The organism is Nocardia sp. NPDC004604 (genome assembly GCF_040609795.1).
In the GTDB taxonomy this organism is placed as follows: domain Bacteria; phylum Actinomycetota; class Actinomycetes; order Mycobacteriales; family Mycobacteriaceae; genus Nocardia.
The window spans coordinates 1-81,235 of sequence record NZ_JBEXLC010000018.1 but is presented as its reverse complement, the minus strand read 5'-3'; the positions used below and the strand labels follow the sequence as shown (position 1 = coordinate 81,235).

General features: G+C 65.2%; 77 protein-coding genes. 28 read left to right on the top strand and 49 right to left on the bottom strand.

All coding sequences use genetic code 11. The annotated features are described in order from the left end of the window. Positions 1–296: 296 nt before the first annotated feature. Positions 297–1,421 (bottom strand): cyclic nucleotide-binding domain-containing protein, encoded by a 1,125-nt coding sequence (locus tag ABZW16_RS09670; RefSeq protein ID WP_354954066.1) that lies wholly within the window; start codon positions 1,419–1,421, stop codon positions 297–299. Beyond that, positions 1,418–1,579: a hypothetical protein gene (locus tag ABZW16_RS09665; protein ID WP_354954064.1), complete on the bottom strand. Its 162-nt coding sequence runs from the start codon at positions 1,577–1,579 to the stop codon at positions 1,418–1,420. Before ABZW16_RS09665 ends, ABZW16_RS09670 begins: the two co-directional genes overlap by 4 nt. A gap of 379 nt (positions 1,580–1,958) precedes the next feature. Between ABZW16_RS09665 and ABZW16_RS09660 the strand changes: the two genes are divergently transcribed. Next, a complete protein-coding gene (locus tag ABZW16_RS09660; protein ID WP_354954062.1) occupies positions 1,959–2,870 on the top strand; it encodes an alpha/beta hydrolase in 912 nt (303 codons plus the stop codon). A 180-nt stretch (positions 2,871–3,050) separates the two neighbouring features. Here the strand turns inward: ABZW16_RS09660 and ABZW16_RS09655 are convergent, their stop codons facing one another. Then, positions 3,051–3,353: a hypothetical protein gene (locus ABZW16_RS09655; protein ID WP_354954060.1), complete on the bottom strand. Its 303-nt coding sequence runs from the start codon at positions 3,351–3,353 to the stop codon at positions 3,051–3,053. 92 nt (positions 3,354–3,445) lie between these two features. Here ABZW16_RS09655 and ABZW16_RS09650 point away from each other — a divergent pair, with 92 nt between their 5' ends. The 5 genes from ABZW16_RS09650 to ABZW16_RS09630 are packed head-to-tail and all read left to right on the top strand — an operon-like array spanning position 3,446 to position 9,784. Next, positions 3,446–5,155 carry an alpha/beta fold hydrolase gene (locus tag ABZW16_RS09650; protein ID WP_354954058.1) on the top strand — a complete coding sequence of 570 codons (1,710 nt, stop codon included), beginning with the start codon at positions 3,446–3,448 and terminating at the stop codon, positions 5,153–5,155. Between the two features lie 10 nt (positions 5,156–5,165). Continuing rightward, positions 5,166–5,618, top strand: coding sequence for a MaoC family dehydratase (locus ABZW16_RS09645; protein ID WP_354954056.1), 453 nt, complete (start codon positions 5,166–5,168; stop codon positions 5,616–5,618). Next, on the top strand, positions 5,615–6,526 hold the full coding sequence (locus ABZW16_RS09640; protein WP_354954054.1) for an alpha/beta fold hydrolase: 912 nt from the start codon (positions 5,615–5,617) through the stop codon (positions 6,524–6,526). Before ABZW16_RS09645 ends, ABZW16_RS09640 begins: the two co-directional genes overlap by 4 nt. 59 nt (positions 6,527–6,585) lie before the next feature. Beyond that, on the top strand, positions 6,586–7,776 hold the full coding sequence (locus ABZW16_RS09635) for an acyl-CoA dehydrogenase family protein (RefSeq protein ID WP_354954052.1): 1,191 nt from the start codon (positions 6,586–6,588) through the stop codon (positions 7,774–7,776). A 31-nt stretch (positions 7,777–7,807) separates the two neighbouring features. Next, entirely contained in the window at positions 7,808–9,784 is a 1,977-nt protein-coding gene (locus tag ABZW16_RS09630) for an acyl CoA:acetate/3-ketoacid CoA transferase (protein WP_354954050.1), read from the top strand. A 110-nt stretch (positions 9,785–9,894) separates the two neighbouring features. On the opposite strand, the gene ABZW16_RS09625 is transcribed toward ABZW16_RS09630, so the two are convergent. Genes ABZW16_RS09625 through ABZW16_RS09615 form a run of 3 tightly spaced genes read right to left on the bottom strand, consistent with a single transcriptional unit; the run spans position 9,895 to position 11,648 of the window. Further along, on the bottom strand, positions 9,895–10,746 hold the full coding sequence (locus ABZW16_RS09625) for an NADP-dependent oxidoreductase (RefSeq protein WP_354954070.1): 852 nt from the start codon (positions 10,744–10,746) through the stop codon (positions 9,895–9,897). After that, entirely contained in the window at positions 10,688–11,179 is a 492-nt protein-coding gene (locus tag ABZW16_RS09620; protein ID WP_354954048.1) for an NAD(P)H-binding protein, read from the bottom strand. Before ABZW16_RS09620 ends, ABZW16_RS09625 begins: the two co-directional genes overlap by 59 nt. A gap of 49 nt (positions 11,180–11,228) precedes the next feature. Then, a complete protein-coding gene (locus ABZW16_RS09615; RefSeq protein WP_354954046.1) occupies positions 11,229–11,648 on the bottom strand; it encodes a nitroreductase family deazaflavin-dependent oxidoreductase in 420 nt (139 codons plus the stop codon). Positions 11,649–11,740: 92 nt separating this feature from the next. Here ABZW16_RS09615 and ABZW16_RS09610 point away from each other — a divergent pair, with 92 nt between their 5' ends. Together ABZW16_RS09610 and ABZW16_RS09605 are read left to right on the top strand one after the other, a co-directional pair. After that, entirely contained in the window at positions 11,741–12,301 is a 561-nt protein-coding gene (locus ABZW16_RS09610; protein ID WP_354954044.1) for a MarR family winged helix-turn-helix transcriptional regulator, read from the top strand. Positions 12,302–12,870: 569 nt separating this feature from the next. Beyond that, positions 12,871–13,443 carry an NADPH-dependent FMN reductase gene (locus ABZW16_RS09605; protein WP_354954042.1) on the top strand — a complete coding sequence of 191 codons (573 nt, stop codon included), beginning with the start codon at positions 12,871–12,873 and terminating at the stop codon, positions 13,441–13,443. A gap of 73 nt (positions 13,444–13,516) precedes the next feature. Here the strand turns inward: ABZW16_RS09605 and ABZW16_RS09600 are convergent, their stop codons facing one another. The 15 genes from ABZW16_RS09600 to ABZW16_RS09530 form a co-directional block, all read right to left on the bottom strand. Further along, the gene (locus ABZW16_RS09600; RefSeq protein ID WP_354954039.1) at positions 13,517–14,080 is read right to left on the bottom strand and encodes a TetR/AcrR family transcriptional regulator; all 564 of its coding nucleotides are present in this window, start codon (positions 14,078–14,080) and stop codon (positions 13,517–13,519) included. A 34-nt stretch (positions 14,081–14,114) separates the two neighbouring features. Continuing rightward, on the bottom strand, positions 14,115–14,981 hold the full coding sequence (locus tag ABZW16_RS09595) for an alpha/beta hydrolase (RefSeq protein WP_354954037.1): 867 nt from the start codon (positions 14,979–14,981) through the stop codon (positions 14,115–14,117). A 95-nt stretch (positions 14,982–15,076) separates the two neighbouring features. Further along, positions 15,077–16,375: an acyltransferase gene (locus tag ABZW16_RS09590; protein WP_354954035.1), complete on the bottom strand. Its 1,299-nt coding sequence runs from the start codon at positions 16,373–16,375 to the stop codon at positions 15,077–15,079. Continuing rightward, on the bottom strand, positions 16,375–17,313 hold the full coding sequence (locus ABZW16_RS09585) for an SGNH/GDSL hydrolase family protein (protein WP_354954033.1): 939 nt from the start codon (positions 17,311–17,313) through the stop codon (positions 16,375–16,377). The genes ABZW16_RS09590 and ABZW16_RS09585 overlap by 1 nt, the downstream gene beginning before the upstream one ends. A 43-nt stretch (positions 17,314–17,356) precedes the next feature. Next, positions 17,357–17,731 carry a hypothetical protein gene (locus ABZW16_RS09580; RefSeq protein ID WP_354954031.1) on the bottom strand — a complete coding sequence of 125 codons (375 nt, stop codon included), beginning with the start codon at positions 17,729–17,731 and terminating at the stop codon, positions 17,357–17,359. Between the two features lies 1 nt (position 17,732). Then, the gene (gene mtnC, locus ABZW16_RS09575) at positions 17,733–18,449 is read right to left on the bottom strand and encodes an acireductone synthase (protein WP_354954029.1); all 717 of its coding nucleotides are present in this window, start codon (positions 18,447–18,449) and stop codon (positions 17,733–17,735) included. Next, entirely contained in the window at positions 18,446–19,015 is a 570-nt protein-coding gene (locus ABZW16_RS09570; protein ID WP_354954027.1) for a cupin, read from the bottom strand. Before ABZW16_RS09570 ends, mtnC begins: the two co-directional genes overlap by 4 nt. Then, a complete protein-coding gene (gene mtnA / locus ABZW16_RS09565; RefSeq protein WP_354954025.1) occupies positions 19,012–20,625 on the bottom strand; it encodes an S-methyl-5-thioribose-1-phosphate isomerase in 1,614 nt (537 codons plus the stop codon). Before mtnA ends, ABZW16_RS09570 begins: the two co-directional genes overlap by 4 nt. Next, positions 20,622–21,716 (bottom strand): DUF3419 family protein, encoded by a 1,095-nt coding sequence (locus ABZW16_RS09560; protein WP_354954023.1) that lies wholly within the window; start codon positions 21,714–21,716, stop codon positions 20,622–20,624. The genes mtnA and ABZW16_RS09560 overlap by 4 nt, the downstream gene beginning before the upstream one ends. A 46-nt stretch (positions 21,717–21,762) precedes the next feature. Continuing rightward, positions 21,763–23,340, bottom strand: a complete 1,578-nt coding sequence (locus ABZW16_RS09555) for a DHA2 family efflux MFS transporter permease subunit (RefSeq protein ID WP_354954021.1) — start codon at positions 23,338–23,340, stop codon at positions 21,763–21,765. Further along, the gene (locus ABZW16_RS09550; protein WP_354954019.1) at positions 23,337–24,818 is read right to left on the bottom strand and encodes an FAD/NAD(P)-binding protein; all 1,482 of its coding nucleotides are present in this window, start codon (positions 24,816–24,818) and stop codon (positions 23,337–23,339) included. The genes ABZW16_RS09555 and ABZW16_RS09550 overlap by 4 nt, the downstream gene beginning before the upstream one ends. A 37-nt stretch (positions 24,819–24,855) precedes the next feature. Further along, entirely contained in the window at positions 24,856–25,965 is a 1,110-nt protein-coding gene (locus tag ABZW16_RS09545; RefSeq protein ID WP_354954017.1) for an acyl-CoA dehydrogenase family protein, read from the bottom strand. 51 nt (positions 25,966–26,016) lie between these two features. Continuing rightward, complete coding sequence (locus ABZW16_RS09540; protein ID WP_354954015.1) at positions 26,017–28,635, bottom strand: aminotransferase class III-fold pyridoxal phosphate-dependent enzyme; 2,619 nt, start codon at positions 28,633–28,635, stop codon at positions 26,017–26,019. A gap of 23 nt (positions 28,636–28,658) precedes the next feature. Then, positions 28,659–29,702, bottom strand: coding sequence for a 3-oxoacyl-[acyl-carrier-protein] synthase III C-terminal domain-containing protein (locus ABZW16_RS09535; RefSeq protein WP_354954013.1), 1,044 nt, complete (start codon positions 29,700–29,702; stop codon positions 28,659–28,661). Next, complete coding sequence (locus ABZW16_RS09530; RefSeq protein WP_354954011.1) at positions 29,699–31,726, bottom strand: AMP-binding protein; 2,028 nt, start codon at positions 31,724–31,726, stop codon at positions 29,699–29,701. The genes ABZW16_RS09535 and ABZW16_RS09530 overlap by 4 nt, the downstream gene beginning before the upstream one ends. A 469-nt stretch (positions 31,727–32,195) precedes the next feature. On the opposite strand from ABZW16_RS09530, the gene ABZW16_RS09525 reads away from it, so the two are divergent. Next, complete coding sequence (locus ABZW16_RS09525; RefSeq protein ID WP_354954009.1) at positions 32,196–33,680, top strand: amidase; 1,485 nt, start codon at positions 32,196–32,198, stop codon at positions 33,678–33,680. A 170-nt stretch (positions 33,681–33,850) separates the two neighbouring features. Here the strand turns inward: ABZW16_RS09525 and ABZW16_RS09520 are convergent, their stop codons facing one another. The 5 genes from ABZW16_RS09520 to speB form a co-directional block, all read right to left on the bottom strand. After that, positions 33,851–34,414, bottom strand: a complete 564-nt coding sequence (locus tag ABZW16_RS09520) for a hypothetical protein (RefSeq protein WP_354954007.1) — start codon at positions 34,412–34,414, stop codon at positions 33,851–33,853. A 122-nt stretch (positions 34,415–34,536) separates the two neighbouring features. Further along, the gene (locus ABZW16_RS09515) at positions 34,537–34,917 is read right to left on the bottom strand and encodes a cupin domain-containing protein (RefSeq protein ID WP_354954005.1); all 381 of its coding nucleotides are present in this window, start codon (positions 34,915–34,917) and stop codon (positions 34,537–34,539) included. Next, the gene (locus ABZW16_RS09510) at positions 34,914–36,542 is read right to left on the bottom strand and encodes a N,N-dimethylformamidase beta subunit family domain-containing protein (RefSeq protein WP_354954003.1); all 1,629 of its coding nucleotides are present in this window, start codon (positions 36,540–36,542) and stop codon (positions 34,914–34,916) included. Before ABZW16_RS09510 ends, ABZW16_RS09515 begins: the two co-directional genes overlap by 4 nt. Beyond that, positions 36,539–38,020: an APC family permease gene (locus tag ABZW16_RS09505; RefSeq protein ID WP_354954001.1), complete on the bottom strand. Its 1,482-nt coding sequence runs from the start codon at positions 38,018–38,020 to the stop codon at positions 36,539–36,541. The genes ABZW16_RS09510 and ABZW16_RS09505 overlap by 4 nt, the downstream gene beginning before the upstream one ends. After that, positions 38,017–39,009 (bottom strand): agmatinase, encoded by a 993-nt coding sequence (gene speB, locus ABZW16_RS09500; RefSeq protein WP_354953999.1) that lies wholly within the window; start codon positions 39,007–39,009, stop codon positions 38,017–38,019. Before speB ends, ABZW16_RS09505 begins: the two co-directional genes overlap by 4 nt. Before the next feature lie 82 nt (positions 39,010–39,091). Here speB and ABZW16_RS09495 point away from each other — a divergent pair, with 82 nt between their 5' ends. Continuing rightward, positions 39,092–40,606, top strand: coding sequence for a PucR family transcriptional regulator (locus ABZW16_RS09495; RefSeq protein ID WP_354953997.1), 1,515 nt, complete (start codon positions 39,092–39,094; stop codon positions 40,604–40,606). Here ABZW16_RS09495 and ABZW16_RS09490 read toward each other — a convergent pair. Continuing rightward, the gene (locus tag ABZW16_RS09490) at positions 40,587–42,017 is read right to left on the bottom strand and encodes a gamma-aminobutyraldehyde dehydrogenase (RefSeq protein WP_354953995.1); all 1,431 of its coding nucleotides are present in this window, start codon (positions 42,015–42,017) and stop codon (positions 40,587–40,589) included. The two genes, ABZW16_RS09495 and ABZW16_RS09490, sit on opposite strands and share 20 nt — an antisense overlap. A 529-nt stretch (positions 42,018–42,546) precedes the next feature. On the opposite strand from ABZW16_RS09490, the gene ABZW16_RS09485 reads away from it, so the two are divergent. The 4 genes from ABZW16_RS09485 (at position 42,547) to ABZW16_RS09470 (ending at position 45,577) form a co-directional block, all read left to right on the top strand. Continuing rightward, positions 42,547–43,281, top strand: a complete 735-nt coding sequence (locus tag ABZW16_RS09485; protein WP_354953993.1) for an SDR family oxidoreductase — start codon at positions 42,547–42,549, stop codon at positions 43,279–43,281. Positions 43,282–43,530: 249 nt separating this feature from the next. Further along, entirely contained in the window at positions 43,531–44,253 is a 723-nt protein-coding gene (locus ABZW16_RS09480) for a class I SAM-dependent methyltransferase (protein ID WP_354953991.1), read from the top strand. A 24-nt stretch (positions 44,254–44,277) separates the two neighbouring features. Further along, positions 44,278–44,493 carry a hypothetical protein gene (locus ABZW16_RS09475; protein ID WP_354953989.1) on the top strand — a complete coding sequence of 72 codons (216 nt, stop codon included), beginning with the start codon at positions 44,278–44,280 and terminating at the stop codon, positions 44,491–44,493. Positions 44,494–44,743: 250 nt separating this feature from the next. After that, entirely contained in the window at positions 44,744–45,577 is an 834-nt protein-coding gene (locus tag ABZW16_RS09470) for an NAD(P)H-binding protein (RefSeq protein ID WP_354953987.1), read from the top strand. Between the two features lie 350 nt (positions 45,578–45,927). Here the strand turns inward: ABZW16_RS09470 and ABZW16_RS09465 are convergent, their stop codons facing one another. The 3 genes from ABZW16_RS09465 to ABZW16_RS09455 form a co-directional block, all read right to left on the bottom strand. Next, complete coding sequence (locus ABZW16_RS09465; protein WP_354953986.1) at positions 45,928–46,296, bottom strand: antibiotic biosynthesis monooxygenase family protein; 369 nt, start codon at positions 46,294–46,296, stop codon at positions 45,928–45,930. 73 nt (positions 46,297–46,369) lie between these two features. Continuing rightward, entirely contained in the window at positions 46,370–46,528 is a 159-nt protein-coding gene (locus tag ABZW16_RS09460; RefSeq protein ID WP_354953984.1) for a hypothetical protein, read from the bottom strand. Between the two features lie 23 nt (positions 46,529–46,551). Beyond that, positions 46,552–46,959 (bottom strand): DUF1772 domain-containing protein, encoded by a 408-nt coding sequence (locus tag ABZW16_RS09455; protein ID WP_354953982.1) that lies wholly within the window; start codon positions 46,957–46,959, stop codon positions 46,552–46,554. A gap of 395 nt (positions 46,960–47,354) precedes the next feature. Between ABZW16_RS09455 and ABZW16_RS09450 the strand changes: the two genes are divergently transcribed. Then, positions 47,355–47,885 carry a MarR family transcriptional regulator gene (locus ABZW16_RS09450; protein WP_354953980.1) on the top strand — a complete coding sequence of 177 codons (531 nt, stop codon included), beginning with the start codon at positions 47,355–47,357 and terminating at the stop codon, positions 47,883–47,885. Between the two features lie 674 nt (positions 47,886–48,559). On the opposite strand, the gene ABZW16_RS09445 is transcribed toward ABZW16_RS09450, so the two are convergent. From ABZW16_RS09445 to ABZW16_RS09420, 6 genes are all read right to left on the bottom strand, one after another. After that, positions 48,560–49,192: an MspA family porin gene (locus ABZW16_RS09445; RefSeq protein ID WP_354953978.1), complete on the bottom strand. Its 633-nt coding sequence runs from the start codon at positions 49,190–49,192 to the stop codon at positions 48,560–48,562. An 86-nt stretch (positions 49,193–49,278) separates the two neighbouring features. Next, positions 49,279–49,884, bottom strand: a complete 606-nt coding sequence (locus tag ABZW16_RS09440) for a hemerythrin domain-containing protein (protein WP_354953976.1) — start codon at positions 49,882–49,884, stop codon at positions 49,279–49,281. Between the two features lie 548 nt (positions 49,885–50,432). Next, positions 50,433–50,918, bottom strand: a complete 486-nt coding sequence (locus tag ABZW16_RS09435; protein WP_354953974.1) for a DUF1772 domain-containing protein — start codon at positions 50,916–50,918, stop codon at positions 50,433–50,435. A 302-nt stretch (positions 50,919–51,220) separates the two neighbouring features. Continuing rightward, positions 51,221–52,111: an alpha/beta hydrolase gene (locus ABZW16_RS09430; protein ID WP_354953972.1), complete on the bottom strand. Its 891-nt coding sequence runs from the start codon at positions 52,109–52,111 to the stop codon at positions 51,221–51,223. Next, positions 52,108–53,076 carry an alpha/beta fold hydrolase gene (locus ABZW16_RS09425; RefSeq protein ID WP_354953970.1) on the bottom strand — a complete coding sequence of 323 codons (969 nt, stop codon included), beginning with the start codon at positions 53,074–53,076 and terminating at the stop codon, positions 52,108–52,110. The genes ABZW16_RS09430 and ABZW16_RS09425 overlap by 4 nt, the downstream gene beginning before the upstream one ends. Before the next feature lie 78 nt (positions 53,077–53,154). After that, positions 53,155–53,400: a hypothetical protein gene (locus tag ABZW16_RS09420; RefSeq protein ID WP_354953968.1), complete on the bottom strand. Its 246-nt coding sequence runs from the start codon at positions 53,398–53,400 to the stop codon at positions 53,155–53,157. Positions 53,401–53,813: 413 nt separating this feature from the next. On the opposite strand from ABZW16_RS09420, the gene ABZW16_RS09415 reads away from it, so the two are divergent. From ABZW16_RS09415 to ABZW16_RS09405, 3 genes are all read left to right on the top strand, one after another. Then, complete coding sequence (locus tag ABZW16_RS09415; protein ID WP_354953967.1) at positions 53,814–56,609, top strand: LuxR C-terminal-related transcriptional regulator; 2,796 nt, start codon at positions 53,814–53,816, stop codon at positions 56,607–56,609. Between the two features lie 651 nt (positions 56,610–57,260). Beyond that, on the top strand, positions 57,261–57,704 hold the full coding sequence (locus tag ABZW16_RS09410) for a nitroreductase/quinone reductase family protein (RefSeq protein ID WP_354953965.1): 444 nt from the start codon (positions 57,261–57,263) through the stop codon (positions 57,702–57,704). A 147-nt stretch (positions 57,705–57,851) separates the two neighbouring features. Continuing rightward, positions 57,852–57,992: a hypothetical protein gene (locus ABZW16_RS09405; RefSeq protein ID WP_354953963.1), complete on the top strand. Its 141-nt coding sequence runs from the start codon at positions 57,852–57,854 to the stop codon at positions 57,990–57,992. A 265-nt stretch (positions 57,993–58,257) separates the two neighbouring features. Here the strand turns inward: ABZW16_RS09405 and ABZW16_RS09400 are convergent, their stop codons facing one another. From ABZW16_RS09400 to ABZW16_RS09385, 4 genes are all read right to left on the bottom strand, one after another. After that, complete coding sequence (locus ABZW16_RS09400; RefSeq protein WP_354953962.1) at positions 58,258–58,692, bottom strand: MarR family transcriptional regulator; 435 nt, start codon at positions 58,690–58,692, stop codon at positions 58,258–58,260. A 282-nt stretch (positions 58,693–58,974) separates the two neighbouring features. Further along, the gene (locus ABZW16_RS09395; protein WP_354954068.1) at positions 58,975–59,907 is read right to left on the bottom strand and encodes a haloalkane dehalogenase; all 933 of its coding nucleotides are present in this window, start codon (positions 59,905–59,907) and stop codon (positions 58,975–58,977) included. Between the two features lie 109 nt (positions 59,908–60,016). After that, positions 60,017–60,409: a hypothetical protein gene (locus tag ABZW16_RS09390; protein WP_354953960.1), complete on the bottom strand. Its 393-nt coding sequence runs from the start codon at positions 60,407–60,409 to the stop codon at positions 60,017–60,019. Between the two features lie 53 nt (positions 60,410–60,462). Next, on the bottom strand, positions 60,463–60,951 hold the full coding sequence (locus ABZW16_RS09385; RefSeq protein ID WP_354953958.1) for a MarR family transcriptional regulator: 489 nt from the start codon (positions 60,949–60,951) through the stop codon (positions 60,463–60,465). A 610-nt stretch (positions 60,952–61,561) separates the two neighbouring features. Here ABZW16_RS09385 and ABZW16_RS09380 point away from each other — a divergent pair. The 4 genes from ABZW16_RS09380 (at position 61,562) to ABZW16_RS09365 (ending at position 66,127) form a co-directional block, all read left to right on the top strand. Next, positions 61,562–62,281, top strand: coding sequence for a class I SAM-dependent methyltransferase (locus tag ABZW16_RS09380; RefSeq protein ID WP_354953956.1), 720 nt, complete (start codon positions 61,562–61,564; stop codon positions 62,279–62,281). 157 nt (positions 62,282–62,438) lie between these two features. Then, positions 62,439–63,827, top strand: a complete 1,389-nt coding sequence (locus ABZW16_RS09375) for a hypothetical protein (RefSeq protein WP_354953954.1) — start codon at positions 62,439–62,441, stop codon at positions 63,825–63,827. 447 nt (positions 63,828–64,274) lie between these two features. After that, positions 64,275–64,907, top strand: coding sequence for a hypothetical protein (locus ABZW16_RS09370; RefSeq protein ID WP_354953952.1), 633 nt, complete (start codon positions 64,275–64,277; stop codon positions 64,905–64,907). A gap of 716 nt (positions 64,908–65,623) precedes the next feature. Continuing rightward, entirely contained in the window at positions 65,624–66,127 is a 504-nt protein-coding gene (locus tag ABZW16_RS09365; RefSeq protein WP_354953950.1) for a hypothetical protein, read from the top strand. Between the two features lie 457 nt (positions 66,128–66,584). On the opposite strand, the gene ABZW16_RS09360 is transcribed toward ABZW16_RS09365, so the two are convergent. The 6 genes from ABZW16_RS09360 to ABZW16_RS09335 all read right to left on the bottom strand — a co-directional run bounded on the left by ABZW16_RS09360 (position 66,585) and on the right by ABZW16_RS09335 (position 74,005). After that, positions 66,585–66,941, bottom strand: coding sequence for a peptidase inhibitor family I36 protein (locus ABZW16_RS09360; protein WP_354953948.1), 357 nt, complete (start codon positions 66,939–66,941; stop codon positions 66,585–66,587). Between the two features lie 654 nt (positions 66,942–67,595). Next, entirely contained in the window at positions 67,596–68,861 is a 1,266-nt protein-coding gene (locus ABZW16_RS09355; RefSeq protein WP_354953946.1) for a dihydrolipoamide acetyltransferase family protein, read from the bottom strand. Positions 68,862–68,885: 24 nt separating this feature from the next. Further along, positions 68,886–69,869 carry an alpha-ketoacid dehydrogenase subunit beta gene (locus ABZW16_RS09350; protein ID WP_354953944.1) on the bottom strand — a complete coding sequence of 328 codons (984 nt, stop codon included), beginning with the start codon at positions 69,867–69,869 and terminating at the stop codon, positions 68,886–68,888. Between the two features lie 19 nt (positions 69,870–69,888). Further along, complete coding sequence (pdhA, locus tag ABZW16_RS09345) at positions 69,889–71,067, bottom strand: pyruvate dehydrogenase (acetyl-transferring) E1 component subunit alpha (protein WP_354953942.1); 1,179 nt, start codon at positions 71,065–71,067, stop codon at positions 69,889–69,891. 11 nt (positions 71,068–71,078) lie between these two features. Continuing rightward, positions 71,079–72,536: a dihydrolipoyl dehydrogenase gene (gene lpdA, locus ABZW16_RS09340; RefSeq protein WP_354953940.1), complete on the bottom strand. Its 1,458-nt coding sequence runs from the start codon at positions 72,534–72,536 to the stop codon at positions 71,079–71,081. Between the two features lie 176 nt (positions 72,537–72,712). Further along, complete coding sequence (locus ABZW16_RS09335) at positions 72,713–74,005, bottom strand: helix-turn-helix domain-containing protein (protein WP_354953938.1); 1,293 nt, start codon at positions 74,003–74,005, stop codon at positions 72,713–72,715. Between the two features lie 317 nt (positions 74,006–74,322). Between ABZW16_RS09335 and ABZW16_RS09330 the strand changes: the two genes are divergently transcribed. From ABZW16_RS09330 to ABZW16_RS09320, 3 genes are all read left to right on the top strand, one after another. Next, positions 74,323–75,036: an SDR family oxidoreductase gene (locus tag ABZW16_RS09330; protein WP_354953936.1), complete on the top strand. Its 714-nt coding sequence runs from the start codon at positions 74,323–74,325 to the stop codon at positions 75,034–75,036. A 150-nt stretch (positions 75,037–75,186) separates the two neighbouring features. Beyond that, a complete protein-coding gene (locus ABZW16_RS09325) occupies positions 75,187–75,552 on the top strand; it encodes an SgcJ/EcaC family oxidoreductase (RefSeq protein WP_354953934.1) in 366 nt (121 codons plus the stop codon). Positions 75,553–75,589: 37 nt separating this feature from the next. Beyond that, on the top strand, positions 75,590–76,618 hold the full coding sequence (locus tag ABZW16_RS09320) for a nitronate monooxygenase (protein WP_354953932.1): 1,029 nt from the start codon (positions 75,590–75,592) through the stop codon (positions 76,616–76,618). A 505-nt stretch (positions 76,619–77,123) separates the two neighbouring features. Here the strand turns inward: ABZW16_RS09320 and ABZW16_RS09315 are convergent. Together ABZW16_RS09315 and ABZW16_RS09310 are read right to left on the bottom strand one after the other, a co-directional pair. Then, positions 77,124–77,747 (bottom strand): TetR/AcrR family transcriptional regulator, encoded by a 624-nt coding sequence (locus ABZW16_RS09315; RefSeq protein ID WP_354953930.1) that lies wholly within the window; start codon positions 77,745–77,747, stop codon positions 77,124–77,126. Between the two features lie 95 nt (positions 77,748–77,842). Further along, the gene (locus ABZW16_RS09310; protein WP_354953928.1) at positions 77,843–78,754 is read right to left on the bottom strand and encodes a LysR family transcriptional regulator; all 912 of its coding nucleotides are present in this window, start codon (positions 78,752–78,754) and stop codon (positions 77,843–77,845) included. A 177-nt stretch (positions 78,755–78,931) separates the two neighbouring features. On the opposite strand from ABZW16_RS09310, the gene wrbA reads away from it, so the two are divergent. Continuing rightward, positions 78,932–79,540 carry an NAD(P)H:quinone oxidoreductase gene (gene wrbA, locus ABZW16_RS09305; protein ID WP_354953926.1) on the top strand — a complete coding sequence of 203 codons (609 nt, stop codon included), beginning with the start codon at positions 78,932–78,934 and terminating at the stop codon, positions 79,538–79,540. A 142-nt stretch (positions 79,541–79,682) separates the two neighbouring features. After that, on the top strand, positions 79,683–80,165 hold the full coding sequence (locus tag ABZW16_RS09300; protein ID WP_354953924.1) for a DUF3237 family protein: 483 nt from the start codon (positions 79,683–79,685) through the stop codon (positions 80,163–80,165). 390 nt (positions 80,166–80,555) lie between these two features. Here the strand turns inward: ABZW16_RS09300 and ABZW16_RS09295 are convergent, their stop codons facing one another. After that, a complete protein-coding gene (locus tag ABZW16_RS09295; protein WP_354953922.1) occupies positions 80,556–80,912 on the bottom strand; it encodes a DoxX family protein in 357 nt (118 codons plus the stop codon). A gap of 49 nt (positions 80,913–80,961) precedes the next feature. Here ABZW16_RS09295 and ABZW16_RS09290 point away from each other — a divergent pair. Beyond that, the coding region (locus tag ABZW16_RS09290; RefSeq protein ID WP_354953920.1) for a helix-turn-helix domain-containing protein at positions 80,962–81,235 on the top strand (274 nt) is incomplete at its 3' end.

The following is an 81,235-nucleotide window of genomic DNA, read 5'->3' as shown; positions in this document are numbered from 1 at the left end:
GTTCTGGGGGGCTGCCCCTACCGGCAAGTCCTTCCGGACGATGGCCATCGACGTGTTCACCGTCCGCGACGGAAAGCTCGCCACGGGCTACCACATCGAGAATTGGGCCACGGCGCTCGAGCAGTTGCGCGCCTCGTAGGCGGCTTTTCGGCCGCCAGGACGATGAGCTCGGTGACGGCGGCCGCGGCGGCCGACTCGATGCTCCCAGGTATGCGGCTACAGTCCTGCGAGGCCGATGAACTCGTGCACCGACCGTATGCAAGCGGAGCCGTCGCCGACGGCCGCGGCGATGCGCTTCATCGATCCGGCGCGCACGTCGCCGACCGCGAAGATCCCCGGCACGCTCGTCTCGAACGGCAACGGACCACGACCGAGCTTGTCCCACATATCGTCTGCGGTGTCGGGGCCCAGTGCGACATCCGTGAGCACGAATCTGTGCGAGTCGAGGCGGATATCCGACAGCCAGGAGGTTTCCGGGTCGGCTCCGATGAAGCAGAACAGACCGGCACACGGGAGCCGGTGCTGTTCCGGCGAATCCTCGCCGGACACGGCGATCGCTTCCAATCGTGCTCGAACCCGAGATAGTTCTCGATGCGGGAGCTGGCACTGGCCTGACCACCGACTCCGACCGCATCGAACACTACCGTCCGCAACCCTTCGGAGGCGCCATAGACCGCCGCGGCCAGACCTGCGGGGCCGGCGCCCACGATGATCAGATCCGTTGCGGCCGAGTCCGATTCGGATTCGGCCGAATACGCGAGGCCGAGGGCTTCGGAGACCAGTGCCGGGTTCGCGTCGGTAATGACCCCGGATGGCGTCAGCGCCGCAGGTAGCCGCTCCACGGCGATGCCGGCCGCCCGCGCGAGCGCCGCGCCGGCGGCACTATCGATATCGAACCAGGTGTAGGCGATGCGTGCGTGCGCCGCCCAGGAGCGCAGCGCCAGGGACTCACGTGACAGCGCGCTGCCGAGCATGCGCACGCTGAGCGCACCGGCGCCGGACTGGAGCTCGCTGCGGCGGGCGAGGAAGGCCGTGAGGATGAGGTCGGATAGCTCGGTGTCCTTGTCCATCAGGCGACGGAACGCGGCCGGGTTGATCCGGATGATCGAGCCCGTCTCGGTGGCGCGTGCGGTCAGATACACCGACTGCCCGGTGAGCAGGTTCAGCTCGCCCAGGAACTGACCTGGTGTGCACGAGACCACCACCGCTTCGGGAAGATCCGCGGTCGCCTCCCTGACGATCTGCACCGATGCGGTGGTGAGCACGATGAAGTCGTAGGCCACCTGACCGGTCCCGTACAGCACGTCGCCCCGGTGCACGACCCCTGCTTCCCCGTATCCCCGCAACCGCTCGAGCTGGTCGCCGGACAGCACGGGGAAGCCCTCCCCTTCGGGGTCACGCGCAGGCTCGGCCGGGTTCACGAGGCGGACCGCTCGTTGTCGCCGAGGAATCCGCTGATATCGGCGGCGAATTCGCGGGCATGCTGGAACAGGAATCCGTGCGCGGCGTCCGGGTAGATCTTGGGGGCGTGCAGCACACTGCTGGGGGCGGTCCGGTAGCCGAGCTCGGACGAGGTCATATTGCTTCCCTTCGTGGGACTCCCGGTCAGCGGGGTCATCGCCGACCGGCCCGACCAGGCTGTCATTCTCCGGCGCGGAGATCTCTCACCTATTCGCATGACGGAAAGGTGTGGCGGTATTCGCGAGCTGGACCCGGGATCGGATGCCGACAGGCTGAGCCAACGGACACCGCCCTTTCGCCGAGGCCACCGCCAGACATCCATCCTGCTCCGCTCATCGCGGCCGCACATCACAAATTCGTGCGATCCGGCCGAGTTCCTCACCTGTTTGAGGTAGGGACGCTCCCGGTCGCCCCACTGGATCATGGAATCGACGATCCGCGGTCCAGTACATGGGTCGTCGGACGGCCCCACGCGCGGCTGGACCGAGGAGGACTGCATGCACGACGCATACGCCAGGGATGCCCCCGCGAGGTCGGCTGATGGCGCGTCGCAGCCCGCCGAGCCCGGGCCGCGGCTGGGTTGGCAGCGCAGTGGCCACGGAGCGCATTCGACTGTGTTCCTGCACGGTTGGCCGCAAACGTCCTATGCGTGGCGTCGAGTGCTTCCGCTCCTCGACGAGGTCTGTTCCGCGGTCGCGCTGGATCTGCCGGGAGTGGGCCGGTCCGCACCCCAGCCACACGCGTTCGACAAGGTGACGATGGCGGCGAATGTACATGCCGCACTGGATGATCTGGGACTGGGACAGGTCTTCCTGGTGGGCCACGACATGGGTGCGCTGGTCGGTTATGCCTATGTGCGACGGTATCCCGCCGCCGTCCGGGGATTCGTCAGCGTCGACACGGCACTGCCCGGTATCGCCGGCTGGGAGGACGTCACACGCTCGCCGGCCTACTGGCATCTCGGATTCCACAGTGACAGCGCCCGCGGCCGCTTCACTGCCGAGAAACTGATCCAGGGCAATCAGCGCGAATACTTCCGCCGATTCATCGACCGCTTCGCCGCGCACCCGAACGCTGTCGACGACACCGATATCGCCATCTACGTATCGGGCTATCGGGACACGAACCGACTTACCGCTGGGTTCAAGATGTTTCGCGCGCTGCCGCTCGACATCGCGGACAACGAGCGCGCCACCGAGACGCTCGACGTGCCGATCCTGCTCGCGTTCAGCGAGTTCTCGCACGCCACTCTCGCGGACACCGTCGCGCAGGGCCTGCGCGACGTTGGAGTCGCCGACGTGCGCACTACCGAGATCCCCGATGCCGGGCATTGGCCGGCCGAGGAACAACCGGCGGCACTGGCCCGCGCCATCGTCGAATTCGTCGAATCGATCCACCCCCATCGATGAAAGGATGCCGATCTGGTCTTCGAACAGCTGGTGTGCCATTGGTACGGCCCAGCAGTGCTGTGTCCCGAGTAGACCTGACCTCGGCGTTCGCGGAGACGGCGGTCACTGTGCGGAAGACGATCACGATGCCGTTCTTCATCCGCTCGAGACAAGAGCGCGCGTTCGCCACCGGCCTACCTTTTAGCCATGAAAGATGGCGAAACACGACGCGAGATCGCCACGACGGTGCGGGCACTGGCGCAACGCGCCGATGAGCTGGCGGTGAAGTTGGGACGGGCAATCGCCAAGTAAGTCACGCTCTACGGTTCCTCGGTCGCGGTGCCGCTCCAGGTGGTCGTCGGCGCGGTGGCGGACCATCTGCATGCCGTGCTCGACGGCTTGGCCACGGGCGAGGATTTCGATACCACCCCGGCGACCGTTGTGGGTGTCGAACGAGCCGGTGAAGGCGTTATACACCGTCGCGGCGGCGAGATTGTTCGCCACCACATCGACTCCGATCTTGCCAGGACAAACCGTGGAGAGATCGAGGAGCCCAATCGAAGTACGGAGCTTCCGAATCGCAGGAGAATGAGCACATGGTGACCTATTCCGAACACGCCGAGGAATTGACAGCGGCCGACGAGATGGCCGCCCCGCTCGATTTGCTGCTGACCAGTTCGGCCATCGGCATCGGCCGCCGCCTGCTGCCGAACAACTCCTGGAGCCGGCTTGCGGTGCACCTGGCCCGCCATCCACGCTCGGTCGGGAAACGGGTCTCGGCGTTGGGCCTGGAATTGGTGGACATCGCAAGTGGACGCTCGCAGGTCGCCCCGGCCAAGCCGGATAAGCGGTTCGCCGATCCCGCCTGGCAGAGCAATCCACTGCTGAAGCGCGCCATGCAGGTGTATCTGGCCGCGGGCGAGACCGCAGAGACCATGCTGACCGATGCTCACTTGGACTGGCGCGACGACCAGTGGATGCGTTTCGTGGTCGACAACGCGGTCGATGCACTGGCTCCGAGTAACAATCCGCTGCTCAACCCGCTGGGCTGGAAGGCGTTCATCGATACCGGCGGGCTCAGCGCCCTACGCGGGCTGCAGCATTTCGTCACCGATATGGCCGGCGCGCCACGAATTCCGGCGATGGTGGAGCCGGACGCGTTCGCCGTCGGCGAGAACCTCGCCGTCACCCCGGGATCGGTCGTGCTGCGCACCGATGTGTTCGAACTCATCCAGTACGCCCCGCGCACCGAAAAGGTGCGCACCGTTCCGCTGCTCATGGTGCCGCCGGTGATCAACAAGTTCTACGTCATGGATATCGCACCGGGTCGCAGCATGATCGAGTACTTCCTCACGCAGGGGCAGCAGGTGTTCGCCATCTCGTGGCGCAATCCCACCGCCGCGCAGCGCGAGTGGGGATTCGACAGCTACGGGCAAGCCATCCTCGACGCGCTGGCCGCCGTGCAGCGCATCACCGGCAGCGAGCGCACCCATCTGCAGGCCTCCTGCTCCGGCGGCATTCTCGCAGCCATGACCGCAGCCCACCTCACCGAGATCGGGCAGGACCATCGGCTGGCCGGGTTGACGCTCATGGTGACGGTGCTGGACGAGAGCCACGCCGGATTCGCCGCGGCCACCCTCGACGAGGAGACCGCCAAAATGGCGATCGCGATGTCGGCGCGCAAAGGGTACCTGGACGGCCGGGCGCTGGCCGAGATGTTCGCCTGGCTGCGGCCCAACGATCTGGTGTGGCGGTACTGGGTCAACAATTACCTGCAGGGACGTCAGCCCGCCCCGTTCGACGTGCTGTTCTGGAACGCCGACACCACCCGGATGACCGCGACGCTGCACCGCGACATGGTCATGCTGGGCCTGCACAATGCGCTGACCGTCCCGAACTCTGTGAGCATGCTCGGCACGCCGGTCGATCTGTCGCGGGTGACCGCGGACAGCTACGTGGTCGCCGGATTGACCGACCACATCTCTCCCTGGCAGGCGTGCTATCGCAGCGCGCGGCTGCTGGGCAGCAAGGATCAGCGGTTCGTGTTGTCCACCAGCGGCCACATTGCCGCCCTGGTGAATCCGCCGGGAAATCCCAAGGCCGCCTATCGGATCGGGCCCGCCGACGACGCCGATCCCGGCAGGTGGGTGAATTCGGCACCACAGCAGCGGGATTCGTGGTGGCCCGATTTCGTGCTCTGGCTCGCCGAACGCAGCGGGCCACTGCGTGACGCGCCCGCCGGGCTCGGCTGCCCGGAACTGCCACCGCTGGATCCGGCGCCCGGAAAATACGTGCTCGCACACTGAAAGGCTGGTCATGACAACACAACTCGAGACGCCCGCCGATCTCGTCGGCATGGTCGGCCACCAACTCGGGACCACCGCCTGGATGGAGATCACCCAGCAGCAGGTGGACCGGTTCGCCGAGGCCACCGGTGATCACCAGTGGATCCACACCGATCCGAAGCGTGCCGCGGCCGGGCCGTTCCACGGCACTATCGCGCACGGGTATCTCACCCTGTCCCTCGCGCCGGTGGTGATCGCCGACGTACTGGAGATTCGCGAGCTCACCGCCGCGCTCAACTACGGCCTGAACAGGGTGCGCTTCCCCGCCCCGGTGCCGGTGGGCGCCAAGATCCGGGCGGCGGTGACGCTGAATTCCGCCCAGCAGAAGACATCCGGCGTGGAGGCGGTCTTCGGCCTCACCTACGAAATCGACGGCGGCACCCGCCCGGCCTGCGTCGCCGACGTCGTGGTGTTGTACCCATGAGCGCCCCTGTGCCCGCCGACGCCGTCGAACAACGGCTGATCGCCGTACTGGGACAACAGATCCGCGTCGACGTGCGCTGGGGTTCGGGTGTGCCGCTGGTGCTGTGCAACGGTATCGGCGCGGCGCTCGAGGTATTCGATCCGCTGGTCGCCGCGTTGAATCCGGCGACCACGGTGGTGCGGTTCGACGTGCCCGGCACCGGCGGGTCTCCGGATTCGCCATTGCCGTATGGATTTCCCTATCTCGCCGCGGTACTCGGCGCAGTGCTGCGCAAGCTGGGCATCCACGGGCAGGTCGATGTGCTGGGCCTATCCTGGGGAGGTGCGCTGGCGCAGCAGTTCGCCTTTCAGTATCCGCGGCGGTGTCGTCGCCTCGTGCTGGTCTCCACCGGCACCGGCGTACTCATGATCCCGGGCACGCCCCGTGTGTTACTGAAAATGCTTACGCCACACCGGTTTCTGGACCACCGCTATGCTGCCCGCATCGCCGGGGAACTCTACGGAGGCAGTGTCCGCCGCGATCCCGCCATTGTCCAGCGGCTATTCGATCGGCAGCTGATGGCGGGCTCCCGTGTCGGCTATCTGCATCAGCTGCTGGCCGGGTCGGTGTGGACGAGCCTGTTCGCACTGCCGCTCATCCGCCAGCCCACGTTGATCCTGGCCGGCACCGACGATCCGATCATCCCGGTCGCCAATGCCCACATCATGGGTCGATTGCTGCCGCATGCGACGGTGCACTTGCATCCGGGCGGGCATGTCGACCTGATCGCCAACGCATCGGTGCTGGTGCCGGTGATCGAGACCTTCCGTACGCCGTGGTGCTCTCGAAAATATGCCGCGAAACAGCAGACCAGGGATTTCGTTGTCGACGGTGACATTGTTCGGGCCGAAACGGAGGGCGCACTCTAAAATAGGTGATGTAGGTCACACATCATTATTCGGATGATTCCTTGCGCAGGGAGCTCGAAATGGACCTTCAGATCGGTGTCGCCGACGCTCTCGGAACCGACTACTTTTTCTTGCGGGAACGCATCACACCCGCTCAGTTCGATGTCCTTTCGCGCACAAGGGAGTTTGTCGCGAAAGAGGTTCGCCCGGTCATCAACGACTACTGGGAGCGGGCCGAATTCCCCTTCCCGCTGCTGAAGAGCCTGAGTGAGGTCGGGATCATCGGCGACGGCATCGTCGGCTACGGCTGCCCGGACCTGGATCCGATTTCGGTGGGCCTTGCCTACATGGAACTCAGCCGCGGTGACGGCAGCATCGGCACCTTCGCAGGCGTGCAGGCCGGACTGGCCATGCAGTCGATCGCCCACTGCGGTTCGGAGGAGCAGAAACAACGGTGGTTGCCCGAGATGGCGCGGCTGGAGAAGCTGGGTGCTTTCGCGTTGACCGAGCCCGACCACGGCTCGGATTCGATCGGGCTCGAGACGAGCGCCCGCCGCGTCGGCGGTGACTACATCATCGACGGCGCGAAGAAATGGATCGGCAACGGCAGCATCGCCGATGTGATCGTCGTGTGGGCGCGCGACACCGAGGACGGTCAGGTCAAGGGTTTTCTGGTGGAGAAGGGCACGCCCGGCTATAACGCGCAGGTCATCACCGGGAAGGGTGCGCTGCGGGCAGTGTGGCAGGCGCAGATTCAGCTCGACGGGGTGCGGGTCCCGGCCGAGAACCGGCTGCCCGGCGCGAACTCGTTCAAGGACTGCGCCACGGTGCTGGTCGGCACCCGCAGTGCGTGCGCGTGGATGGCACTCGGGCACGCGCTCGCCGGATTCGACACCGCACTGACCTACGCCAAGCGGCGCATCCAGTTCGGAAAACCCTTGGCGGCTTTCCAGATCGTGCAGGACCGTCTGGTGAAGATGCTCGCCGACGTCACCGCGATGCAGCTGTACTGCCTGCAGATCGGCACGCTCGCCGCCGAGGGACGTCTGCAACCCACCCTCGCCGGATTGGCGAAGATGCACAATACGAGTACCGCCCGCACGGTTCTGCACACGGCGCGAGACGTGCTGGGCGGCAATGGGATTCTCCTGGACTTTCAGGTCATGCGGCATATGGCCGACGTCGAAGCCGTGCACACCTTCGAGGGCACCGAAACCATGCAGACCCTGATCGTGGGCCGCGACATCACCGGTATCAGCGCGTTCGACTGACCGGGCGCCCAGAGCATTGTCAGGAGCATCGATGCCCGCCATCACCGATTTCTCCACCACGACGGCGGCCCGCGACAAGGTCGTCACCGCAGCGGAGGCCGTGCGTCTGATTCGTGACGGTGATTCGGTCGCCATCGAGGGATTCGGGGGACAGTGTTTTCCAGAAGAGCTCACCCTCGCGCTCGAACAGCGCTTCCTCGAATCCGGATCGCCCCGCGATCTCGGCATTGTTTTCACCGTGGCCCAAGGGGACCGCCGAGGCCGGGGGCTGGACCGTATCTGCCATCCCGGATTGCTCTCCCGGGCCATAGGAGGGCATTGGGGGATGAGTCCCGGCATCCAGAAACTGGCTGTCGGCAACGAAATCGCCGCGCATAATCTCCCCCAGGGCGTGCTTGCCCAGCTGTTCCGCGACACGGCAGCCGGAAAGCCCGGCCTGCTCACCCACGTCGGGCTGGGCACGTTCGTGGACCCTCGGTTCGGCGGCGGCAAGGTCAACGAGCGCACCACCGAGGATCTGGTCGAACTGATCACTGTGGCGGGCCGGGAATTGCTGTTCTACCGGGCATTGGCGTTGGATGTCGCGCTGCTGCGCGGCACCACCGCCGATCCCGACGGCAATATCACCATGGAGCGTGAGGCACTCACCCTGGAGGCGCTGTCCATCGCCACCGCCGTGCACAATGCGGGCGGACTGGTAATCGTGCAGGTGGAGCGGATCGCCGAGAGCGGGTCGCTCAGTCCGCGCGAGGTGAAGATTCCCGGGGTCCTCGTCGATTGCGTGGTGATGGCGACACCGGACCACCATTGGCAGACCTTCGGCACGCCGTACTCACCGGCCTACAGCGGCGAGATCCGGCGCGTGCCGCTGCACTACGCCACGCCGCTACCGCTGACCGAACGGAAAGTCATCGCACGCCGTGCTGCGCTCGAACTGCACGCCAACAGCGTGGTCAACCTCGGTGTTGGCATACCCGAGGGGATTGCCGCCGTCACGATGGAAGAGCGCATCGCCGACTTCCTCACACTTACCGCGGAACCCGGCGTGATCGGCGGAATACCAGCCGGCGGAGCCGATTTCGGCGTGGCGGTCAACGCGCACGCCGTGCTCGACCAGCCCTACCAATTCGACTTCTACGACGGCGGCGGACTCGACGCTGCCTTCCTCGGCATGGCGCAAGCCGATCGGGACGGCAACGTCAATGTCAGCCGGTTCGGAGCCAAGCTGGCCGGTTCCGGCGGTTTCATCAACATCAGCCAGAACGCCAAACAGGTGTTCTTCCTCGGCACTTTTGTCGCACCCAGTCGCACGGCCGTCGTGGACGGCCGGGTCGTCGTCGATCCGACTCCTGCCGCAGCGAAATTCCTCGACGCCGTGGAGCAACGTACGTTCAGCGGGGCACAAGCGCTGCGGACCGGTCAGCCGGTCTTATACATCACCGACCGCTGTGTGTTCCGATTGACCGAGGACGGATTGCTGCTGACCGAAGTCGCGCCCGGAATCGATGTCGAGCGAGATATTTTCGCGCACATGCCATTCAAGCCCATCATCGAGGCCGAACCGGCCCTCATGGATTACCGCATCTTCGCGCCGAACCCGATGGGACTGAAAGACCGGCTGCTATCGGTCCCGATGCAGGCCCGCATGACCTACGACGACAAGCGGAACATCTTCTTCCTCAATATGGAAGGCCTCGCGCCGACAACCGCGGACGACGTCGAAACCATCCGCGCGGCAATCGAATCCCGGCTGCTCCAGATCGGCCGAAAGACCCACCTGGTGGCCAACTACGACAACTTCGCCCTCCCGGCGGACCTGCGCGACCTCTACGCCCGCTCGGCCCAGGACTTCGCCGATCGCTTCTACCTTTCGGTGAGTCGTTACAGCACAAGCTCCTTCATGAGACTGAAGCTCCGAGATCATCTCGCCGCCCGTGGAGTCGCCCCGCACATCTACGAGAACCGCACCGAGGCCCTCGCCAACGTCGGAACCCCACTCACCGACTGACGCCCGGCAGAGATCACTGACACCGTCGTCCCGAGAGCAGGGAATTCGAAACCCTGATCGAGCGCAGCGGGGAGCAGGAAGCGGCGGTCTACCGAACGGCTGTGCCGCCACTAGGGCGTGAGGACGATCTTGCCGCGGGTGTGGCGGCGTTCGAGCTCGGTGTAGGCCTCGCGGACCTGCGTCAGCGGATAGCTCTTCGCGATCGGCAGCTCGAGCTGTCCGTCGGCGATCAGGCGAGCCAGCTCGGCGAGTATTTCGGCGCCCGACCCGGCCTCTGACCCGCCGTCGGTCTTCACCCCGTACTTCGCGGCGGCCGCGTAGTCGGCGATGGTGTCGATCCGTTCGGTCGCGACGCCGAGGGCAAGGGCCAGCTCGACATACCCGCTGCCGTAGGTGTCGATGAAGGCGTCCACGCCACCGGGCGCGGCGGCCTTGATCCGGTCCCCGACGCCGTCACCGTATGCCACCGGGAGCACGCCGTGGCTGCGCAGCCATTCATGGTTGTCCTCGCTCGCCAGGCCGATGACCCTGGCCCGGGCACGGCGCGCGAGTTGGACGGCGAGCGAGCCGACGCCCCCGGTGGCGCCAGAGATGACGACGGTGTCGCCCGGCTCGAGGTGAACGGAGTTGACCGCGCCCCATGCCGTCACGCCGACGACGTACAGGCCGCCGGCCACCGCCCAGGAGACGTGCTCCGGCTTGCGGACGAGGTCACCGGCCTCGACCAGGACCAGCTCGGCCTGGGAGGCCCGGTTGTTCGAGAACCCGATCACCTCGTCGCCGGGCGAGAATCCGCCGACCCCGGCGCCGACCTCCTCGACGACCCCGGCGAGGTCGCTGCCCTGCCCGGACGGGAAGGTCGATGGGAACATGTCCGCCAGTGCTCCCGTGCGGATGACCGCCTCACTGGGGTTGATGCCGGCCGCCTTCACCCGTACGAGAACCTGCGCCTCCCCGGGCACCGGGCGTTCCACCTCGTCGATCCGTAAAACGTCGATCCCACCGAATTCGTTGTACCTGACTGCCTTTGTCGTCATCTCTGCATTCCTTTCGGTTGAGATTCCCCTGATGGCACCCCATGCTGGTGAGCACGAAGCGGCGCACACCGGCCTGTGACGCCGCGGTGGCGAGGTTGGCGTTGCCGACCGTGTCGATCTCGGTGGCGTTCTTGTTCGAGCCGGTGTACCCGGCGGCGGTGGTGATCACCGCGTCCGCGCCGTCCATGGCCGCGAGCAGGGAGGCCGGGTCGAGCATGTCGCCACGGGCGATCTGCACACCCCGGGCTGCCGATCTGGTTGCGCCGGTGGCCGGGCGGACCAGCGCGCGCACGTTCTTGCCGCGGGCACGGAGTTCGTCGACGACCTGGGAGCCGAGATGCCCGGTGGCACCGACCACGAGCACTGGCACGGCCGGATCCGGTGCGGTGCGGTGCTGGACATGATGGCTACGCCCGACTGAGTTCGAGCACGGGAATGGTTCGTACTCCGGCAGTTTGGCGTTCATAAGCGGCGAAGCCCGCGTAGCGCCGCGCCTGCTCGGCGTAGACGCGATCGCGTTCGGCGCCGGGCAATTCACGGACCGTCACCGGGTATGCGTCGGTTCCGCGTTCGACACTGCCGCCACCTGCGGCGGCCAAGTTGAAGTACCAGTCCGGGTTGGTGGGTGCTCCACCGCTGGTCGCGAAGATGTAGATGATGTCGGGCTCGGTGTCGTGCGGGAGGTACATCACCGGGCTGACGAACTCCCGCCCACTCTTGCGGCCGCGATGATGTAGCAGGACGAGCGGAGCACCGTCGAAGACCCCGCCGACCCTGCCCGCGTTCGCTCGAAACTCCGCGATGGTCTGTGCGTTCCAGTCGCTCATGTCGAACTCCTGTCGTTTGTTGCTATGTAAACAAATCTAGGAGCCAGATGGTTACATGTCAACAAATCGAAAATCCGGGTAGGGTCGATCGCATGGATCAGGAGTCGCTGAACGAGCGGGAGACCCGCGCGTGGGTCTCGTTCCAGCACATGCGGATCGAAGTGAACGTTATGCTCGCCCGCATGCTGGTCCGCGACTTCGGGCTGACCGAGGCGGACTTTGTGATCCTGCTCAGGCTGTCCAACAGCCCGGGGCACAGGTTGCGGGCCCGCGATATGGCTGCCGCGCTGCAGTGGGAGCGCAGCCGCCTCTCACGCCAGGTCTCTCGGATGGAGACCCGCGGCACGGTCATGCGCGCGCCGAGCGACGGCGACGCCCGCGGCTACGACGTCATGCTGACCGAGGCCGGGCACGCCGCATTCCAGGCAGCCTGGCCGTCGTACGTGGCGGGCATTCGCCACTGCTTCGCCGACGTGCTCTCCACGGCACAACTCGATGCCCTCACCGATATCGCCGAAACGATCGACAGCCACTTCAGCGCGCAGCACTGCCCCGGCGGACTTCAGGACCCGGCGAAGGCCCCCGGAACCCGCACGACAGCGGCCGGCATCGAGTCCACAATCGCAGCGGATGCGCTCGAATCAGCTTGCTGAGAACACGGTGGTGGCGCTCGACCACCGGTTGCGCAAGGCATTCGCCGACCAGCTCGAGCGCCTCCGCGATGCCTTCCATCGCGATCGAGGAGGCTACGGCCGCCGGTGACGGCTCCGAGGCCGCCGCCCAGTTCGGATTCGCCGCCGTCGACCTGGACGCATTGCGCAAGGGCGGCCGCCTGATGCAACTCGGCAGTCCCCTACCTGCTCGAGGCCCGCGCCGTGCGGCGGCCTCGAGGCTTACCATAATCGGGCTCACCGGCATTCAAAGCTGGTTATCGCACGCCGGCCGAGCACGCTGCGGCCTGCACTCACACCCACCACCGGTGGCATCCTGCATCAACTGAATCCGGATAGGTATTACCCGGACTCAATTACCAAATAATCTCGTCATCGGGGACCGTTCAGAAACATTGTGGGCAGAGCGGAACTCATTGCGCACAGCTTGTGACACAGAGCGGCTTCGTCAGCCAAATAATGGGTTCAGCTGCTTTTGAGTACGTTGCCGGTCGAACAACCACAGAAATGCCAACAATGACATCGTCGAGCCATCAGACCGAGGAGACGTCGTGACCACGTACCGGGTTGGCTATATCGTCGGCAGCCTGTCGCAAAAGTCCATCAACCGCGTACTGTCCAAGGCGCTGATCCGCTTGGCGCCGTCCGAACTCGAGTTTGTCGAGATCCCCATCAAGGACCTTCCGCTCTACAACTACGACTACGACGCCGACTTCCCTCCCGAAGGTCGGGCGTTGAAGGAGGCCCTCGCCGGGGTTGATGCGATCCTGTTCGTCACCCCCGAGTACAACCGTTCGATCCCAGGAGGGCTGAAGAACGCCATCGACTGGGCGAGCCGGCCATGGGGTGAAAACTCCTTCACCAACAAGCCGTCCGCGGTGATCGGGACTTCGCCCGGCAAGCTGGGCACGGCAATTGCCCAACAGAGCCTGCGTAGCGTGCTGGGCTACCTCAACTCGCCGCAGATGAACGCCCCCGAGGCCTACATTCAATACCACTCGGATGCCTTCACCGAAGACGGCGAGGTGCTCGACGACAACACCGCGCGGTTTCTGCGTGCCTTCATGGACGAGTTCGGAGCCCATGTGACGCGCGTGCTCACCGTCCTCCCGCCGCCGCGTTGAGACACCACCTGCCACCCATGGATCAGCGGGCGCTCGCGACACCTGCACGGCTTTCGCGCATAACGTCAGGGCGCTACGCTTCGCGAGGCCGAAGCGTACCCGCGATCACCGTCATCAGTGCCTGCAGCGCATCGTCGCGGGCCGCGGCGGGGTCGGGCGCGTGCGCGACGAGCATGCCTGCTTCGGTCGCGGCGCTGAGCAGTAGCTGCGCCAAGATATTCACCTGCACGTCCGGGATCTGCCCCGCCGCGCGCGCGGCCTCGAGCTGCGGGGTGAGCAGTCCCAGTCCGTTTCGGGCTTCGAACTCGCGCCACGCCTGCCAACCGAGGACGGCGGGCGCGTCGGATAGTGCGATCTGGATCATCTCGGGACGACAACAGATATCGAGGAAGGTACGCAGACCGATGGCCAAGGTGTCGAGCAGGTCGTCGGGGTTCGGGGCCGCCGCCATGGCCGCCGCGATCTCCTGGGTGTTCTCCCATTCCAGTTGTTCGAGCACAGCGACGAACAGGCCGCGCTTATCGGCGTAGTGGTACTGCAGGGCACCCCGGGTCACGCCGGCGACCGCGACCAACTGCTCGGCCGGAACGGCGGTGAAGCCGTGCTCGGCGAAGAGCTCGCGCCCTGCCCGCTCCAAGGCGAATCGGGTACTACGAGAACGGTTTTCATGGTTACGGAGTTGCATGCATGCGAGTGAACTCCACAATCAGCTCGGTCAGCAACTCAGGCTGATCCTCGGGGCTCGCGGTGTAGGAATCGTCGATGAGTTTCAGTGTGGCGTTCGGCAGGTCGGCGGCCAGTCGCTCGGCCAGCGCGACTGGGAACAGCTTGTCCTCGCGGGCCCAGGCCAGCAGGATCGGGATGTCGATGGACGGGTAATGGGTTGCCGCCTCGAGGGTGTAGCGGCGATTCGCGGTCTTCAGGAATCGGCGCAGATCCTTGCGGATGGCGGCGGAGTTGCGGCTCGGCAGCAGGTAAGTATCGATGATCTCGGGGGCCACCTTGTGCTTGGCCACCCAACCCAGCGCGATGGGCAGCGGATGCAACGCGCGGATCCGCAGTACTTCGGTCAGCGGCCGGATCGAGCCGGGGATGCGCGCCAGCGGTGGCAGCAGATTGAACGGCGGCGGCAGGAAGCGCTCGTAGCAGTCCACCGACGCGAGCACGACCCGGCCGATCCGCGAGGTGCCGCGACTGAGCAGGACCTGCGCGATCGCACCGCCGGTATCGTTGGCAACCAACGTGACGTCGGAGAGATCGAGTTCCGCCATGAACGCCTCGACCAGGTCGGCGAGACCGGTGGGGGTCAGATCCGCGTCCGGCACCGGGATGGAATGCGCGCCGAGCGGCCAGTCGGGGCTCAGGCACCGATAGCCCGTGGCGGCGATGGTCGGAATCATCTTGCGCCACAGGTTCGCGTTGACGAGCAAGCCGTGTACGAACAAGATGGGCGCGCCGGATCCGGTCTCGTAATAGCGAATGCGGCCGCTGGCGAGATCGACCTCGTGCGGCTGACCGAGCGCGGTACTGAGATGCATATGTTCCTCCGAGGACTTGGTAGGCGATCGACGGGCTGGGTGCGCAGGTGCAGGGCGTCCGGACTTCGCGACTTGTCTACCGCACGCCGTGCGGATCATCGGGCAGGCTGGACTCCTACGGTATTCAGCTCCGGCGCGGGAGGCCGCGAATCCGGTGCATCGGGCGTTTTGGTGCGTCGGCCCGCGAACCTGCGCATCAGCGGGTCGTCGATCCAGTGATAGATCACTGCGGCGGCGACGGTCGAGACGATGAGGCACAGCGCGGCGAAGCCGAGCCAGCCGAGGAATCCGAACTGCCGACCGCCGATGAACCACCTGGTGATCAGCACCATCACCGGAAATTGGATGAGGTAGAAGGCGTACGAGATATTCCCGAACCAGACCATGCGCGGGGTGGAGTTCAGCCCACGCAGACCGGCCAGGTCGCGGGCGGCCAGCGTCGCCACCACGGCCGTCATCGGGCCGACCAGCAGCGCCGACATCTTGTAATTCACCGGGACGACCCAGGTGGCTGCATAACTGATCGCCAACGCCGCCAACGGCATTCGGACGCTGGTCAGTCGCCAGTGTCCTTCCAGTACCAGTCGTCCGGCCAGTACGCCGAGGAAGAATTCCGGCAGTCGTGATGCCGGGAAGTTGTAGCTCAGCCAATACGCCGGGGACACCGGGATATCCGGCTGCCGAAACCACGCTTGTGAAGCATGCAGTTCGAAAAAGGGCGATACATCGCCGCGAACCAGGCGCGGTGCGAAGACATTCGCTATGCCCTTGGGCCCCGGCACCCACAGGTAGTACGCGGTATGCAGCAACAGGATGAACACCAGCAGACCCGCCAGCCACCACCACAGCCGGTGGCTGGGGATCCGGCGTACCAGCGGCAGCAGCAACGGAAAACTGAAGTAGAACAATATCTCCGAGCACAACGACCAAGACGGCACATTCAACCCGCCCACCGTCGTCCACTTCGGCACCCAGGTGTGCACCAGCGCCAGATTCGGCACCCACACCACCAACCGGTGCAGCGGCACATTCGCCGCCACCACGAATACCGCCGCCGCCACCAGATGCGTCGGGTAGATCTTCAGGACCCGCCGCCAATAGAACCGCGGCACCGAACTATTCGGCTTGAACGACCAGAAGATGATGAAACCCGACAGCACGAAAAAGAACGTCACACCGGCCGCGCCCAGTTGCATCGGCAGCAGCTGATGCAAGTGCCGGAACAGGTCCGACTTCTGGAACGGATACACCGGCAGGAAGACCAGCGCGTGCAGGACGAATACGGCGAACGCGGCCCACCAGCGCGCCCCGGTCAGCGACGGCAGAGCGGGTCGTCTCCGGTCGAGTTCCGCCAAGGCGTCCCGATCCCCCGCCACCACCTCGCTCGCCATCATCAGCCCGCGATCAGCTGCCGCAGCGCGGCAGCCACCACGCCGTCACCGTGCGACGACGGGTGCACCGGGGTGCCCATCAGTTCGCTATTCGGGTCCAGGATTCCGGCCAGCCACGGCTCCGGCGAGCACAGGCCGTGTCCGGCGGTGACCGCCTTGGCGTCGAAGAATTCCACGCCGAGGGTCCGCGCGGCGGCGCGCTGCGCGGCATCCATCCGGTCCCACAGTTCGATCGGCGCGCCCGCGCGCTGCTGGACGATCGTGCCGACGCCGAGCACGTTGATGCACCAATGCTGTTGCCCTGGCGCGTTCATCTCCGGATAGCCGACGAAGACGATGCGTGCGTTCGGCGCGTAATAGCGGACATAGTCGACGACCGGCTTGATCCGCTCCAGGTACTGCTGGGTGCTGACCCCGCGATAGTCGGTGGCGCGCCCCGCCGCCGCGGCCTCGGGGCCACATCCGCGAATCAGGTCGAGCACACAGTTGAGCAGAGTCTGGCGCAGCCGCACCGTGTTCTCGCCCCAGGCGTCGTTCAGCCCGGTCTGGATCAGCACGGTCTTGGTCCGCGGCCCGAACGATCCGGCCGAATCCGCGCTGCGCGCCTCGTGCGCCAACGTGAACCCCGGTCCACTGACCAAAGACGCACCGCGACAGGACATATCGATGAAATCGGAGGTGCCCCAGACGTTCAGGTTCTTGGCCAGCTGCGTCGGCCACGAGGTCGGGCCGTGCGAGCAGTCCGGTTGGGCGCCCGGGGTTACATTTTCCAACGCCGCACCGATATCGCCGTTCGCGGTGAAGGAGTCACCCAGCACCACAAGGGATTTGCCGTCGGCTCCGGGATCGGCCGTGGCGAACGGTGCGGACGCGAGCAGCATGGCCGAGGCGAGACCGAGCGCGGCCGTGGTCAGTGTGCGGTAACGGGTCGAGTACGTCATGGGCGTCCTTGTCGAGAGCAGGCCGAGTCGGGTGACCGGCGGGTCAGTAGCCGGGTTTCGGTTCGAATCCTGGATCGGGCAGCGTCGGTGGCTGCTGCGGTTGCGGCGCGGGTTGGGTCTGCGGCACTGGCTGTGGTGCGGGTTGGGGCTGTGGCGCCGGAGCCTGCTGCTGGGTCGGTCCCGGAGCAGGCAGCGGCGCACTCGCGCTATCCGCCGTGGTGGGCGCGGGCGTTGTGGTGGGAGCGGTCGTCGGCGCGGTGGTGGCGATCGGCGCCACCACCGGCGCGGAGGTGGTCGAGGTGGCCGGCTTGGAACTGTCGTCGTCCCCACATCCGGTGAGGCCCAGCACAATTCCGCACAGCGCGGCGCAGGACAGCGCGAGTCGCGCGGGTCTCGATCGGGCGGCGGTCTGTGTCATCTCAGTTTCTCCCAACTCGTATCTCGGTGAATCGCGTGATCCGGGGATGCCTGCCGACATCCGGACAGCCCTCATCCATCCGGGAGACGCCGACAGCCCGCATACCCGCCGCGGCCGCCGCGTCGAGTTCGGCGACATTGTCGGAGAGGAAGCCGATGCGCTCAGGGCGCGCCCCGATCGCCTCCGCGATCACCCAGTAGGACCGCGCGTCGTTCTTCGGTCCGGCGGATGACAGGTCGAAGTGGCCGCTGATCAGTGCGGACAGATCGCCGAACTGGGTGTTGGCGAACCAGAGTCGCTGCGCCAGTTCCGAACCCGAGGAGAAGATGTACACCCGGTCGCCCCGGCGCACCCACGCCCGAAGCAGCGGCGGTACATCGTCGTAGAGCGTTGCCGTCAGCACTCCGGTGGCGAAGCCGTCCTGCCAGATCAGCCCCTGCAGGGCTTTGAGCGGCTCGGCCTTGATATCGGCATCGCTCCATCGCGCGAGTTCGGCCGCGACCACATCCAGGTCGGCATGCGGATCGTGCAGCGCCCACCGGACCTCTTCGGCAATCCGCCCGATCCGGGGGTCCGGCCTACCCAACCAGTCGGCCAGGCGCGGTCTGGCGTAGCCGAACAGCGTATTCCGCACGGCCGCCACGGGACTCACCGTTCCCTCGATATCGAGCAGCACCGCGTCGCCGGTGTCCACCATTGGCCCGCCGCGCTCGCTCATCCGAGTAGCTCGTCCAGGCTCGGCATCCGCGCGGAGATCGGATCGCCGGTGAAGTCGCCGATCCAGCCGTCCTCCTGCTCGAAGAATCGGATGGCGCAGAACTGCGGTGTGGCGCCCATATCGAACCAGTGCGTCGTACCGGCGGGCACCGAGATCAGATCGCCTTCAACACACACCACCGCGTACACCTTGTCGCCGAGGTGCAGGTAGAAGCAGCCCCGCCCTTCGACGAAGAAGCGAACTTCGTTCTCCGCGTGGCGATGTTCGTCGAGGAACTTGGTCCGGGCGCCTGCAGCTCGGGTCCGCCATTCCGCATTCTCCGGGTCCGGAACCATCCGCACCACATCGACCAGCTGGTAGCCGCCCGCCGCGCACACGTCGTCGATTTCCCCGCGGTAGGCGGCGAATATCTCGTCCTGCGTGGCGTCCGCCGCGAGCCCCCTGGTCGGCCACTGTTCCAGGTGGATATCGAATGGCGCGAGCAGTTCCGCGATTTCGGCTCGCTCGGTGGTGCGCACAATTACCTCGTCGCGGTTGTTGTCCGCCATTACCTGCACGATCGTCATGGCTGGCCTCCTCGGGTCCGAAGGTGTAGTCCACACAGCATTTCCAGGCACTCCATCCGATTGCGCGCGGTCTCGAGGTCGGATCCCCACACGGTCGCGCCGTGCCGATCGATCAGCACCGCCGGTGCCGAGTGATGGTCGAGCCGCGCGCGCAGTTCGGCCGCGATCCGGCGCACATCGTCGTGATTGGGCAGCACCGGGACTTCGAACCCGCCGTTGCGGCGCGGCCCGAATCCCTTGACGATCTCGAAGTCGTCGAACTGCACGGCGGGTCGCTGTGCCAAGGTGGCGACCAGGGTCGCGTGCGGTGGATGCGCGTGCACCACAGCGCCGCAGTCCGGGAAGATCTGGTACAGCGCGGCATGGATCGACACCTCGGCCGACGGGCGCTGGTCCGGATAGCCAACCGCCGCACCGGTTTCCGCGTCGACCAGCACGAGATCCCGTGCGGTCAGCGCGCCTTTGCTTCGGCCGCTCGCGGTAATGAGCGCATCGCCGGTACCGGGCACACGGACCGACAGATTGCCCGCGGTCCCGTCCAGCCAGCCGCGCCGGTGCAACTGCGCGGCCATATCCGGCAGCCCGTAACCCAGTGCGGGCCATACCGTTCGGCGTTCGGTCACCACGGCGGTGACCAGGTCGCGTGGCGTCACATCGAAGGCCGGGTTGTAGGCGGCGCTCCCCTCGGGCGCGACCGGATGTCCGGCGACCGAGGTGACTTCCCCGGCCGCGCGCTCTTCGATCGTGATCGCGGCGCCATCGATGATCGTCGCGTCCATCGTGGATTCCGGCGCGACCACGACGAATGGAATGCCCGCCCGGGCCGCCGCCAGGGCCAGCGGATACGTGCCGATCTTGTTGGCCACGTCGAAGTGAGCGGTGATCCGGTCCGCGCCGACCAATACACAGTCGACCAGCCCACCGGCGATCGCGGCCGAACTCGCCGAGTCCACACAGATCCGAAGCGGGATATCCGCCTCGGCCAGCTCCCACGCGGTCAGTCGCGCACCCTGCAGCAGCGGCCGCGTCTCGCCGACCAGCACGCTCTCCAGCCGACCGCGCTGGGCCAGTTCGCGGATGGCGCCCAGCGCGGTGCCCCACGCCACGGTCGCCAATCGGCCGGTGTTGCAATGGGTCAGGACCCGCAGACGATGTCGCCCGGCCATCGTCGACACCGCATCGGCCGCGCGCGCGGCCATCGTGCGATTGACCTGTTCGTCCTCGGTGAGTAGCGCGAGCGCGGCGTCGAGCACCGCGTCCGGCCCCTGGGCCAGGTAGGCGCACACTCGCCGCACCGCCCATGCGAGATTGACGGCGGTGGGCCGCGCCGCCACGATGCGTTCGGCATCCGCGGTGACCGCTGCGGCGTCCCCGCGATGGGCGCGGACGGACAGTGCGACCGCCAGTGCCCCCGCCGCACCGATCGCGGGTGCGCCCCGCACGGTGAGCGTCTCGATCGCGGCGATGACCTCGTCCACCGTCGTCATGCGCACGATCCGGAATTCGCCGGGCAGTGCGCGCTGGTCGACGGCGTAGATCACGCCATCCACCCAGTCCAGTGAGCGTTCCAAGGCCGGTACCTCCCCTGTCTCGGTAATCCGGGCGGTCAAGCGCCGACGGTGAAGATCTCGAACTGGTAGACGAAGGCGTAGTCGTCGTGGAACAACTGCGTGCACAGGTCGTCGTCGCGGCGCAGGCCGCCGAGCAGTTCGGGTGCCGGCGTATGCCGAGACAGGAAGTTGCGGTAGCAGATTCGACCGTCGGTGCGCGCGATCCGCACCACTTCCTTCATCAGCGTGCCGAACTGTTCGCGGTCGATGCAGCTGGTCACATCGGACAGCGAGAACTTGTCGATCGAGCGGTCCGGCAGCGATCGGAGATGATCCATCAGGTCGGCACGGACGATCTCGACCCGAGTGTCGGCGGCTCTGATGGCCGCGACATTATCGCGAAGCAAATAGTGCGGCAACACCTCTCGGTTCGGGTAGCGGCCGTGGAACATGAACGACACCCAGTCGTTGTCCTTGGCGAGATGGTGGGTGAAGGTGTGCTCGAGCCGCTCCAGGACGTAGTCACCGCACGACTGCACATCGGTGACGACGCGGTAGGAGTCGTCGTTGAGGACCGTCTTCAGGGTGCGCTCGGTGAATCCGTGACGGATCATGGCCCGCCACCGCCAGCCGTCGATCCGGGTGCGATAGATCTCGCGCTGTGTATCCAGGTCCGGCGCCGCGAACAATGCACGCATCGCGGAGCCGTACAGCACTCGCATGGCGGGCGCGACCACTCGGACATACAGCTGCTCGTGCCTGCCCGCCTGCAGCACCCCCTTGGCAATTGCCTTGCGATACTTGGTGAAGTAGGCGACGGCACCGGGTGAGAGCTGTGGCGTCAACTCCTCGAACAGTCGCCACCGGTCGGCCGAGGCGTCCACGCCGAGGAATTCCAGCAGCGTGTCGTAGGAGAAATGCCGGATCGCGGCCAGCTTCAGCTCGAGTAGGTAGGTCTGCCCGGCGGAACTGTCCACCGAGGTCACCGAGCGGGGATTGCCGACCACCAGACTCAGTGCGCGGCAACCACTACCGGTCACCGCCAAGACATCGTCGCCCTCGGCGATGTCGAGCGCACGCAACTCCGAGCGGGAATCCTCGTCGCAGGTGCTGTAGAGCAGCCAACGATCTTTGTTTTCAGTACTTTTCACGGTCTGCTACCCCTCCGGGGACATACATCGGGCGAGAAGATGCGCGTCATGCCTGCGCCACATCCGACTGTTCGGCATCGGCCGCGGCCTCGGCATCGACCGGCGGCGGTGTCGGTTGCGTCGGCAGCAGCGCGCCTGCCGCAACGGCCGCCACGGCGCATACGCCGGTCACGACCAGGCAGGTGATCTGGAATCCGTGCAGAAATGCCGTCTGCGCGGCGTCGTGCAGTGCGTCGGCGATGGCGTTCTGGCCGCGGGCGGCGAATCCGGCCGCCTGTTGCAGCGCGGCACCGACCGAATCCCGACTCGACTCGAGTACGCCGCCGGGCATGCCCGGCACACTGCCGTCGGGCAGTTTGTCGATGTAGAGCGAGTGGTGCACACTGCCCACCACGGCGATGCCCAGCGTGCCGCCGAGCAATCTGGTGGCGTCGTTCATGGCGGAGCCGATGCCGGCCTTCGCCGCGGGCACCACACCCATGATCGACTCGGTCGCAGGGATCGCCACCGACCCGATGCCGAGGCCGATCAGCACCATCTGCGCCGCGATCACGGTGTAGCTGGTCACCACATCATCGACCGAGAACCAGGCGTAGGCGATACCCATCAAGATCAGTCCCGCGGTCACCACACTCCGGGTGCCCAGTTTGACGACCAGTTTGCCGCCGAGCACCGACCCGATGATGATCGCCACCGCGACCGGGATCAGCCGCACACCCGCGCCGAGCGGTGTGTAGGACTTGAGGAATTGGAAGTATTGCGTCACCAGGAAGGTGAAGCCGTTCAGCGTGAAGAACGTGATCGTGATGGTGCCGCACGCGGCGGAGAACCGCAGATTTCGGAACAGCCGCACGTCGATCATCGGATGCTCGGTATTCAACTCACGGAACACCAGGACGACCAGCAGCACCGCGGACCCCGCGAAGCCGAGCAGACTCGCCACGCCGAGCCACCCGCGATTCGGCGCCTCGATAATGGTGTAGACCAGCAATCCGATGGCCACCGTGGACAATACGAGGCCGGGATAGTCCAGCCCGGGTGCCCGGGGGTCCCTGGAGTTCGGCACCACCAGCGCGACCAGCAAGATGCACAGCGCACCGACCGGTACCACGACGACGAACACACTGCCCCACCAGAAGTGGTCGAGCAGCAGTCCGCCGATGATCGGTCCGAGCACCACGCCGATCCCGGATACCGCGCCCCATACGCCGATGGCCGCCGCGCGCTCGCGGCGTTCGACGAACACATTGGTCAGGATCGACAGCGTGGACGGATAGATCAGCGCCGCACCCAGACCCATCACGGTGCGCGCCGCGATCAGCTGCCCGGTCGAGTCGCACAGCGCGCCCGCGCCGGTGGCCACGGTGAACACCACCAGACCGGCCAATAGTGTGCCGCGCCTACCGAATCGGTCGCCGAGACTGCCCGCCGCGAGCACCAGCGCCGCGAAGGTCAGCGCGTAGGCGTCGACGATCCATTGCAATCCGCTGGTGCTCGAGCCGAGTTCGCGTACCAGGCTCGGTAGCGCGAGGTTGACGATCATCGCGTCCATATAGATCGCGATGACGCACAGGCACAGCACGGCGAGCACGAGCGATCGTGATCGCGATGTCGTTGCGGTCATGAGATATGAACTCCTGCTTCGTCGTTCGCGCGCATCGCGGTGGCGACGAGCGCGGCCTGGAATGACAGTGCGATCACGTCGTTTGTCACCAGCACCGCACCGCGGACCAGATCACCGACGACATATATCCCGCGCACCGGCGCGCCGAACGCGTCCAGCGGCTCGAAGGTGCTCACCTCGATACGGACCCCACCGTGTGGGTGGGCGGTGAGCAGACCGTCGTCCAGCAGTCCGGCGAGCACGGGCTGGGTTCGCAGCGCCGCGATATCAGTGCCCGCACCGGTCGCATTGATCACCACGTCCGCGAATTCCGTTGTGCCGTCGAGGTGTATCGCGAATCCATGGTCGACACGTTCGACCGCGTGCAGTCCGCCGAATACGCGCAGTCGCCCCGCACCCATGGCCGCGAGCACCCGCCTGGCGGTTTCGGGCGGGATGGGTGCGCCGTGCACGAGCAGCGGCGTCAGCCACTCGGCGAAGAATTCGGTGCGGTCCTGCTCCACGAGCAGCTGCCAAGCGGGCAGCAACATCGGCGACGCGCCGTTGACCACCTGCTGCCATCCGCGCTCGATTCCCCCGTCGAGCCCCGCCAGCTCATGCTCGAGCATCGCCCGGGTGGTCGGACCGCAGTCACGCACCTCCGACCAGTCCGGCGGTTCGGTCGAGGCGGCCGCGATATCGGCCATCAGCGCCCGGCCGAAGTCGACCAACCGCAGCATTCCGGCATCGACCGCCCGCTGCATGCACTGCTCGACGTGCGGAATGGGTGCGGTGGTCTCCGGACCGCGCAGCCGCGGCAGCCGTCCGGACCGCGAAGCCAGCAGAACCGGGCCGGTGTGCCCCCGCGCGGCCAGTGTCAGCGCGGTATCGATGGCGGTGAGCCGGGTGCCGAGCACCGCGACGCGCGCATCATCCGGCAGCGCGGGCAACTCCCACGGATCGGCGAAATAGCCCGGCACGCCGACCAGATCCGGAAAGCGATCCGACTGCGGCAGCATGCCGACACAGATCGCGACGCGATCGGCCGCGAGCACGCGCCCGCTCGCACACTCGACCCGCCACCGCCGCGTATCACCGACCGCCACCCGGATCGCCTCATCGACCACGACATCGAGCACGACGCCCGCCGCGGTCGCGTCCTGCACCGCCTGATCGAACATGTCGCGCACATATCTGCCGAACAAGGCGCGAGCGGGAAATTCCGCGACCGGCTGACCGGCTGCCGCTGCCTGATCGGTCAGCCAGCGCTGGAATTCGTCCGGATCGGCGAGATTCAGGCTGGACTTGGCAGCCCGAGTGTTGATCAGGTGTGTCGGCTCGGGTGTGCCGAATGGCAGCCGCGTCGCGGCCGGATCGCGGTCGACGACGACATATCGGGTGCCCGCGGGCAATCCGGGCAGCAGTTGCCTGGCCAGCGCCGTGCCCGTCGGTCCGCGCCCGATCTGGACGATCACCGCGTCCTCGGCCTCGGAAGTCATGGGTTCAACCTCGAATTCTGGTCTGCGGCAATGGTTGTCAGGTGACGATCAGCGGCTCGCCCGCCACGAACCGATCCAGCGGTCCGGCGATGCCGGTGCGCGACGGCGGATGGAAGGCCAGCGCACGACAGGCGGTGTAGAGCAGCGCGCTGGAACCCACCATGAAGGCGACGCCGCCCAGCAATTCGGTCGCCAGTGCCGAGGTCCGCTCGACGGCGCGCTGCACCGCGAATCGGACATGCAGTGCCCGCGCGACGGTGCTGGGTTCGCCTGAGCCCTCCATGATTTCGGTCGCGACGGCCTCGATGGCGGCCATCGCCGTCTCCAACTCACCCACCAGCAGCATCCGGTCGGCGGCGGTGCCGCGCCCCTGCTCCGATACCCGCTCGACCAATCCGCTGGCCATGCCCAGATAGCAGGCCGATACCAGCAGCTCGAAGGTCAGCCAGCCGGCGGTGAGCGCCGCATTGAGGCTGTCGGTCTTGCCGAAGAACGACACCGAATCGTCGGTGATCTCGACATCGGTCAGCACGACTTCTTCGGTTTCCGAGCCGGGAAAGACCAGCCCGGTGCCCAGCGGGCGCACCTCGATACCCGGTGACGTAGCGGGGATGACCGCCAACGCCAACTCCGCTTCGTCGGCACCGTCGGGCCGCAGCAGCACGCTGGCGGTGAGAATGTCCATGGACCGCGACAGACTGCACGGCTTCTTGCTGCCGTTGAGCTTCCACCCGCCCGGTATCCGCTCACCACGCAGCGTCGGTGCGATGACACCGGCACCCGGAATCCCCTCGGCGAAGGCCGATGCCAGATAGAGCCCACCCGCCGCGACCATCCCGAGCATGGCCTCGGTGCCGGGGCCCGGTGGGATCGCGGCGACCGTGCACGAATGCATATTCACCGCGATCGCCAGTGACGGCGACCGGCTGCCGAGCACACGGTGGATATGCGCGGCCTCCAGCAGTGAGGCGCCGAGTCCGCCCGATGCCTTACCGACGAGCAGTCCGGGGCCGCCGAACTCGCGGAAGATCGACAGCCCCGGGCTGTCCTTGGATTCGAGAACTTCCAGCGGCACCTCGCGCAGTTTTGCATCGAGTCCGGGGACAAATTGTTCGGCCGTTTCGCGTTCCCGCGCCATGAATCGCATTGCATTCTCCAGTGATCGAGCTGAGTCGTTGATCCCCCCGTGTGTGTTGGGTCAGATGACGAAGAGTTCGTCGGCGAGCATTTCGTCGAGGCTCTTCTCGAAGGCATGCGCGATCTGATCCAGGTCTTCGGTGCTGTGCGCGGCGCTGATCAGAAAACTGTGCAGTTCCGGCAGATACACCTGGTGCTTGCGCATGTAGTAGGCCAGGGCGATGGTGGCCTTGAAGTTGCTGCCCGCCATGCGTTCTCGGTACAGGCCCGCCTCGCGGTGGCTGAAGTTGAGCGAGAAGATCGAGTTGCGGGCATTGATCCGGCAGGCGATATCGCGCTGCTCGGTGGCTTCGCGCATCATGTCGGCGAGACGCTGGGTGTTGTCCTCCAGTTCGATATAGATTTCCTGGTGCTCGCGCAGATAGCGCAGTGCGGCGAGGCCGGCCGCGCAGGTGAGCGAATTACCGCTGAGCGTGCCGCCCGCGAAGACCTTGTTCTCGTAGTCGTAGAACGGATCCTGCGAACTCTTTGCCATATCGATGATCCGCGCGTCACCGACCACTGCACCGCAGGGCAGACCGCCGCCGATCACCTTGCCCAGACAGGTGACGTCGGGATGGATATCGGCCAGTACCTGCACGCCGCCGTAGGCGACGCGGAATCCGGAGACCACCTCGTCGAAGATCAGCGGAATATCGAGTTCGGTACACAGCCTGCGCAATTCGGCCAGGAACTCGCTGTGCAACGCGACCACGGACGTGGGCATCGGCTCGAGGATGACGCAGGCGAGTTCGTCGGCGTGCTCGCGGAGCCGGGCCAAACCGGGGATGTCGCCGTACTGCAGCACGACGGTGCTGTCCACGCTGCCCGGATCCGAACCGAGCGATCCGGCCACCGGCGCGGGACGGTCACGGTCGCCGGCGAAGCGGAACCAGGAACTGACCATGCCTTGATCGGAGAAGCCGTGGTAGTGCCCCTCGAATTTGGCGACCACATGCCTGCGTCGATACCCGCGGCACATCCGGATGGCGAACAGGATCGCCTCCGTACCCGAATTGCACAGGACGGCCTTTTGGGCGGCGGGCAGCGCGTCGACGAGTAGTTCGGCCAACTCGATTTCGGACCGGTTGCCGATGCCGTTGACCAGCCCCCGCCGCGCGCCGTCCGCGATCGCGGCATTGATCGCGGGATGCGCGTAGCCGAGCAGGTGCGGACCGTAACCGCCGGATAGGTCGATGTATTCGTTACCGTCGAAGTCGCGCACCTTGCCGCCGGTTGCCTCCTCGACGAATACCGGGAAGCCGCTCGGAAAGAAGTACCGGTCGATATGCGTCGGCGCGACCAGTGTGTCGTGGGCGCGGTCCCGCAATGCCAGTGAGGTCGGCATCTGCTGCTGGAAGCTGTTCGCGAAGCGCCGTTCGACCTCGGCGTTCATATACGGCGAGTAGCGGTCGGTGAATTTGCGCGCGTTGGCCCAGATGTCGATCTCGGGATTGATCTGGGAGGCGAAACCCTCGCAGGAGAGGAAGACGAGTTCGACCTTGGTGAAGTTGGTGGTGTACTGCGAATCATATTTGCGCAGAACAGCACTCACGTCGTTGAAATAGGAGACGGTCGACCACTGACTCGAGCTGGTGTCGAAGTGATAGCGCAGCACTTCGGCCATCTCGGTCCGATAGGACTCGCGCCCGCGCTCGAGTTTTTCGTTCGCCACCACGAAGTACCGGGTGAACCGGTCGATCGCGATATCCCACTCTTTGCGGGTGCACGCGTAGTAGAACGAGGACAGGCCCCACTTCTCGTCCTCGCTCAACTCCACCGTGACGCCGTAGTCCAGCAGGACCAGCTTGCCGTCCGGGGTGAACAGGACATTGCCCGGATGCGGATCACCGTGGCACATGCCGTGCATGTACAGCATCGTGTAGATCACGTCCTGTAGCCGCTGCGCCAGCCGTTCGCGCGGGAAATCGACTGTGGCGGAGTCCTTTCCGGGGATGCCGTCCATATATTCCATCACCAGCATCCGATCGGTGACCAGCTCCGGCAGCGTCTGCGGCACCAGCACATACGGGTGCGATACGAAATTGGCGCGGATCCGCTCCTGCTGTTGCGCCTCCAGGGTCATATCGGCCTGCGGCCGCAGCAGCCGTGCCACCTCGTCGAATCGCTTGGGCAGGTTCAACTCGCGCACGCGAGGCGTGGTCCGGTGCACCAGCTTCAGCATCGAACCGATCGCGCCGAGGCTGTGGTCGATCTGCTCGGGAACTCTGTTCTTGACCAGTTTGACCGCGACCCGGCGGCCGTCGAGCAGCTCGGCGAGGTGCACTTGCGCCACCGACGCGCTGGCCACCGGCCGCAGATCCAGCGTGCGGAAGGTCGCCGCCAGCGGTCCGCCCAGTTCCCGCTCGATGGCCGCACGCGACTCGGCCGGCGACATATGCGGCGTCCGGTCCTGCAGCACCCGCAGCGTATCCACCCACGACGGTGGCAGCAGATCCGAGCGGGTCGCCGCGATCTGGCCCATCTTGATATAGATCGGCCCCATCCGAATAAGGAATTCCAGGATCGCGTCGGCGCGGCGCTGTTCGGCGTTCCGACCGCGCTCGCGGATCGACGTGATCGAATACTCCATGGCGCCGAGTGCGGTGAAGGTCGCCGCCTTGGCCAGATGTCTGAGCATGGTCCACCTGTTCCGGTCGGGCGTCAGAAGACGAAAGAGAAAGCGCCGAAGGACATTCCGGCGCTGCCGACCCAGCCGACCGCGCGATCGCCGGGACGCAACCGGTCCTGCTCGATCGCGGAGGCAATGGCGGTCGGCACCGAGGCGGACACGATATTCCCGGTCCGGTCGTAGACGTGGTGTACGGCGTCGCCGAGCCCGACCTTGTCGGCCATGCCCTGCCAGTACCGCTTGCTGGAGGCATGGGTGAACAGCGTCGATACCTCGTCGGTGCGCACCTCGAGCCGGTCGAACACCCCGAGCGCATCCGCAGCGCCCATCTCGTGCATCTCGAATCCGTAGGAGGTGAAGAAACCGACACCGTTGGCGGCCAGCTTGTTCGAGGGCTCGCAATAGCCCTCGTAGCCATCGAGGGTCACATTGCACAAGGCCGCCAGATCGGGACGCGAGGCGAACCGGAACTCCCACGGCTCATTGTCCTCGGCGGTGAGCACGGTCGCGGTGGCCGCCTCGCCGAGGGTGTATGCCGGGAACGTCGATTCCAGCGCCTCGAGCCGCGGCATGCGGAACAGGTGCGGGAACACCACACCGCCCCAGCGCAGGTTGCACTCCGCGTTGACGATCAGCGCGTTGCGGAATTCTCCTGTGCGGAACAGGGATTCGGTGACCTGCACCGCCCTGGTCCAGCTCATGCAGGCATCGAGGATGTCGAAGCAGTGCGGGTTGTCCAGCCCGAGCGCGGCGGCCGTATGGTAGGCCCCGCCCGGTTCGATGAATCCGCGGCCGATCCCGGTATAGATCAGCAGGTCGATATCCCGCGGCCGCAACTGCGCCCGTTCCAGCGCCGAGTTCGCCGCGTCGCGCAGCAGCTCTATCGGGCGCTCCCCCTGATCGAGCCATTGCCGCGACGCCGAGCCCGCGTACCGCAGGTAGTAGTCGACCTTGCGCAGGGCGTCGTCGAGATCACCGGTGAAGCTGTCCGCGCTGTGGGTGGCGATCAGGTCGGTGATGTCGGCATTGGTAACGGTCCGGGAGGGTAGTGCGGCGGCCGCCGATCGGAGCCTCATCTCGCTGCGCTCCTGACCCCGGTGGGATCCTCATCCTGTGGCGCGCTCACAACATCATCGACGGCCGGTGTCAGATGGTCCGCGATGATCCGGGTCATCGCCGCGATGGAGGTCGCTTCCCACATCAGTTCCGGCGGGAACCGCTTGCCCGACCACATTTCCAACCGGTCGTGCAGGTTCATCTGGTCCACCGAGCCGAGCCCGTGCTCGGCCAGCGAACGAGCCGAGTCGAGCCGCGGACCGTCCGACCCCAGATTTTCGGCCATCCATTCCTGGATCTGGGTGAGCAGCCCCTGCTGTACCAGCTCGCGCATCGACGGCGTTGCCGACATGCCTGTGTCGGCGGATGTTTCGATGGTCACCATGCCCTCCCAGCGGTGGACCTCGGCGAGCGCACCCGCGAGGAAGTCGGATTTACATTGCTGGCGGCGAAGTTTGCCGCTCGTGGTGCGCGGAATCGTGCCCTGGCCGATGAATACGATGGCGACGGGCACGATCGCGTGCTTACGCGCGACCGCGTCGTGCACCGCGGTGACCAGCGCCTGCGGGCTCGGGCCCGCGTCCGCCCGGTACTCCGCGACCAGGACCAGGTTCTCCTGACCGTCACGTTCGACCGAGAAGGCGATGACCGCTCCGGCCCGCAGCGATGCCACGCCGTTCACCACGGTGGTCTCGATATCCTCGAGGTAGTAGTTCACGCCGTTGACGATCATCAGGTTCTTGACCCGGCCGCAGATATACAGCTCACCGGCGTACCAGAATCCGAGATCCCCTGTGCGCAAATAGGTTCGGGCGTCGCCCTCGCCGGTGATCCGAGCACGGAAAGTACGTTCGCTGTCCTCGGGGCGATTCCAGTAGCCCGGTGACACGATCGGTCCACTGACCCAGATCTCGCCGACCGCGCCGTCGGCCGTTCGCTGTCCGGATTCCGGTGTCACGATGGCGATGTCGGTGCGCATGACGGGAATTCCGCAGCCAACCAATTCGGTCCCGGGAGCATCGCCGACGGGCACCACCTCGCGCGCGCCGAGTGCCGTCGTATCGAAGCTCGTCGCGGCAAACTCGACACCCGAAGTCCCCGAGGTGACCTTGAGGGTGGCCTCGGCCAGGCCATATCCCGGCGTCAGCGCGGTCGGGGGCAGGCCGTGCGGCTCGAACGCGGCGCGGAAGCGGTCGAGTGTGGCCTTGCGGACGGGTTCGGCGCCATTGCTCACCAAACGCCAACTGCTCAGGTCGAGTTCGGCGCGTTGTAGCGGTGTCGTCCGGTCCACGCACAGGTCGAATGCGAAATTCGGTGAGCCACTGTGGGTTCCGTGATAGGCAGCGACCGCCGACAGCCAGCGGATCGGGTTCTTGACGAATGTGGACGGCGCCATCAGGACCGCTCTGGTCCCGGTGAATACCGGCAGCAACACGCTGCTGACCTGCCCGAAGTCGTGGAAGTGCGGTAGCCAGGACACCACGACACTTTCGGTATCGACGCCCCAGCCATACACCAACTCGGCGCACTGGTGCAGCATCATTCCGTGTTGGATGATCACACCCTTCGGCACCGAAGTAGACCCGGACGTATATTGCAGATAAGCGATATCCGTCTCCGCGATTTCCATTTCGACAGCATGTTCCGATGGTTCCGTTATTGCGTCGGACGCAATTCTGGGTAGTCCCGCGATGTACCACTCGTCATCGAGCTCTGCCATTCCTCCGACAATATCGCCGGTGCTCAATACAATGCTCGCCTCGGCATCGCGGGCAATCGTGTCGACCTGTTCCAGCACATTGGGTTGCGGCGGGAACAGCGGTACGGCGATCACGCCCGCGTACAGGCACCCATAGAACGACACCACATAATCGAGGCCCGGCGGATGGAGCAGCAAGGCCCGATCACCAACCGCGACCTCCCTGGTCAACTGGTATGCGATCGCCTGCGCACGCTGCTGGAGTTCCCCATACGTCAGCGCCTCGACTTCCTGTCCCGCGCTGTCGAGGAATACGAAAGCGGTTTCCGCGCGATGCGTTTCCACTCGCGCATTCAACAGGTCGACCCAATTACGACAGTCCGCGTCAGGAATCGACGGTGAATTCTTCATGAACACCCCTGAGTCATGCATATGCCCCGCGCGATGGACAGCGGAAGTCTCTCCACGGAATTGTCCGCTTCATCGTTGAAGCCTGCGCCATCCAGAGATACGAGCACTGATCGCGAAGCTATCGCCGACATTAGCGGAGCCTAAATCGGGCGTCAACCGTGACAATCTGAATTCAGTAATATGACATCCATGTTAAATGACGCGTGCCGGGGCGCCCGCAGAGACGGCGTTGCCAGTTCGGCCGACCGCGCCGCCCACCCGGCAGACGGCTCTGACCAGGCACTCTGATTACAAACCGGTCGGTTGGTCGCCACGCGTTAACGCATTGTGCCCCAATAGGTTTCGGGACTGTTTACCCAAAGCGGCCGCCCGCCAGGGCATTTCGCCGCTAATGTCGGAGCGCATGACGAACACCAGTGAAGTGGATGACCTCGTTCTCACTCCCGCGGTGGAACTCGCGCAACGTATCCGCGGCCGGTCGCTATCACCGGTCGAAATCGTCGATGCGTACCTGAAACGCATCGATGCCCATAACACCGCGATCAACGCCTACGTGTGCGTCCTTGCCGATCAAGCCAGAGCGGCGGCGCTAGCGGCCGAAAAGGACGTGATCACCGGGCGATTACGGGGACCTCTGCACGGCGTCCCGATCGCCGTCAAGGATCTGTTCGATTTCAAGGCAGGCGTGCCGAATACCTTCGGCGTCAAGGAATTCCAGGCATATGTGCCCGCGGAAACCGCGCCGCACGTGACCAGACTCGAGCAGCTGGGCGCGATCGTCCTCGGCAAGACGAACACCCCCGAGTTCGGGCATAAGGCCACCACCGACAACCGACTGTTCGGCCCAACCAGCACACCGTTCGCGCCCGGACACAATGCGGGTGGGTCCTCCGGCGGCAGCGCCGCGGCCGTCGCCGCGGGTATGTGCGCACTGTCGCAGGGCTCCGACGGCGGCGGCTCCGTGCGTATTCCGGCCGCGATGTGCGGCGTCGTCGGCCTCAAGCCTTCTTACGGACTGCTCGCCGGTATCGTGCGACCGGACGCGTTCTTCACCCTCGATCCGTTCATGGGCAATGGGCCATTGGCCAGGTCGGTCGAGGACTGTGCGCTCATGTTGGACGCGATGGCGGGCTTCGACGCGCGGGATCCGGGCAGTGTCCCACTCCCCGAACAGCGCTACCGCGACGCCGTCCTCGCCCCCGTCGCCGGCTTGCGCGTCGCGTATCTGCCTACACTGGGCGGCTTTCCGGTGGCCGAGGAGGTGCGTGCGGTCCTCGACGAGTCGGTACGCGCGCTCGAAACGGCGGGCGTGACCGTCGAGATGCCGGAGGTGACACTGCCCGCGCCGCATCAGGAGATCACCGATCTGTGGATGCGGCTGACCGGCTCGGCGATGGTGTGTCTGATGGAGATGTTCGGCGATCTCGGTCTCGATCTGCGCGCGGTGGCCTGGGCGGACCTGCCACCACACTTACGCGCCGTCGCCGACCGCGGCTTCGCACTGAGCACTGTCGAGAACCGCCGAGACCAGTTCCTGCGCACGGCGGTTTTCGACATGATCAACGGCGTACTGGAGGACTACGACGCGATCGTCACCCCCACAACCGCGGTAGCGGGCGTCGCCAATACCGAAGACGGCTGGACCGTCGGCCCGGACACCGTCAATGGCGAGTCGGTGGATCCATTGCTCGGCTGGTGCCTCACCCACCCGTTCAACTACAGCGGGCACCCGGCGATCTCGGTACCCGCAGGCACAAGTCCAGTTGGACTGCCGGTGGGAATGCAGATCGTCGGCCGCCGCTTCCGCGACGACACCGTACTCGGCCTCGCCGCAGCCTACGAACGAATCCGACCTTGGCAGCACAACTATCGAAAGCTGTTCGTCTGATCGGGTGAAATCGCCGGCCGCGCAGCGAATGCCGAATCGACGTGTCCGCACCGACCGGTAGGTCGTGAACGGAGAACAACCGACCCGTATCGACGAGCCGGTTGTTCCGCATGCGCGACGCCTACGCCGTGCAGGACCAGGGTCGGGGCCTTCGCTCGCTCATGGCGATGTCAGCCGATCTGAGTTGCGAGTGGGGCACTGATGTCACCCGCGGCGTGCAAGGTGTTGTATGCCTGTGCCAGAGCGGCGATCCCGACCGGGACGCCAACCACCAGACCGCCGATGATCGGGCCCACCGCTGCCCCGATCCCCAGGCCAGGGATACAGCCACCGATCGCGCCGACGACCGCGCCGACGACGCATCCACCCACGAGCCCCACCACGCCACCGGCCATGGTGCCCATTGTCACGGCCAGCATGAATTCGTTGCCCGCCTGACTCAGCGCATTGTCGATATCGGCCTGCGGATTGGCACCGTCGACTGCCGCAACCGAGGTCAAATCTCCGAGAGACGGTGAAAGCGGCTGCACCGCAGTAGTATTCGTCTGATCCTGCGTCACCGGCAGCATCGACGGCATGGCGCTGCTCGAGGTGTCGGCGCTGAGCATGGTCGGTTCCGTTTCTGCGGCCGTCAGCGTGGTCGGCGCGGGGGCGGCCGTAGCCACCTCTGCGGTGAGGGTCATCAAGGTCGCGGTCATCGCGGAAGCGACGATGATGCGGGTACGGTGGTTCACTGGATCTCCTACAGACAACATGGTTTCTGTGCTACCAGCCGAAATTTACTGTGTAGCAAGGTGATCGGAGGGCGAGACGATTGCAGGACGCTTGCCCCCGATCACGTTCGAGGCCGCGCGGATTACGCGGATTCCGGGGCGGGTTCCAAGACGACGAAGATCTTGGAGGAGGGCTCGAGCGTCTCCCATTGCCCGGTGAATCCGCGCGGGAACAGGAATGCCTCACCGGCGCGGAACACTCGCCGCTCGCCCGTATCGTCGATCACAGCGACACTGCCGGTGAGCATTACGCAGATCTCGTCGACCGGGTAGTCGACCACCCGCAGCACACCCGGTTGTCCCTCCCAGGCACTGCCGATCATGCGGCCGGTGGCGTCGGAGCAGCCGCGCCATTCGACTTCCGCCCAGTCTGCGGAGGCGGTCCAGCCGTCGGGCCACTCGGGCACCACTCGGGTGCCGATGCCCAAACCGATGGCGCGCACGTCCTTGACACCGATGGTCATGAGTTTCCCTTTTGCGCTTCCAGGACCGCGCCGAGCCGGCGCAGTGCGTTGTGTGTGATCTGTTCGGTGCAGAAATCGCGTTCGATGAGGCCGTTGACCCATTCGCACGATCCGGCGTTGACAACCGTGCCCGCGCCGCGGGTGAACACGCCGACCATGCCCGCGCCGTAGTGGCGATCACGCTGGTATTCGGGTACGTCGTCGCCATAGAGGAACGGGAGCAGCATGTCCGCCTCGAACGCCGGTGCGCCGAGCGGGACCTCACCGTTCCATCGGTCTTCCGCGCCGACGACGGCCGGAGCCAGCGCCAGGATCTCCAGGGTGTCCGGAGCCCCGTCTTCGAAGGTCGGGTAGGGCAGCCCCTTCCGGAAGGTGTAATCGACACCGTCGAGTTCGAAAGCCGCGGTGCAGACCGGAGCGCCACCGATCACGTCGCCGTAGTACAGATCGGTGCCCTCGAAAAGCCAATGCTCGGGCCGATATACGGTGAATCCGCCGCTGGAACGTGGTACCGCGTTGCCATACCGGCTGTACACACCACCGAAACCGGTCAAACCCATGGTCTGTGCGCCCGGGCGACCGACGATCGGAGCATCCCACGCGGTAGTGACCCGGCTCGGATCGGTGGCATGGAGCGGGTCGAAGGCGGGGATCTTGTAGCAGGTTTGGGTAGCGCCGGTGTCGTCGAGGCGGACCTGCCAGAGGAAGTTGCCGGCGAAGCGGGCGACATTGCCCCCGTTGTCGACGAAATCGTCTACGGTGTCCCGCATTTCGGCTGTCCAGTACTCGTCGTGCCCGACGATCACCAGGCATCGGTAGTCACTGAGCGATTCCGGACGGAAGTGCAGGTCGTCCTGGGTCAGGTAGTCGAAGTCGTAGCCATGGCTCTCGGCCCACACCACGAATGGCCGCTCGTAGGTTGCCCAGAACGCGTCGGCGTGATGGCGGGAGTAGCCGCTGGCGAACGCCCACTCGTACGCCTCGTGATGTGGCTGCCAGAACGGTGGCGGTGTGTACTCGTGTCGGCTGCGCGGTGCGCCAACGGGTTTGCGCAGCATCCCCCGGGCGATAGGGCGTTGCGTGGACACCACCGGCGCGGGGATGTCGACCTCCGGATCATCACCGACCCCGCGGTAGTGATTCGCGCCGCCCCAGTCGTTGTATGCGGTCATCGTGGCGGTGGTGAGCATCAGCGCGTATCGGGTACGTCCGGCGACGGCGGACCGCAGGACGAAGAAGTGTTCGCGCTCATAGACCCGGCCTTCGACCTCGATCCGCGCGATCACCAGGTACATGCCCGAGCGCCACTCCTCGGCGATGGGGATGCGCACCGCAACGGGCCAGCCGCAGCCGACGGCGTAGCTGTCGGCCGGGGTCGGGTGGGACTCGCCGGGCAGGTCGTCGAGCCGGTACACGATCTCCGGATGCGCTCCGTCGCGCACCACTTCCAGGCTGTAGCGTTCGGCGGTGGTGTGCACGTGCACCGCGACCGAGTCTCCCGCGGTGTAGGAGAATTGGTCTGTGTAGCAACAGATTTCGGGTGTCGAAGGATCGCCCCCGGGGATCTCGCACTGCCATCCCGGCACGGACCAGGCGTGTCGCGGAAGCCGCTGCTGTTCGGTCATCGAACCACCTCTGCTGTGGGTAGGGTTTCGGTATTGCCGGATAGGCGCCGGTATCGATCGGGTGCCGCGGTGCGCAGCCACAATGCTCGTCCGACTCCGATTGCGAATCCCACCGCCAAGGGCGACAGCATGATCGCGTTACCCACCGGTCCGAGGCCGGTCAGCATCGGCATGTTCTTCATGAGCAGCGCCATCACGACAACGAGCAGAATCGTCGCCAGTCCTGGTGCGATCAGCCTCTGCCACAGCGTTTCCCCGCCCGGGGCGTGCCGCAGGTAGCGGATCACGGCGATGCAGACGGCGATCTCGAGCGCCATCACACCGACCAGCGTCGGGGTATTGGTCCACAGCACGATCTGGGTGTAGGGGTCAAGGGATGTCAGGCCGAAGCCGATCAGAGTGCAGACCACCACCAGGGTGTGCACGAGCCCGGCCGACTGCGGGGTCTTGGTTCGTGCTCCGGTGCGGCTGAACCACGCCGGCAGCACCCCGTCACGGCCGAGCGCGAACAGATACCGGGCCCCGGCATTCTGCAGCGCGAGCGCGCCGGCGAAGAAGCTGGTGATGATGAGCACCTGCATGACCGAAGTCATTGTCGCGCCGACATATTCGGTATTGAGGTCGAACACCAGCTGAGCCGGGTCTCCGGCCAGGAGTGCGGCCAGGCGGCTCGGGCCCGCGGCCATGAGAATCGCCCAGGAGATGAAGGTGTAGACCACCGCCAGCACGACGATCGCGATATAGGTGGCGCGCGGGACGGTGCGCTGGGCGTCTCGCGCCTCTTCGCTGTAGATGGCGGTCTGCTCGAATCCGATGTACACAACGAAGGTGATCGCGAACAGCGCGCCGATCGATGCCGTCATCAGGTGCGCGGGATTGAAGCTGTCCGCCGAAAGCCCTTCGTGTCCACCGCGGATCAATACGGCGATGGCGAGCACGAACAGGACGCCCACCTCGGTCAGCAGCAAGACCGCCAGCACCTTCGCGCCGATATCGACCTTGAGGTACGACAGCAGCGCGACAACCGATCCGAGAACGACCGCCGTCATCTGCCACGGCACGGAGACTCCGATGAGCAGGGCGATTCCCTCGGATGCGAAAACACCTGTGGCGGCGAGGAATCCGATCTGGCCGAGGGCGTAGGAGAGATAGGCGACCATGGCCGACCCGGCGCCGATGGTGGGTCCGATGCCGCGGCTGATGTAGGCATAGAAGGCGCCGCTGTTGCGGACATGCTTGCTCATGGCAGTGAAGCCGACGGCGAACACGACGTACACGATCCCCGCGATCAGATATCCGGCAGGCGCCACCTGACCGGCGATCAGGAACCCTAGCGCCGCGAAACCGGCCATGACGGTCAGCGGTGCGGCGGCGGACAGTACGAAGAACACCAGATCGGTAGTGCCGACGACGTCGGATCTGAGCTCGGTGGATGCGGGCTGCGTCCCGGCGGTCACACCGGTTTCGGAGTGTTTCAACGGATCCCTTCCGAGCGCGCCGACGAATTCCGGACGAGGCCCGCCTGATTGCAGGCCAGCACCGAGAGCAGTTCGTAGGCCGCGTGTGCTGCGGCGATCCCAGTGACCTCGGCGTGGTCATAGGCCGGTGAGACCTCGACGATGTCCGCGCCCACCACGTCGAGCCCGACCAGTCCGCGCAGGGTCGCGAGCAGTTCTCGGCTGGACAGGCCGCCGGCTTCCGGCGTGCCGGTGCCGGGGGCGAAGGCGGGGTCGAGCACGTCGATGTCGAGCGATACGTACACCGGACCGGTGCCGAGGCGCTTGCGTATTCGCTCCACAACCTGCACAACGCCGTCGTATTGATAGTCGTCGGCGGGCACCACCTGGAAGCCCAGGCACTCGTCGGACCGCAGATCATCGGAGCTGTAGAGCGGGCCGCGGACTCCGACGTGCAGGCAGCGATGCGGGTCGAGCAGACCTTCCTCCGCGGCACGTCGGAACGGAGTGCCATGGGTGAAGCGCGCGCCGAAATAGGTATCCCAGGTATCGAGGTGCGCGTCGAAATGTACGACGGCCACCGGGCCGTGCTGAGCGGCGACCGCGCGCAGCAGTGGCAGGGCGATGGTGTGATCACCACCGATGGTCAGCAGGCGTGTTCCTTTCGACAGCCAGCTTCGGGCCTCGCTCTCGATGGTGGCGACGGCTTCGTCGATGTCGAACGGATTGACCGCGATGTCTCCGGCATCGGCGACCTGGTGGACCGCGAACGGATGCACGTCCAACGTCGGGTTGTACGGTCGCAGGAGCTTGCTGGCCGCACGGACGTGTCCGGGGCCGAAGCGCGCTCCCGGTCGGTAGCTGACCCCGGCGTCGAAGGGAACTCCGACGATCGCGACATCGGTCGTAGCGACCTCGTCGACACGCGGCAGTCTGGCGAAAGTGGCCGGACCGCAGTACCGGGGAACTCGGCTCGCATCGATCGGGCCGAGGGATTGCTGGGATGACATGGCAAGATGCTAGGTGGGCCCCGGAGCCACCAACCATCGACGCAATGTGGAAACCTCAACGAACCTGATGGACACTGTGTCCATGCCTTTCACTGTCGCAGACCTGCTCGAACAGGCACAATTGCGGCTCGAGCTGATCGCCGGGCAAGACGCAGCCCACCGCACGATCGACGCCGCACATGTAACTGAGCTATTGCGGCCGGGTAGCTGGCTGCAGGGCGGCGAGCTGCTCATGACTGCCGGGTTGCAGTTGTCCACGGACGAAACACAATGGCGCGACTTTGTGCGTGATGTGGTCGACGGCGGGGCGAGCGCGCTGGCGCTGGGGCTGGGGCATGGCTTGCCGTATCAGCAAGCGCCGACCGCCCTCGTTGAAGCCGCTGAGGCCGAGGGGATTCCACTGCTGCTGGTGCCGGACGAGACTCCGTTCATTGCCATCACCAAGGCGGTTTTCGCGGCTCATGCCGCCGAAGAACGACAGGTGCTCGAACGCACGCTCGCCGTGCAGCGAAGGTTGACGGTCGCGGCGGCATCTGGGGGTGGTCTGGATGGACTGATCGGAGTGTGGTTCCAGCTGACGAGCCTGCCCGCGATAATCACCGACCCGCTCGGCCGGGCGATCGCCACCGTCGGCGACGAGACCGACCGTTTGATGGAAGCCGCACGCGGGCTCATCGATGAAATAGCACCGCACGGTCTGCGTGGCAGCTCGGTAGCCGACATCGCCGGACGGGCGCTCAGCGTGCAACCGGTCGGCGCCGGTCGGGTGCGCGGTTACGCCCTGCTGGTCGAAGCGGACGCCCGCGAAATCCGGCTCATGAAATCGGCCTTGACCTCATTGGTCACTCTCGAACTCGAGCAACGGTATCTGGCAGGCGACGCCGAACGGCGCGCCCGGGCGATGGCTCTCGATCAGGTCCTCGCCCCGAGCGCGGGCGCGAGCGCGATCCGAGACATGTTCGACCAGCTGGGCATTCGCACCAGTTCGGTCGTGGGACTGGCCATCGAACCCCCTGCGGGACGCACCGAAGAACTCGCCGCCGATCTGGCCTACGCGTTACCCGGCGGTCTGGTGCGCACCCTGGGTAGCGGCGTCGAAGCGATTGTCATCGACGGTACGGATCTGCCGTTGCTGCTCCGTCGCTTCGCCGCCGAACAACCCGCCGGTATCGGCGATACTGTCGCGCCCGAACTGGCGGCATTGTCTGTGCAGCAGGCGCGTTCGCTCCTGCCCGTGAGCGCTCGGCTCGGGCGGCCGGCCACGTCGCGAGAAGGCAGCACCAGCAGTCTGCTGCTATCGATCGCTTCCCCCGACGTGCTCACCGCGTTCGCCGAGAACACGCTCGCGCCGATCGATATCGCCGATCAGACCGGTGAACTGGTCACCACCCTCCGGGCTTGGCTCGATACGAACGGCACCTGGGACGCCACGGCCGAGCGGCTCGGCGTTCACCGTCACACCGTCCGCAACCGAATCTCCAAGATCGAGAAGCTGTTGCGACGGTCATTGGAGCCCGCCGCCACCCGGCACGAGCTGTGGCTCGCCCTCCAGGCTCGAGATACCCTCGCCGCGCCGGTCAGCGGTGCGCGCTCATGACGTGCTTGATGCGGGTGTACTCCTCCACGCTGTACATCGACAGGTCCTTGCCGTAGCCGGAGTGCTTGAATCCGCCGTGCGGCATCTCCGCGGTCAGCACCATGTGGCAGTTCACCCATACCGCACCGAAATTCAGCCCGCGCGCCATGCGTTCGACGGTGCCGTGGTCACGTGTCCAGACGCTGGACGCCAGCGCATAACGCACATCATTGGCATAGGTGATGGCCTGGGCCTCGTCGACGAACGGCTGGACCGTCAGCACGGGACCGAAGACCTCCTCCTGAACGATCGGATCGCTCTGGCACACTCCCGTGATGACGGTTGGCTCGACGAAGAACCCGCTGTCTCCCAACCGTTCACCTCCGGTCACGACCGTCGCATGAGAAGGCAGCGCGGCCAAGGTCCCCAGCACGGAATCGAAGTGGCGACGGTTGTTGAGCGGGCCGCAGAAGCTGTCCGGATCCTCGGGTTGCCCCGGCCGTAGGCTCCGGGCATTCTTCGCCAGCGCTTGCACCAGATCCTCATGGATGGATTCGTGCACCAGCACGCGTGTGACAGCGGTGCAGTCCTGACCTGCGTTGAAAAACGCCGCCTGCGTGATATCAGCCGCCGTGGACTCGATATCGACATCGGCGAACACCACGGCCGGAGCCTTGCCGCCGAGTTCCAGATGAGCGCGTTTGAGCCCGCGCGCGGCCGACTCCGCGACCGCCATCCCGGCTCGCACCGATCCGGTGATCGACGCCAAGCCCGGTTCCGGGTGCGCCACCAGCGCGGCGCCGCTCGTCGCGTCGCCGAGGATCACGTTGAAAACCCCGTCCGGCAACAGCCCCCGGGTCAGCCTCGCCAGCACCAGAGTGCTGTCCGGGGTCGTATCACTCGGCTTGAGGACAACCGTGTTCCCGGCGGCGAGTGCTGGACCGATCTTCCACATCGCCATGAGAAACGGGTAATTCCACGGCGTGATCTGAGCGACCACGCCGATCGGTTCGCGGCGGGTATACGAGGTGAACCCCTCGACGTATTCGCCTGCGGACCGGCCCTCCAACAGACGGGCCGCGCCGGCAAAGAACCTCAGCTGGTCGGCTCCCGCCGCAACCTCCTCCGCGGCGATCACAGCCTTCGGTTGCCCGGTGTTGCGGCATTGCGCCTCAACCAGCTCGAAGCTGTGCGCCTCGATGGCATCGGCCAGCTTCAGTAGAGCCGTCTGACGCTCCCGGGGCGTCGTTGCGCCCCAGCTCCGGAATGCCCGTGCGGCTGCGGTCACCGCCGAATCGACCTCTGCCGCGGTCGAAACCGGTACATGACCGGTGACGGTCTCGTCGACCGGATTCACCAGCTCGAGCACGTCCTCCGATTCCGAAGCCACAAACTTGCCGTCAATGAAATTCTCGAGCACACGACTCGCCATGTTTCAACTGTCCATCCATGTGGGGAGCGATCAGGTCGAGTGTGCGGAGCGATAGCCGCGCAGCGCTACGACGCCGTGTACAACTGCCATGCGGTCTATTCGACGCTATGTCAGGCGATCGAGATCCTGCGAGGGGCGAATGCCCGCAGGCGCGTGACAGGCCCTCGATCCGGGTGGGATGGGGGTCGCTATTGCGTTCGGGGCCTGTAGGGGCGTGGTTTTCCCGTCATTCGCTGGCCGACCACAGCTGAGGCACGAATCGCCCTCTTAAAGGTGGGCTGAGCGCGAGACTGGCTCAGATCAGGAGGGTCGGGCCCAGCAGGGTTGCGGGCACCACAATATTTGGATAAGATAATATTGATATCATATAATATCAACTCGGTAAGATGCTTCGGGTAGCGTCTCGAGATCATTGCGGCTCCGGCCGGACGCCAGGCGCCACGATCTGGACTCCAGTCATGCGTTCCCGACTGGGCCGATGCTGATGACGCAGATTACTGAGCTTCATCCACTATCAATGGAGAATTTCATGCCGAATCCCGATCGTGTTGCCGTTGTCACCGGCAGTGGGCGCAGCATCGGCCGGGCGATCGCGCTGCGTCTGGCCGCGGACGGGGCGAAGGTCGTCGTCAACTACAAGAGCAATACCGAGGCTGCCGAGGAGGTCGCCGCTACGATCGAAGCAGCCGGTGGGCAGGCCACCGTCGTGCAGGCGGATGTGGCCGATCCGGCCCAGCTGACGTCGCTGTTCGATGCTGCGGAACACCGGTATGGCGGACTGGATGTGTTCGTGCACAATGCCTATGGGTTCGCTGCCGGTCCGATCGCTGCGGCGTCCGACGAGGACTACGCGCGGTCGTTCGGCGCCAACTCCCGGGCCACGTTCGTCGCGCTCCGAGAGGCCGCCAAGCGGGTACGCGACGGCGGCCGGATCGTGTACATTTCGTCGTCGGCCACCCGGGCGAGCGACCCGTCCACACCGCTGTACTCCGCGAGCAAGGCGGCGGGTGAACAGCTGGTTCGAGCCTTCGCCCGCGAGGTGGGGCCACGGGGAATCACCGTGAACAGCGTATTGCCGGGGCCAACGAATACCGATGCGATGCAGCCCATGAAGGAGATGCTGACGGAGCGGGTCGCCCGGACACCGCTGGGCCGCTTCGGTGAGCCCGAGGATATCGCCGATGTCGTAGGTTTCCTGACCTCTCATGATGCTCGATGGGTTACCGGTCAGAGCATCGCTGCCGACGGAGGCCTCACAGCGTGACAGGCAGGCCATGTACGGAGCGCCAGTACGAGAGCTCCTGTGCGCCAACGGGATCCGTGCCACCTCGGGACCCGCCCGCATTCCGTCGCGTTGGGGTCGAAACGTGATGGTTCTCGCCTTCCCCAAGGACGCGCGGTGCGCCTACGAAGTCCTGCGACGCAACGCGGTCCGAGGTGAATGTTCGCCCATCCGACCGAATTGTTCACGGTCGCCGAACGTCGACCGCTTTGTCAGAAAGGACCGGGCCAGATGGCCGACAGCAGTGCAGTATCGAACAACGAAAACGAATCAGCCGGAGTCGACTTCGACCAGGTGTACCGCGGCGAGACAGCCGCCCAGGGCTTGAGCTTCGAGCGGGTGCCCTGGGACATCGGCAGGCCGCAGCCACTGCTCGTGGAGTTCGAGAAGGCGGGCAGTATCACCGGCGAGGTTCTCGACGCCGGTTGCGGACCGGGCGACACCGCCATCTACCTGGCCGGTCTCGGGTATCGGGTAACCGGGCTCGACATCGCAGCCACAGCGATCGACCAGGCAAGCCGCCGGGCGGCCGAGCAAGGGATGTCGATGGTGTTCGAGGTCGCCGACGCAACCGTCCTCGATGGATACGACGACCAGTTCGACACAGTCGTCAGCAGCCAGCTCATTCACTGTCTTGATCCCGAGCAGCGCAGCGCGCATGTGGCCGCGCTGACCCGGGTGCTCAAACCCGGCGGCCGGTTGATCCAATTCAGCGCCAACTTCGCCGACGGCGTCGAAACCTTCGGGCTCTATTCCATCTCGGAGGACGAATTGCGTACCACGTTCACGGCGCCGGACTGGTCGATCGTCGGTTTGCGAGCCGGCCATATGGAGGGCACCAGGCCACCCGAGCAGTTGTTGAATCAGTTCGCACAGTACAACTTCCACCCTGAATTCACCGATGACGGACTGATGCTGATGCCCGTCTGGGCACTGGAAGCACGGCGACTCTGACGAACTCGCCCGTGCGGGTGGCTCGTGCAGCACCGATACGGCGCGGCATCGGCTGAGCTCGATCGGACGTTGACGCTGCGCGGCGCGTACGTCCTGGTGGTCGAGCTCAACCGAGCCGTCGCAATCGCCCAAGCCGGCGACCCCGCTGCGGCGTTGCGCGCCGTCGACCACCTCGACCTTGACGGCTACCTCTACTTTTACCCGACCCTCGGCGAGTTGTTTACGGCATCTCGGCCGTGATGCCGAGGCTCGAGCAGCGTTTCGCCGGGGCGTTCGAGCCGGCTACCTCGACCCCGAGCGGCGGTTCCCGACCCGGCGGCTCGAACAGACCTTCGATGAGACCGACACTGCGACTCACGCCTTGCTCGACACCGACCACACCGGAACCTCGGCAATTACGTCTTTGACTTTATATGAATCTCATATCTTATGAGATAGGCTGGTTCGCATCAGCCGGATTGATCCGGGACCAACTCGAGAAGGAGCTGCTATGTATCTCGTCACCGGCGCAACAGGGGTGATCGGTCGCCCGCTCATGGACACACTCCTTGCGAGCGGAGCGCAGGTCAGGGCGGTGACCCGACAGCCAACCGTGAGCCTGCCCCAAGGGGCCCACGCCGTGACACCCGACGATCTCGACTCCGCCCTGCAGGGCGTCGACTCCCTGTTTATTCATCCACGAGCGACCAAGGACGACATCGCGAGCCTGCTCGCTCACGCCGCCGAACACCGCGTCGGACGGGTGGTGGTGATGTCGGCGATCAACGCCGACGACGAAGTGTCGCTGCAGCCTTCATGGTTCAACGGCGACCGCAATACCGAGGTCGAACGCGCGGTTGTGAACAGCGGATTGCCGTGGGTGAGCGTACGGCCGAGTTCGTTTGCGATGAATACGCTTTCGATGTGGTCCGGTCAAGTGGCCAACGGCGACACGGTGTTCGGTCCATTCGCCGAATTCGCTGAGCCACTGATCCACGAGTGGGACGTCGCCGACGTGATCGCACGTGCCATGGTCGATGATTCACTGCTCGGCCGAAAGATCCCGATCACCGGGCCTGAGGCGCTGCGTATGGACCAACTTGTCGCCATCATCGGAGAAACGATCGACCGGCCATTGGGTTTTCAAGAGGTCCCCTCCGAGATGGCCGCCGAGGGCATGATCGCGCACGGACTCGACAAGCAGTTCGTGGACGCCCTGATGGCTCGATACGCCCGCGAGATCAAACGGCCGATCGCGGTGACCACCAATGTCGAAGACATCCTCGACCGTCCCGCTCTCCCGTTTGCCACCTGGGTAGCCGACCACAAGGATGACTGGTCATAGACCGCAGTATGCAGCTCCCGACGCATGGTGGAGGGTTGCACGGCGAAGCACGACCGCGCACTGTCACGCGTTCTACGTGGCTTCTCGGTGGATGAGAACGACTTCATCGAGCCAGTTTTCGCAGTCAAGGCGTGTGGTCAGCGCGTGTGTCCCCCTCCGGCACAGACACTATGCAGACGGGTGGTTGTGGAGCAGTTCGGCCACGACCACCCGTTTTTCGTGGTCGTAGGTGAGCTTCAGGCCGAGTTGTCGGTAGGCCTCGAGGTCGCCACGTGGGTCCGCGAAGCCTGCCCGCCTTCTCCGGGTCCATACAAATCACGGACCCTCTCGGCGAAAGAAGGGCTGCCGCGTCAGGGAAGCGTGTCGCCGGGCGCTACGTCGATCGCGGTTCGGTACACCATCGGTCGCGCGGTGACGTCGAGTTCGGGGTCGTTGTTCATCCGCTGGATCGATTGCTGCCACTCCGGATCGGTTCGCGCCGCATCCAGTGCCGTGCCGCTCGCCCATTCCGCGACATTGATGAACGTCAGCTCGGCGTTGCCACTCACCGCCTGGAGCATTCGGGCGCGAATGAATCCCGGTGCCGACGCCATACACCGAGCGTTGTCCTTCCAACGGCTCAGGAAGCGATCCTTCTGCGACATGGGCACGGAGAACGCGTTGATGAGTGTCACGGGCTGTTCGGTGCCGGAGGCCGTGTGGCCGGTAGGAAGCGTCATATTGTCATGCTATATGACAATCCTGTTAGTTTGCTACTGCGATGGCGCGCGGAATCAGCCAGCCATTGGATGGTCAAGTCAGTTCCCGCCACCCCTGGTCGGCCATCTGGTGCAGCGCTGCAGCCTCCCGGTATATCCCGGCCTCGTCGACGGCGCCACTGAAGGCGTGGCCGGATTCCAGCGACGGCGGCGCGCGGCCCGCGTTACCGAGGCCGCGGACGAAACCCCGCAACGGTAATCAAGCCGTAGCGACCGTCATTCCATGTCCGCCGCTACCCGATCCACTGACGACTGGCGACGATCAAGCGCAGCGGCACTCAGACAGCAGAAGGCAATCACGGCTGCGACGGTGCGTACAGCGTGCGAGACCTGCCAGCGATCACGCACTGTCGCCCAATCCGGCGGCGGCATCGAGACGATCCAGTCGCGCTGATCGGCGTTGATCGGCAGGTTGACGACAATCGTCAGGATCAGAACTCCGACGAACAGGACCAACGCGATAGACGGTAGCCAGCGCGCGGCGCCCTTCTTCCGGAAGGTCGCCACGACGAGAATCGCGGTCGCAAGCAGAGCGGGAAGCAGCGTCACCGTGGCGAGTACATCCAAGCCGATCAGCTCGATTTGCCGGACCTGCGCGTATACCGAACCGACCTGATCGCGCATCGAAAGTTCTAAAACGAGAACCGTAGTGAGGAACCCGGCGAAAACACCACTGAACAGCAGGCCGATCAGTCGGGCAATCCGGGCCAGCGGTGGTTCACGCTGCTGCTTCTCAGCGGCTAGCATGATCTCTCCATTCTTTGCATTTCGTAATATACGACATACATATTAGATATGAGATCTGCTACGTACCATATGATTTCCGTAACATTTAACGAAATCGTTCCTGGCGGCACCGCGTGCGGCCTGGCTCACCATCGCTTATGTCGTGCGCGAATCCTGTTCGTCCACAGCACCGCAAGCGAGCAGGCCGTTCGATGCGAGCCATCGCATCGCGCGCAAGGGGTGGGTTATTGTCATCTTATATGACAATATGACTAGCTTGCTACTGTTGATGCGTGCCGAATCAGAGGTTGGACGATCGAGGGGTGTTCCTGCTGTCCCAGATCGGCCATCACGTCTCGCGCAGGTTCACGACGCGGCTTGCCCCGCTCGGACTCGACCCAGCACACTTCGGGATCCTCAACCATCTCGCCGCCGCCGACGGGCGCAGCCAGCAGGAACTCGCCGACCTTCTGCATGTTCACCGCAACGCCATGGTCGGGCTCGTCGATGAATTGGAAGAACGGGGATTGGTCCAGCGCCGACCACACCCGGCCGACCGCCGCGCGCACGCGATCCATCTGTCCGATCGCGCACGCACGCTGCTCGCAGCCGCCGAGGTCGAGGCCAATGCGATCGAGGACGAAATTCTGGCCCCGCTCGACGAGGCCGACCGGACCCAGCTCAAGCGACTGCTGCGCCTCGTCTCCACACACGCCGGGTTGCCTCCCGGTGTACATCCCGGTCTGCAGCGCAGACAACACACGGCCCGCACCACATCAGCCGAACACGCCGGTCCAACAGGTAACGACCGGCCGACACCGTGACACTCGAGGAAGTAACGACTGATGCCAACCGCGGAACTCCCGACAGCAGGTCCTCACGCAGACGGTCCTGATCGCGAAGTCTGGTGCGACCCGCAGCCTGGTTACGCTGCTGCTGGCTGACGAAGGTCGCCAGCCGCATTCGCCTCGACCTACTCGGCTCGATCCGGGCCGGGCGGGAGAGTTAGCGGGCGAGTGGTGCCGGAGCCGGTCGTACCGAGTGGATCAATGCAGTTGGCGTCGTCGGCGCATGTTGACGCGCGGACACTGAATCGACTGAAGGCCGTTGCCGATCGCCGCCTGAGTCCGGACAAAGCAGCCACGAAGCACTTGGCATCCCGATTAGGAATCGTTTGCCGGGACGATCGGCACGTCGCCACCGGGTCCAGGTGACAGCGGAACCAGTGCTGCGGCAGGCGGGCTGGCCGGAATGCCAGGCCCCGGCGCTGGCACGATCGGGGGCGGAACAGGTGCAGGATCCAACCGTGGGGCCTGATCACCCTGATGGGCGGCCGGGACAGGAGCGTCGCATCTGTTAGCCGAGTCCGAGGTCTCACATGTCGCGTTCGGGGGCGCGGGAACAATCGGGGCTGCGTGTCCGGACGCCGCCGCGGTTACCATCGATGCCGAAACGCACCAGGCCAGGATCCAGCCCTGCCAGCATCGCGGAGTGCGCGTCACAACCACGTCGGGTCCCCGTAAACGGCTGTCGAATTATCGGCAGTAGCTGTGGATATCGTTACGATCGCGAAGGAACGCAGACTGACCTGACCGAGGCATCCGTCGATCTTGATTTCTACCTGATCGATAGATATCGAGCCGTGCGCTCCAGCAAGCATCTTCGTGCCGAGCGGAATCGAGGTGATGGTGCCGGGCTTGATGTTCACTGCCAAACTCGGCATGAGCTGTGCGCCGGCACCGACCGCGACTCCTGGCGCGGGCGCGACCGTCACCATCACATTCGGCCCTGCCATGGCGGCCAGTCCGGCAGTGAGGCCGTTGGTGACGTCGGCCTGACAGCCCAACTGATACCCCAACTGTACTGTCCCGGAGTTCACCGCTGTTCGCCCGGTTCCGGTGATATCAGCGGCCGCCGTTAGGCTGACGAAGCCCTCGTGCGTAAACGGCGAATCAGCCAGATTCGGCTGCCTGTCAACACTTTCCGCAACTTTCGTGATCTGCAGTTCCCAGCCGTCCACGGTGCCGACAGCGCGAGATTTGTCCGCGATCGGATCCGCCGAAGCAGTGGCGCAAGTGCCGAATATCGTGGCGACCGATACAGACAGCAACGCTGCAATCGAGCCCTTCATCAATGTCCTTCCGTAACTTCTGTAGGCGACTCAACGCCGACCTACGTGGAACCAATGTCTTCCGTCAGGTGCATGGCTATCCCAGATCAGTGCCACCATCGCTGGTTGCGATAGCGGCGTTCCCACAGCAACTGGTTGATCAGGGCGACCGGACCGGGCATCGCGGCCAGGAAACGACGCCGCTGTTCCGGCGTTGTGTCATCGAGAACCCAGGGGATATAGACCGCGGCACCCGATGGACCCTGTTTTCGGGCCATTGCGCCTCGGAACGCATCCCAGTCCTTCGGAGTCAAGACTTCCTGGATGAGTGGCAATGCACTGCTTTCCTCGTGTGCCATGTGCTGGCTCAGAATCTCCGTCAGCTTGTGGATGCTCTCCGGCAGATCGGCGGACTGTCGGCGCATCCCCTTCTCGACGGCGGCCAGGGCTGGGTCCAGCGCCGCGTGCTCGGCTTGCATCTCCGCCATCAGTGCCCGGTCGTGCGGGCGACCGGGCAGCGCGTCGAGTACGCGCGGCCATAGCGCGGCGTCCTCGACGCTGTGATGAACATGCAGTTGACGGTTGAAATTCGCCCATCCGGCGCGGACACCAGGCGAGTCGGCGAGACCGGACTCCGCGGCCGCGGCCAGTCGGCTCAGGTCGCGGCGGAAGGCATCGTGCGTCGCGTACATGACGGCGAAATCAATAGGCATAACAGACCTTTCGAGTACGACAGGACAGATGCGTCTCTCTTCGGCTCCGACGGGACGAACGCCCATGGGTCAGGTCGCCGTTCGAATTCGGGTTACCGCCGACATGGCGACGCCGGATCCAGCAGCATGGACGCACCTGAGCGGCCGATTGTCCGGCCACTGGGATGGCAACGATTCATCGTGACCTCCTCCGCCCGGTGAATCGCTCACACGAGTCACCGCAGGGAACCGTAAGACACGAGAATCATATCAATTATTTTGAAACAGATACTATATGGCATACGTATCATATCGAGTGATGCTTGCCACTTCGCGAGCAGACCAACAGGTGCCCCCGCTGCAAATTCCGGCCCTACTCTGCCGTTGCGGCATCGATCGCCGGGTTTAGTCGGCACGTGGTGCGGGTCCGAACCGAGGACATGACGACACAACGACGGCACTACAAGGGCGAATCGGACGCCACCATCCAAGAACCGTTCGCCTCTACACATTCCAGACATAGGAGCCGCATGTACGGATGTCGCGCCTCCAATATGGGCATGGCGGGGTCAGGCCTTACCGGTTTGTCGACGGCCCGAGACCGCGAGTACATTCAGACATACGAATGCGACGGTGGCGGCGATGGTGCGGATCGCATGCGCGACCTGCCAGTGATCTCGTTGAACAGCCCAGTCCGCTGGCGGCGCCCCGACGGTCCACCGACCTTCCGCGGCGGTGATCTGAACGTTGATCGCCGAGGAGATAACGAACACGGTCAACAACAGCATCAACGCGGACAGCGCCCACCACTTGGCCGCCCCCGGCCGCCGGATCGTGACGACCACCGACAGCGCCGCGCACAGCATCGCGGGAATCAACGTTGCACCGGAAAGCCACGGGATCCCAATGAGATTGATCTGCGCTACCTGCGTGTACACCGAGCCGTCGAAGCGCCGCAGCTCCAATTCGAGGACCAGCAGGGTGAGCAGAGAGCCCGCATAGAGACCGGTGAACACTGGCCCGGCGAACCGAGCAACCTTGGCGGCAGGACCCATGACGCTGATACTCCTTACTGGGCAACCGATGCGGGAGAGTCGGTCAAATAATGTGAATTCAATATTATATGTATCCGGTAGCATGCCCCGTGGCAAATGGAACTCGGTCGGGCCTCGGCGTCGACGACACGTTCACGGCGAACCAGCGTCATCACCTCTGCCGCCATTGCCGCATCACGACGGAGCTCGGCCCATGACTGTTTCGCTCACCCACTAGGCTCAAACCGTTGTGCCCCAATGAGATCGGGATACTCACCCACGTCGAACCAGTGAATCCCCCGAAACACCGCATGCACGGCGAGTCACGCTGACCGGGATGTTCCGCGCGGCGGCTCGGTTGTGCGGGAGGGGTCAGCGAACTCCCGGATGACCCGGGCGAGTCTCGCTGGTTGGTCGAGTGGGATGAGCGTGTAACTATCTGCTATCTCGATCAACTGTGCCCGCGGGAGGAATTCGACGAGGCGCCTGCCATGTTCGGGTGGCATTACACGGTCGTCGGCCGCCCAAACCACGAGGGCGGGGCGATCGAAGCTCGGCAGACACTCGGCCGAGGCGAGCAAGAAGCCCGTATCTGCCGCCGCCGCTCGCAGCATTCGCACTGCGTCGCGACGGATCTCCGGCTGGGTCAAGGTCGGCTCCATCCAACCGGCGACCGTTGCGTCTCCGCGTTTGGTCAGCCACCCGAACGCGAGCGGGCTGTGCCGCAGCACCCGGAACCGCATTTGCTGCATGAACAGCCCGAACAACGCTGGCGAGAGCTTGCCGGTGAGCATGAGCAGCTTGCCGGTCAGCCCGGGAGGGAAGTTGTCGAACGCCTCGCACGAGACGAGTACGACCCGACCCACGCGTTGTCGCGCGAGTGCCGTGCCATCGGCCATGAGTAGTTGGACAAGCGCGCCGCCGGTGTCATTGCCGACGAGGGTCACGTCATACAGGTCGAGGCGGTCGAGGAATTCCGCGACCAGCTGGGCTATCGCGGGCAAAGACAGATCGGCGTCGGCGTGCATCCCGTGCCGATGCGCGCCGAGCGGCAATGTCGGCGCCACGCATCGGTGGTCGACGGACAGTTCGGCAATTGGTCCGTCCCACAGCGAAGCGTCCATCATCAATCCGTGCAGCAGCACAATCGTGGGACCGTCACCGCCGGTGTCTTGGTAGTCGATAGTCCCCGCGGACAGCTCGATCTGCTTCATACCGTCCGCTTCCGCGAGGTACGGGGGACGCCGGAGTGATCCGCTGCCGGATGATCGAACAGGTGCCGGCGCAGGAACGATAGCTGCGCTTCGACGGCCTGCTCGTGCTCATCCAAGAACGGGGCGTAGTGGGGACCGGATATTTCCACGACCTCCCCGCGTGGAGCGCGGCTCGCCGCCTTCACGGATGGCTTGACGAGCGACGTCTGATCGTGGTCACAGACCATGACAAGTAGCGGCGACTGCACCTGGGACGCGGCGCGGCCGGGCTGATAGAGAGTGAAGCGAAGCGCGGTACGGGCAGCGATCATCTGCTGCCAGTCGGGGTACATGTGCGAACGCAGTGCGAGTCCGGTGTCGATTCCGTCCGGCGTCGTGAGCATCGCGACGGTCCCGGGCTCTCCGACGAGCGGCACCAATCGCGGCGGACGCCCCACGAGACTACCGAGAGCATCGAGCACACCCAGGCCGGTGAAACGCAGCATCGCCAGTGGCTTCTGGTGGCGCATGGCGTTGCGGCTCAGGGCCGGACCGTCGGGGTTCGGTGTCTGTGCGATCGCCGCGCCGAGCTGCGGGTTGCGCGCCGCGACCCGGAAGATGTGACCGCCGGTGGCGGAGAACCCCCAGATTGCGAGTTTGGTCGGATCGACTCCCGGCAGAGTCCGGGCGAAGTCGATCGCGGCCTGCCAATCGTCGAGCTGGTTTCTGGCCGAAAAGGCGAGGCGCGGCTGCCCATCGCTCTCACCGACGCGGCGGTAGTCGAAGGCGAGGACCGCAAACCCCGCATCGTTGAATCGCTTCGCGAACTGGTCGGTGGCCGGCTCCTTGGGTACCCCGAACCCGCCTGCCATGATCACGCAAGCGCCGTTGGTTCCCCGATAATGCCAAGCGGCACATGCAGTGTCGCCGCTGACGAATCGAACCTTCTCCCGTTCGACGGACTCGGATGTGTCTTGTTCGGTCATTTGGGGCTGTCCTTTTCTGTGGGGATGTGGGTGAAGGAATCGGGTCGTGGTTTCCGGCTTCCGAATGCCGGTTGCGTCTCATTGCCACGTTCCATCCCTGGTTTCGTCGGAGCTCAGCCGACGCACCGAGACCAGACATAGTCCGAGGTCGCGGACTTTGGTCAGAACACCGTGCAACGCGGGTTGATCAGCAATCAGGCCAAAGATGGCCGTCTGAGTGTCCTCGCCGTTGACCTGCAGTCCGCCGAACCAGTCGGCCCACCGGTCGTCGAGGACGCCATCGACGCGGATCTCGTAATGCGCCGGCCATCTCGAGCCCGTCACACCCGCTCACGGTCCTGGCGGAGAACCAGCGCCCGGCCGCATCGGCGCTGCCGTTCGAGGAGCCCGAGGGCGGCGGCCAGGGCAAGGGGCAAGGCGTTACGCGCAGGGAACGCTTCCCCGGCGCCTGCGGGACAGGTCGTGTACTGGTCGAGCCTGAGCGCATCCATTGCAGATTCCTCCTGCTGATGGGCATTTCCGTCACCGATACGCTACGAACGCCCCCGGGGCCGGCGCGTCACCCAAAGGTGGATTTGCAGGTGGAATCTTCGAAGACGCGTCCGACCCGAAAGTGGTGCCAGGGCAGGCGCAGCATTCTCTGGTTGCCGCACATGCCGGGCGGTCCCACAGCGGGAGCGCCTGGTTGGCTCGCCATTACAATCGGCCCAGCCAGCAACCGAGCTAATCAGCTGGACGTGCTGAGCGGCAGGTTGCCGATGGCTGAGCCGTCCGCGGCTTACCCGTTACGAGGTGTCATGTCCGAGCAGGATGCGCTGCTAGCCACCAAATTGCGTGTGCCTGGGCTACGGCCGGGCTTCGTGCCCCGCCCGCGGCTCGTCGGTGGGCTCGACGGAGATCTGGAGCAGGGGCTGGTTCTGGTCTGCGCCCCAGCAGGGTTCGGCAAGACCGGCTTGCTGGCCGAATGGGCTCGAAGTGGCCGACGGCCGGTTGCCTGGCTGTCGCTTGATGCCGCAGACAATGACCCGACGCGGTTTTGGCGGCACGTGGTTGCGGCGCTCGATCGGGCGCGCCCGGGAATCGGCGAGCAGGTCGGCCCGCTGCTGGGCCCACCTGCCCCAACCTCGTTCGCTGGACTGGTGACCGCGCTGATCAATGAGCTGGACGCCCGGTCCGGTGAGTATGAGGTGCTGCTGGTCCTCGACGACTACCACCTGATTGATGCACAGCCGGTTCACGCCACGCTGACGTTTCTGCTGGAGCACCTGCCGACAGGTCTGCGGCCGGTGCTGGCCAGCCGGTCCGACCCGCCGCTGCCGCTAGCACGGTTGCGGGCGCGGGGTCAGCTGGCTGAGCTGCGCGCCGACGAACTCCGCTTCGCACCGGACGAAGCGGCGGCGCTGCTGCGTGGAGCGACTGGCGGCGGCTTGCCCGACGCGGCAGTAACGATGCTTACCGCCCGCACCGAGGGATGGGCAGCCGGCCTGCAGTTGGCCGGCCTCTCGCTGCGAAGCCAGGCGAATCCCGCACAGTTCGCAGCGGCGTTCAGCGGCAGCCACCGCTATATCCTGGACTACCTGGCCGGGGAGGTACTCGAGCAACTGAGCGAGCAGGTGCGCGGGTTCCTGCTGGAGACCTCAGTGCTCGAGCGCCTCAGCGGGGAGCTCTGCGATGCCGTCACCGGCCGGGCGGACGGCCAGGAGATGCTGGAAGGGATCGAGCTGGCCGGCCTGTTCCTCGTGCCGCTGGATGAGGTACGTGGCTGGTGGCGCTATCACCATCTGTTTGCCGAGCTACTCCGCGCCCAATTGCAGCACGAACAGCCCGGACAGGCCTCGGCACTGCACCGAAAGGCGGCAGCCTGGTGCGAAGCGCATGAGCTCGCCGACGAGGCCGTACACCACGCATTACGTGCGGACGACACAGCCTGGGCTGCGCGGATGATCGAACGATACTTTGACGGGATCTTCCGTCAGGGCGAGCAGGCAACGGTGCATCGTTGGCTATCCGAACTGCCTGCCGAGCTCATCCGGTCACGGCCCCGCCTGTGCCTGGCTCAGGCGTGGATGGCGCTCGTGGGTAGCAACATGGAAGCGGCTGGGCCGCGGCTCGACGCTGCTCAGCGGACGTCTGCAGACGCTGGTGAAGAGCCGTTCGAGCCGTCGGTCGGCAGGGCCGCGAGCTGGCTGGCGAACGTCCCCGCAGCGATCGCACTCGCTCGTGCCTGGCTCGCCTATTCGCATGGCGATGCCGAGGGAACGGCCGTGCTCGCCACACGGGCACTTGCCGAACTCGGCGAGGACGAATGGATGCTGGAGTCCGTAACCTGGTGGCAACTGGGCTTGGCCGAATGGCTGCGCGGCAGGCTCGAAGAAGCCGAGCAGGCTTTCACCTCGAGCATCGCCCAGTGGCAGGGGGCGGACGAGCGTTCCCTGGCTGTTCGAGGTTACTACCACCTCGGCCAGGTGCAGCGCGCTCGAGGTCGCCTGGACGCAGCACTCGGCGCGTACCAGCAGGCACTCGAGATCACCGCACCACGCGGTGTGCCGACTCTATCGACTGCTGGCATGGGATACGTGGGCATGGCGGAGGTGGCCTACCAGCGAGGCGAGCTTGATGCCGCCCTCCGCGACGTAACAGAGGGCATCGCACACTGCCGGCAGCTAACCTACACTCAGCCGCTGGCCGCGGGGCTGGCGACGCTGGCGTGGATTCGGCAGGCCAAGGGTGATCCGGCCGGGGCCATGGAAGCGATCGGCGAGGCCGAGCAGCTCACATCGGATACAGCCATGGCCGACCTGATCAACTCTGTTCCAGCGCAATGGGCGCGGTTGCACCTCGCACACGGCGACATCGTCACGGCGGCCCAGTGGACGAAGGAACGCGACCTGAGCGCGGAGGACGAGCCGGACTATTCCCGGGAGCCCGAGTATCTCGTGCTGGCCCGGTTGCTGCTCGCACAAGACTTGCCCGGCCCGGCACTTGCACTCTTGGAGAAAATGCTCGCGGCGGCGGCCACCCGAGGCCGTGTGGGGAGCATCATCGAGATCCAGGCGCTACAGGCGCTGGCCCTCGCCGCTTGCGGTGCGGAGAACAACGCTGTCGACGCGCTGGCCAATGCGCTCACACTCGCCTGCCCGCAAGGCTATGTTCGGGTTTTCGCCGACGAGGGTGCCCCCATGGGCGTCCTACTCCGCCGACTGATCGCAGCCCAGCAGGCGGAACACGCCGCCCGCGGCGTGCCCCTCGGATACCTGGCCCGGGTGTTGCAAGCGCTCACCCAACACGGCGTCCAAGGTTCCGGGTCGAGTACCGCGGCAATGGTGCCGGGCCTGGTCGAGCAACTGACCGCCCGCGAGCGCGAAGTACTGGGCCTGCTGGTCGCAGGCAGATCGAACCGGCGGATCGCCGACGAATTGGTAGTCAGTGTCGACACCGTCAAGAAACACCTAACCCACATCTTCGGCAAGCTCGGCGCCGTCAACCGCACCGAGGCTGTCGCCCGGGCACGGCAACTGGGTTTGATTCGCTAGAGCAGCGCCCCATCTACACCGAGGCAGCTCAATGGAAGTGCGGGCCTGCGACTTTCGCTTCCAACCCAACGTCTGGTTCGCATCCTGCAAGACGTCCTCGGCATCGCCGATGTCGCCCAACATCCGGAATGTGATATCGACCAGGTTGGCCCGATCGACTTGCCATGCCTGGTCGGACACATCGTCATGGCGGTGCCTCCATGGCTCACGGGATCCCTGAAACCGGGGGGTTGCCAACGGAAACTTTCTCGATCGCCGCCTCGTCTTGTTGGGCAGTGCAGGCGATTGATTCCAAGGGATCAGTGATCGTATGGTGGGCTGTCCGATCCGGTCGTTGTGCCAGATCGCGGTGGTCAGCCGCCTCTCGAATCGCCTGTGGCACAAGACGCATCGGCTCCAACGTGGCGAGGCCTTACCCGCCCCATCGGCCGTCGACATCGCCACGTGAGACCTGCGCACAGATCGCTGGTCTACCGCTGCATGCTGAAAAGCTACGTTTCAATGCCCAGTTCGGCGCCACCCGGGCATGGCAGGCGTTCCACGCTCATAACCGCCGCCGCAGGCTGGACGCGAGGTTAGTTGTCCGCCAACGAGTTCGATATGTGTTCTAGATTATATGGTCGTCGTATTTTATCGGGTAAGGTCGATGACATGAGTGCAGATAGCTACCGCCGTACGACCAACACCTTCAACAAGATCATCGTCGGGCTACAGCGGGCAGGTGTCGCTTTCGGGCCTATGCAGCTGCTCACCGTCAAGGGCAGACGGAGCGGGCAGCTGCGCACCTTTCCGATCGCCGTGAACAAACTGGACGGCGGCCAGTACATATTCCAGGCGTTTCCCAAGGCCGCATGGGTGGCCAACGCGCGGGCCGCAGACACTGTCACGCTGAGACGAGGACGAAAGTCCTCGACGGCTCGCCTTGTCGAGATTCCAGTTGCACAACGCCAACCCCTGCTGCGTGAACTGGTTGCGACGAGCCCGAAGAGCGTCGGCAAGCGCTTCGTAACCACCGGGTTGGCCAATACATCCACTCCGGACGGAGTGGCCGCCGCGGCAGATCGGATCGCAGTGTTCCGAGTCGAGTATGCCTGATCGAACACTAGCGAACACCTCTACCACTTGCCGGAGTGCCATAGACCCGGCCGCCGTGTGCCGCACGCCCTGGGTGCGGTGGTAGGTCGCCCGCAGCCGGGGCGGCCGCCGCTTCGGGAACCAGCCGCGGCCCGGGCGGGGCTGCAGATGCAGCGGACCGAACTCGTCGACACAGACCACCCGGCCGACGGCGGACGGGTGGTCGTCGAGGTCGAGCACCTGGCCTGGAACGAGGCACTAGGGCGCCGCGCCGGTCCACGCCACCACCCCCTGGACTGCACACGTTGACACAAGAACGGAGTCCTGGACTGCACGCCGAGTCGACGTTAACGCGCCGCGGCCGGCCCCGCCATGTAGTGGCCTATCCACCGCGATACTGAGACTTCAACCGGCGGCGTTTCAGCTACCGACTCGAGGCAAGCGCATCTCCGCTGTTCGCGGCTGACCAGAGGTACGACCGAACGGCCGGGAAGGGGCACCAGCCGAAACAATCCGCCACAACACGCCCTTCAGCGCGTCGCAGCGGCGTCCGCAGTGCTATTACCCTCTGCGCTCAGCCTTCAGCCAACTCCTCCGCTGCCTCGTGCCCCGCTGCGCCGGTCCGCTGCAGGAAGTCTGCGATCACTTCGAGTTCAGCCACCGAATAACGAGCACATAATTTATCCATGCGGTTGTTCATCCCGGAGAACAACTCGAACAATTCGGCATTCCGTTCACGCACAGCACGCAACGTGACCGCACGACGATCCGAGGACTCGGGATCACGCTCGCGCACGATCCACCCACCCTTCTGTAACCGATCCAAGATCCCCGTCATCGTCGCAGGATGCAACCCGGCACGACGTGCCAGCGCCGTCGGCGACAGCGGGCCATATCGGTTGATCAGATCCAGGCACGTCCAATCGACATCCTTGACCTCAACCCGGCCACCGAACCTCCGATTGAGCAGCGACAACTGAATATTCAAGTCACGCAACGCTTCCCGCACGTCGGCCGTCAGCCTCCGCTTACTCCGCGTCGGAGCACGACCTGCTACTGAACTCATCTTGCGCCACCTCGCCCACGTTTATACGGCTTACATATCATACGCAGACCTGGCGCAAACATAGAAACGGCGCGCAGACCCGACCGAACGGCGATCGAATTCGCATCATCAGACCGGCTGACGTTCAAGACCGCAATTCGATGTGCCCGCGCCGCCTGTCACCACCCAACGACTCGTTCGGCGGGCGGTTTCCGCCACGGCCGCGACGGCACATCCGCGACCAGTTCAGCGCATCGATCGAATGAATTCGTCGACGATGACGGCTAGAGCCGCCCCCTGATCTTCCTGCACAAAGTGACCGGCGTTGGCGATTGTCACGTGCGGTTGCCCGGCCGCGCCCGGAACGTGCTCACGAAACACCCGGGCACCACCGCCGACCCCGTAATCCTTGTCGCTGAACGCGCACAAGAACGGGATCTGCAGTGTCCCGAGCATGTCCCACGCCTGGCGGTTCGCCGCTGCCGCGTCATCGAACGGCGCGATGGGCACCAGTAGGGGAAATTGGCGAGCACCCGCCAGATACGACTCATCGGGAAACGGTGCGTTGTACGCCGCCAGCACCGCAGGATCGAGATCGGTCACGGTGCCCCGGTCGACGACCTGGCCGATGTCGAAGGGATTCGCACGCTGACTGAGCTGCAGCCACAGAGCAAAGGAGCCTCCGAGATCCTCGTCGCCGGTAGGGAACGACGTGTTCGTCGCAATCACGCGACGAAACCGGTCTCGATGCTCCGCCAACAAGCGCAGCCCCAGCAGACCACCCCAGTCCTGACACACCATCGTGATGTTATGAAGGTCGAGGCGATCGAATACCGTTTGCGACAGCCAGTCGACGTGACTCTGATACGTGTACACGAAACGGTCGGTAGGCTTGTCCGACTTGCCGAACCCGACGAGATCAGGCGCTACGCAGCGATGCCCGGCGCTGACCAACGGCGGTATCACGTGCCGGTACAGGAAGCTCCACGACGGCTCTCCGTGTAGCAGCAGGATGGTCTCCCCAGACTCTTGCGCCGGGTCGACAGGGCGTTCATCGAGATAGTGCACCCGCAGCCGCGTGCCGACGCCATCACCAGCGTCGATGTCGGTGTAGTGCGGCGCAAACGGATACGCGGGCAAGCATTCGAACCGCTCTTCCGGCGTGCGCAACACCGACATCGTCTGTGCAGCACCCACGCGAACTATTGCCTTGGCCATCGTCAGGCTCCTCACTCTCGCACGGCTAAGACCCCATGATCTATAATATTTCTATCATATTATATGTATTTCATATAGTGCGAATGAGGCTTGCGGTCGTCAAGTGTTGGCCCGTGGCCGGTTGGACGGCAAGCGGGACCGGCAGGGTCCATGTTCGAGAACGGACCTGGTCCAGTTGCAGGTTGGCATGAGCAAGGATGCGGGACGGGTGAAAGTGCGGTTCGCCAGCGGCGGTGCCGAATGTGTGGCTTGGCATTACCTGGGCACGAATGGCGGCTGCGTGATCATGGCGGCGGGCGCAGGGGTAACCAAGGAGCCCGGTACCGATCGGTTCGACACCGGTTTCACGACTCCGTGTCATCGGCGCCATCGCCAAGCGATGCTCCAACGCGATCTTGCCGAGCTCGATCGGTTGCCACAATAGTTCGTTCGACACGAAAACAATCACCACCTGGATATTCACTTGGACAAATCAAGTAGCCACGCCGCGAGCAGAGCCAGACGTGGAAAGCTTCACTATTCAGCCAGCTCTTCAGCCGATTCGAACCCCGCAGTGCCGGTCCTACGCAAGAAATCGGCGATCACTTCGAGTTCGGCCTCGGAGTACCGATCGCATAGCTCGTCCATGCGCTTGCCCATGCCCGCGAACGCCTCGAACAGCATCGAATTACGCTCATGCACCGCATGCACGGTCACCGCACGCTTGTCGGACGATTCGGGATCACGCTCACGCACGATCCACCCGCCCTTCTGTAATCGGCCCAAGACTCCGGTCAACGTCGCAGGATGTACCCCGACCCACCGAGCCAGTTCCGACGGACTCAGCGGACCGTGTCGATTGATCAAGTCCAGACACGTCCAATCGATCTCCCTCAGCTCGACCTGACCACCGAAACGCCGGTTCAACAGCGACAGCTGGATATTCAGATCACGCAATTCATCCTTGACTACAACGGCCAACCGTCGGCGGCGGCGCTCACCTGCCCGATCCCATACCGAACTCATTCGGGGTACTCGGATGACAGAGGGGTCCGCGAGCCGCGGTGGCCCCGCCCGGCGCGACCGAGGGAACCGGTCGCCCCATGTCCGATCGGTACTCATACACCCGACTATATCTCAAGAAATACCTATCTCATATTATTCACATCTCATATAGAATGGAAGGTGGCGCCTTTCGCCAGGGCTCGCCGGAGCGGGTTGCGAGGCCAGTAAGAATGGCGCGCCGACCGTTACGCCGCCGCGGCCGGAAATGATCGCTGACCGTCGCGCCGCCAAGGTCACCCCCCTCGGCCGGCCCGCGATTTCCACCACTTCCGACGGCCCGAACTGTTCCGCCGCCGCCTTGCATCCGAGCTCGAGATCCGACTCGGCCGACCGCTTCAGCGACCTCGACGATGAGCGCACCTATCAGCCATGCGTGCACAACCTCCACGATTATCCGAGATCCGTAGCATACGAACATCATATGATACCATCATGTCATTTTCCCCTCTGGAGTGCACGCATCTCATAAAATGTCTAACTCGTATTGCATTGATACTGTTGGGTGCGAGGGGACGCTCGAGAGCGGCTCCCGAGAATGCCCCGTGCCTTCGACCGAAAGGATTCGAATCAGATGACCGACAGCAACGCAGCAGCATCGCGGATCGCCCCGGCCGACGTCGACTATGACCAGTTATATCGTGGCGAAGAGGTGTTCCCGGGTGTCGTCGTCAAGCGGCCGCCGTGGGATATCGGCAGGCCGCAGACGCTGGTGGTTGAGTTCGAGCGGGCCGGGCGCATCACCGGCGAGGTGCTCGACATCGGCTGCGGTCCAGGTGACACAGCCGTGTATCTCGCGGGCCTCGGCTACCAGGTGACCGGACTCGACGTGGCGCCCACCGCGATCGAGCAAGCTCGGGCCCGCGCGGCCGAGCAAGGCGTATCTGCGAGATTCGAGGTCGCCGATGCCGCTTCCTTGGATCGCTACGAAGGGCGATTCGACACGGTAGTGAGTAGCGCGCTGCTGCACTGCCTCGATCCGGAGCAGCGGCGGGCGCACGTTGACGCACTGGCCCGAGCGATCACACCAGGCGGTCGGCTGATCCAGTTCTGTTTTATCGAAACCGACCACGCCCAGTCGTACGCCCCCTTCCCCATCTCCGAAACGGAGCTGCGGGCCACGTTCGTCCCGCCGATTTGGTCTATCACCGAACTGCGGGTCGATCGGCTGGAGGTAGCGAAGCCCAATGATCACATATTCAGGCTGTTCGCTCGGGCGAAGTTCGATCCGGACTTCAACGACAAAGGCGAAATGCTGCTGCCCGTATTGGTACTCGAAGCGCAGCGAATCTAAGGATCCAGCCTTCGAAGCCGGAACAGACCTACGCCCCACCTGATTCGCCCCGACGGGCGGCGACCATCACCAATCCGACAACTGCGCCGGTCAGCATCGATACATCCGACCTGCGTCTCATCTCAGGAATCATCCAACGCTCACAGGAGGAGTACGGTTGGCCGACAAAGCGAGTGAGCTGACCGCCGCAGAGCCCCTTGCTCGGGCTCTAGCAGCACATGCGCCGGCCGGCTGGCAGCGGGTGGACGCAGTGTTCGCGCTCACCGTGATGCACGAACTCGCCCTCGCTGTGTATTCCGATGGCGCGCGAGCGGTATCGGCGGCTCCGCCGGACATGACGTTAGAGCTTGCCCGGGATCTACGTGCGCAAGCGGCCGCTTCTAGTGCGGGACCGTGGTGGCGGATGCTGGTGACATTGACCAGTTCCGGCCAGATGGACGTCAGCTATGACTACGGCGAGCAGCCGTTTCCGAAGGACCAGACCTTCGCGCCAGAGGTTTATCGCGCCGATCTCGAGACATACCCGCGAGACAACGTCCCGGTGTGGCTCGCCGCATATATCGGTCACGGCGACAGGCAGCGGCGCAGTCCACAGCAGGCCGCGGTGCAGACCCGCGCCGATCGGGACGGGCGGATATGGGCGGTGCTCGCGGAGAGTGAGTTTCCGCCGTTATCGGTGATGTGGGCACGGTGGGCGACGATCGCCGCGGCATTCGTTGCCGCCCAGTCGGATCGAGGCCCGCGGATGCTGGTAGGCACCGCAGTTTTCGAAGGAGCCGCAGGCGGCGGCGCCACACTACGCCTGCTACCGGGCGAGCGGGCCGTGTTGTCGGGAGGCGTGTGGAATGCCCCCGCGCTCGATGCGGTCTACAACGGAGGCGCGCCGATGCCGAACCTCTACGCAGGGGCACCGGAGTGGGTGGCAGACCCAGTATTGAACCCCCGGGCAGGTTCGGGATTGTTGTCGTTCTGCTACTGGTGGGTGGCGGGACGTTGGTACCGCGGGCAATCGCCGTCGGCAGCGGAATGCGCGGCGGCCGTGCCCGGCGTGTGGACCGCAGGCACGGTCATCGAAATCGTTACCGGTCTCGTCGCCAACCGAGCGGACAATCCACGGGATGCGGTCGCTGCGCTGGTTACCAGCGCAGAGGCAGGCGCTGTGGCTCGTGAAGTACTGATCGACGTCTTCGGTGATGACGGACGCTTCGATATCGATGGCGCACGGTACCAATACTTCTTGGCTGGGCTGCTCTCTACGGAGCCGAGACCGATGCCTGAACGCGAAGCGATTTCCCGAGTGCGGGACCATATTTCGCGACCGAACACGGCCACCACGGCCCATCCGCCACCGGAACTGGTCGCTCACCGCCTCGACGTCGGATGGATGGTGTACGTGCCAGCGCCTCCGGGCGAAAACGCGATCGAGCAGCCGACCTACTATGTCGCCGATGACGGGGTGCTGGAGCTTTCGTCGTCGGTCGCCCCAGCAGACTACATCGCAGAATTCGAACAACGATTTCTCGACCGTCAGGGTTCAACTACATAGAGCTGTACCAAGAGTTCTCGGCGCGAGTGATTCGAGGATTGCCACCGTATGGGCGGGCACGCATGCCCCGGTGGCGCCACCGTCGCCGGAGTTCGCGTGGACCGTAAATCCCGGTGGTCTGCCGTGACCGCAACGCTCGCTGGCACCTATGGAACGTGCGCCGTGAGGCCGCCGTCCGCCTGCCCCGGCGGGTGCCGATCGGATTCCACGGCAACTGGATCACCGAGGAGTAGTTGGCAGGCGGTACCGGCTCGCTCAACTCGGCATGAGCGAGCGTTTCCCCGACTGCCCGTAGTTGTCGGGTCTTGAAGGCCCTGGATTGTCACGCACGATTTCCCATGGGATAGCCAAAGACGAGCGGGGACCACAAGATGCGCATGCAGTACCCTCCCGTTGTTGGGTATACGTCGATCCCGAACGTGGACCAGAATCTGACAGCATCCGCTCATGACACATCCTCGCGTAGCAGCATTGACCCAGATTCTCTCGCCGCCACCCATCGACGTCGAAGGTAAATATCAGGTCCAATTTCCGCCACCGCTGAGCGACTCCGGAGGCGACCGCTTCGACTGGGACGACCTCGCGGCACGAACAGGCTGGCGCTACCCCTCCGACTACCGGTCCTTTGTCGAAACCTTCGGCGCCGGCGGCGAGATCTCCGAAACCATAGGAATCGAGTCGCCTCCACCTGCGGGCGTCGAGTACCGCGTCGACCGCCAAGCTGTGTATCCCCCGGCCGACGGACTCCACAGGTGGGGCAGCGACGACGCGGCAGACGACTTCTACTGGCGCTGCACCGACCCGGACCCCGACCGCTGGACAGTTGCGGTCCGCACACGCGACAGTCACGACGGAAAACAGTGGTTCGACTATCCGATGGGCATGGTCGACTTCCTGATCGGCCTGCTCGACGGAACTCTCGACGTCCCGCTCGGTGTCGACCTCCATTACAAGGGTCCCGACACCCCACAGTCCTACCAGAGTTGGCGCATGCTCGATCTCGAAGTTCGCGCCGAATACCCCGACTTCAAGGGCAGCTGGGCCCTGTCCGAGCTCCCCGACCGCTGGTACGAAGCCTGACCAGGCCGGGCGCCGATTCTTACCACCCAATCTAGTTGGGCTGTCAACACTTAACCAGTGTCTGCCGATGCCGCGATCTTCGTTCTGAAGTGGTTACAGGACGACATATAGTCCGAATTATCGGCTCCGGTTGAATACTGACCCCAGCCAGACCTCATCGAACTCAGACTCGGTCACGAAAGTGGAGCAACCCGCGCGTGTCCTCAATGCTTCAGAATCCGAACACTTCGTCCGCTGCGAGACCCCGAACACCTCCGCCGCCTCCTCCGGTGCGAGGTTCCGTTGCCTGAAGGTCGCTGGGGTGGTTTGGAGTTGGTGTCGCGCATGGCGATCGCGGCGGACAGCGCACCGCGCCGCCGTAGCGCGTTCGACAGCCGGGCCGGTCGCGGTCGCCGCCCATTGCAGTGTGGTCGACCACGCGGTCGTCCCGGTGGGCGAGAGCCGATGGCTGGTCAGCGCGATGGTCGCCTTCGAGCTGAGATTGGCACAACCGTGACCGCGCCGTCTCTGGAGCGCATCTGGAGCGCGTTCGAGGGTTCGCGGCAGCCTTTCTCAGTGCTCCGTACGGTGCCGCAAGGTGGCGCGGGTGCGTGGAACATGTACCGGTGGGCGGAGTTCGGCACTTTCCCCACGAGTTCCATTGTGCCTCATTAGCATTGCAGATTAGGGTGTTATGTAAGGGTGAGGTCCGGTGTCGGCCTTTGAGGGGTGGATTCGTGTCGGAACTGGAGAAGGCTGCCGCCGAGCATGCGCGGGTACAGCGGGAGATCGCCCAGCGCGAGGCTCGACAGCAGGCCGAGAAGCGAGCGGCCGCGGCACGGGAGATGGGCATGTTCACGCGCCACGCCGCGGAGTTTTTCGCGTTCGCCCGCAAGCACGGCGCTCCGCTGTTCCAGCGATGTATAGAACTCGACTACATCGACCACTCGACATTCGAGCAGACTCCCGACCAATGTGTAGTGGCGGGCGGCTGGTATCCCTTCGGTGGCTTCAAGGAACCCCGATGGGCGGTGACCTCCGACGGTGCCCTCTACCTGGATTGGTATGTCCGCGGCAAGAGGAACATCGTCGCGAGTCGCAAAGGGCCCTACCATTATCCGGTCGAGACACTCGAGGCCCACTTCGTCGCAGCGGCCTCGGCATTGACCACGCCGGTGCGCCTTCCCAACGGCCAACAGACCGGCATCCAACCCGACGGGACTATCGGCTACCGGCCCTGAGGAAGCACTGGTCCTGTTCGGGCAGCTGAACACAGTGCCGACCGGCCTGTTGTGGCCCGGAACGGGGGTTGAGGAACAATCGGGACGACAGTCACACTAAGCAGACAGGGTGAATCCTGTTGTTGTGCTGATGATTTCAGGTCGGCGTGACTGATGAGGGCGTGCCCGGCTAGGGGCGTTGCGGTGGGTTGCCCCGGGTGAAGCTGGAACGGCTCTGCTATCTGGATGATGAGAATCGGCGGTTGATCGGGGCGCGGCGCCGGGACTACAACTGGCTCGGGTTCGCGGTGCAGGTGTGTTTCAAGTGCCTGCGGCCTATCCGAACACGCCGGGCATCGAAGTCTCGACATTCTCGACCTGGTGGGCGACCTCAAGAGTGGCGTAGATCTGTGCCTGAGCCCTGGCCGCCACGGCCGCACCGCGTGTTGTGCGGCCGTGCTACGACATCCGCGCCGGCTCAGCAGGAAATGCAGAGCACCAACCAGCGTGCGGTGAATCCGAGGTCGGGTACCGACCGCTGCCGAACGGTGGCATGGCGACCGCCGCCGCCCGGGTTTTCGTAGAGGTCCAGGACGTAGCTGGTGTTGTTCACCACTGACCGGGTCGGGTTGATCGCTACCTGGCCGGCTCCTCTCCCACCAGGCGGCACCGCCGTCTGGGCTATCGTGCCGGTGTAGCCGGCCCCGGACCACAAACAGAATGCACCGCCAGGGCAGCGCCCCGAATCCGCATCCGCCGACGCCGGGACAGCGCTGACCCCGATCCCGCAGGCCAGACCCGTAATCGCCGCGAGTGCCAACAGTCGTGCACGCATGGAATTCCCCTCCCATAGAGCGGCAGAGCCCGGGACACTCCCCATGTCCTCGCATCAACTGGCCGCCGTCTCAGGCTACCGCATACGGCCCTGGGCGACTGAGCGAATTGTTCTGCGGAGTCACCATCGGCCGGGGCTGCTGCGGGGCTTCGTTTGTTCCCACACGCTGATCGCCGGCCGCGACCACGTCCAGTACGACACCTCGAGGTAGTCGCCGGTTTCCGGGTCGAGCGCCCAGACCCGGGAGACATCGCGGTGTACCTGAGGACTGTGCCGCCTGCACCCGGGGGTCGAGGAGTAAATGCGCCCCGACCCCTCAACCAGAGTGTTCAGGAAACTGGGCACCTCAGCGGCGATCCTTTACCGGCACCGCAAGTACCGGCACAGGCACCGCCGTGACCAATTCGTGACCTATTCGAGACATTGGGGTGGGCGGCTTGGTCGTAGCCGGGTAGCGTCCGGACGTGCGACAGCCTCGGCGGCATAGGCGCCGCCGGGGCTGTTGTCCAGCTACCCCGGATGCACGCGGCTCGCGGTGTAATCGATCGCTGTCGGTTCGAGGTCCGCCTGAACCGGCCCGGTCCCTGTCGTTGCTACGCCGCCCACCTATCCGGTCCGCTTCAACTGCCCGTCAAGGGGTCCGACTCCGTACTCCTACGCGACGATAAGCAGGGGGTGTTCCAGCAGGTCCTTCAGCTGCGCCAGGAACTGGGCGGCGACGGCCCCGTCGATGGCGCGGTGATCGGCGGACATGGTGACGCGCAGGATCTTTCGGCTCACCACTTGCATGTCCTCCAGCCGCAGCTCGTCGGTGGCCGCGCCGATGGCGAGGATGGCGGACTCGGGCGGGTTGATCACGGCAGTGAAGTGCTCGATGCCGAACATGCCCAGGTTGGAGATGGTGAAGGTGGCACCGCTCATCTCATCGGCCTTCAGTTTGCGGTCACGGGCGCGTTCAGCCTTGTTGCGGGTCTCTGCGGCGATGGCGGAGACGGTCTTGCGATCGGCGTCGCGGATGACCGGAACCAGCAGGCCCGCTGGGGTCGCGACCGCAACGCCGATGTGCACGCCGTGGTGTTGGTAGAGCTTGTCCCCGGCGAAGGAGACATTGACCGTCGGGTTCGCTCGCAGTGCGACGGCGACGGCCTTGACCAGCAGATCGTTCACGCTGACCTTGGCCGACCCGGTCTTGGCCAAGGTCGAGTTGATCTCGGCGCGGAAGGCGAACAGATCGGTCACGTCGATGGCGCTGGTCAGGTAGATGTGCGGCGCCTGCTGTTTGCTCTCGGTGAGCCGGGTGGCGGACACCCGCTGGATGCTGGTCAGCGGGATCTCGTCGTAGTCGCCCGAAGCCGGTGCGGCATACGAGACTTGGGCCGCCGGGGCGGCTGCGGGGGCGGCGGTTTCGCCCGCGGTATGGGCGGATTCGACATCGTGGCGGGTCACGCGGCCGCCGGGGCCGGTGCCGGTCACGGTGGCGATGTCGACGCCGAGCTCGCGGGCGATCTTGCGGGCCAGCGGCGAGGACTTCTTGCGCTCGTCGGAACCCGCCGCCGTCGGGCCAACGGTGGGTGCGGAAGTCGATGGCGCACTGCGGTTCCCAGCTGCCGCGGCACCGTTCGCCGCGGCGGGCTGGGCCGCAGGAGCGGGGGTGGCAGGCTGGGCGGCCGGCGTCGCGGCGCCGCTTCCGTCGCCGACGATGGCGATCGGCTCGCCGATCGGGACGCGAGTGCCTTCGGCGGCGATGATCTGCTCGAGCACGCCATCGTCGTAGGCCTCGAGCTCCATGAGGGCTTTGTCGGTCTCGATCTCGGCGAGCACTTCGCCGCGGGTGACCTTGTCGCCGACCTGTTTGAGCCAGCTCGAGACGACGCCGTCCTCCATGGTGTCGGACAGGCGTGGCATGGTGATTTCGGGCATAGTTCTGTCCTCTGGTTTCCGGTGTCAGCGCCGCTTGCCCACGGCCGCAAGCGTTTCCACGGCGGCGGTGTACAGCGAATCGGCGGACGGCAGGGCCAGCCGTTCCAGCGGCTTGGCGTAGGGCAGCGGCACCTCGGCCATGGCCACGCGGCGCACCGGCGCGTCGAGGTAGTCGAAGGCACCGTCGGAGATGGAGGCCGCCACCTCCGCGCCGATGCCGTAGGTGAGCCAGTCGTCCTCACCGATGACCGCGCAGCCGGTCTTCTTGACCGAGGCCACGACGGTGTCGCGGTCCAGGGGTCGCAGGCTGCGCAGGTCCACGACCTCGGCGGAAATACCCTCGGCGGCCAGCTTTTCGGCAACCTGGGTGCAGACGGTCGCCATGCGGGAGTAGCCGATCAGGGTGATGTCGCTACCTTCGCGGGTAACCGCGGCCTTGCCGATCTCGACGGCCGGAAGATCCTGCGGCACTTCGCCCTTGGTGTTGTAGAGCGACAGGTTCTCCAGGAACAGCACCGGATCGTCGTCGTCGATGGCGGCCTTGAGCAGCGCCCGCGCATCGGCCGGGGTGCTCGGGGCGACCACCTTTAATCCGGGCACGAACGCGTAGTACAGCTCGATGTTCTGCGAATGCGTCGCGCCCAGCTGCTGGCCGCCGCCGCCCGGTGTGCGGATAACCATGGGCACGCTGGTCTGCCCGCCGAACATACCGTAGATCTTGGCGGCGTGATTGACGATCTGGTCCAGCGCCAGCAGCGAGAAGTTGATCGTCATGATCTCCACGACCGGACGCAGGCCCAGCATGGCCGCGCCGATAGCCGCGCCGACAAAACCCTCTTCGGCGATCGGGGTGTCGCGCACCCGCTTCTCGCCGAATTCGGCGAGCAGGCCGGCGGTGATCTTGTAGGAGCCTTCGAAGACGCCGATCTCTTCCCCGATGAGGAAGACGTCGTCGTCGCGCCGCATCTCCTCGCGGAGGGTTTCGCGCAGCGCTTCGCGATAGGTCATGACAGCCACGGTGATGTCCTTAGTGGGTGAACAGCGGATCGGCGGGCAGGCGGCGGGAGTCGGCGGCCACCGGGGTTGCGTAGTTGTAGTCGAACAGGCTCGACGGCTCGGGATGCGGGCTGGCGTCGGCGAATTCGACGGCGGCAACTACCCCGGCGGTGACCTCTTGCTCGATGTCGGCGGCCGAATCCTCGGTCAGCACACCGGCTTTCAGTAGGGCAGCCTGCCACAGCACGATCGGGTCGTTCGCGCGGGCGACCGAAACCGCCTCGCTGGCACGGTATTTCGCCGGGTCCACCACGGAGTGGCCCTTGAGGCGGTAGCTCACCGCCTCCAGCAGTGCGGGCTTGCCTTCGCGGCGCGCGGTCTCGATGAGCTCGCTCGCGACATCGCGCACGGCCAGCACATCGGTGCCGTCCACGCGCTCACCACGCATGCGATACGAGGACGCGCGCTTCCACAGATCCGGTTCGGCGGAAGACTTCTCGACGGTGGTGCCCATTCCGGTCTGGTTGTTGATCACCAAGAACAAGATCGGCAGGTTCCACAGCGCCGCGATATTGAGCGACTCGTGGAACGCACCGATATTCGTGGTGCCCTCCCCCATCTGGCACACCACCACGTCGTCACCACCGCGGTAGTCGATGGCCAGCGCCGCACCGACCGCCAACGGAACCTGGCCACCCACAATGGCGTAACCACCCAGCAGGCGAGTCGCGGTGTCGTACATGTGCATGGAACCGCCCCAGCCTTTGGAGGTGCCGGTGGAGCGGCCGTACAGCTCGGCCATGACACTTCCGGGCTCGATGCCCTTGGCGAGTGCGTAGCCGTGCTCTCGGTAGTTGGTGAACAGGTAGTCGGTGGGGCGCATGGCCGCGCCCATGCCGACCACCGTGGCCTCCTCACCCAGGTTGAGGTGGCAGTAGCCACCGATCTTGGCCTGCTGGTAGGCCTGCGCGGTGCGCTCCTCGAAGCGGCGCACGAACAGCATGTCGCGGTACAAGCCACGCAGGGTACCGGGATCCTCTGCGGCGATACGGGATTGGACCGGGCCGGCCACGGCGGCGGCGATCGAGTCGGCCACGCCCGAGTCGATCGCGGCGGCCTCGGGCGGAGCGGTTTCCGCGGTGGCCGGGTGGCCGTCGGCGGGTCGGCTCGCCTTGCGGGACGGCTTGCGGGGTGCGGTGCTGGTGGTCATGAGGGGTCTCCTCAACGCTTCCTGGGTGGCGCGATGTGTACCGGCAGGCCGAGCCCGGTCAGGGCCGCCTCCATGCCGATCTCACCGAGGGTGGGGTGGGCGTGGATGGTGTCGGCGAGTTCCTCGAGGGTGGCCTCGAGCGAAATCGCCAGGGCGCCTTCGGCGATCAGGTCGCTGGCCGACGGGCCGATGATGTGCACGCCGAGCACTTCCTGATGCCGCGCACCGGCGACGATCTTCACGAAGCCCTCGATCTCGCCGAAGGTCTTGGCGCGGCCGAGCGCTGCGAACGGGAACTTGGCACTGATCACCTCGTGGCCGGCAGCGTGGGCCGCGTCCTCGGTGAGGCCGACGCTGGCGATCTCCGGATGGGTGAAGGTCGCGGCCGGGATCACGGCGTAGTCGATGTGGGCGTCGTAGCCGGCGATAGCGTCGGCCGCGGTCAGGCCCTGGTGCGAGGCGACGTGCGCGAGCAGCGCCTTGCCGGTGACATCGCCAATGGCATAGACATGCTCGACACCGGTGCGCAGCTGCTCGTCGACCGGGATGAAACCCCGTGCGTCCGTGGCGATTCCAGCTAGATCCAGGCCGAGCTCGGCGGTATTGGGGCGGCGTCCCACACCGACCAGCACCACATCGGCATCGATCTCCCGAGCCTTCGGTCCGCCCACGCCGACGCGCAGCGCGCCCTCCGCCTGCACAATTCCGGTGACGGTCGAGCCGGTCAGCACGCTGATGCCGCGCTTGCCGAAAGAGCGACCCAGCGCGACACCGATCTCCTTGTCCTCCAACGGAACCAGGCGATCCTGCAGCTCCACCACAGTGACCTCGCTGCCGAAAGTGGCGAACAGGCTCGCCCACTCCGCGCCCACCGCGCTGCCGCCGATGACGACCAGCCGCTCGGGCACCTCGGTCAGCCCGAACGCGCCGTCGGAGGTGATAACACCGGGCAGGTCCGCGCCCGGCACAGGCAGCAGCGCCGGCACCGAACCGGTCGCAATGATCACGTCGGTGGCGCTGACGTTGCGCACGGCGGTGGCCGTCGGCGCGGCAGCATAACGGGGGCCACCGGGGAAGACCGGCGACTGGCCCGCCTCGAACACCTCCACGGTGCTGGGGCCGGTGAACCGGGCATGGCCCTCGATGAGGGTCACGCCATTGGCCTTCAGCAGGCCGCCGACGCCGTCGGTGAGTTCCTTGACGATGCCATCCTTGCGCTGGCGCACAGCGGCGAAGTCGAAGCGGACATTATCGGCGTGGATACCGAAATCCGCGGCGTCCTTGATGGTCTGAAAGATCTCGGCCGACCGCAGCATCGCCTTGGTGGGAATGCAGCCCCAGTTCAGGCAGACGCCGCCCGGGCGCTCCTTCTCCACCAATCCGACGCGCAGGCCGCGCTGGGCCGCACGGATGGCCGCGACGTACCCGCCGGGACCGCCGCCGACCACCAGAAGATCGAAATCCGGCACTCGTGGTGCTCCTCATCCTCGAATGAAGCCGACCCACCTTGGGTTACGTCGTGGGTCGTTCATCCGAGTGTTCTGGTAATGAGAAGCCCAAACAATGACCTCGAAGTCCATTAATCCAGCATCCGAATTGGGCGCTGCGCCCAATTCGGTTGTTGGGACGAGTGGTTTCGCTCGGGTTAGTCGCGGGCCTGTTCGCCGAGGTTGAGAGCCGCCAGCGCAAGGGAAAGCTCCAGGTAGGGACGCTGTCCCTCCAGCGAGCGGCCGAGCAGTGTGGTGATGCGCTCCAGCCGGTTGATCACCGTGTTCCGATGGCAGTGCAGTCGCGGTGCAGCATTGGCCGCCGAGCGGTTCTCGGCCAGCCAAACCGCCAGAGTGCGCAGCAGAACATCCCGCTCTTTGACCGGCAGGTCGAGCACCGGCCCGAGGGTGGACCTCACCAACAGTTCGGCCAGGTCGGGCGACCGCAGCAGAAGCACCTCGGGATAGCGCTCCTCGAGCGAAACCAATACTCCCACAGCATCATCCGGCACAGTATCGAGCGCGAGAAGCGCTAACGTGTGCGCGGTAACGATCTCAGCCAACCCAGCGACCGCAGCAGAGACCGCCGCCCGCCCACGCACCTGCGATCGCAGCAGCTGCAGGACAGATTCGACCGATCGATGCTCCAGCGCGAGCAATCCCACTGTCGAATCCGTCCGATCGTGCCACACCGAACGAATTCCCACGGAAGCCAACGCCGTTTCCGATCCAATGCGCAGCGGGTGCGACCCACCACGCGCCACCACCACGACATAGTCCCCGTGCACCGGCAGGTTCAACTCCCGCGCCGCCCGAGCCGCGAACAAGGCATCGCGCGCCCGCCCCGCGAGCAAATCCTCGATCAACCCGTGCCGCCGCCGCTCATCCCGCCGCACCCGATCCAGCTCAGTATTGCGATACGAAGTGACCAGAGCCGACGACATCCCGTCGATCACCGCCCAGATAGCAGTCCCCATCTCCCGGAACTGCGCGGGCGCCACATCCCCAGCCTCGTCCAGCAGCGCCTCCCACACAATGCGCCCACCAAGCCGGAACGTGCGCTGCATAGCCTCCAACGGCACCCCCTGCTCCGCACGCAACTCACCGATCGACGCCGCCACATCATCGCGTTCAGGCCCAGCAGCCTGCCCACCGAGCAAGTCCAGAATCCGGGTAAGGAACCGCTGGCATCCATCCCGCAGATCCACGCGTGTCACCGCCGAGTAATCGGTCCACTCCGGATTGTCGGTGAAGATAGCCGCCATCAGCCGCCGGGTCAGTTCAGGAATCTCGCCCCGCAGTGCCGTAGCAAGTTCCGGTGATCCCAACGCGGACCCGGCCTTCTTGGGTGCCGCCATATCAGCACACGTTACGCCGAGCACCCGGCGGAACCGCAGACTCCAGGACAGATGATCGCCGCCCTTACCCATCCCGATACGGCGGCAGCCCATCGGACATCCTTCGACAGCATCCGAGATCACCGCCGGCGATGCCCCACTCGAGCCAGCGCCTCACACCTCGGCGTATCGGATCGGAAACACGCTGACAGCCTTCGCAAATGGCAAACTTGCAGCTACCATGCGCGCGGCGCGATCGGGCCCGCTGCCGTAGAGCGGGCGCTGAGTACTTGCCGGCGGCCGCTAGGACAGAAATCCTCCGTGCTGGGAGCCAGAAAGTCGCACAGATCCGCTGTCAGTCGGTATCCCCCACGCCACCCGACCGGTTAAGTAGATGACCGGTCGCCTTCACCGGCCGATACACAAAGGAGATGAGCATGCAACCGCAAAAAGTGGCTGTGATCACCGGCGCCTCACAGGGCATCGGTGCTGGACTAGTCGAGGGATACCGCAAGGCAGGCTTCGGTGTCGTCGCCACCTCCCGCACCATCACCGCATCCGACGACCCCGAGGTGGTGACCGTGCAGGGCGACATCGCCGATCCCGGCACCGCAGAGCAGGTCGTTGCGGCCGCGCTGGATCGATTCGGCCGCATCGACACCCTGGTCAACAACGCGGGCGTCTTCATCGCCAAGCCGTTCACCGAATACACCCAGGCCGACTACGACCTGGTCGTGGGCGTGAACGTCACCGGGTTCTTCCACATCACCCGCCGCGTGGTTGCGGCGATGCTCGCTCGAGGCTCCGGTCACCTCGTGCAGATCACCACCAGCCTCGTCGAGCATGCCAGCTCGGATGTGAACTCGGTGCTCGCGTCACTGACCAAGGGTGGACTGCAATCGGCGACCAAGGCACTCGCCATCGAGTACGCCGGGCGCGGTCTGCGCGCCAACGCGGTCGCGCTGGGTGTCGTCAGGACGCCGATGCACGCCCCGGAGTATCACGAAGCGCTGGCCGCGATGCATCCCATCGGCCGCATGGGCGAGGTCTCCGATGTCGTGGACGCAGTCCTCTACCTCGAGAACGCACCGTATGTGACCGGCGCGGTTCTCAACGTCGACGGCGGTCAGGGCGCGGGCCGCTGAACCGCCACCCCCGACCGGTGCGCTTCCCGCCCGAACGCACACGACACCGACACTGACCCGAGACGGGCGGTGCTGCACGTCGCTGCGCGTCCGGTTCCCTGGACCCGTCACCGGATCACGCTTCGCACAGAACTTTTGAGAGGAAAAGTCATGATCGATACCGAACGCACGGTCGCAACCGTGCTCGACGGTTGGAAGGCCGCGATCGACAACCACGAACCGGAGAAGGTCGCCTCCTTCTTCACCCACGACGCCCTGTTCCAAGGCTTCCGCCCCACCTACTCCATCGGCCGCCAAGGCGTGGCCGACTACTATGCCTCGCAGCCGCTCGGCCTCTCCGCCGACTACCGCATTCTCGAAACCAGGCAGCTCTCCGACGACGTGATCGTCGGATACCAGACCGTGGACTTCGGCTTCACCGATCGCCCCACGCTTCCGGTTCATCTCACCGTCATTCTCCGAAATATCGCGGGTACCTGGCTGATCAGCCACTACCACGTCTCCAAAATCGACTAGACGAGAACAAGGCGAACAACGACAGAGAGGACCAACGATGGGCTCACCACTCACCGGACTCGGAGTAATGAACCCCGTGCTCGCCGCGCCGATGGCCGGCGGGCCGTCGACACCCGAGTTCGTCATCGAAGCGGGCCGAGCAGGGAGCCTCGGATTCGTCGCCGCCGGGTACAAGGACATCGACGCGCTGTCGGAGCATGTCGGAGCGGTCCGGGCATCCGGCGTCGCCTTCGGCGTGAACCTCTTCGCACCGAACCCGGTTCCGATCGCTGAGGATGCCTACCGCACCTACTCGCGCCTGCTCCAGCCCGAGGCAGATGTCGACGGAATCGACCTCAGCGAGATCGGACTGCGCGAGGACGACGATCACTGGGACGAGAAGATCGCGCTCCTCCTCGCCGACCCGGTCCCGGTGGTCAGCTTCACCTTCGGCATCCCCGCTGCCGCCGTCATCGCCGCATTCAAGAAAACAGGCACGGTCACCGTCCAGACCGTGACCTCTTCCACCGAGGCGCACCAGGCGGCGGACGCCGGGGTCGACATGCTCGCCGTGCAGGCCTCCGCGGCCGGTGGGCACTCCGGCACGCTGACGCCGGGGACGATTCCACCGGTGATTCCCCTCGACGATCTCATCCGTCAGATCACCACCGTGTCGATCCCCGTCATCGGCGCAGGCGGCATCGGGACAGCGGATGGCGTCGCAGCGGCCATCCGCGCCGGAGCGGCAGCCGTCTCGGTTGGCACCGTTCTGCTCCGCGCCGACGAGAGCGGCGCCTCCACTGCCCACAAGACCGCCATCGCCGACCCGGCCTTCGACACAACCATCGTGACGCGTGCGTTCACCGGTCGCCCGGCACGCGCACTCCGCAATGCCTTCACCGACAGGTATACCGAGATCGCACCCACCGGCTATCCGGCAGTGCACTATCTCACCAGCCCGATCCGCAAAGCCGCCACCTCGGCGGGCGACGCCCAGCGAATCCATCTCTGGGCGGGCACCGGATACCGAGAGGCGACCCCGGAACCCGTCGCCCGCATCCTCACCCGCCTCGCCTCGAGATTGTGACGGCGGCGAACCAGGCCCCCGCAGCGCCGAAGGCGGATTCGACCTCACCCCGCATACCGCCCTGGCGACACGAATGGGGTCGACACGAATGGGGTTCGACGAACTCATACGGGTGGTCGAGCGCTGTGCCGACGTCACGGCCGATGCGGATCGGCCGCCACATTGACCAGACAGCCCGGTTCGGTCTGGCACGAAAACTGATGCGGGGCAACTCGCCTCAGCACTGAGATCGGGGAGAACGCAAGCGAATGGATGCGGAAGTGCCGCGGCGATCGAGGTTATTCGTCCGCTCGCCGAACCATTTCGACTCGAGCCAGTCGACGAGCTGCGCACGACCGCGACGGGCGATGCTTCCGAAAGCCCCGCGATTGGCGACAAGGCATGCGCCACTGCAGGGTTGGTGCCGATCCGAGCCGCCCGACAGACCGGTGATGACGAACCCCCGGGCTCGAGAGTCAAGGCCGCGGCATGTCGGCCGCGGGCGTGTGGCGCTGATCGTCAGCGATCACACCAGCGTCGGCGTACTCGTCGCCGTGGGGTCGGCGCCCAACAGTGCCAGGCAGTTGGCCCACAAGGGAGTCAGATGGCTCGTGTTGTTGTAGAGCTTCGCGAACATCACCTGGCCTTCTAGTTGCGCCACGACCGATCGCGCAGCACTGTGGGTGTCGGAGACGGTGACCTGTCCGAGCGCGAGAGCTTCGGCGACAACTGCTTCCACCATCTCGACTTCGGCATCGAAGATCTGCTGCAGGCGCTCGCGCAGCGCCTCGGTGTGGTTGCTCATCTCGAGGGTGAGGTTGCCGAACAAACAGCCCGAAACGGTTCCACAGCTGTTCTGCCCCGACCGTTGGGTAGCCTCGGTCTCCTCGAACAGCTGCCGCAACCGCAACAGCGGCGGCGCGTCGCTTTCGAGTATGCGGATCCAGTCACTGCGCTGCGCAGCCCAGTGCTCGTCGATCACGACCAGCGCCAGCGCTTCCTTGGACTCGAAGAAATAGTAGAAGCTGCCTTTGGGCACTCCGGCGGTCTTGCAGATCTCCGCCACACCCAGAGCCGAATAGCCGCGTTGTTCCAGCAACGAGGCCGCGGCCTCGAGAATCTTCTCCCGGGCGTCACTGGTTCTTCCCATCCTGCCATTGTAGACCGGTCATCTACTGAATGGTTGCGCGAATTGCGTGGGTCGGGCCTTGGGGGCGACTCCATTATGTGGGGCTGTGCAATCCCCTACTGGTGGAACGGATCCGCGGCCGGCAACCACGTATCGGCCGCATGGATCGCCGCGGGCCGGTCGCCGGTCAGCAGATCGACCACGGCGAGAACACTGGGGCGGGACTCGCTGAGCCGCCACACCAGCGACCAGGTCCAGCACGGCTCGGGCGCGATTACCGGCCGGCGAATCAGGTCCTGCGGCATCGGCGCGGTTTGCCCCTTGGGCGAGTTGATGACTGGGCGGCGACTGCGGCGCACATGCTCGAAGAACGCCGGCCCGGTGATCCCGCTGTCGGAAATCGACACGATGCGAGCCCCACTTGCCCGCGCGAACTCCTCGGCGAACGTGTTCCACGACGACCACATCGCCGCGTCGTCATCGACCAGGATATCGGTGTCACAAGCTTGGATCGCGCCCGTCGTCCGCCCGGCCGACACCGCATGGAGCCGGTCCGCGCCGATAAGGGCGGCATTCAGTTCCAGGCGCTCCAAATCGTGGGTCTGCAGCCAGCACACCGCCAGATCCAAGCCGCCTTCGGCCACACGCTGAGCCTGGGTGTGCGATGGGGCGACCCACGTATCGAGCAAAACCTGGGCCACCGTTGACGTACGCCCCAGCAGATCCGGCGGCAACCAGTTGACGTAGCCCAGCCGCACCGGCTCGAGCGCCACCACTCCGGCCGCGCGGCGGCGCAGGTTCTCGGCTCGCTCCACCAGGTCGCGGACGTAGGGAAGCAGCGACGCGCCCGCAGTGGTCAACGCGACCGACCGGCGGTCTCGGTCGAACAACCGCACACCGAGATCGCGCTCGAGGCTCTTGATCTGCTGAGACAGCGAAGGACCCGCAATCAGCAGCTTCTTGGCTGCCCGGCCGTAGTTCAGCTCTTCGGCGACCGCGAGGAAATAACGCAACTGACGCAGCTCCACAAAACCCAATTGTACAGCGGTAAGAGCTTTTGCCTCTCAGGCGCTAGGCAATAAGCCCCTGCGGAGCCGGCCAGAACTTGGTTTTTTGTCGACCGGTCGTCTACTGTCATACACGACTGGTCATCTACGACGAGTCAGAGGCACTCAGCTACCACTCAACGAAACGGAGACGCCGCTGTGGCTACCCCAGTGAAAGTTGCGATCGTGTACTACTCGTCTACGGGCACCGTGGCCGAAATCGCCAAGGAACTCCATGACGCGGCGATCAAGACAGGGGCCGAGGTCCGGCTGCTCAAGGCAGCCGAGTTAGCTCCGCGCGAAGCAATCGAGTCGAACCCGAACTGGGCGGCTAATCACGCCGCCACCGCGACGATTCCGCACGCCACCCCCGCCGACATCGAATGGGCCGATGTCGTCCTGTTCGGCACCGCGACGCGCTTCGGCAATGTCTCGGCCCAGCTCAAGCAGTTCATGGACTCCCTCGGCGGACTGTGGTCCCAGGGCAAACTGGCCAACAAGGTCTACAGCGGCTTCACCTCCTCCGCCACCGACCACGGCGGTCAGGAGTCCACGCTGCTGGCCCTTTACAACAGCATCTACCACTTCGGTGGCATCCTTGTCGCTCCCGGCTTCACCGATCCGCTGAAGTTCACCGATGGCAACCCGTACGGCACCTCGCATGTGGACAGTCAAGGCAGCAATCCGGTCAACGAGGCCACTCGTGCTGCCGCGCGGTACCAGGCCCAGCGCGCCGTCCAGATCGCGACCCAGCTCAAAGCGGCCTGATCGCAGGCCCGATTCCGGGGAGTCGGCGGGCATCGGTGCACACGTGCAGACCTGCTCACGCCTGCACACCATCGTGGGGTGATGCCCGCCCGGCGATCCACACAGACAGCAACCGGCCCGCGCAAAGACGGAGGTTCACCGCATGACCACCACACCACTGCCAGCCCCGAAGCTTCGTCTGGTCCTCCACATCGACGTCGCTCTCGGGACGCCCGTCGATCTGGGACAGGACGCCGACGGCCGACGGCACCGGATCGTGCCACATGTCGGTGGTACCTTCACCGGCCCGGAACCAATGACCGGGATCGTCCTGCCAGGCGTCAGCGGCGACTGGCAGACCATCAATCCGGACGGTTCGAGCATCGGCGACATCCGCATGGGCCTGCACTCCGCCTCGGGTGCCAACCTCTACCTGCAGATGCGCGCGGTGCGACATGGCCCACCGGAAGTACTCGCCCGGCTGGCGGCCGGGGCGGACGTCGACCCCTCCGAGTACGTCTTCCGCGCTAACGCACAGATCGAAGCCACCGATCCGGATCTGAGTTGGCTCAACCTCGGTGTATTCACCGTTGTCGCCGGCCGCCAACCCGATGGAGTGTCCTTCGACGTGTACATCGTCGAGTAGCCGCGGCCCGAGCACCCCGACCCGGCGCCCGAATCGCCAGTGGGACAGGCGGGGCGATGCGGGTGCTGCCGGGGAAAGTCCGCGGGGCCACGGATCGCCCGCAAGCGACCAGGCCGGTGTCCGCCGTGGTCACCGAACTCAACCCCGTGCTGAAGGGTTGGGGCCATACTTCCGCAACGGCAACTCGGGGCGGAAATTCACACGGTCGACGGCTATGTCCACGAGCGGTCGGCGATTCTGGCCAGCCGCAAATATGGTCTCGCGGGCCGGAATTGGGCCGCCTGGTTCTGCTACGGGTGGGCTACTCGACTCGAGATCTTCGGCGTGACCGAGACCGTGCGCTGGGCGACAGCGGGCCGCAACGCCACCACGCCCAGTCCCCTACGCTACTCAGGCGAGGACAACATGGAGAAAGAGCACGACCAACGTCGCGATCGAGAACACGAGGAAGACCACGGCTCCCAGCATGTTCCGGTCGCCGCTGCGGATGTGGGCGGCGATCGCGCCGGCGAAGTAGAGCACCAGCCCGATCGCGGCGGCGATCGCGAAGGGCGGGAACCAGATACCCCCGATGAGACCGACCGTCGCGGCGATCTGCAGGCTCCCGAGCACGGTGAGCTGGGAAGTGGTGAGGTGGACCGCTTCGGCGAACTGGCGTATCCACGTAGGGCGGACGAACTTCATCACTCCGGACTGGAGCATCGCCAGAGCGAGCAGGACCGACAGGATCAGGGCTGTGATGTGCATGGCGGCAACGCTAGGGATCCGATAGGTACCCCTTGGTAACCTTCGGATCGTGAGCCCTCCCGCCGGAATCATGTTCATGTCCGACTGTCCTGCGCGCACAGCAATCGAGGTCATCGCGAACAAGTGGTCCGTAGTCACCCTGTACGCGCTCAAAGACGGCCCCAAGCGGCACAGTGAACTTGTCGCTCTCTCCGGCGGGATCTCCAGGAAGGTACTAGCCCAGACCCTGCGCCGCCTGCAGAGCAACGGCCTCATCGATCGACAGCGGTACGCCGAAGCGCCCCCGCGGGTGGAATACAGCCTGACCCCGCTCGGCCGGACGC

Excerpts from the sequence above, each read along its gene's own strand:
- ABZW16_RS09665 (WP_354954064.1), bottom strand. The coding sequence starts at position 1,579 with ATGACCTCGTCCGAGCTCGGCTACCGGACCGCCCCCAGCAGTGTGCTG.
- ABZW16_RS09660 (WP_354954062.1), top strand. The coding sequence starts at position 1,959 with ATGCACGACGCATACGCCAGGGATGCCCCCGCGAGGTCGGCTGATGGC.
- ABZW16_RS09650 (WP_354954058.1), top strand. The coding sequence starts at position 3,446 with ATGGTGACCTATTCCGAACACGCCGAGGAATTGACAGCGGCCGACGAG.
- ABZW16_RS09645 (WP_354954056.1), top strand. The coding sequence starts at position 5,166 with ATGACAACACAACTCGAGACGCCCGCCGATCTCGTCGGCATGGTCGGC.
- ABZW16_RS09640 (WP_354954054.1), top strand. The coding sequence starts at position 5,615 with ATGAGCGCCCCTGTGCCCGCCGACGCCGTCGAACAACGGCTGATCGCC.
- ABZW16_RS09635 (WP_354954052.1), top strand. The coding sequence starts at position 6,586 with ATGGACCTTCAGATCGGTGTCGCCGACGCTCTCGGAACCGACTACTTT.
- ABZW16_RS09630 (WP_354954050.1), top strand. The coding sequence starts at position 7,808 with ATGCCCGCCATCACCGATTTCTCCACCACGACGGCGGCCCGCGACAAG.
- ABZW16_RS09615 (WP_354954046.1), bottom strand. The coding sequence starts at position 11,648 with ATGAGCGACTGGAACGCACAGACCATCGCGGAGTTTCGAGCGAACGCG.
- ABZW16_RS09610 (WP_354954044.1), top strand. The coding sequence starts at position 11,741 with ATGGATCAGGAGTCGCTGAACGAGCGGGAGACCCGCGCGTGGGTCTCG.
- ABZW16_RS09595 (WP_354954037.1), bottom strand. The coding sequence starts at position 14,981 with ATGCATCTCAGTACCGCGCTCGGTCAGCCGCACGAGGTCGATCTCGCC.
- ABZW16_RS09590 (WP_354954035.1), bottom strand. The coding sequence starts at position 16,375 with ATGATGGCGAGCGAGGTGGTGGCGGGGGATCGGGACGCCTTGGCGGAA.
- ABZW16_RS09585 (WP_354954033.1), bottom strand. The coding sequence starts at position 17,313 with ATGACGTACTCGACCCGTTACCGCACACTGACCACGGCCGCGCTCGGT.
- ABZW16_RS09580 (WP_354954031.1), bottom strand. The coding sequence starts at position 17,731 with ATGACACAGACCGCCGCCCGATCGAGACCCGCGCGACTCGCGCTGTCC.
- mtnC (WP_354954029.1), bottom strand. The coding sequence starts at position 18,449 with ATGAGCGAGCGCGGCGGGCCAATGGTGGACACCGGCGACGCGGTGCTG.
- ABZW16_RS09570 (WP_354954027.1), bottom strand. The coding sequence starts at position 19,015 with ATGACGATCGTGCAGGTAATGGCGGACAACAACCGCGACGAGGTAATT.
- ABZW16_RS09555 (WP_354954021.1), bottom strand. The coding sequence starts at position 23,340 with ATGACCGCAACGACATCGCGATCACGATCGCTCGTGCTCGCCGTGCTG.
- ABZW16_RS09550 (WP_354954019.1), bottom strand. The coding sequence starts at position 24,818 with ATGACTTCCGAGGCCGAGGACGCGGTGATCGTCCAGATCGGGCGCGGA.
- ABZW16_RS09545 (WP_354954017.1), bottom strand. The coding sequence starts at position 25,965 with ATGCGATTCATGGCGCGGGAACGCGAAACGGCCGAACAATTTGTCCCC.
- ABZW16_RS09540 (WP_354954015.1), bottom strand. The coding sequence starts at position 28,635 with ATGCTCAGACATCTGGCCAAGGCGGCGACCTTCACCGCACTCGGCGCC.
- ABZW16_RS09535 (WP_354954013.1), bottom strand. The coding sequence starts at position 29,702 with ATGAGGCTCCGATCGGCGGCCGCCGCACTACCCTCCCGGACCGTTACC.
- ABZW16_RS09525 (WP_354954009.1), top strand. The coding sequence starts at position 32,196 with ATGACGAACACCAGTGAAGTGGATGACCTCGTTCTCACTCCCGCGGTG.
- ABZW16_RS09515 (WP_354954005.1), bottom strand. The coding sequence starts at position 34,917 with ATGACCATCGGTGTCAAGGACGTGCGCGCCATCGGTTTGGGCATCGGC.
- ABZW16_RS09510 (WP_354954003.1), bottom strand. The coding sequence starts at position 36,542 with ATGACCGAACAGCAGCGGCTTCCGCGACACGCCTGGTCCGTGCCGGGA.
- speB (WP_354953999.1), bottom strand. The coding sequence starts at position 39,009 with ATGTCATCCCAGCAATCCCTCGGCCCGATCGATGCGAGCCGAGTTCCC.
- ABZW16_RS09495 (WP_354953997.1), top strand. The coding sequence starts at position 39,092 with ATGCCTTTCACTGTCGCAGACCTGCTCGAACAGGCACAATTGCGGCTC.
- ABZW16_RS09490 (WP_354953995.1), bottom strand. The coding sequence starts at position 42,017 with ATGGCGAGTCGTGTGCTCGAGAATTTCATTGACGGCAAGTTTGTGGCT.
- ABZW16_RS09485 (WP_354953993.1), top strand. The coding sequence starts at position 42,547 with ATGCCGAATCCCGATCGTGTTGCCGTTGTCACCGGCAGTGGGCGCAGC.
- ABZW16_RS09480 (WP_354953991.1), top strand. The coding sequence starts at position 43,531 with ATGGCCGACAGCAGTGCAGTATCGAACAACGAAAACGAATCAGCCGGA.
- ABZW16_RS09470 (WP_354953987.1), top strand. The coding sequence starts at position 44,744 with ATGTATCTCGTCACCGGCGCAACAGGGGTGATCGGTCGCCCGCTCATG.
- ABZW16_RS09465 (WP_354953986.1), bottom strand. The coding sequence starts at position 46,296 with ATGACGCTTCCTACCGGCCACACGGCCTCCGGCACCGAACAGCCCGTG.
- ABZW16_RS09455 (WP_354953982.1), bottom strand. The coding sequence starts at position 46,959 with ATGCGCGATCAGGTCGGTTCGGTATACGCGCAGGTCCGGCAAATCGAG.
- ABZW16_RS09445 (WP_354953978.1), bottom strand. The coding sequence starts at position 49,192 with ATGAAGGGCTCGATTGCAGCGTTGCTGTCTGTATCGGTCGCCACGATA.
- ABZW16_RS09440 (WP_354953976.1), bottom strand. The coding sequence starts at position 49,884 with ATGCCTATTGATTTCGCCGTCATGTACGCGACGCACGATGCCTTCCGC.
- ABZW16_RS09435 (WP_354953974.1), bottom strand. The coding sequence starts at position 50,918 with ATGGGTCCTGCCGCCAAGGTTGCTCGGTTCGCCGGGCCAGTGTTCACC.
- ABZW16_RS09430 (WP_354953972.1), bottom strand. The coding sequence starts at position 52,111 with ATGAAGCAGATCGAGCTGTCCGCGGGGACTATCGACTACCAAGACACC.
- ABZW16_RS09425 (WP_354953970.1), bottom strand. The coding sequence starts at position 53,076 with ATGACCGAACAAGACACATCCGAGTCCGTCGAACGGGAGAAGGTTCGA.
- ABZW16_RS09410 (WP_354953965.1), top strand. The coding sequence starts at position 57,261 with ATGAGTGCAGATAGCTACCGCCGTACGACCAACACCTTCAACAAGATC.
- ABZW16_RS09405 (WP_354953963.1), top strand. The coding sequence starts at position 57,852 with ATGCAGCGGACCGAACTCGTCGACACAGACCACCCGGCCGACGGCGGA.
- ABZW16_RS09395 (WP_354954068.1), bottom strand. The coding sequence starts at position 59,907 with ATGTCGGTGTTGCGCACGCCGGAAGAGCGGTTCGAATGCTTGCCCGCG.
- ABZW16_RS09385 (WP_354953958.1), bottom strand. The coding sequence starts at position 60,951 with ATGAGTTCGGTATGGGATCGGGCAGGTGAGCGCCGCCGCCGACGGTTG.
- ABZW16_RS09380 (WP_354953956.1), top strand. The coding sequence starts at position 61,562 with ATGACCGACAGCAACGCAGCAGCATCGCGGATCGCCCCGGCCGACGTC.
- ABZW16_RS09370 (WP_354953952.1), top strand. The coding sequence starts at position 64,275 with ATGACACATCCTCGCGTAGCAGCATTGACCCAGATTCTCTCGCCGCCA.
- ABZW16_RS09360 (WP_354953948.1), bottom strand. The coding sequence starts at position 66,941 with ATGCGTGCACGACTGTTGGCACTCGCGGCGATTACGGGTCTGGCCTGC.
- ABZW16_RS09355 (WP_354953946.1), bottom strand. The coding sequence starts at position 68,861 with ATGCCCGAAATCACCATGCCACGCCTGTCCGACACCATGGAGGACGGC.
- ABZW16_RS09350 (WP_354953944.1), bottom strand. The coding sequence starts at position 69,869 with ATGACCTATCGCGAAGCGCTGCGCGAAACCCTCCGCGAGGAGATGCGG.
- pdhA (WP_354953942.1), bottom strand. The coding sequence starts at position 71,067 with ATGACCACCAGCACCGCACCCCGCAAGCCGTCCCGCAAGGCGAGCCGA.
- ABZW16_RS09335 (WP_354953938.1), bottom strand. The coding sequence starts at position 74,005 with ATGGGCTGCCGCCGTATCGGGATGGGTAAGGGCGGCGATCATCTGTCC.
- ABZW16_RS09330 (WP_354953936.1), top strand. The coding sequence starts at position 74,323 with ATGAGCATGCAACCGCAAAAAGTGGCTGTGATCACCGGCGCCTCACAG.
- ABZW16_RS09325 (WP_354953934.1), top strand. The coding sequence starts at position 75,187 with ATGATCGATACCGAACGCACGGTCGCAACCGTGCTCGACGGTTGGAAG.
- ABZW16_RS09320 (WP_354953932.1), top strand. The coding sequence starts at position 75,590 with ATGGGCTCACCACTCACCGGACTCGGAGTAATGAACCCCGTGCTCGCC.
- ABZW16_RS09315 (WP_354953930.1), bottom strand. The coding sequence starts at position 77,747 with ATGGGAAGAACCAGTGACGCCCGGGAGAAGATTCTCGAGGCCGCGGCC.
- ABZW16_RS09300 (WP_354953924.1), top strand. The coding sequence starts at position 79,683 with ATGACCACCACACCACTGCCAGCCCCGAAGCTTCGTCTGGTCCTCCAC.
- ABZW16_RS09295 (WP_354953922.1), bottom strand. The coding sequence starts at position 80,912 with ATGCACATCACAGCCCTGATCCTGTCGGTCCTGCTCGCTCTGGCGATG.